At 48.0% G+C, this 114,553-nt stretch carries 116 protein-coding genes and 1 riboswitch (2 of these 117 only partly in view); of the genes, 26 read left to right on the top strand and 90 right to left on the bottom strand.

Features of this window, described 5'->3' with window-relative positions:
• The 17 genes from ACTRXF_RS06670 to ACTRXF_RS06590 form a co-directional block, all read right to left on the bottom strand.
• Positions 1-318 carry the start of a GGDEF domain-containing protein gene (locus tag ACTRXF_RS06670; protein WP_474278330.1) on the bottom strand. It extends 780 nt beyond the left edge of the window, so only the first 318 of its 1,098 coding nucleotides appear in the window; it begins with the start codon at positions 316-318; its stop codon lies beyond the left edge, outside the window.
• 373 nt (positions 319-691) lie between these two features.
• Positions 692-1,714 carry a zinc-binding alcohol dehydrogenase family protein gene (locus ACTRXF_RS06665; protein ID WP_474278328.1) on the bottom strand — a complete coding sequence of 341 codons (1,023 nt, stop codon included), beginning with the start codon at positions 1,712-1,714 and terminating at the stop codon, positions 692-694.
• A 167-nt stretch (positions 1,715-1,881) separates the two neighbouring features.
• The gene (locus ACTRXF_RS06660; protein ID WP_474263117.1) at positions 1,882-2,499 is read right to left on the bottom strand and encodes a bifunctional 2-keto-4-hydroxyglutarate aldolase/2-keto-3-deoxy-6-phosphogluconate aldolase; all 618 of its coding nucleotides are present in this window, start codon (positions 2,497-2,499) and stop codon (positions 1,882-1,884) included.
• 15 nt (positions 2,500-2,514) lie between these two features.
• Positions 2,515-3,357, bottom strand: a complete 843-nt coding sequence (locus ACTRXF_RS06655; RefSeq protein ID WP_474263119.1) for an SDR family oxidoreductase — start codon at positions 3,355-3,357, stop codon at positions 2,515-2,517.
• The gene (gene uxuA / locus ACTRXF_RS06650) at positions 3,358-4,422 is read right to left on the bottom strand and encodes a mannonate dehydratase (RefSeq protein ID WP_474278326.1); all 1,065 of its coding nucleotides are present in this window, start codon (positions 4,420-4,422) and stop codon (positions 3,358-3,360) included. It abuts the gene before it with no gap.
• 14 nt (positions 4,423-4,436) lie between these two features.
• The gene (locus ACTRXF_RS06645; RefSeq protein ID WP_474263123.1) at positions 4,437-5,450 is read right to left on the bottom strand and encodes a sugar kinase; all 1,014 of its coding nucleotides are present in this window, start codon (positions 5,448-5,450) and stop codon (positions 4,437-4,439) included.
• Positions 5,451-5,518: 68 nt separating this feature from the next.
• Positions 5,519-6,541 carry a LacI family DNA-binding transcriptional regulator gene (locus tag ACTRXF_RS06640; protein WP_474263125.1) on the bottom strand — a complete coding sequence of 341 codons (1,023 nt, stop codon included), beginning with the start codon at positions 6,539-6,541 and terminating at the stop codon, positions 5,519-5,521.
• Positions 6,542-6,637: 96 nt separating this feature from the next.
• The gene (gene allD, locus ACTRXF_RS06635; RefSeq protein ID WP_474278324.1) at positions 6,638-7,654 is read right to left on the bottom strand and encodes an ureidoglycolate dehydrogenase; all 1,017 of its coding nucleotides are present in this window, start codon (positions 7,652-7,654) and stop codon (positions 6,638-6,640) included.
• Between the two features lie 16 nt (positions 7,655-7,670).
• Positions 7,671-8,948 (bottom strand): TRAP transporter large permease, encoded by a 1,278-nt coding sequence (locus ACTRXF_RS06630; protein ID WP_474263129.1) that lies wholly within the window; start codon positions 8,946-8,948, stop codon positions 7,671-7,673.
• Positions 8,945-9,421, bottom strand: coding sequence for a TRAP transporter small permease (locus ACTRXF_RS06625; protein ID WP_474263174.1), 477 nt, complete (start codon positions 9,419-9,421; stop codon positions 8,945-8,947). The genes ACTRXF_RS06630 and ACTRXF_RS06625 overlap by 4 nt, the downstream gene beginning before the upstream one ends.
• A 90-nt stretch (positions 9,422-9,511) precedes the next feature.
• Positions 9,512-10,540, bottom strand: coding sequence for a TRAP transporter substrate-binding protein (locus ACTRXF_RS06620; protein WP_474278322.1), 1,029 nt, complete (start codon positions 10,538-10,540; stop codon positions 9,512-9,514).
• A gap of 622 nt (positions 10,541-11,162) precedes the next feature.
• Positions 11,163-11,972, bottom strand: a complete 810-nt coding sequence (locus ACTRXF_RS06615) for an ABC transporter ATP-binding protein (protein ID WP_474278320.1) — start codon at positions 11,970-11,972, stop codon at positions 11,163-11,165.
• Complete coding sequence (locus ACTRXF_RS06610; protein ID WP_474278318.1) at positions 11,972-13,000, bottom strand: FecCD family ABC transporter permease; 1,029 nt, start codon at positions 12,998-13,000, stop codon at positions 11,972-11,974. The genes ACTRXF_RS06615 and ACTRXF_RS06610 overlap by 1 nt, the downstream gene beginning before the upstream one ends.
• The gene (locus tag ACTRXF_RS06605) at positions 12,997-14,034 is read right to left on the bottom strand and encodes a FecCD family ABC transporter permease (protein ID WP_474278316.1); all 1,038 of its coding nucleotides are present in this window, start codon (positions 14,032-14,034) and stop codon (positions 12,997-12,999) included. The genes ACTRXF_RS06610 and ACTRXF_RS06605 overlap by 4 nt, the downstream gene beginning before the upstream one ends.
• On the bottom strand, positions 14,027-15,079 hold the full coding sequence (locus ACTRXF_RS06600) for an iron-siderophore ABC transporter substrate-binding protein (protein ID WP_474278314.1): 1,053 nt from the start codon (positions 15,077-15,079) through the stop codon (positions 14,027-14,029). The genes ACTRXF_RS06605 and ACTRXF_RS06600 overlap by 8 nt, the downstream gene beginning before the upstream one ends.
• Before the next feature lie 125 nt (positions 15,080-15,204).
• Positions 15,205-15,801: a class I SAM-dependent methyltransferase gene (locus ACTRXF_RS06595; protein WP_474278386.1), complete on the bottom strand. Its 597-nt coding sequence runs from the start codon at positions 15,799-15,801 to the stop codon at positions 15,205-15,207.
• 147 nt (positions 15,802-15,948) lie between these two features.
• Positions 15,949-16,212, bottom strand: a complete 264-nt coding sequence (locus ACTRXF_RS06590) for a hypothetical protein (RefSeq protein WP_474278312.1) — start codon at positions 16,210-16,212, stop codon at positions 15,949-15,951.
• A gap of 559 nt (positions 16,213-16,771) precedes the next feature.
• Between ACTRXF_RS06590 and ACTRXF_RS06585 the strand changes: the two genes are divergently transcribed.
• From ACTRXF_RS06585 to ACTRXF_RS06575, 3 genes are read left to right on the top strand one after another with little or no spacing between them, the layout of a single operon-like run.
• Positions 16,772-17,464 (top strand): aspartate/glutamate racemase family protein, encoded by a 693-nt coding sequence (locus ACTRXF_RS06585; protein ID WP_474278310.1) that lies wholly within the window; start codon positions 16,772-16,774, stop codon positions 17,462-17,464.
• Between the two features lie 19 nt (positions 17,465-17,483).
• Positions 17,484-17,780, top strand: a complete 297-nt coding sequence (locus tag ACTRXF_RS06580) for a hypothetical protein (protein WP_474278308.1) — start codon at positions 17,484-17,486, stop codon at positions 17,778-17,780.
• 6 nt (positions 17,781-17,786) lie between these two features.
• On the top strand, positions 17,787-18,611 hold the full coding sequence (locus ACTRXF_RS06575) for an alpha/beta fold hydrolase (RefSeq protein WP_474278306.1): 825 nt from the start codon (positions 17,787-17,789) through the stop codon (positions 18,609-18,611).
• A gap of 20 nt (positions 18,612-18,631) precedes the next feature.
• Here the strand turns inward: ACTRXF_RS06575 and dgoD are convergent, their stop codons facing one another.
• The 4 genes from dgoD to ACTRXF_RS06555 all read right to left on the bottom strand — a co-directional run bounded on the left by dgoD (position 18,632) and on the right by ACTRXF_RS06555 (position 22,245).
• A complete protein-coding gene (gene dgoD / locus ACTRXF_RS06570; protein ID WP_474278304.1) occupies positions 18,632-19,780 on the bottom strand; it encodes a galactonate dehydratase in 1,149 nt (382 codons plus the stop codon).
• Positions 19,777-20,724: a 2-dehydro-3-deoxygalactonokinase gene (locus tag ACTRXF_RS06565; RefSeq protein WP_474278302.1), complete on the bottom strand. Its 948-nt coding sequence runs from the start codon at positions 20,722-20,724 to the stop codon at positions 19,777-19,779. Before ACTRXF_RS06565 ends, dgoD begins: the two co-directional genes overlap by 4 nt.
• Entirely contained in the window at positions 20,721-21,359 is a 639-nt protein-coding gene (locus tag ACTRXF_RS06560) for a bifunctional 4-hydroxy-2-oxoglutarate aldolase/2-dehydro-3-deoxy-phosphogluconate aldolase (protein ID WP_474278300.1), read from the bottom strand. Before ACTRXF_RS06560 ends, ACTRXF_RS06565 begins: the two co-directional genes overlap by 4 nt.
• 127 nt (positions 21,360-21,486) lie before the next feature.
• Complete coding sequence (locus tag ACTRXF_RS06555) at positions 21,487-22,245, bottom strand: IclR family transcriptional regulator (RefSeq protein ID WP_474278298.1); 759 nt, start codon at positions 22,243-22,245, stop codon at positions 21,487-21,489.
• 101 nt (positions 22,246-22,346) lie between these two features.
• Between ACTRXF_RS06555 and ACTRXF_RS06550 the strand changes: the two genes are divergently transcribed.
• Positions 22,347-22,562 carry a hypothetical protein gene (locus ACTRXF_RS06550; protein ID WP_474278296.1) on the top strand — a complete coding sequence of 72 codons (216 nt, stop codon included), beginning with the start codon at positions 22,347-22,349 and terminating at the stop codon, positions 22,560-22,562.
• A 46-nt stretch (positions 22,563-22,608) separates the two neighbouring features.
• On the opposite strand, the gene ACTRXF_RS06545 is transcribed toward ACTRXF_RS06550, so the two are convergent.
• The 12 genes from ACTRXF_RS06545 to hag all read right to left on the bottom strand — a co-directional run bounded on the left by ACTRXF_RS06545 (position 22,609) and on the right by hag (position 33,732).
• Positions 22,609-23,379: an acetoin reductase gene (locus tag ACTRXF_RS06545; RefSeq protein WP_474278294.1), complete on the bottom strand. Its 771-nt coding sequence runs from the start codon at positions 23,377-23,379 to the stop codon at positions 22,609-22,611.
• A 140-nt stretch (positions 23,380-23,519) separates the two neighbouring features.
• Entirely contained in the window at positions 23,520-23,873 is a 354-nt protein-coding gene (locus tag ACTRXF_RS06540) for a flagellar protein FlaG (protein WP_474263164.1), read from the bottom strand.
• 29 nt (positions 23,874-23,902) lie between these two features.
• Positions 23,903-24,175: a putative motility protein gene (locus ACTRXF_RS06535; RefSeq protein ID WP_474263166.1), complete on the bottom strand. Its 273-nt coding sequence runs from the start codon at positions 24,173-24,175 to the stop codon at positions 23,903-23,905.
• A gap of 264 nt (positions 24,176-24,439) precedes the next feature.
• The gene (pseI, locus tag ACTRXF_RS06530) at positions 24,440-25,480 is read right to left on the bottom strand and encodes a pseudaminic acid synthase (RefSeq protein ID WP_474261136.1); all 1,041 of its coding nucleotides are present in this window, start codon (positions 25,478-25,480) and stop codon (positions 24,440-24,442) included.
• Between the two features lie 14 nt (positions 25,481-25,494).
• Positions 25,495-26,157 carry a formyltransferase family protein gene (locus ACTRXF_RS06525; protein WP_474261135.1) on the bottom strand — a complete coding sequence of 221 codons (663 nt, stop codon included), beginning with the start codon at positions 26,155-26,157 and terminating at the stop codon, positions 25,495-25,497.
• A complete protein-coding gene (gene pseG, locus ACTRXF_RS06520) occupies positions 26,154-27,215 on the bottom strand; it encodes a UDP-2,4-diacetamido-2,4,6-trideoxy-beta-L-altropyranose hydrolase (protein WP_474261134.1) in 1,062 nt (353 codons plus the stop codon). The genes ACTRXF_RS06525 and pseG overlap by 4 nt, the downstream gene beginning before the upstream one ends.
• On the bottom strand, positions 27,212-27,949 hold the full coding sequence (locus ACTRXF_RS06515; RefSeq protein WP_474278292.1) for a cytidylyltransferase domain-containing protein: 738 nt from the start codon (positions 27,947-27,949) through the stop codon (positions 27,212-27,214). Before ACTRXF_RS06515 ends, pseG begins: the two co-directional genes overlap by 4 nt.
• 12 nt (positions 27,950-27,961) lie before the next feature.
• A complete protein-coding gene (gene pseC / locus ACTRXF_RS06510; RefSeq protein ID WP_474261132.1) occupies positions 27,962-29,128 on the bottom strand; it encodes a UDP-4-amino-4,6-dideoxy-N-acetyl-beta-L-altrosamine transaminase in 1,167 nt (388 codons plus the stop codon).
• Between the two features lie 15 nt (positions 29,129-29,143).
• The gene (gene pseB, locus ACTRXF_RS06505) at positions 29,144-30,130 is read right to left on the bottom strand and encodes a UDP-N-acetylglucosamine 4,6-dehydratase (inverting) (RefSeq protein WP_474261146.1); all 987 of its coding nucleotides are present in this window, start codon (positions 30,128-30,130) and stop codon (positions 29,144-29,146) included.
• A 3-nt stretch (positions 30,131-30,133) separates the two neighbouring features.
• Positions 30,134-32,020 carry a motility associated factor glycosyltransferase family protein gene (locus ACTRXF_RS06500; protein WP_474261131.1) on the bottom strand — a complete coding sequence of 629 codons (1,887 nt, stop codon included), beginning with the start codon at positions 32,018-32,020 and terminating at the stop codon, positions 30,134-30,136.
• Complete coding sequence (locus ACTRXF_RS06495) at positions 32,007-32,615, bottom strand: hypothetical protein (RefSeq protein WP_474261130.1); 609 nt, start codon at positions 32,613-32,615, stop codon at positions 32,007-32,009. Before ACTRXF_RS06495 ends, ACTRXF_RS06500 begins: the two co-directional genes overlap by 14 nt.
• Positions 32,616-32,829: 214 nt before the next feature.
• Positions 32,830-33,732, bottom strand: coding sequence for a flagellin Hag (hag, locus tag ACTRXF_RS06490; RefSeq protein WP_474261129.1), 903 nt, complete (start codon positions 33,730-33,732; stop codon positions 32,830-32,832).
• 279 nt (positions 33,733-34,011) lie between these two features.
• On the opposite strand from hag, the gene ACTRXF_RS06485 reads away from it, so the two are divergent.
• Positions 34,012-34,479 carry a competence protein ComK gene (locus ACTRXF_RS06485; protein WP_474261128.1) on the top strand — a complete coding sequence of 156 codons (468 nt, stop codon included), beginning with the start codon at positions 34,012-34,014 and terminating at the stop codon, positions 34,477-34,479.
• A 473-nt stretch (positions 34,480-34,952) separates the two neighbouring features.
• Here ACTRXF_RS06485 and ACTRXF_RS06480 read toward each other — a convergent pair whose 3' ends face one another.
• From ACTRXF_RS06480 to ACTRXF_RS06420, 13 genes are all read right to left on the bottom strand, one after another.
• Entirely contained in the window at positions 34,953-35,657 is a 705-nt protein-coding gene (locus ACTRXF_RS06480) for a response regulator transcription factor (RefSeq protein ID WP_319630876.1), read from the bottom strand.
• Positions 35,658-36,007: 350 nt separating this feature from the next.
• Positions 36,008-36,235 (bottom strand): carbon storage regulator CsrA, encoded by a 228-nt coding sequence (csrA, locus tag ACTRXF_RS06475; protein ID WP_022793397.1) that lies wholly within the window; start codon positions 36,233-36,235, stop codon positions 36,008-36,010.
• On the bottom strand, positions 36,229-36,681 hold the full coding sequence (gene fliW, locus ACTRXF_RS06470) for a flagellar assembly protein FliW (RefSeq protein ID WP_474261127.1): 453 nt from the start codon (positions 36,679-36,681) through the stop codon (positions 36,229-36,231). The genes csrA and fliW overlap by 7 nt, the downstream gene beginning before the upstream one ends.
• A gap of 113 nt (positions 36,682-36,794) precedes the next feature.
• Positions 36,795-37,694, bottom strand: coding sequence for a flagellar hook-associated protein FlgL (gene flgL, locus ACTRXF_RS06465; protein WP_474261126.1), 900 nt, complete (start codon positions 37,692-37,694; stop codon positions 36,795-36,797).
• An 18-nt stretch (positions 37,695-37,712) separates the two neighbouring features.
• On the bottom strand, positions 37,713-39,314 hold the full coding sequence (gene flgK, locus ACTRXF_RS06460) for a flagellar hook-associated protein FlgK (protein ID WP_474261125.1): 1,602 nt from the start codon (positions 39,312-39,314) through the stop codon (positions 37,713-37,715).
• Between the two features lie 33 nt (positions 39,315-39,347).
• Positions 39,348-39,833: a flagellar protein FlgN gene (locus ACTRXF_RS06455; protein WP_474261124.1), complete on the bottom strand. Its 486-nt coding sequence runs from the start codon at positions 39,831-39,833 to the stop codon at positions 39,348-39,350.
• Between the two features lie 48 nt (positions 39,834-39,881).
• Entirely contained in the window at positions 39,882-40,148 is a 267-nt protein-coding gene (gene flgM / locus ACTRXF_RS06450) for a flagellar biosynthesis anti-sigma factor FlgM (RefSeq protein WP_474261123.1), read from the bottom strand.
• A gap of 133 nt (positions 40,149-40,281) precedes the next feature.
• Positions 40,282-40,686, bottom strand: coding sequence for a TIGR03826 family flagellar region protein (locus ACTRXF_RS06445; RefSeq protein ID WP_474261122.1), 405 nt, complete (start codon positions 40,684-40,686; stop codon positions 40,282-40,284).
• 58 nt (positions 40,687-40,744) lie between these two features.
• On the bottom strand, positions 40,745-41,461 hold the full coding sequence (locus ACTRXF_RS06440) for a phosphoribosyltransferase family protein (RefSeq protein WP_474261121.1): 717 nt from the start codon (positions 41,459-41,461) through the stop codon (positions 40,745-40,747).
• Positions 41,454-42,911, bottom strand: coding sequence for an ATP-dependent helicase ComFA (locus ACTRXF_RS06435; RefSeq protein WP_474261120.1), 1,458 nt, complete (start codon positions 42,909-42,911; stop codon positions 41,454-41,456). The genes ACTRXF_RS06440 and ACTRXF_RS06435 overlap by 8 nt, the downstream gene beginning before the upstream one ends.
• A gap of 61 nt (positions 42,912-42,972) precedes the next feature.
• Positions 42,973-43,830, bottom strand: a complete 858-nt coding sequence (locus ACTRXF_RS06430; RefSeq protein ID WP_474261119.1) for a DegV family protein — start codon at positions 43,828-43,830, stop codon at positions 42,973-42,975.
• A gap of 132 nt (positions 43,831-43,962) precedes the next feature.
• Positions 43,963-44,679 (bottom strand): response regulator, encoded by a 717-nt coding sequence (locus ACTRXF_RS06425; RefSeq protein ID WP_462866373.1) that lies wholly within the window; start codon positions 44,677-44,679, stop codon positions 43,963-43,965.
• A gap of 59 nt (positions 44,680-44,738) precedes the next feature.
• Positions 44,739-45,872, bottom strand: coding sequence for a sensor histidine kinase (locus tag ACTRXF_RS06420; protein WP_474261117.1), 1,134 nt, complete (start codon positions 45,870-45,872; stop codon positions 44,739-44,741).
• A 230-nt stretch (positions 45,873-46,102) separates the two neighbouring features.
• Here ACTRXF_RS06420 and ACTRXF_RS06415 point away from each other — a divergent pair, with 230 nt between their 5' ends.
• Both ACTRXF_RS06415 and ACTRXF_RS06410 read left to right on the top strand, forming a co-directional pair.
• Positions 46,103-46,741, top strand: a complete 639-nt coding sequence (locus tag ACTRXF_RS06415) for a YigZ family protein (RefSeq protein WP_474261116.1) — start codon at positions 46,103-46,105, stop codon at positions 46,739-46,741.
• Between the two features lie 245 nt (positions 46,742-46,986).
• Positions 46,987-48,306, top strand: coding sequence for an LCP family protein (locus tag ACTRXF_RS06410; protein ID WP_474261115.1), 1,320 nt, complete (start codon positions 46,987-46,989; stop codon positions 48,304-48,306).
• 66 nt (positions 48,307-48,372) lie between these two features.
• Here the strand turns inward: ACTRXF_RS06410 and ACTRXF_RS06405 are convergent, their stop codons facing one another.
• The 3 genes from ACTRXF_RS06405 to ACTRXF_RS06395 form a co-directional block, all read right to left on the bottom strand.
• On the bottom strand, positions 48,373-49,674 hold the full coding sequence (locus ACTRXF_RS06405; RefSeq protein WP_474261114.1) for a UDP-glucose dehydrogenase family protein: 1,302 nt from the start codon (positions 49,672-49,674) through the stop codon (positions 48,373-48,375).
• Positions 49,675-49,809: 135 nt separating this feature from the next.
• Entirely contained in the window at positions 49,810-50,688 is an 879-nt protein-coding gene (gene rbsK / locus ACTRXF_RS06400; RefSeq protein ID WP_474261113.1) for a ribokinase, read from the bottom strand.
• 7 nt (positions 50,689-50,695) lie between these two features.
• The gene (locus tag ACTRXF_RS06395) at positions 50,696-51,811 is read right to left on the bottom strand and encodes a CAP domain-containing protein (protein ID WP_474278290.1); all 1,116 of its coding nucleotides are present in this window, start codon (positions 51,809-51,811) and stop codon (positions 50,696-50,698) included.
• Between the two features lie 220 nt (positions 51,812-52,031).
• Here ACTRXF_RS06395 and ACTRXF_RS06390 point away from each other — a divergent pair, with 220 nt between their 5' ends.
• Positions 52,032-52,967 (top strand): accessory Sec system S-layer assembly protein, encoded by a 936-nt coding sequence (locus tag ACTRXF_RS06390; RefSeq protein ID WP_474261111.1) that lies wholly within the window; start codon positions 52,032-52,034, stop codon positions 52,965-52,967.
• An 81-nt stretch (positions 52,968-53,048) separates the two neighbouring features.
• Here the strand turns inward: ACTRXF_RS06390 and galU are convergent, their stop codons facing one another.
• Complete coding sequence (gene galU / locus ACTRXF_RS06385) at positions 53,049-53,936, bottom strand: UTP--glucose-1-phosphate uridylyltransferase GalU (RefSeq protein WP_474261110.1); 888 nt, start codon at positions 53,934-53,936, stop codon at positions 53,049-53,051.
• 345 nt (positions 53,937-54,281) lie between these two features.
• Here galU and ACTRXF_RS06380 point away from each other — a divergent pair, with 345 nt between their 5' ends.
• Together ACTRXF_RS06380 and ACTRXF_RS06375 are read left to right on the top strand one after the other, a co-directional pair.
• On the top strand, positions 54,282-54,848 hold the full coding sequence (locus tag ACTRXF_RS06380; protein ID WP_474261109.1) for a transposase: 567 nt from the start codon (positions 54,282-54,284) through the stop codon (positions 54,846-54,848).
• 18 nt (positions 54,849-54,866) lie between these two features.
• A complete protein-coding gene (locus tag ACTRXF_RS06375) occupies positions 54,867-55,253 on the top strand; it encodes a single-stranded DNA-binding protein (RefSeq protein WP_474261108.1) in 387 nt (128 codons plus the stop codon).
• A gap of 80 nt (positions 55,254-55,333) precedes the next feature.
• On the opposite strand, the gene ACTRXF_RS06370 is transcribed toward ACTRXF_RS06375, so the two are convergent.
• Together ACTRXF_RS06370 and ACTRXF_RS06365 are read right to left on the bottom strand one after the other, a co-directional pair.
• Positions 55,334-55,849 carry a VanZ family protein gene (locus ACTRXF_RS06370; protein WP_474261107.1) on the bottom strand — a complete coding sequence of 172 codons (516 nt, stop codon included), beginning with the start codon at positions 55,847-55,849 and terminating at the stop codon, positions 55,334-55,336.
• A gap of 62 nt (positions 55,850-55,911) precedes the next feature.
• A complete protein-coding gene (locus ACTRXF_RS06365; protein WP_474261106.1) occupies positions 55,912-57,690 on the bottom strand; it encodes an SLC13 family permease in 1,779 nt (592 codons plus the stop codon).
• 226 nt (positions 57,691-57,916) lie between these two features.
• Here ACTRXF_RS06365 and ACTRXF_RS06360 point away from each other — a divergent pair, with 226 nt between their 5' ends.
• Complete coding sequence (locus tag ACTRXF_RS06360) at positions 57,917-58,156, top strand: DUF362 domain-containing protein (RefSeq protein WP_022793374.1); 240 nt, start codon at positions 57,917-57,919, stop codon at positions 58,154-58,156.
• Between the two features lie 256 nt (positions 58,157-58,412).
• Here the strand turns inward: ACTRXF_RS06360 and ACTRXF_RS06355 are convergent, their stop codons facing one another.
• The 3 genes from ACTRXF_RS06355 to ACTRXF_RS06345 are packed head-to-tail and all read right to left on the bottom strand — an operon-like array spanning position 58,413 to position 61,451.
• Positions 58,413-59,363: a glycine betaine ABC transporter substrate-binding protein gene (locus ACTRXF_RS06355; protein ID WP_474261105.1), complete on the bottom strand. Its 951-nt coding sequence runs from the start codon at positions 59,361-59,363 to the stop codon at positions 58,413-58,415.
• Positions 59,364-59,422: 59 nt separating this feature from the next.
• A complete protein-coding gene (locus ACTRXF_RS06350) occupies positions 59,423-60,262 on the bottom strand; it encodes an ABC transporter permease (RefSeq protein WP_474261104.1) in 840 nt (279 codons plus the stop codon).
• Positions 60,255-61,451 carry a quaternary amine ABC transporter ATP-binding protein gene (locus ACTRXF_RS06345; protein WP_474261103.1) on the bottom strand — a complete coding sequence of 399 codons (1,197 nt, stop codon included), beginning with the start codon at positions 61,449-61,451 and terminating at the stop codon, positions 60,255-60,257. The genes ACTRXF_RS06350 and ACTRXF_RS06345 overlap by 8 nt, the downstream gene beginning before the upstream one ends.
• Before the next feature lie 257 nt (positions 61,452-61,708).
• Here ACTRXF_RS06345 and ACTRXF_RS06340 point away from each other — a divergent pair, with 257 nt between their 5' ends.
• On the top strand, positions 61,709-62,248 hold the full coding sequence (locus ACTRXF_RS06340; RefSeq protein ID WP_474261102.1) for a GbsR/MarR family transcriptional regulator: 540 nt from the start codon (positions 61,709-61,711) through the stop codon (positions 62,246-62,248).
• 9 nt (positions 62,249-62,257) lie between these two features.
• Here ACTRXF_RS06340 and ACTRXF_RS06335 read toward each other — a convergent pair whose 3' ends face one another.
• Positions 62,258-63,154: a hypothetical protein gene (locus tag ACTRXF_RS06335; RefSeq protein WP_474261101.1), complete on the bottom strand. Its 897-nt coding sequence runs from the start codon at positions 63,152-63,154 to the stop codon at positions 62,258-62,260.
• Positions 63,155-63,248: 94 nt separating this feature from the next.
• Between ACTRXF_RS06335 and ACTRXF_RS06330 the strand changes: the two genes are divergently transcribed.
• The gene (locus tag ACTRXF_RS06330; RefSeq protein WP_474261100.1) at positions 63,249-64,247 is read left to right on the top strand and encodes an LLM class flavin-dependent oxidoreductase; all 999 of its coding nucleotides are present in this window, start codon (positions 63,249-63,251) and stop codon (positions 64,245-64,247) included.
• 50 nt (positions 64,248-64,297) lie between these two features.
• Here ACTRXF_RS06330 and ACTRXF_RS06325 read toward each other — a convergent pair whose 3' ends face one another.
• Positions 64,298-65,515, bottom strand: coding sequence for an MFS transporter (locus ACTRXF_RS06325; RefSeq protein WP_474261099.1), 1,218 nt, complete (start codon positions 65,513-65,515; stop codon positions 64,298-64,300).
• Between the two features lie 341 nt (positions 65,516-65,856).
• On the opposite strand from ACTRXF_RS06325, the gene ACTRXF_RS06320 reads away from it, so the two are divergent.
• The gene (locus ACTRXF_RS06320) at positions 65,857-67,446 is read left to right on the top strand and encodes a solute:sodium symporter family transporter (protein WP_474278384.1); all 1,590 of its coding nucleotides are present in this window, start codon (positions 65,857-65,859) and stop codon (positions 67,444-67,446) included.
• 48 nt (positions 67,447-67,494) lie between these two features.
• On the opposite strand, the gene ACTRXF_RS06315 is transcribed toward ACTRXF_RS06320, so the two are convergent.
• Positions 67,495-68,511 (bottom strand): zinc-binding alcohol dehydrogenase family protein, encoded by a 1,017-nt coding sequence (locus ACTRXF_RS06315; protein WP_474261098.1) that lies wholly within the window; start codon positions 68,509-68,511, stop codon positions 67,495-67,497.
• A gap of 160 nt (positions 68,512-68,671) precedes the next feature.
• Between ACTRXF_RS06315 and trhA the strand changes: the two genes are divergently transcribed.
• The 3 genes from trhA to ACTRXF_RS06300 all read left to right on the top strand — a co-directional run bounded on the left by trhA (position 68,672) and on the right by ACTRXF_RS06300 (position 70,919).
• Entirely contained in the window at positions 68,672-69,319 is a 648-nt protein-coding gene (trhA, locus tag ACTRXF_RS06310) for a PAQR family membrane homeostasis protein TrhA (protein WP_474261097.1), read from the top strand.
• A 112-nt stretch (positions 69,320-69,431) separates the two neighbouring features.
• The gene (locus ACTRXF_RS06305; protein ID WP_474261096.1) at positions 69,432-69,728 is read left to right on the top strand and encodes a hypothetical protein; all 297 of its coding nucleotides are present in this window, start codon (positions 69,432-69,434) and stop codon (positions 69,726-69,728) included.
• Between the two features lie 72 nt (positions 69,729-69,800).
• Positions 69,801-70,919: a 5-methyltetrahydropteroyltriglutamate--homocysteine S-methyltransferase gene (locus ACTRXF_RS06300; RefSeq protein WP_474261095.1), complete on the top strand. Its 1,119-nt coding sequence runs from the start codon at positions 69,801-69,803 to the stop codon at positions 70,917-70,919.
• Between the two features lie 52 nt (positions 70,920-70,971).
• Here ACTRXF_RS06300 and ACTRXF_RS06295 read toward each other — a convergent pair whose 3' ends face one another.
• The 4 genes from ACTRXF_RS06295 to ACTRXF_RS06280 all read right to left on the bottom strand — a co-directional run bounded on the left by ACTRXF_RS06295 (position 70,972) and on the right by ACTRXF_RS06280 (position 74,226).
• Positions 70,972-71,607, bottom strand: a complete 636-nt coding sequence (locus ACTRXF_RS06295) for an NAD(P)-dependent oxidoreductase (protein ID WP_474261094.1) — start codon at positions 71,605-71,607, stop codon at positions 70,972-70,974.
• A gap of 147 nt (positions 71,608-71,754) precedes the next feature.
• Positions 71,755-72,462, bottom strand: a complete 708-nt coding sequence (locus ACTRXF_RS06290; RefSeq protein WP_474261093.1) for a class F sortase — start codon at positions 72,460-72,462, stop codon at positions 71,755-71,757.
• A 132-nt stretch (positions 72,463-72,594) separates the two neighbouring features.
• Positions 72,595-73,359: a TSUP family transporter gene (locus tag ACTRXF_RS06285; RefSeq protein WP_474261091.1), complete on the bottom strand. Its 765-nt coding sequence runs from the start codon at positions 73,357-73,359 to the stop codon at positions 72,595-72,597.
• Between the two features lie 138 nt (positions 73,360-73,497).
• Positions 73,498-74,226 carry a VC0807 family protein gene (locus tag ACTRXF_RS06280; protein ID WP_474261090.1) on the bottom strand — a complete coding sequence of 243 codons (729 nt, stop codon included), beginning with the start codon at positions 74,224-74,226 and terminating at the stop codon, positions 73,498-73,500.
• A gap of 92 nt (positions 74,227-74,318) precedes the next feature.
• Here ACTRXF_RS06280 and ACTRXF_RS06275 point away from each other — a divergent pair, with 92 nt between their 5' ends.
• Positions 74,319-74,945, top strand: a complete 627-nt coding sequence (locus ACTRXF_RS06275; RefSeq protein WP_474261089.1) for a uracil-DNA glycosylase — start codon at positions 74,319-74,321, stop codon at positions 74,943-74,945.
• 71 nt (positions 74,946-75,016) lie between these two features.
• Here ACTRXF_RS06275 and ACTRXF_RS06270 read toward each other — a convergent pair whose 3' ends face one another.
• Complete coding sequence (locus ACTRXF_RS06270; RefSeq protein WP_474261088.1) at positions 75,017-75,250, bottom strand: hypothetical protein; 234 nt, start codon at positions 75,248-75,250, stop codon at positions 75,017-75,019.
• 275 nt (positions 75,251-75,525) lie between these two features.
• Here ACTRXF_RS06270 and ACTRXF_RS06265 point away from each other — a divergent pair, with 275 nt between their 5' ends.
• Together ACTRXF_RS06265 and ACTRXF_RS06260 are read left to right on the top strand one after the other, a co-directional pair.
• Positions 75,526-76,236 carry a Na-translocating system protein MpsC family protein gene (locus ACTRXF_RS06265; RefSeq protein WP_474261087.1) on the top strand — a complete coding sequence of 237 codons (711 nt, stop codon included), beginning with the start codon at positions 75,526-75,528 and terminating at the stop codon, positions 76,234-76,236.
• 36 nt (positions 76,237-76,272) lie between these two features.
• On the top strand, positions 76,273-77,022 hold the full coding sequence (locus ACTRXF_RS06260; RefSeq protein WP_474261086.1) for a GNAT family N-acetyltransferase: 750 nt from the start codon (positions 76,273-76,275) through the stop codon (positions 77,020-77,022).
• Between the two features lie 45 nt (positions 77,023-77,067).
• Here the strand turns inward: ACTRXF_RS06260 and ACTRXF_RS06255 are convergent, their stop codons facing one another.
• From ACTRXF_RS06255 to ACTRXF_RS06235, 5 genes are read right to left on the bottom strand one after another with little or no spacing between them, the layout of a single operon-like run.
• The gene (locus ACTRXF_RS06255; protein WP_474261085.1) at positions 77,068-78,534 is read right to left on the bottom strand and encodes a YjiH family protein; all 1,467 of its coding nucleotides are present in this window, start codon (positions 78,532-78,534) and stop codon (positions 77,068-77,070) included.
• 42 nt (positions 78,535-78,576) lie between these two features.
• On the bottom strand, positions 78,577-80,316 hold the full coding sequence (gene atzF, locus ACTRXF_RS06250) for an allophanate hydrolase (protein ID WP_474261084.1): 1,740 nt from the start codon (positions 80,314-80,316) through the stop codon (positions 78,577-78,579).
• A complete protein-coding gene (gene uca, locus ACTRXF_RS06245; RefSeq protein ID WP_474261083.1) occupies positions 80,313-83,945 on the bottom strand; it encodes an urea carboxylase in 3,633 nt (1,210 codons plus the stop codon). Before uca ends, atzF begins: the two co-directional genes overlap by 4 nt.
• A gap of 23 nt (positions 83,946-83,968) precedes the next feature.
• Complete coding sequence (locus ACTRXF_RS06240; RefSeq protein ID WP_474261144.1) at positions 83,969-84,613, bottom strand: urea amidolyase associated protein UAAP2; 645 nt, start codon at positions 84,611-84,613, stop codon at positions 83,969-83,971.
• A gap of 19 nt (positions 84,614-84,632) precedes the next feature.
• Positions 84,633-85,337 (bottom strand): urea amidolyase associated protein UAAP1, encoded by a 705-nt coding sequence (locus ACTRXF_RS06235; RefSeq protein WP_474261082.1) that lies wholly within the window; start codon positions 85,335-85,337, stop codon positions 84,633-84,635.
• Between the two features lie 63 nt (positions 85,338-85,400).
• Positions 85,401-85,508: riboswitch (guanidine-I (ykkC/yxkD leader) on the bottom strand.
• Positions 85,509-85,736: 228 nt separating this feature from the next.
• Between ACTRXF_RS06235 and ACTRXF_RS06230 the strand changes: the two genes are divergently transcribed.
• Complete coding sequence (locus ACTRXF_RS06230; RefSeq protein ID WP_474261081.1) at positions 85,737-86,066, top strand: DUF3243 family protein; 330 nt, start codon at positions 85,737-85,739, stop codon at positions 86,064-86,066.
• A gap of 54 nt (positions 86,067-86,120) precedes the next feature.
• Here ACTRXF_RS06230 and ACTRXF_RS06225 read toward each other — a convergent pair whose 3' ends face one another.
• Entirely contained in the window at positions 86,121-86,267 is a 147-nt protein-coding gene (locus ACTRXF_RS06225) for a hypothetical protein (RefSeq protein ID WP_322526794.1), read from the bottom strand.
• A 183-nt stretch (positions 86,268-86,450) separates the two neighbouring features.
• Positions 86,451-86,966 carry a DoxX family protein gene (locus tag ACTRXF_RS06220; RefSeq protein ID WP_474278288.1) on the bottom strand — a complete coding sequence of 172 codons (516 nt, stop codon included), beginning with the start codon at positions 86,964-86,966 and terminating at the stop codon, positions 86,451-86,453.
• Between the two features lie 195 nt (positions 86,967-87,161).
• Here ACTRXF_RS06220 and ACTRXF_RS06215 point away from each other — a divergent pair, with 195 nt between their 5' ends.
• Positions 87,162-88,286 (top strand): NADH-dependent flavin oxidoreductase, encoded by a 1,125-nt coding sequence (locus ACTRXF_RS06215; protein WP_474278286.1) that lies wholly within the window; start codon positions 87,162-87,164, stop codon positions 88,284-88,286.
• A gap of 97 nt (positions 88,287-88,383) precedes the next feature.
• On the opposite strand, the gene ACTRXF_RS06210 is transcribed toward ACTRXF_RS06215, so the two are convergent.
• The 7 genes from ACTRXF_RS06210 to ACTRXF_RS06180 all read right to left on the bottom strand — a co-directional run bounded on the left by ACTRXF_RS06210 (position 88,384) and on the right by ACTRXF_RS06180 (position 97,725).
• Positions 88,384-89,229 (bottom strand): SDR family oxidoreductase, encoded by an 846-nt coding sequence (locus ACTRXF_RS06210; protein WP_474278283.1) that lies wholly within the window; start codon positions 89,227-89,229, stop codon positions 88,384-88,386.
• Between the two features lie 106 nt (positions 89,230-89,335).
• Positions 89,336-90,466 carry an NAD(P)/FAD-dependent oxidoreductase gene (locus ACTRXF_RS06205; RefSeq protein ID WP_474278281.1) on the bottom strand — a complete coding sequence of 377 codons (1,131 nt, stop codon included), beginning with the start codon at positions 90,464-90,466 and terminating at the stop codon, positions 89,336-89,338.
• Positions 90,467-90,700: 234 nt separating this feature from the next.
• The gene (locus tag ACTRXF_RS06200; protein ID WP_474278279.1) at positions 90,701-91,807 is read right to left on the bottom strand and encodes a threonine synthase; all 1,107 of its coding nucleotides are present in this window, start codon (positions 91,805-91,807) and stop codon (positions 90,701-90,703) included.
• Positions 91,808-91,960: 153 nt separating this feature from the next.
• A complete protein-coding gene (locus tag ACTRXF_RS06195) occupies positions 91,961-93,424 on the bottom strand; it encodes a glycoside hydrolase family 1 protein (RefSeq protein WP_474261073.1) in 1,464 nt (487 codons plus the stop codon).
• A gap of 20 nt (positions 93,425-93,444) precedes the next feature.
• Positions 93,445-95,346, bottom strand: a complete 1,902-nt coding sequence (locus tag ACTRXF_RS06190; protein WP_474261072.1) for a beta-glucoside-specific PTS transporter subunit IIABC — start codon at positions 95,344-95,346, stop codon at positions 93,445-93,447.
• A 126-nt stretch (positions 95,347-95,472) separates the two neighbouring features.
• Positions 95,473-96,339 (bottom strand): BglG family transcription antiterminator LicT, encoded by an 867-nt coding sequence (licT, locus tag ACTRXF_RS06185; protein ID WP_474261071.1) that lies wholly within the window; start codon positions 96,337-96,339, stop codon positions 95,473-95,475.
• Positions 96,340-96,576: 237 nt separating this feature from the next.
• Positions 96,577-97,725 (bottom strand): M14 family metallopeptidase, encoded by a 1,149-nt coding sequence (locus ACTRXF_RS06180; RefSeq protein ID WP_474261070.1) that lies wholly within the window; start codon positions 97,723-97,725, stop codon positions 96,577-96,579.
• A 103-nt stretch (positions 97,726-97,828) separates the two neighbouring features.
• Between ACTRXF_RS06180 and ACTRXF_RS06175 the strand changes: the two genes are divergently transcribed.
• The gene (locus ACTRXF_RS06175; protein ID WP_474261069.1) at positions 97,829-98,455 is read left to right on the top strand and encodes a uracil-DNA glycosylase; all 627 of its coding nucleotides are present in this window, start codon (positions 97,829-97,831) and stop codon (positions 98,453-98,455) included.
• Between the two features lie 46 nt (positions 98,456-98,501).
• Here the strand turns inward: ACTRXF_RS06175 and ACTRXF_RS06170 are convergent, their stop codons facing one another.
• From ACTRXF_RS06170 to ACTRXF_RS06150, 5 genes are all read right to left on the bottom strand, one after another.
• A complete protein-coding gene (locus ACTRXF_RS06170) occupies positions 98,502-99,101 on the bottom strand; it encodes a short chain dehydrogenase (RefSeq protein ID WP_474261068.1) in 600 nt (199 codons plus the stop codon).
• An 81-nt stretch (positions 99,102-99,182) separates the two neighbouring features.
• Positions 99,183-100,622, bottom strand: coding sequence for a glycoside hydrolase family 32 protein (locus ACTRXF_RS06165; protein WP_474278277.1), 1,440 nt, complete (start codon positions 100,620-100,622; stop codon positions 99,183-99,185).
• A gap of 10 nt (positions 100,623-100,632) precedes the next feature.
• On the bottom strand, positions 100,633-102,072 hold the full coding sequence (locus tag ACTRXF_RS06160; RefSeq protein ID WP_474261066.1) for a sucrose-specific PTS transporter subunit IIBC: 1,440 nt from the start codon (positions 102,070-102,072) through the stop codon (positions 100,633-100,635).
• Positions 102,073-102,279: 207 nt separating this feature from the next.
• Positions 102,280-103,116 (bottom strand): PRD domain-containing protein, encoded by an 837-nt coding sequence (locus tag ACTRXF_RS06155; protein ID WP_474261065.1) that lies wholly within the window; start codon positions 103,114-103,116, stop codon positions 102,280-102,282.
• Positions 103,117-103,257: 141 nt separating this feature from the next.
• Complete coding sequence (locus ACTRXF_RS06150) at positions 103,258-104,376, bottom strand: glycerol dehydrogenase (RefSeq protein WP_474261064.1); 1,119 nt, start codon at positions 104,374-104,376, stop codon at positions 103,258-103,260.
• Between the two features lie 156 nt (positions 104,377-104,532).
• Here ACTRXF_RS06150 and ACTRXF_RS06145 point away from each other — a divergent pair, with 156 nt between their 5' ends.
• The 3 genes from ACTRXF_RS06145 (at position 104,533) to fdhD (ending at position 107,561) form a co-directional block, all read left to right on the top strand.
• A complete protein-coding gene (locus ACTRXF_RS06145; RefSeq protein WP_474261063.1) occupies positions 104,533-105,057 on the top strand; it encodes a sigma-70 family RNA polymerase sigma factor in 525 nt (174 codons plus the stop codon).
• Positions 105,058-105,162: 105 nt separating this feature from the next.
• Complete coding sequence (locus ACTRXF_RS06140; protein ID WP_474261062.1) at positions 105,163-106,602, top strand: alanine/glycine:cation symporter family protein; 1,440 nt, start codon at positions 105,163-105,165, stop codon at positions 106,600-106,602.
• Positions 106,603-106,748: 146 nt separating this feature from the next.
• Positions 106,749-107,561, top strand: a complete 813-nt coding sequence (gene fdhD / locus ACTRXF_RS06135) for a formate dehydrogenase accessory sulfurtransferase FdhD (protein WP_474261061.1) — start codon at positions 106,749-106,751, stop codon at positions 107,559-107,561.
• 17 nt (positions 107,562-107,578) lie between these two features.
• Here fdhD and ACTRXF_RS06130 read toward each other — a convergent pair whose 3' ends face one another.
• From ACTRXF_RS06130 to ACTRXF_RS06095, 8 genes are all read right to left on the bottom strand, one after another.
• Positions 107,579-108,235, bottom strand: a complete 657-nt coding sequence (locus ACTRXF_RS06130) for an MOSC domain-containing protein (RefSeq protein ID WP_474278275.1) — start codon at positions 108,233-108,235, stop codon at positions 107,579-107,581.
• 37 nt (positions 108,236-108,272) lie between these two features.
• Positions 108,273-109,193, bottom strand: coding sequence for a DMT family transporter (locus ACTRXF_RS06125; RefSeq protein WP_474261059.1), 921 nt, complete (start codon positions 109,191-109,193; stop codon positions 108,273-108,275).
• A 122-nt stretch (positions 109,194-109,315) separates the two neighbouring features.
• On the bottom strand, positions 109,316-109,960 hold the full coding sequence (locus ACTRXF_RS06120) for a DUF4396 domain-containing protein (RefSeq protein ID WP_474261058.1): 645 nt from the start codon (positions 109,958-109,960) through the stop codon (positions 109,316-109,318).
• A 110-nt stretch (positions 109,961-110,070) separates the two neighbouring features.
• A complete protein-coding gene (locus tag ACTRXF_RS06115; RefSeq protein ID WP_474261056.1) occupies positions 110,071-111,303 on the bottom strand; it encodes a CynX/NimT family MFS transporter in 1,233 nt (410 codons plus the stop codon).
• A 125-nt stretch (positions 111,304-111,428) separates the two neighbouring features.
• Positions 111,429-111,953: a 5' nucleotidase, NT5C type gene (locus tag ACTRXF_RS06110; RefSeq protein ID WP_474261055.1), complete on the bottom strand. Its 525-nt coding sequence runs from the start codon at positions 111,951-111,953 to the stop codon at positions 111,429-111,431.
• Positions 111,954-112,012: 59 nt separating this feature from the next.
• Positions 112,013-113,104, bottom strand: a complete 1,092-nt coding sequence (locus ACTRXF_RS06105; RefSeq protein ID WP_474261054.1) for an NAD(P)-dependent alcohol dehydrogenase — start codon at positions 113,102-113,104, stop codon at positions 112,013-112,015.
• A gap of 52 nt (positions 113,105-113,156) precedes the next feature.
• Positions 113,157-114,380: a dicarboxylate/amino acid:cation symporter gene (locus tag ACTRXF_RS06100; protein ID WP_474261053.1), complete on the bottom strand. Its 1,224-nt coding sequence runs from the start codon at positions 114,378-114,380 to the stop codon at positions 113,157-113,159.
• An 86-nt stretch (positions 114,381-114,466) separates the two neighbouring features.
• On the bottom strand, positions 114,467-114,553 hold the 3' end of the coding sequence (locus ACTRXF_RS06095; protein WP_474261052.1) for an N-acetyltransferase family protein. The gene runs 441 nt beyond the window's last position; the window shows 87 of its 528 coding nt (coding positions 442-528); its start codon lies off the right edge, out of view — the gene reads right to left on this strand; its stop codon occupies positions 114,467-114,469.

Here is a 114,553-nt window from a genome sequence, read left to right as displayed (position 1 = left end):
TTCGTTTACTTCAATGACGCTCCCCTGGTCATTCAAAAGAAACACCGGGGAAAGCGGCTGATCGAACAAAGCATGATAATAATTCCGCTGTACCCGCTGCTCCACGCTGCGCCGGAATAAGATCCAAAGCACGAGCCCCAGGATAACTACGCCCGTAAGCAGTCTTGTAATCAGTCCCTCTCTTTCAAGCGGCGCGCCCAAAAAAAGCACATCATAAAAATTCACGAGCATAAATACCGGAACCAAAACAAGCATCGACAGAGCGACACGCTTCGCCACTTCCTGGGTTTTAATCTGCGCTATTTCTTTATGCTTCATTTTATCCCCCGCTCTGCTTAGGAACGCTCTCTATTTTGCGAATATTTAAGTACGTATACGGTAGTTTCATAGTGTTGACTAATTTTATCACATGTCTTAAGTTTTAGGTATATGTAATCAATAAAGAATATGAATTTCCTTCATCCGCAATCATCTTTTATTGTACGTATTTTATCATGAAATGCTTAAATCATATGCATTTTCAATCAAAAACAGTGATTAATACCCTTCATAACCAATTTCATCCGCGCATAAACCTGTGCATTGTCATGAGAATGTTCCTAGAAGGTCAACAAATAAAAAACTACCCGCTTTGAGGGCAGTTTTCAATAAAAACTGAGGAGCTTAAATTAAACAACATCTTGTTTTAATTTCAATCAAATGTAAGAATGGCTTTTCTTACTTTATTAGGATGGTTTTCCAATTGTTCGAACGCTTTTTGGACATCTTGAAAATCAAAGCTGTGAGAAACCATTGACTCTACATCTAATTCTCCTTGATTAATATGTCCGATAATTTCAGGAAATTTATTGGATTGTAATCTAGAACCAACGATCATCAATTCTTTTTTTGTGATGTCCAGTGAAGTAATAGAGGAGGGAGATTGATTAAATCCTAAAGTAACTACCCGCCCCGCAATTGAAGCCATAGAGACTGCTTGTTCAAAAGTTTTTTCTGTTCCTACCGCATCGATAACCACATTTGCCATTTTTTCATTAGTTTCTCGACTCACCTGGCTATAAACATCAGGGTCATCAGTCGGGTTTATTGCAGCGTCTGCTCCTACGGAAGAAGCGTAATTCAACCTCTCTTCGTTTAAGTCAACTATAATAACCCGCGCTCCTTTTAATTTAGCTAAAAGAAGGCAGCTTATGCCTGTCGGTCCGGCCCCCATGATCAGTACAGTGTCCCCTGTTTTAACACTGCCTCTCATAGTAGCTTGTGCTCCTATAGTTAAAGGTTCTGTTAGAACTGCATTGCTCCAGGATATACTTGCTTCTAATTTATGCCAATTTTTTTCAGGGGCAGACATAAATTCTCTCATTCCACCATCTCTATGAACTCCGTAGACTTCTAGACTCTCACAGACGTTTGGTTGACCTTGTTTACATGCATAGCAATTTCCACAGCTCTGAATTGGTTCTAAAGATACTTTGTCCCCGCTCCTTAAAGATGTAACATTTTCTCCAACTTCTGTTACCTGACCTACTACTTCATGGCCAATTATACGGGGATATACAGTAAAGGGATTACTACCGTGATAAATATGCATATCTGAACCACAGATTCCAGCTGCATAGACTTTCACTATAACATCATTCTCATCTTTTATTTGAGGCGCGTCTGTTTCTATTATATTTAATTGTCCTGGTTCAGAAACTTGAATTGCTTTCATATTTTACTTCCTTTCCATTCTTCAAATAAATTTAGCAAAATAAACACATCAGACGGTTACGCTGTTATTAATATTCTTCTTCTGCACCTTCAACAAATTACTTAAACTATGACGCGCTTCGATGTTCTTGGATAAAAGAATGATTAGTTTTATTTAGTGGAATATTTTTAATAATTTAAAGCCTCAACTAAGCTGTTGGCAGCCTGAATAACATCTTCTTCGTTATCAAAATAAAGACTGCTTCCTGCACTGACGGCTACTGCTCCGTTTTGGACCCAGTCTTTTATATTATGCTGACTAACTCCGCCAGAAGGCATCAATTGTGCTTGTGGCACCGGGCCATTCATTGTTTTTATGAAAGAAGGTGATGCCATATTTCCTGGAAAAACCTTTATAATATCCGCTCCAGATTGAAGGGCTTCAATAATTTCTGTTGAGGTATAGCAACCAGGAATATAAGGAATTTGATACAAATTACATATCTTCGCTATATCCTGAGAAAAATGGGGCGAAACAATAAATGCTGCCCCTGCCAGTATGGCCAACCGTGCCGTTGTAGGCTCTAATACTGTTCCGGCACCCACTACAGCTTCCGAACTATAATGTATCGATAATTCTTCAATTAATTTATCAGCCTGGGGCACTGTGAAAGTTATTTCAAGTAGTTCTATACCTCCTTTTCTAGCACCAGTTGCAATCATTTTAGCTTCTTCTTTAGTGTCGCCGCGAACGACTGCTACTATTTTCTTTTCTTCTAGTTCTCTTAGTGTCTGCCACTTCTTCATTGGTAATTGCTCCTTTTAAACTCCAGAGTAGGCCATGAAACCGCCATCCACAGGCACAGTTATTCCTGTAACAAATCTTGAATATGAAGGATCTGCCAACCATAATACTGTTCCAGTAAGATCATCCGGCTGCCCAAATCGTTCCATTGGGGTGTGATTGATTATTTTTGTTGAGCGTTCGGTCAACTGGTCGTTTTCATCCAATAGCATTTTTCTATTTTGTTTTGTTAAAAAGAAACCTGGAGCTACAGCATTACAACGAATGTTATGCTTTGCCATGTGCACTGCCAGCCACTGGGTGAAATTTTCAATGCCGGCTTTTGCAGCACTATAGGAAAGAACTTTAGTCATTGGGCTGGGTGCGCTCATTGAAGAGATATTAATAACTGTGCTTTCTTCTTCATGAATCATATGCTTTAAGAAAACTTGTGTAGAAAGCACTGATCCCGAGAAATTCAGATCATGCACATGATTCATGCCTTCTTCCGAAATATCGAAAAAAGAGTTCACTTCCGGGTCATGGACATCTTCCCAACGAAAAGCCTCATTAGTAGTAACGGCTTCGGGATGATTTCCTCCAGCCCCATTAATTAAAATATGATACTGTTCATAATGTTCCTGGATTTTTTCATTAACAGCTTCAATATCATTTTTCTTAGTAACATCACAGGCAAAGGCAATTGCTTCTCCTCCATCTGCAATAATTCTATCGGCTACCTTTTGAGCGTTATCTTGTTTTCTACTGAGCACCACGACCTTGACGCCCTGAGCGCCTAATGTTTCTGCCATTTGGCCACATAAAACACCGCCACCACCCGTAACAATAGCAACTTTTCCTTGTAATGATTTATGACTCAATTACATCTTCTCCTTTCGTTTTTGATCCCAGATTCCAAGCATATACATAATCCCTAAAGCACGATCATACAATCCATAACCAGGCCTTCCCTCTTCATTCCATATATGCCGTCCGTGGTCTGGACGAATACATCCTTTGTAATTAATCTCATAGTAGGCATTCATAATATCCGTAATCGGAACAGACCCGTCCTCTTCACGGTGAGAAGATTCAATAAAGTCCCCATTTTCGTAACGATAGACGTTCCGGACATGCGCAAAATGGATTCTATCCTGAAATGCGTAAATCATTGAGGGCACATCGTTTTCTTTATTTGCCCCTAAAGCTCCACTGCATAAAGTTAAACCATTGTGTTCCTCGTCCACTAATGATAGAACCCTTTGCAATTGTTCTTTATTCGAAACAATTCTAGGAAGATTAAACACAGACCATGGCGGATCGTCAGGGTGGATAGCCAGACGAACATCATGTTCTTTGCAAACGGGAATAACTCTTTCTAAAAAATATTGCAAATTGGAGAACAGATCATCTTCAGTGACATTTTCATACTGCTGTATGGTTTGTTCTATTTTACTCAATCTTTCCGGTTCCCAACCCGGCATAGTAAATTCGGGGTTTTGCAGCACCCTTTCGATAATATCCTGAGGAGTGGCATCATTCAGAAGATCTTTTTCATAAAACAATGCAGTTGATCCATCCGCCATCTTTTTAGCTAAATCGGTGCGAATCCAGTCGAACACTGGCATAAAGTTGTAGCAAATTACTTTTACACCTGATTCGCCCAAGTTTTTTATTGTTTCAATATAGTTAGCAATGTATTCTTCTCTTGTTGGCAAACCTAATTTAATATCTTCATGAACATTTACACTTTCTACAACTTCCGCCTTAAAACCATAGGATTCAATCAATTGTATTTCGCTTTGTATTTCTTCTTTCTCCCATACTTCCCCTGCCGGTTTATGGTGAAGTGCCCAAACAATCTGTTTGGCCCCAGGTATCTGCCTGATGTTTGATAACTCTACATTGTCATTTCCCTCGCCGTACCAACGAAATCCAATATCCATTTCAGCTTCCTCCTTTAACGATTGATATCGCTGCCATTTTGGTTATCTAAAAAAGCTCCAACATCTTCTTTGCTTAAGCAAAATGCGTCACCTGGAACTGTGTGTGCTAACACTCCTACAGCTACTGCAAATTTTATTATTTCATACATACTTGACGTTTCTGTCGCGGCTTCCAGAAGCTGGTGAAGTACTCCAGCAGCAAATGCGTCGCCTCCGCCAATCCGATCATGGATGGAAATATCATAAATTGGCGCTTCAGCACGTTCACCTGAAGAATGTAAAAGCATACCGGATAATCGATGCTGCATATTGGTGACTGGGTAACGCTTCGAAGAAGCAAGCCAAGTAAGTTCATAGTCTTTCATAAATGTTAAATACATCTCCTCTTGGTGCTCTACATTGTTAGAGGAATTATAATTTAAAATATGCGTAAGATCCTTTACACCAACGAAGCATATATCAACCATAGGTAAAAAATCTTCAAAAGCTTCCTTCGCCTCTTCTACGCTCCAAAGCTTGCTGCGATAGTTAAAATCAAAACTAATTTTCACACCATTTTCTTTTGCTTTTTGTGCAAAAGTATATGCTGTATTGCGAGCTTCCTGGCTAATGGCCAGAGTAATTCCAGAAATGTGTAAAATAGCACAATCTTTAAACCATTCATTACTTATCGAAAGTGAAGGATTCCATTGCGAAAAAGAAGAATAAGCTCTGTCATATGTTATTTTCGAAGGACGTTCTGCTGTGCCTCTTTCAACAAAATATGTTCCTATCCTTTCACCCTCACGTTGAATAGCGTTAGTTTTCACTCCTTCTTTCTGCAAGTAAGCTAACGCTGCGTCTCCTAAAGAATTATCTGGAAGTGCTGTGATCACTTCCGTGTCTGTTCCCAGATTACTTAAAGCCACAGCAACGTTAATTTCAGCCCCACCATAGAAAGTTTCTAAAGATGAATGTTGTTTTATTGTTTCTACCCCGGGAGGAGAAAAGCGCATCATCATTTCCCCAAGGGTCATTATCTTTTTCATGTTAGTTCCTCCTGTGAACAAAGCTACTAAATCGATTTAGTTTAAAGATTCTAAAATAAAACATTTTTTTATATCGTTTGTACTGATTCCCGGCTGATTAATGTTGGATCCATTCGATAAATCTTTTGATCATTAACTTCACCATGAATGCTTTTTAGCAAGATTTCGGCCCCTCGTTTCCCAATATCTTCACTTGGTTGTTTTATTGTGGTAAGAGAGGGTTGATATATGTTTGCATAAGAAACGTCATCAATGCTGATTAAACTAAAATCGTCTGGAATTTTCCGATCGTTATTTTTGCACTCATTAAGTATTTCTAATAATACTAAGTCATTTCCAGCAAGTATAGCTGTGGGAGGTTCCGGTTCATTGAAAATGTTAGTGATTTCTTGTTGAATTTGATCTAAAGAATTAGTTACTATATGATTTTCGTTCATCCTCAGCCCAAAGCGTTCCATACTTATGCGAAATCCTTCTAAACGTTCTAAGCGCGGTGTTACATAATCAGTGGCTGGCATAGTGATAATACCAATTTTCTTATGATTCGCCTGCACAAACGTTTCGACAGCTATATCTACTGCTTTAAAATTATCAAGCAAAACTGTATTTACTGATAAATCTGGAATAATTCGGTCTAAAAAAACGAGAGGTATTTCTCTTTCTTCTAAGAGATTGTACATATCAATATTGTTTCCAGTAGGGAAAATAATAAATCCATCTACTTGCTTTGCCATTAACGTTTGAATGTATTTTCGTTCTTTCCCCGGATCGTCGTCAGCGTTACAAACGATTACATGTACTTCTGCTTCCATGCAAACATCTTCAATCGCACGGATTATTTCAGTAGAAAATTTATGAAGAATATTCGCCACAATCACACCGATAGTTGAGGTTTTTTTTACTTTCAAACTCCTAGCCACTGCATTTGGCGAATATCCTGTTTCCTCAATGACCAGCTCTATAATTTCCCTGGTTTTTTTGGACATAAATTCATACCGGCCATTTAGATACTGGGAAACAGTGCTTTTAGAAACATTTGCTTTTTTAGCTACATCAGACATTGTTAAATAAGATGACTTTTTTTTATCCATGTTTCCCAACCCTTTAAATCGATTTATTTCTGTTAATTATAAACGATATCATTTTTCTTTCACAATTATTCCATACTTATTAAACAGATAGCTCATTTATTGCTTTAAAAAGTCGATCGTATTTTGCTCGATAAAAATACCCTCTTTTTTGCTTTGTTCTGCTTTGATCTGTTCTATTTCCCCAGGTACGTAGACTCTTTCAACGTTTTCCCCGCCCGGAGCTTCCCGTAATTCTTTTATCATCTGATCCATTTGGAATAAAAATGTATTTAAGTCTGTAAAATAGGCTGGGTTAACTGCCAGAAAGAAATGACCTAAATTCCTTTTTTGTTCAAGGTTTTCATACATGCTATTGATATGCGGCCCAAACGCTACTCCAGCTAATATACCAGACAATATATCGACCATTGCTGCCAAACCGTAACCCTTAGGGCCTCCGGCAGGTAATAAGTTCTTTAATTTAAAAGGATCATTAACATTTTCTCCATTACTATCTACTCCCCATTCTAAAGGAATGTTTTTATTATCCTCTCTTGCTTTTAGCACTTTTCCTAATGCGGCAGCTGAAGTAGCCATATCAAAAATAAAAGGCTTCTCTTTGTAAGCGGGTGCCCCTATTGCAATAGGATTGGTGCCGAAGAACGGTTCTTTACCGCCAAATGGCACTACTGCTTTATCTGTTTGGCTCATAACGATTCCAATTAAGTTAGAGTCAGCTATCATTTCTGTATAAAAACTTAAAGCTCCGCAATGACTGCTATTTCTTGCAGTGACAACCCCTACACCACAATTTAATGCATTTTTTATTGCTTTTTGCGTCGCATGCTCCGCTACTATATGTCCTAAACCTGCATCTCCTTCTACTACCCCTGCAGAAGAACTTTGTGAGTCATAAACTATAGAAGGCGCAGGGTTTATCCCCCCTTTTTTTATCTTTTCTATATAATGATTCATTCGCATCACTCCATGTGAGTGCACTCCACGTTCATCAGCGTGTACTAATACCTCCGCTACTGTTAAGCTTTCGTTTTTTGCAACACCATGGTTTTGCAATTTTTTTGATACCAGTTCCTTTAATTCTTCAATTGTAATATTTGTTTTCTTATCACTCATTTTTCTCTCCCCCCCATTAGTCATCAAATAATTCAGGCAGGAATAGGGAAACGGACGGTACAAAGCTCACCAAAAGCAAAACAGCTAAACTCATTAACAAAAATGGGATTAATGCTATTGACGACCTCATTAAAGAAACATTACCAATTGAAGAAGCAACAAATAGACAAACACCTACTGGAGGAGTAGATAGGCCAATAATTAAATTCAACACCATCATTACTGCAAACTGTGTGGGATCCATACCTACCTGTGTGGCCACTGGCATTAAAACTGGAAATAAAATTAACAAAGCGGCAATTGTTTCCATAAATGTTCCGACAATTAATAACAGCACATTTAAAAGCAGGATTACTATAATTGGGTTTTCTGAAATAGTTAATATGGTGTCAGCCACTAGTTGGGGTATTCTTTCACTTACAAGAATCCATCCAAATAAGTTCGCGAAACCAACCAGAAACATTATTCCGGCTGTAGTAATCATAGAATCAATCAATATTTTCGGCAGTTCTCTTATTTTGACTTCTCTATAAACGGCTACCCCTATAACCAACGCGTATAAAACTGCTACTATTGATGCTTCCGTAGGAGTAAATATGCCACCTAAAATACCGTACAAAATAATAAATATCATCAGCAAGGAAAAAAACGCACCAGGAATTGACTTAATTATTGAAACGACAGAAGCTCTCGGCTGCACTGGGTAATTTCTTTTTACGGAAATTACATATGTAACTAGCATCAAGCTCAAGCCAATGATAATCCCCGGAATAGCTCCAGCAAGAAACAATTCTCCAATAGATATAGTTGCTAATGTACCGACTATAATCATAGGAGTAGAAGGAGGAATTAATGGGCCTACAGTAGATGAAGAAGAAGTAACCGCTACTGCAAAAGGAGCGTCATAGCCTTCTTTTTTCATAGCTGGAATCATTACGGAACCTATACTAGCCGTATCTGCTAATGCTGTGCCCGAAATACCGGCAAATCCCATTGAAGAACCAACGTTAGCAAGCCCTAAGCCTCCTCGAATATGACCAACAAGTTTATTGGCGAAATCAATTATTCTCTTTGTAATACCGCCTGCATTCATAAGGTTTCCAGCCAAAATGAATCCTGGTATAGCTAATAAAACAAAAGAATTGATACCTTCAAACATCTTTTGAGCCATCACAGTCAATTGTATATCGTTTAGCAGTATATAAATAAAAGATGAAATACCCAAACTAAAAGCAATTGGCATGCCTAAAAAAAGCAATAGCATAAAAGCTAAAAATAAAACGAGGGCCATCATAATGTCTCCTCCTCCCTATCAAATTTATCAAACAATGAATAATAAGCATTAAGCAGGCTGTAAATAATCAGCAATGCAAAAGAAATAGTCATGCTACTATAAATAACTGACATTGGTATGCCTAGTGTGGAAGAGGTTTGATTTTGCCCTACTGAAGAAAAATTGAAAGCAGCTATCATAAAAATAATTGAAAAAGTTCCTATTATTAAATACATAACAGCGTCATAATATTTTTTAAATTGATCTGGAATTACATAAAGAATTAAATCTACACGGACAAACTCTCTTCTATACATTGTTAATGGAGCCCCAAAAACAATGCCAAAAATAAAACAATATCTAGAAGCTTCTTCAGTCCATATGAATGAAAATGGCATGTATCTTCCTAAAATTTGCAGCGTAACTACAGTAATCAAAGCTGCAAAAAACAGAAATGTCAATGTTAGTAATATGCCATTCAAAATTTTTAACATTTTCACCCTAAACACCTCTAGCAGGTTTTAGAAATGACAGCATAAAAGTGGAAAAGTTCCCTCTTATGCTGCCTCTCTCCTGTTGAATTTTTATTCAGTTTCTACAATTCTATTGTACAAGTCTAGCTGCTCTTCAGATAAAGTATCTTCAATAGCGGGCTGCATAGCTTCATTAAATGCTTCGGTATCAACGTCATCGTTAAATTCCATGCCTTCTTCTTCAAGCATGCTTTCATACTCTGCTGTTTCTTCTTCATAAAGTTCCTGGCCATGTTGCTGTGCTGTTTCAGCTGCTTCCATTACTTGCTCCTGTGTCTCTTCATCTAATTCATTCAATTGCTCGTTACCTACCACTACATAAATCCAACTATTAACATGCTCTGTTCTGTTTACATAGTCCTGAACCTCATAAAGCCCTCCGCTGTGGATAAGGTCTACCGGGTTTTCCTGCCCATCAATTACCCCTTGCTGTAAGCCGGTAAAAACTTCACTAAAGTCCATAACCTGAGGGTCTGCTCCTGCTTCCTGCCATGCAGATTGGAATAAAGGAACGTTCGGTATACGCATACTAAAGCCATTCAAATCTTCTGGTGTGCTAATAGGCTCATTTGAAGTAAGGTTTCTTGGAGCCCTCATATGATAATACAAAGGTGTTACTCCAACTTCGTCGCTTATTGCACTTTCAATTTCCTGACCAATGTCTCCCTCGACTACTGTTTGCATATGTTCTTCGTCTCTAATCGCGTATGGAGCAGCCATCATAGCAGCTTCTGGAGCCCAATTTTCCATTGTTTCACCAGAAATAGTCATGTCAGCCGTCCCGTCTTGAATGCTGTTCAGTACCTCTGTTTCTCCACCTAATTCCTCGTTTGGATAAATTTCGATATTTACTTGACCATCTGTGTTGTTGTCCACTTCTTCAGCAAATTTCTCCGCAGTTTTATGCCAAACATGGTCTTCGTCCGATAAATGGCCTAACTGCCATGTAACTGAGTCTCCAGAATTGCCTTCGCCACCTGAATCGCCTCCACTGCCTGAATCATCTCCTCCGTTTCCACAAGCAGTTAAACTTAACGCACCAATTGAAACTAAACCCAATGTAATAGCTTTCTTAAACATAATAGACCCCCTAATATTTGTATAAAAATTATTGATTGATACCGTTTTCAAAGATAATTAAATTACTTTTTAAAATATATTTATAGTATGTTTTTCGATTTTTAAGTAGTTTACTGCTTTCAAAGAAATTGCTTTAAAAAATCTTCAGGTTACTGTATTGTCTGCCCTCCTTCAAATATAATAAACCGATTTAGTAATGTTGATTGAATTGCTTAGCTTAGTCCTTGAGTAAGCACATTGATTCATTTTAAAGAATTAATTGAGAAGATATTAAAATAATCAAACTTTCCACGAACTTCAAAAAGTTTTAATTTAAATTTTCTTTATACTAAACATTAACAAATTACTAAACCGTTTTAGTAATGTATTTACAAATTGTAAGCGATAACATATTTTAAATCAAGCCCTTTTAAAAATTTCTTATATTTTCTTTTTTAACCTTTGCTTACTCATCCATCAGCTTATTTTTATATTTATCTCGTATATATTTTGATAGTTCAACACCTATAAAAAAATCTTTATCCGGCCTATCGTAGTCGGATAAAGGTTTTTTGTTTTAAATGTTGTGCGTGAGCTAATTTATAATAAATGTTAATTACGTTTTACTTTTTCTTTATGAACCTCACTTCTTGCTTTGATTATGATAGCGCCCCTTCGGCACTATAAGAGGTGAGAGCGATACGGGATCCTCGATAACGGTGCAGTCCAAATCGTAAATGTTCTTCATCATATCTGCTGTAATCACCTCAGATGGCGTACCACTTGTCACAAGCTGTCCTTCACGAAGGGCAAAAATATGGTCAGCATAGCGGGCGGATAAATTTACATCATGAAGTACCATCACAATAGTCGTACCGTGCTTACGGTTCAGATCGGTTAACAGATCTAAAATCTCGAGCTGATAGGTAATATCCAGAAATGTCGTAGGCTCATCCAGAAATAAAATATCGGTCTCCTGTGTCAGGGCCATCGCAATCCATACGCGCTGCCGCTGACCACCGGAGAGTTCATCGATGTTCTGCTCCGCGAGCCCGGTAATGTTCATCGTTTCCATCGCCTCTGCAACCGCCTGATAATCCTTCAGGCTCCACCCCTTCAGGAGCGACTGGTGCGGAAATCTGCCTCTTCCGACCAGGTCTGCAACCGTTATGCCCTCCGGCACAATAGGCGACTGCGGCAGCAGCCCCAGGGTCCGTGCCAGCTGCTTGGAGGGAATTTTATGTATTGCTTTGCCATCGAGGGTGATTTTCCCTCCCCGCGGTTTAAGCAGACGGGCCATGGCTTTCAGAAGCGTGGATTTCCCACACGCATTCGCGCCGATAATCGTATTAATCTGATTGCTCTTAATCTGCACGTTGATATGGTCAAGCACCGTTTTCTGATCATATCCGGCGACAATATTTTCCGTTTGGAACTGGTGAGTGGATTTCATTATAAACTTCCCTTTCGATTCATTCGAATGAGCAGATACAGCAGAAACGGAGCACCGAGCACCCCGGTAATAATGCCGACCGGAAACCTCGTATCAAATGCGAACTGGCCAAGCAGGTCCGCGGCCAGCACAAGATTGGTACCAATCAGGCCGGCAGGGATCACGCTTGTGAAGCTGTTTCCTATGAGTCGTTTGGCGATGGGCCCCGAAAGAAAAGCGACAAACGCAATCGGACCGGTTACCGACGTCGCCAGAGCAAGCATCCCTACCGAACTGAGAATAAGCAGTATTCGCGTCACGTCCGTATTTAATCCGAGCGTGACGGCTGACTGTTCGCCGAGCTCGAGTATACTTAAATGTTTCCCAAGCGCTATAACCACTGGTGCACAGACCACCACTCCGATGATTAACGGCAGCATAGCGTCAAGCTGTACCCCGTTCAGGCTGCCGCTTAACCACTGCAGTGCCTTCGACAAATCCTCCTGTCGGCCGATCAGCTGCAGGTACGATATAAACGCGGTGAGCATTGCCTGAACGCCGATACCAATCAATATCAAACGCCCCGTGGAAAACGATCCCGCTTTTGAAAAGCCATAAATAATGATCACGGTAGCAAGTCCGGCAATCAGTGCGGCGATGGAAACGACCCCATCACTCGTATGCAGAATGAGAATGCAAAAAAGAGCCGCCGCACTTGATCCTGCGGTAATGCCCAGTATTTCGGGGTTGGCCAGCGGATTTCTCAGCATAGTCTGAAAGACGTTCCCGGCAATGCCAAACGCAAAACCGGCTAAAAGCCCGGCAAGCATGCGCGGCAGCCGGATCGTGTTAACTGCAAAGGAGGCGCTGCCGGACGTATCCCCGGTCAGCGCCCGAAACACCTCCGGTACGGAATAGATCGTATTGCCAAGCAGCAGCATGGCACAGCAAAGCGCCAGGCAAAGCACCACCAGCAGCATATTAACAATCATCCATCTCCGTCGTCGCTGCCGGCGTTCAGCAATGATTACATTTATCACATTATTCATAACGACCGCACTTTCATTCGCATAGCTAAAAAGATTAACAGCGGGGCACCGATAAATGCCGTCACTACGCCCGCCTCCAGTTCACCCGGGCTGACCACAATCCTCCCCAAAACATCCGCTGTCGTAAGGATGATGGCTCCTACCATCGCTGATATTGGAATAATAAAGCGTAAATCAGGGCCGAGCAGCAGCCGGATGAAATGAGTGGACATAAGCCCGATAAAGCCTATCGGCCCTGCAAGCGCCGTAGCCGCCCCGCACAGGATAACGCCTGCAAAGGCGGCGATAATTCTCAGCACCCCGGTGCGGACGCCCTGCCCGGTGGCCACCTCATCTCCCAGAGCCAGCGCGTTGAGCGCCGAAGCCGACAGCACAGCCAGTATGACCCCCACCAGCAGAAAGGGAGAAAACGCTAAAATGCTGTTCCAGCTCCCGGAGCCGACGCTGCCCACCTGCCAAAACCGGAACTGATCCAAAATGTTCGACCGCGGCAGGATAATCATGCTGATGATGGAAGACAAAGCCGCGCTTGTGGCAGCTCCGGCCAATACGAGCTTCAGCGGGGTGGCCCCTGCCGGTCCCATCGAGCCTATCCCGTACACAAAAACGGCTGTGATAATGGCCCCTGCAATCGCAAAGCCGATGTACTGCCCCGCCGTGCTGATATTCCAGAATGCAAGACCTGCCACCACAAACAACGCCGCCCCTGTATTTACCCCTAGGATGCTCGGGTCAGCAATCGGGTTCCGGGTCACAGCCTGCATGAGCGCTCCGGATATGCCGAGAGCCGCCCCACAGCAAAGACTGAACACCGTCCGCGGCACCCGTTCCTGCACGACGCTTACGGCGTACGACTCTGTGCCCGAGTAGGACAACCCGGCTGTTATTTCCTCCCACGTAAGCGTCCGTGCCCCTAAAACGAGGGAAGCGAGCACACAGACAACCAGAGCAGCGGAAAAGAAAGCAAGTACTTTTGTCAGGTGCCTCGGTACATAATCAATAGCAGTGCTTCTTTTTTTCAAAATACTACTCATCGGATTCGTCGAGCGCTTCTCCAATCAGTTCTAGATATTCATCGATTGTGTAGGGAATCGATAGCGCTGTTGGCGTTCCTGCAGCTCCCAGTTCAGATCCATCCTCAACAAATGCTACGTTGCCTTCTTTAACAGCAGAGATTTGTCCGAGCTGTGGGTCGGCACGGACGGCTTCATACAAATCCTCATCTCCGTAGCCCATGATCAGATCGACGTCATTAAGCGCATCCGCATTTTCAGCACTCATCGTTACCGAAAACGCCGATTCGTCCTCGACTAATTCCGTTACGCTGTCCGGGTTTTCAAACCCCAGTTCATTTAAAAAGGAGACGCGTGGGTCGGCCGGCGTGTAAAAATGCAGCTCGGACAAATCATTGGCGGAAAAATTCACCCATGCGACAGTTTTGCCCTCGATTTCCGGATATTCAGAGGCTTTCTCTTCAATCAGGTTCTCCGTCTCTGTAATAAGCTCTTCGCCCTCGTTTTCCATAGCCATGCCTTTCGAATTTAACCGTATCTGGTCACGCCACGAGGTCGTCCACGGCGATTCCGGGTAGGCAACCACCGGGGCAATCTCGCTCAACAGATCATAATCCTCCTGGGTAATACCCGAGTAAGCGGCAAGAATGACGTCGGGATTGCTGTCGGAAACAGCTTCAAAGTCGAGGCCATCCGTATCCTGATAAACGTTGGGGTCTTCGGCCCCTAGTTCATCCAGCTTTTCCTCTGTCCATGGCAGAATGCCCTGATCATTAGTAACGCCGTAATTAGCTGCGGAGAAGCCGACAGGTATCTCGTCCAGGGCTAGCACCGTATCCTGGTTTCCCCACTGCACTGTCGCCACCCGCTCCGGCTCTCCTTCAATGACCGTTTCCCCAAAGGCGTGCTCAATTACGATTTCCTCTTCCTCATTATTTCCCTCCGACCCGGACGTTTCAGCCCCGTCAGAATCATTTTGGCCGGAACAGCCGGCAAGTGCTCCTATTACCCCTACAGAAGCAGCAGTAATGCCCAGTAAGCGTTTTGGATTTCGAACGATTCCCATGTTTTCTCCCCCATATATGTTTATGTATTACTTATCAATAGTGATAATGATTATCAATATCATTAAATATAGAGGAAATTTGTGAAAATGTCAAATGAGAATATAGTTTTTCTTGAAGTTATTATCTATGCGTCTTTTTCTGCTATTACTTTATAAAACCCTTTTGCCGGGAAGGACCGCCCGGTTACAAGCATCCCGGCCTCGATGACCATCCTCTCCATCTGTTCCGGGGAAATGCGCGGTGCCTGATGTGCGTTGGATGGGTAATCTTCCAGTTCCACTATTACCAGGCGTCCGCCCGGTACAAGTACCCGCTGCACTTCCTCGAGAACCAGCGCAAGGGACGAAGCTTCATGCAGCACGAGCGAAGCCAGAACCACTTCCACAGATGCATTGGAAAACGGCAGTTGATTCATCTCCCCCTGCACAGTGCTTATATTGGTAAGAGAATTCTCACCCGCCTTGGCTTCAATAAGTTCAAGCATCTCCAGATCGCGATCAAACGCAAAGACCTGTCCTTTCATTTTTTCTGCCGCCGGGAGCGTCAAGTATCCTGTCCCGGCTCCTAAATCCAGCACGCGGTCAGAAGTATGAATTGTAATACTTTCAAGCACTTTTTCCGGAGGAAGAGCCTCCCGCCGTTCTTTTCCGTCCAAATAGGCTTTTTTTTCGGATAATGAGTGAGGGTGATAATGCGTCATCTTTCTACCCCTTTCTCGCAAGTAAATTAACAAAGATATTAAAGATTCTTATTATCTTTAATCAAACCTACTATAGCACCCACTTTTTCGCTTGTCTATCATTACACCCGTCATTAAGAAGCTACCTAGTGGTGAGAGCAGCCCCTTATATCTTTATCGATAAAATCATTACCTGTTTTCATCTCTGCTTTCTGTTACGGCGGACGATTCTCGCAGAAATTTTTCAAACAGCGAGAGGTTCGACATAATAGTGACAATCCATTCATTTGCCTGAAACTCTTTTACACCTTCGTACAATTCCTCTTCATTACTGCATTCTACGATCGTGTATCCTTTCTGCTTCCATCCGTCTATGTTCATGTCCTCACGCCGGCCGGCAATTACTTCGCGTTCTTTTGAACTGTAGCAGTATATAAACGAAGGAGCAGTCATTGTTTCAGCCTCTTTTCTATAAAATTTGGTCCGGCAGATAAAAAGCCAGCACTAAGAAGCCTTCTTAGTACTGGCTGCGAAGAAAAGCGTTCTTCTTTTCAACTACTGCCGATGTATTATATTGTATGCTGGCAATCGGACTGGTCGGTCTTTAATACATATGAATATAAAAACCACAGAGAGGTATTGATCTCTGCAGCTTATCTGTCAGCGCTAATGTCTGAAGATTCCCGCCACTCTGTCTCAAGAAGTATTTCTCATTATTCAAAGCTCGGGTCGCAGAAATACAGACACAGGCTTTTCAGGCTCTCGTTTATCGTATATGATCATTCGTATAAGCCAAAATATCGCTTCATCTGCATGCAGCGCATTGAAAGGCGCTTTTGTCCATAATGCTGACCGCCTTGAGCTAAAATCCAGTTTCCATTTTTATACTAAAGCTATTTACTAATACCTTAATCATAACATAGTTTGTATAGTGCGCAAATTAAGCGTAATAAAATGATAATATTAAGCATGTAACGGCAGAAAAAACACCGTTGGAAAAGGAGTGAAGGCTATGCAAACTATCGGGCTGCTCGGAGGCATGAGCTGGGAGTCCTCCGCCCTGTACTATCAGCTGGTTAATGAGGAGGTAAACCGCCGGCTCGGCCGCCTGCATTCGGCCCGGTGTCTCCTGTACAGCGTCGACTTTGAAGAGATTGAACAAATGCAGGCCGCAGGGAGCTGGAAAGCTGCCGGAGAACAAATTGGGAAAGCTGCCGAAGCTCTTGAACGGGGCGGCGCCGACTTTATCGTTCTCTGTACCAATACGATGCACAAAGTCATCGAAATAATCGAATCGTACATACATGTGCCGGTGCTGCACATTGCTGAAGCAGCCGCTCGTGATATCCGGCGGCAGAACCTCACCCGCATTGGGCTGCTCGGCACCAGATATACGATGGAGGAAACGTTTTACACGGGCGGCCTTCAGGCAGCAGGGCTCGGGGTCACGGTCCCCGGTATCGATGCACGCACAGAAATCAACCGCATTATTTTTGAAGAGCTCTGCCAGGGTATCATCCGCCCAGTATCCAAAAGCTATATGCTCGAGGCGATGGCACATCTGCGGGAAAACGGGGCAGAGGGTATCGTTTTAGGCTGCACGGAGCTCGGCATGCTGATCACTTCGGAGGATACGGATCTGCCAGTGATCGATACGACCCGCGTCCACGCCCTCGAAGCGGTGAACAAGGCACTCGACAACTAAACGCTATGGAGGAATGATCATGGAATGGTTTCAGCATTACGGCGTAATGGGCGCAGTCTTTTTAACTGCTGCGCTTCTAGTTGTATTCAGCCGACTGCTCGCCCGCAACCGACGGCGCCCAAAACTTGTCGTGACTATTTTTTGTGTGCTTCTTCTGCTGGCTGCTGCCGTTGCAGCTGCCTACGGCTGGTGGGAAGCTTCAAACCCCATCACGGCTCTCAGCTTCGTGTTTCTCGCTGCCATGGTATGGCTCGGTGCCGGCACTGGTATATGTCTCCTTGGCATCCAAAAAGCATTAAAAACTTCAAAGGGGTGAGTTTTCATGCAGCACTGGAGCTTAACAAAAGAAATCCACACCGCGTATGGAAATATCCGTTACGACGTGCAGGGGAGCGGCCCGCCGCTCGTGCTCGTCCACGGCACGCCGTGGTCGTCGTTCAACTGGCGCCACCTGATCCCTACCCTCGAGCGCTCATACACCGTCTACTACTATGACCTGCTTGGATACGGGCAGTCGGAAAAGCGTGACGGGCAGGACGTTTCGCTCGGCGTGCAGAACCAGATCCTGGACGAGCTGCTGAACGCCTGGGGCCTTGATGACCCTATTATTATCGGCCATGACTTTGGCGGCACGACCGTGCTCCGTACTCATCTGTTAAACGAACGCCCGTTTCAAAAAATAATTCTGATCGACCCCGTCGCCGTGGCACCATGGGGCTCTTCGTTTTTTACCCACGTGGCGAGTCATATGGAAGCCTTTCAGGGCATTCCGGCCTTCATTCACGAAGCGATGACTGAAGCCTATGTGCAGGGCGCTGCCTATAAACCGATGCCTACGGAAACGCTCGCGGGCATTAAAGCACCGTGGCTCGGTGCTGACGGCCAGCACGCCTTTTACCGGCAGATGGCGCAGGCTGACCAAAAATACACTGACGAGATTGAATTCCTATACGGTGATGTTTCTGCTCCTGCCTTGATTGTGTGTGGACCGCGCCCATACGCTGCATGCTGCCATACCGGGCTCCCGCTTGGAACTCATTCCGGGAGCCGGCCATCTCGTGCAGGAGGACGCGCCGGCGCATCTGCTCGCCTGTATCACCGACTTTCTGCGCGAGGAATAAAAAAGATCCAGCATACTCTCCGATGAGAGCGTGCTGGATCCTTTGTTTACCACTCGGCGATTGTGCCGTCTTTATGCCGCCACACCGGGTTTTTCCAGTTGTGACTTTCCCTGGCGCGCTCGCGCACGTAGTCTTCGTTGATCGTGATGCCAAGACCCGGTCCCTGCGGCATTTTCACCGCGCCGTCCTCATAGGCAAACACGCTCTTGTCTTCAATATAGTCAAGCAGGTCGTTGCTCTGGTTGTAGTGAATGCCGAGGCTCTGCTCCTGAATGAAGGCGTTGTGGCTCGTCGCGTCCACCTGCAGGCAGGCGGCAAGCGCAATCGGGCCGAGCGGGCAGTGCGGCGCAAGCGCCACGTCGTAGGCTTCTGCCATGGTGGCGATTTTTTTGCCTTCGGTGATCCCGCCGGCGTGCGACAGATCAGGCTGAATAATATCGACCCAACCGTTCGCCAGGATGTTTTTGAACTCCCAGCGCGAATACATGCGCTCGCCGGTCGCAATCGGAATGTGCGTATGCTGGCGCAGCTCCTGCAGGGCCTCCATGTTTTCGGTCAGTACCGGCTCTTCGATAAACATCGGATGGTACGGCTCAAGCTCCTTGGCGATCACCTTCGCCATCGGCCGGTGCACGCGCCCGTGAAAGTCAATGCCGATGCCGACACCTGTGCCAACCGCTTCACGCACAGCCGCCACCCGGGCGACCGCTTCTTCCACCTTATCGAATGTATCAATGTACTGCATTTCCTCCGTGCCATTCATTTTAATCGCCCGAAAGCCGGAATCCACGGTTTCCTTCGCCGCAGCGCCGACATCACTCGGACGATCGCCGCCGATCCAGGAGTAGATGTTGATGTTGTCGCGGCAGGCGCCGCCCATTAGGTCATAAATCGGAGCGTTGTAAAACTTGCCCTTAATGTCCCAGAGCGCCTGGTCGATGCCGGCAAGCGCGCTCATATGAATCGGCCCGCCGCGGTAGAACCCGGAGCGGTACAGCTTGTTCCAGTGGTCCTCGATCCGCATCGGGTCTTCCCCGATCATGTATTCCATCAACTCATCAACGGCCGCCTTAACGGAAGCGGCCCGTCCTTCCACAATTGGCTCTCCCCAGCCTTCAAGGCCATCATCAGTCGTAATTTTTAGAAACAGCCACCGCGGCGGCACCTGAAATAGTTCATAGGATCGGATTTTCATCGGGATTCCCCTTTCGTCTGTTCGATATTTGCCAGCTGCAGGGCCCCCTGCAGCGACGCTTTTTCAAGCTCCTGTTTCGTAAAGGCGTGGACGGGGCGCTCCTGCTTCTGTTCGAGCACGTGCCGGTACGCCTCCTGCATCGCTCCGTGACCGCCGAGATATATCCAACCGGCACCGGCAGCGGCGCGTTCGAATGCTTTCATATCCTCGTACAATACCGCGCCGAGCAGCAGGTTTGCCCGGGCGTTTTCGGTGTAATCAGCAAACAAATGGCGCAGACGCACGTAGTACGCCGCCCGCGTAAACCCTTCCGTTTCCGCGAGATCCCAGCCCTCCATCAGCACCTCCGGCTCGAGCGCTTCCACAAGCTTCGGTCCGACCGAATCGGATAAAATCGTGGAGGCCCGCAGTGCCGAGAGCGTTTCTCCGGCCAGGGTGGACGTGCAGCTGAGCAGACGTGAGCCGTCTTCGACCCGGATGTATTTGGTGTGCGAGCCCGGCAGGAGGATCAGGCCGCTGCCTTCGGCCGGCGTATGACAAAGCATCCCGAATGCTTCAACCTCTTCGCCGCGCATCACATCCACCGGCTCTTCGCCGTTTTTCATGCCGGTGATCCAGTGCCAGCGCCGCGCATAGTAGCGCTCGTGCACCGTACGCTCGGCGAGTTCCTCCATCGTAAGCGGCGACGGGGCATGGGGCACTTCGCGCATGCCGATGTTTGCCGTCAGCATGCCGTAGCCAATCACATCCCGGAACGTAAACTGGGCGGTCAGCGTGTCGAGCTCGTTATCAATCAGCCGCTCGAGCAGCGAAAAGTCCTGCTCCATCGCCTGATTGCGCACGCCCTGATCGAGCGATATGCGCTTTTTAACCTTAAGCGTTTCGGTATCCACGACCCGGAGGCGGGTGTTGGTCGTGCCGCCGTCAATGACAATGACGTTCATCGGCTTCCGCCTCCTTCGCGGAGTAGCGCCCGTGCCTGTTCCATGTTACGGGTCAGCTGCTTCATCTCCCCGCGTTCAATAGCCTTCGGATCCACCACCTGGCTGCCAAGACCAACTGCGTGCCAGCCGTGCTGCAGGTACTCCTGCATGTTATCAAGCGACACACCGCCGACTGCCATCGCACGTACGTGCGGAAGCGGCCCGTGCACATCCTTCAAATAGGATGCACCGAACGCGCGTATTGGGAAAATCTTCACCATTTCCGCCCCGGCTTCAGTTGCCTGCAGAATTTCGGTCGGCGTGAGCACTCCCGGAATGACCGGAACGCCGTAGCGGCTGCCCGTTTCAATCGTTTTGGCGTCCAGCGTCGGCGCAAGCAGAAATTCCGCCCCGGATAAAATCGCCGTGCGCGCGGATTCCGCATCGAGAACCGTGCCGGCGCCTATATGCAGATCGCTGTGGGTCGCTTTTGCCCATTCAATCGCCGCAAGCGCTCCCGGCGTATTCATCGTCACCTCGAGTACGCGGGCCCCGCCCGCATATAACGATTCAATTACCTGCTGCAGCTGCGTTTTATCACTGCTGCGGATGATCGGCACTATTTTCTCCTGTTCAATCGTCTGAATAATACTCATAGCCGTTCGGCCTCCTTTTGTTCCTTATTAAGGAACAATGTTCCGTATTATGATTAAAAAGAAAGTTTCTTACGGAAATTACTGCTTACAGTGTAGCAGAGCGCGCAGTAGATTGAAAGCGTTCTTTTTAATGGCCGAGCTCCCGTGATATGGCTGCCGCCGCCCGCTGCACCTGCTGTACGGTTGTTTCCCAGTCGATTGTTTCTGCATTCATATGCGGCATCGTTACACTCACCGCCGCCACCGCCCGCCGGTGGAAATCAAAGATCGGAGCCGCCACACAGGTAACGCCGAGCTCGTGCTCCTCCCGGTCATAGGATATACCCTCTTCCGCGATTTGTTTCAGCTCGACCGTCATCGCTTCTTTAGACGTAATGGTGTGCGGGGTGTGGCGTATCATCTCCTGCGCGTCCACCAGCTTTTCCTGCACGTGCGGAGGCTGAAACGCAAGCAGCGCTTTGCCGACGCCGGTGCAGTAGAGCGGCGCTTTACGGCCCACGCGGGAAAACAGGCGCAGCCGCGCGTACGTTTCCACTTTATCAATGTAAACGACCTGGGCGCCTTCGAGCTGCACGAGGTGCACCGTACTCGCCGTCGCCTGGGCCAAATCGTGAAGAACGGCCGAAGCGGCTTTTCGCACGTCGATCGATTCCGCCACCCGTTCGCCCATCTCCATGAAGGCGAACCCGAGCGTATACACATCGCGCCCGCGTCCCTGCTTCACGTAGCCCTTCTGCAGAAGAGACGCCAGCAGTCGGTGCACCGTGCTTTTGGCAACATCAAGGCGGTTCGCAAGTTCCGTGACTCCAAGGCCTTCCGGCGATTCGGCCAATAGGTCGATGATCTGGAGCGCTCGGTCGACGGACTGGACTCCGTTTGTGTTCATGCCACCTTCCTCCTTTCAGTACTGCAATCATCGTAGCACATTTTCCCGGTATGTTAGTATAAAACTACACGGTAAATGGAAAAGTAAGGAAGGAGTATTGTATGTATTCCCGCATGTTTGTGGATGAGCACTGGAATTTGATCTCGAGTATTCTCGGCAACTTTGCTGTGATGTTTGCGATGCTGATCGGCATCGACGGTCTATCTGCAGGAGAGCCTCCCAGCATGGTAAGCATGGTAAGTGTGGCAACAGTAATTGCTCTGCTTCTCTGTGTTAATACCGTACGGAAGTTTCGGGAGTTTCGGGAAGAGGAATGAAAAGCGCCTATCCTGGAGGATAGACGCAGTTGATTTATACATATTATTAGTTGTACACAATTCCGCCGTCGATCAGCACTGCCTGACCGGTCATGTAATCTGAGTCCGGCGACGCAAGATAGGAAACGAAATTCGCTACGTCCTCCGGCGTCTGCGGACGCCCCAGAGCGATGCCGGCCGTGAATTTCTCAAATGCGTCACCCGGCTTTTCGAGCCCCATTTCTTCAACCATCCGGGCATCGATGCGCTCCCACATGCTCGTCCCGACCACACCTGGGCAGTAGGCGTTAACGGTAATGTTGTCCGGCGCCAGTTCCTGCGCGGAGGCCTGCGTTAAACCTTTAACCGCAAACTTGGTGGCCGAGTAAATACCAAGCATTGGAAAGCCTTTATGGCCGGCAATACTGCACGCGTTAATAATTTTGCCGCCGCCCTGTTTTTTCATCTGTTCGGCTGCTGCCTGAATGCCAAAAATAACGCCGTTCACATTCACCGCGAAAATTTTCTCGATGTCTTCTTCTTCTACTTTTAATAGCGGAGCAACATGATCAATACCGGCATTATTTACGAACACATCGACGCTTCCTAAATGATCGGCGGCTTTTTTCACAAGATCGTTAATGTCCTGCCTGCTAGTTACATTGGCTTCCACAGCCAAGGCTTCACTGCCACTGTCTTTGATGGCCTGCACCGTTTCCTCCATTTTCTCCTTATCAATGTCGCTGATCACGAGATTAAATCCATCCTTCGCCAATCGCGTCGCAATACCCTTCCCAATCCCCTGCCCCGACCCCGTTACAACCGCCGTTTTACTCATTGCTCTCACCCTCCATGTAATAGATTCAAACTAATAACCCTTACCTTTTCGCCCCTTTCCATAAACCTTAATTACGACTAAAGAATCAAAACTTTAATCATGAAATTAAAAACGCCTCCCCGGAGGAAGACGCTTTTCATTTACCCTTTTTCGTTTACCACCAGCCCGGCCTGGCGAAGGATCGAAGCATTAAAATCAAGAAGTGATTCGGGCGGTATTTCCCGCACGATCTCCTCTGTCTCGCGGTCGATCACCTGCACGTACACCCGGTCGGTGTCTTCGTGCACGTTGAACTTCAACCGTGTTAAATGCGGGTCGAGCATCGCACTCAACGTTTCGAATGATTTTTCCACTTCCTTCTTTGTCACGTGAAGCGCGGAATTGGTTTCTGCTGCCACCAATTCATTCGGCGTTACTTTTGAAGCATCCATAACGCCTGTCTCCCGCTTCGACGAAGCACCTTCGCCGCCGGCTGATCGAATAGAAACATCCATCTCCCGCCTACCTCCTCCTGGGATGATCCCTATCCCTTTACGTCGATCGACTGGCCTTTGCCTGAAACGACGCTCTGCATCGTCCCGGCCTGGTTGCCGCCAGCCATGTCATCGAGCAGCTCGGCGCTCTGCTTCGACGCCGTTTCCATCGACTGGCGCATGAGCGATATGTTCGCCTGCTGCTGCGCCTGCAGTTGACTGCTTAGGATTGAAACACTGCCGACATCGATATCATCACCTCCTTTCCAATTAAAAGTATAAAAAAGGCCCTGGGGCGTCAGAACCTCTAGATGTATGTTCATGTTGGTAAAAAGTGTCTTCTTTATTTATAATATCGGAAGAAATTCGTGGGAGTGTAGTGTTGAAGCTTAAGATAATAAGTACGGCTGAAATTGCTGCTCCAGTTCCTCCTGCAGCTTCTTGACGTTAGGGGTTAACGAGAATTAAAAAATTTCCTGGAGGGGGGCGTAGAAACGGTTCTCTAAATGAGTAACGCGAACGTTAATGAGTTTTTTTTCTAGCCCATTAATTGATACATAATGTGAAATTTAAATTTTATTAAAAAACTATAATTTTAATGGCTCTCCTTTGGTGAAATTTTTTGAAGCTTTTTGTCCAATAATTTGGTTGAAAAACTTAGGAGCTAACCCGTAACCCGGACGTACTATTTTTAAATTTTTTCCCGAAAATAACTCTCCTGTTTCAATATCTTGGGAAACGTAAATTGAGCGACGAAATTTTAAAGAAGCTTTTTCGTTCTCAGTGGGACCATAGGTGATTTTGCCAAGGCTTTGCCAAGCTCGTTCTGTTTCTTTAACTAGCATACTCATCTCCATTGGTTCTAAAGAAAAATCTGCATCCACGCCCCCATCGGCCCTGGAATTCGTAAAGTGTTTTTCGATTACTGTAGCTCCTAGAGCCACACTAGCTGTAGCAACTCCAATACCCATAGTGTGATCCGAAAGGCCTACTTGGCATTTGAAAAGCTCACCCATATGAGGAATAGTGTTAATATTGGTATCTTCTGGTGTTGCCGGATAAGTACTTGTGCACTTTAATAGTATTAGGTTTTGACACCCTGCATTTCTTGCCGTCTGCACAGTTTCTTTTAATTCTTCTATTGAAGCCATACCTGTAGAAACAATCATCGGCTTCCCTGTTTTAGCTACTTTTTCAATTAGCGGCAAGTGGGTATTCTCAAAAGAAGCGATTTTATACATCGGGATCTTGAGAGTTTCCAGGAAATCGACTGCCGTTTCATCGAACGGTGAACTAAATGGTATCATTCCAAGTTCCCGACACTTTTCAAAGATTGATTCATGCCACTCCCAGGGAGTATAAGCTTCTTGATAAAGACTATGAAGGGATTTTCCTTTCCATAGACTATTAGAATCACTGATGTAAAAATCCTCCGAATCTACATTTAAAGTTAAAGTGTCTGCTGTATAGGTTTGCAGCTTTAATGCATGAGCCCCAGCCATGGCTGCTTCTTCTACAATATGTAAAGCCCTTTCAAGTGATTGATTATGATTGCCTGACATTTCTGCAATGATGAATGGAGGCTCCCCATCTCCTATCTTTCTTCCTTCTAAATTAAAAGCATTCAATTTTTGACCCCCCTCTATTTCTTTCCTCTATTATCTTTTTCGATTTTTATCAAATATGTTTCATTATTATAAACAAAAAAAGCAGGATATTTTTCATTATCTACGGTTCTCAAAAGTCTTATTTGGCTTGCTATCGTTTCATCAATATTTAGTTCACTATCTTTTGGTTTTCTTTTAGGGTAATAACTAGCTGTTCCTTTTTGTTTTTCGCCCTCATTTATAATATCTGGATATTCATTTATAAATTTGATACATAAATCAATTATGACTTTCTCTTGTTTTTCTCTTATTTCATCAATTAATTCATTTCCTGAAAAAAATATTTTTTCTTTCAAATAAATGGGTCCACTGTCTACAGTCTCACATGCTTCAAAAAGGCACATTGTAATTTCATTCTTACCTTCTAATATTTGCCAAGTTACTGGAGACCATCCTCTTCCTTTTGGAAGATCACTACCATGAACTACGATATTATGAAGATTTCTTTGTAAAGTTGACGAACTTACCAACTCTTCGCAGCTTAACAAGAAAACAATGTCTCCTTCTGAAATAAGAGCGAGGTCATGAATCCAACTTACATTATGTCCTTTATCTAAAAGTCTATTTTTCAACTCAAAAATATATGAATTACTCCAACTCTTTTTATCGGAAACAATTGTAATATCATAACTTTTCATTTTAATTTTTGCACCACTCTTTGTACGCCTTCTCCATCACTCAATTGCCTGCTTATTTTGATTAATTGAAGGCGATATGTATAATTATCAATTAAATTGATTAAAGCTTGCTCTATATCCTCTACACTCACATTTGTACTTCTACCCATATTAGTTACCGCACCCAAATTTGCTAAGTTTTCACTAATTTCCACCTGGTTTTCAGCAACATTAATAACAATAGAGGCTAGACCTACACAACATCTTTCCCACGTCGTGCTGCCTCCAGCCCCGACAAATAAATCTGCTTTCCTCATTAATTCCCCCATATTTGATACATTAAAAAAATAATTCATATTAGGAATATTTTCTATTTTATTTTGGATTTGTATTTTGCGTGGGTTAGACACACCTATAATTACGTCAACTACAATATCAGAACGTTTCAACCTTTTTATTGCTTCAATTGTCTTACCAGTTTCATCAGTAAGATCGCTCCCCCCAAAAAACACCAAAATTCTTTCTACACTTCTCTTAGGAGGCGAGACAATCTTTCTCACTTCTTTAAACTCTTTTCTTAAAAGTGCGTAGGAAGGACCTAGTAGTAAATCACAATTTTCACTTACTAATCTTTGATATCTTTTTTTCGTATCAATATAATAATTTTGATCAAGTAATATATCACATATATGCTTTCGATTAGCTAAGTCATCAATTACCAAAAGTTTTTTTACATTTTTCTTAAGTTTACTTTCCCAACGATAGTCTATCGCATAATGATCAACCACAAGAAGGTCTATCGGAAAGAACTTGCGCAAACATTTAAACGTTTTTTCCGCATCTTCTTCTTGAGTGCTGAGCAACCAGTTATTAATATTATTTTTAGGCTTTTCTATTTTAAGAACTTGAAACCCTTTTTTATTTATTAATTGTTCTAGATGCCCCGGATGATCACTAATAACGAATATCACTTCATACATATACTTTTTTAATTCTTCTGCCAGGGTTAAACAACGCATAACATGGCCAGTTCCTATTTCTATAGAACCATCTACTCTTATAGCTGCCGTTTTCTTCATGGCTTCACCTGAATTTTCTTTTGCTCTACTGCTGAATTAATAGCAGTTAATTCCGGTTTTTCTTTCATTAATGCTAGTATGTCCTCTAGATAAAACTTACAACTTTCATATGAAAATGCGGCTAGAATTTGCTCAACTAATTCTAAGTCTTCTATCGTGTCTACAGTACAACGATAACTGCTTTGATCACTTTTATAAGTTACTTCATGAATATTAAAAAGTTCCGGGTGAAAATAAATATAAGGAGTGACATGCTCCCGTTCAAATGACTTCTCTGCTTCCAAATGAGCCTTCTCTAAAGCTTCAAAAGTAAATATTTCAGCATCCATTCCTCTCGGGTAGGAGCGGGTTAATGTATTTGAAACATAATCATACCTCCCATTCTCGAAAGTACTTATAATCTCATCTACTACTTCAGGATCAATCAACGGGCAATCAGACGTTATTCGTACAATTTGGTTTGCTTTATACGAAATAGCTGTTTCATAATAACGAGATAACACATCTTCTTCAGAACCTCGATAAAAAGGAAGTTCGTATTCCTCACAAAAATTAATAATGGGGGCGTCCTTATCCTTTACAGTAGTCGCTATAACTATATGATCAATCTTTGTACTTTGTTGTAACCGTTCCACCTCATAAGCTAATAAGGGTTTTCCATTAATATTTCGAAGTGCTTTCCCCGGCAGGCGGGTGGAGCCCATTCTAGCTTGAATAATACCAATTGTATTCACCTGGAGCACCTTCTATCTTGAATATTGTTGAACTACTTCTTCTACAACATTACTTACGTCCAAAACATCCTGATCACTCATAGCAGGGAAAAGAGGTAATGATAACATTTCTTCGTATAAAGCTTCAGCTTTTGGATACCTTTCTCTTCCGTAACCTATTTCCTGGTAGTAAGGTTGGTAGTGGACAGGAATGTAGTGAACATTTACTCCAATGTTCTTCTCTTGAAGTATTTGAAAAATTTCTCGTCGTCCAACGGTCAACATGGAAAGGTTTAAACGAATAATGTATAAATGCCAGCTTGATTCACCCTCTGCCATTTGAAAAGGGAGCGTCACACATGCTATTTTTGCAAAAGCTTTGTTATATGAAGCAACAATTTCTTTTCGGCGCTTTATAAATTGATCTGCTTTTTTTAATTGGCTAGCACCTAGAGCAGCCTGAATATCTGTCATTCGCGAATTCCGACCCAAAAATTGCATTTCATAGTACCAGGGCCCTTCATTTCGTTCCAATTTCGCTGGTTCGCGAGTAATTCCATGAGAACGAAACTGCAAAAGAAACTCGTAGTAATCACGATTATTTGTAGTAATCATTCCACCTTCCCCTGTGGTAATATGTTTCACAGGATGAAAACTAAACATAGTCATGTCACTAAGAGCCCCTACTTTCTTATCCTTGTACAATGCTCCAACTGCATGAGCCGCATCTTCAATAACTATAAGAGCATTTTCCGCCGCTATACGATTTATCGCTTCCAGGTCTGCAGGCTGGCCAGTAAAATCTACAGGAATAATAGCTTTTGTTTTCTTTGTGATTTTCTTTTTCACCTGTTCAGGGTCAAGATTATATGTGTCTTCCTTAATATCTGCAAAAACTGGCTTCGCTCCTTGATACAAAATGCAATTGGCACTGGCGACAAACGTCATAGGCGTAGTAATAACTTCATCACCTTCACCAACCCCTGCAGCAAAACAAGCTGCATGAAGAGCATCTGTACCATTAGAAAAAGATACAGCATAAGCTGCATCTACATAAGCTGCAAATTCGTCCTCGAATTGTTTTACTTTAGGACCCGTGGTCAAGTAGTCACTTCTTAAGACATCTACAACAGCCTGGATATCCTCTTCATCAATACATTGTTTTCCATAAGGGAGATAGCTATCGCGCGTATAACTCATTTATTTAGACCTCCCTTACTTTTTGATGCTTTCTTTATAATTAAGTTGCTCTCTCAGTTCTTCTACGGTCAGCCATTCTTCATTCGTATTACTAATGTAGCCAAACCCTTCTTCTAGTGGCAAGCCTTTATAAAAGCCTTCAGTACCCCACCAAGGAAATTCTGGTTGTATTAAATAATATGTATCGTATTCTAACGTACGCCTGGCATCGTCTTCTGTAATCATCGCTTCATGAAGCTTCTCCCCTGGCCTTATACCAACTAATTCGATTTTGCAATCTGGAGCAATAGCTTTAACTAGATCCGTAACCTTCATACTTGGAATTTTCGGTACAAATATTTCTCCTCCATGCATTCGTTCCAGACTATCCAACACAAATTGAACACCATTCTTTAAAGTCAGCCAAAATCTTGTCATACGCTCATCAGTAATTGGTATAATACCAGTGTGCTTCATTTTTTCAAAAAATGGCACTACGCTTCCTCTGCTTCCTACTACATTACCGTATCTCACTACAGAAAATTTCGTCTCTTTTTCCCCTACATACGAATTAGCTGCTACGAATAGTTTATCTGAAGCTAATTTAGTTGCTCCGTACAGATTAACCGGGCTACACGCCTTGTCAGTGCTTAATGCAATAACTTTTTTGACGTGACAATCAATAGCTGCTTCAATAATGTTTTGAGCCCCGTTAATATTCGTTTTCACTGCTTCAAAAGGATTGTACTCACAAGCTCCTACATGCTTCATAGCTGCAGCATGTACAACTATATCCACTCCTTCAAAAGCTCGGTATAACCGGTCTTTATCTCTAACATCTCCAATGAAAAATCGAACCCTTGAATCAGTAAATTCCTGGCTCATTTCATATTGTTTAAGTTCGTCCCGGCTAAAAACAATTACTTTCTTCACATTAAGATTTAAAATATTATTAATAAACGCTTGGCCAAAAGAACCAGTACCGCCCGTAATTAAAATTGTTTTATTTTCAAATTCCAATATGTATCAACTCTTTTCTGCTAACTCTATTTCTTGATCTTTTTGAATTTCTGTCATTACTTCTATATATATTGGCAATAATATTTCCAGGTTTTCTTTCATTAAATTAATATAAGGCTTAAAAGCTTCTACAATCTTTTTTCCTTTTTCTAAATTATCTTTCTCAAAACGAAGTTCTTCCACTTTATTACCCACTATCTTATTTTGAACTCTAGCCATAGGTAATAAAAATAATGTGTAGAAATCCATATTAGTAATTTTTTTAAACTGATCGTCGAACTGATTAAATAAAATAGACAATGATTTGGTAGACAAAGCATCTTTTGAACTGTTTATTTTGTTTAATGTTTCTCCAATACTATTCAACAACTTTGTAAGTTCATTAATATTTTTATCCATTTTAATTTTGGACTTTTGGAATTCTTTTAATTCCACAGGAAAAGTTAAATTTTCGTACCAATTTACATTTACTTGCGGTTCTTCTAGTTTTTTTTCTATCACTTCCTGCAAATCCAAGAAAACAGTGCCTTCAATGTTAGCTCCTTCTTGAGTCGTATTTATGAAATTTGTGTTCCTAAAAGCACGAATAGTATTTTCCAATCCAGCTTTCATTCTTAAAAAGCTTTCATTTGTTTGTATTTCTTCTCCCGTCACACTTTTAACCTGCAGCAGATCATCCCAAGAATAATCTATTTCTTTATTAGGATTTCCCTCGTAGTTTACCCCTTTAGAGTAGTGCTTCCCATCTAAATATGCCAGGTTCTGTCCGACAAATATAACCGGATCACTTCCTAATTTTGACAATAATTCTGTTGTGACAACAGCGATTGATGGGGCATCTTTGACTTTTGGAAGTCCAAGTTTTTTGTTTGATTTTAGGAAATATGATGAAACTGTGTCCTGTGTAGTAATCATACAAGCTTTTGGGCCACGATATTTTTCAAGAGTTTCGCATCCAACACTTGTCCCAAATATCATAGGAATATCAATATCGGCTTCCTTATTAATCGCTTTTCCAAATACGATATGATTATGAGGTTGAGGATCGTATGTACAGACTGCATCAGGGTAAATATCGTATTCTACTAAAGTGTTATTTGCAGAACCAACAGCGAAAATATACGCTAATTTATTTTCTTTTATATATCTTAAGTTATCAATTTCTTGATATAGGGACGGCCCAGCTGCAACTATAAGCACTGGTCTATTTTTAAAAAGAGCCTTATTTTCTTTCTGAAGTATGTTTGGGGTTTTAACTGTATGTTTTAAGTTTATTAAACTATTTATTGTCCATAACTTCTCATAGGCATAATTAGTTTTTAAGTTAGATCTTGTATCTTTTAAATAACTGACAAATAGATTTAGAAAATTTTGGTATTCTTCTTTAAAAACTCTTTCATAACTAGGTAGAGAAATGAATAAAACATTATGCGATAATTCATCGGAGTGTTTATGAAAAAATTCTTCTCTTCCAACGTTTAGAGTTTCTACGAATAGTTGTTTAATAGAATTATTTCCTAATATATGTATAGATCTCGTATTAATTAGACATTGAAAAATATCTTCTTTTGGTTCATACAAAGTGAGGGATAAATGAGGATACTGCTTAGCTATTAATTCAACATGATACCCAAGACCTACGCCATAAAAAAATATATGAGTTTTTTCATTCAATTCTTTTGAAAACTTTCTTACGAGGCTTTCTGCCTCGCGCCAGGGATCATATTTACTGTGTAAATACATATCTTCACCATTTTGTGTAAATTTTAATGTCGGTGCCCCTGATTTTGATTTTTCAATATGTGTATTTTGCTCTTCAGAATTATTCCTTAAAGTATTTCGAACCTCATAAAAATTTTTTTGAAGAAAAGCAATATTTTCAGTGTAAACCATAACGTACACCTTCCAAGTAAATGATATTCTGCGCTGCTTTTCGAATCTCGACAAATAAAGGTTCAACTTCATAACTAAGTATATCAGCAAACAAGATAGTATCTTGATTCTCAAATACTGCTTCTACTTCTTTTATTACATTCTCTAATTCAACTATTTTAGTCTGCACTTTTTTCCAGTTTTCAGGTTTGAATTTTAATTGGTTAATAGTTTTAACCGTTGTATAAATCCACTCAATTCCTTCAAGGAACTGAACCGTTTTTGTAGAACCTATTTCTTGTTCATTACTATACAACTCTTCTATAAATATTTTGACTTCTGGTAATGCCCGCTCGATATAAGCTTCAATCGAATTTAGAGACTCCTGGATTATTGCAGATTCTGTCTTAAAAACAGCTTCAACTTTTTTTAATCTCAACAGATTTTCTCTAAAGTATTTTTCATATTCGTTAAATACTTCTGAACCGTCAATAACAAAATGTGTGAATAAATAATCAGTATTTTTTAAAGCTTCATTTACTTTGTTTTCAATAGTTTGAAGACTTTGAATTTCATTACTCAATGTTATTGTTTTTCCTTGAATAATAAGTTCCATAGAACCTTTTCCTCTCTAACTTTAATCGTATTGTTAATAAATCTATTTTACTACATGAACTAATATATTATTTTTAATTATTCATTTTTATTAACATATAACTACATAATTTTCAATCACACATAGGAATATATTCTCAGTAATAATTTTTCGCTAAATGACTAAAAGAATTCAAATTAATAAAGAGGCTTCGGATGTCCGAAGCCTCTAGATATTACTGAAGTAATTGAAGGACTGATTGAGGTTGTTGATTGGCTTGAGCAAGCATAGATTGAGAAGCTTGTGAGAGAATATTGTTCTTTGTCATATTCATCATCTCTTTCGCCATATCCACGTCCCGGATCCGAGATTCAGCAGATTGAAGATTTTCAGCTGAAGTACCTAAATTATTAATTGTGTGCTCTAAACGATTCTGGTAGGCTCCAAGCTTTGAACGCTCACTGGAAACTCTCTCAATAGCGTCATTAATAGTAGTAATTGCTGTATTGGAACCACTTTGAGTTTCAAGCGCTCCCGTTCCAGAAGCAGGAGTTTTTAAATCTTGAATACTGCTTCCCGAAGCTATACTACCACTAGCGTCAGCTGTGCCTAAGCGAGCAGTATCCATTGATTCGATAGAGAGTTCAAGATTTTGGTCTGAGTTCGCCCCAATTTGGAAAGTGAAAGACTGAGCAGCACCGGTGAAATCGCCTCCACTATCTTTTGCCCCTAATAAATTTTGCGTATTAAATTCAGTATTTCCTGCTATACGATCGATTTCGTCTACCAATTGGTCAAGTTCTTTTTGTAACTCTCCTCGATCTGTTTCTGTATTTGTATCGTTAGAAGATTGAACAGCAAGTTCTCTCATACGTTGTAAAATACTATGAGTTTCATTCAAAGCTCCTTCTGCAGTTTGAATCAATGATACGCCATCCTGCGCGTTACGATCTGCCTGCTCTAAGCCACGAATTTGGCCTCGCATTTTTTCACTGATTGCAAGTCCCGCTGCATCGTCGCCAGCACGATTAATCCTTAGACCAGAAGATAGCTTTTCCATTGAATCACCCATATTGTTCTGGTTCGAGCTCATTTGACGCTGTGCGTTCATCGCGCCTAAGTTGTGGTTAATAATCATTGTAAAATTCCTCCTTGAATGTGTAAGTACTTTCCACGTCCTTGTGGTAAGCCTATGTCACAGAATTTGCTTTTACGCCCGTACGCTGCGTTTCGGCATTTCCTGCTTACACTCCTTATATCGGCTGTTCGGTTTAAGTATTTAGTATTTTCTGGCATTCTCTTAAAATATTCTTTTAGTTATATTATGCAAAAAGTACTAGTTATTTTCACATAGCATTCGTATACTTATTTACGGGCATTCCAGTGGGGCAATAATTTAGTCAAGGATGGGGTAACTATGAATAGTTTTATTGTTTTGGAAGAGTACGAAGTAAATGAAAACACGATGGCGATTGTGCCACATTTTGAAGGAGAGGCGAAAAGTATTATATGGGAGAAGGACGGGGCTCGTATTCCGGCTTCGTGTACGCCGACCGCTATTATTAAACGGGGGTGTCTGCGGGGAGGATCTTCTTTTGAAGGACGAAGCGAAGCGGTGAAGCATTACTTACATATCCGCAAGAAGCTGCCGGTGCCCGTGAATCCATCGGAAGGCATTTATGCGTTTCCGATTTCATCGCTGCGCGATCCGGAAAACATCTGGATTTTTTATAACCACGTGCAGCCCGGGCAGTTTATTACTTCAGATGATGGCACTTTAATTCAGTTTACCGACGGTGCTTCTCTTCCGACAAAAGCGAGTACCTTTATGATCCAGCAGCAGCTGTTTCGTACTGGTCACTGCCAGAGCATGTTCACCGCCTAAAAAGCAAAAAAAACAGAGCAGGGAGTATTGGGGACTCCCGCTCTGTTGATGTTTGCTTGGTTAGAAAAGTATAATGCCTAAAAAAATTCAGCGACGTTGCTGTCTAGCTACGATGCTATGATTCTAAGAAGTAGTTTCAAGACTGCGTCAGCATGTTCGCTAATAATACTAAAAGTCATGCCGGGCTGAAATATAGAGCACGGCATTTTTTGATGCGTGAATTCCGCCGCTTGAGCCCTCGGGTTATTTAACATAGACTTAAGCGGCATTTTTGTGCTCTCTTAAACTGTCCAGCTACGCCACCCAGCCGTCTGGAGCGGCTGTACAGGGTAGCTTCGCTTTTCGTGATGTCTAGCTTCGGTCCGCAGTCGCTCGTTCCGTTGACCTTCCCTGCCTTCCTTGTTTGACAACAAGTCCAGGCAGGGCGTGGTCAGCCGTACGAGACTCCTGAACGGCGGACCTACGCCTTTCTATCACGTAATAAACTCGACCCAGTTTTCTTCGATCGCACGCTTGATGGTGTGCGTGCGATCATTGGCCTGCATCTTTTTCGTCAGGTGGCTGACGTGGTTGTTGACGGTGGCTACTGCCAGAAAGCATTCCTCGGCAATTTTGCGGTTGCTTTTGCCTTCGAGGATTTTTTCCAAAATCCTGATTTCTGCTTCGGACAGCGTGCCGCGTGCTTTATGCACGTCGAGTTCGAGCTGCTGTTCGGGGGGTTCTTCCTGAAGCTGGTTCATGCGGCGGTACCGTTCAACGACCTGCGGCTGAAATACCGGGTCGATGTACGTCTGAAACTGCGTGGCGCGCATAAAATGCTTGCGCCAGTCGTCTTCTTCGCGCTCGGCGGCAAGAAGCATCGTCACCTCCTGGCAGATGAATTCATCCACCAGATGTCTGAGCCGCTCCGGCAGGTTCACACCAATCCTGCACGCGGACCCGACCCGTTTTGCTTCCTGCAGACGCACAAACGCATCCAAATCACTGCACGCTGTGTAATAAAGCGTGTCCTTCTGCAGACCGCGCTGCATGAGCGTGGTCCACTCTTCCCCATTCGTGCGCACAGCCAGCTTCCCCATTGATTCTGCTGCCTGCGGCAGTACTTCTGATCCCTGCAGGTCGATAAATAAAATCGGTACCCTGCTTCCCGGGATGTTGCGACTGTAAGTCCTGGCCATTATGTATTCCTCCTGAGACCTCACCGAAAGTGATGTTTTTTTTGTTGAACACACTTTCCCCAAGCATGCCCTCTGCGTTTTTGTCTGTTGATTTCTCTCTGTAAACTGCAGCAGGACAACCAATCCCCTGAACTCGAACGACCGTATACAAATTCTACCTTTTTTTCACAGGTCCCGACAAGAAGCCCTATGACCCTAGGCATTTTCCACTTATCGTAAATTAATTATATCATAAATATGAATAAAGAACTATAATATTTCCTTATTGTTCATTTTTTAGATACATTTCCATATTTTTTAGTATTTTTATTAGTTCGTAAGTTGTATGTAGTGAATGAATAGCCATTTAATTATTTTTTGATATTTTCCGATAATTTCTGCAAAAGCGTAATATCACCCGCAAGTGACTGCCGGTTTTCCTGCTGAATAGAAACGTATACTTCCTGGCGATGTATATCAATATGCTCCGGGGCATCGATACCCAGCTTCACCTGGTCTCCTTCTATTCCGAGTACAGTGATCGCGATATCATCCCCGACACGAATTGATTCTTTTTTCTTTCGTGTGAGTACTAACATGATCCTGTGCCTTCTTTCTGCGTCCGCTGAAACAGCAGATGCTTCGTCTCGTACGGCGACTGTGCCATCGGCCACTGCTTGCCGAGCTTTTGTTCGACGTTAATAATAAGCGGTGCCTGCAGATTCGCCGTACTTTCTTCGAGTGTGTTTGCAAGCGTCAGTGTGACATAGACAAGTACCTGCTCCGGGTTTTCGATATGCAGCTGTTCCGTGACTGCGTCCGGTACTTCAAGCTCATAGTCCGGGAAAAACACGAACGGGTCGGCGGTAATAAACGCAATGTGCGCGTGTTGCACGGACTGCATAATAAACAGGCTGCCGCTGTCGTCGAACGGAAGAAAAACAAAGTCCCGTTCGTCTTCAAACGCCGGAATACCCTGCGCAAAACGGGTAATATCCTCTTCTTCAATTGTGACAGCACCTAAATGCTTCGTTTCGATTTCCACTCCTCTGCCTCCTTGTAAATTGAATGCCTACGCGAAACAGATGACAGTCACAAAGACCAGTATACTGAATCGCTCTTCATAATAAAACAGATTTTCCCACATTTTATAAAATTTTATCTTAAAAAGTCCATAAGCGTCGTCTGCATGATACGTCCGGCCGAAGCGAGAGCTGCCTGGTGCACGGTCTGCTGGTTCGTTAAATTGGTAATGACTTCTTCCAAATCGGCGTCTTCGTTGTTGGACATGATTTTGTTGGAAATGACCTTTTGATCGGCAAGCCGGCTTTCAATCATTTCAATCCGGTTCGAGCGCGCGCCGAGTTCGGCCCTCTCATTCACTATGGTGTTCATCTGCTTATCGAGCGTGCCCAGGTATTCCTGCAAATCCTCACCGGTCGTATCTGGATTTTCCAGATCGGCCTGCAGCTGTTCGAGTTCGGCAAACAGCTGCTCGTTAAACACCCCGCCCGGCGTGGAGCTCACCTCGATGTTAATGCCCTTCATGAGCTCCATTTCCACTGCATCGCCGTGACCGGTAAAGCTGTCCGCCGTTACGCCGTTTTCGGCCGCATTCGTGTCAATCGGCGGATTCGTCGTATTGGAGCCGTTAAAAATGTATTTGTCGCCGACCTTCGAATTGGCGGAGCTGATCAGCTGTTCCTTCAGCTCGCTGATTTCTTTGGCTATATTGCCGCGCTGTTCGCCTTCATACGTGTCGTTCGACGCCTGAGTAACGAGCTCGCGCACCCGCTGCATTACCTGGGTCGCTTCCCCGAGAGCGGCGTCACTCGAATCAAGCCAGTTGTGAGCTTCACCTACGTTCCGTTCAAACTGCTCCACCTCCCCGACCTGGGAGCGGTACCGCATCCCATTCATGGCGACGACCGGGTCCTGGGAGGCACGGGTAATTTTCTTGCCGGTGGACAATTGGTCCTGCAGGTTCATCATCTGATCGTAGCTCTGGCTGATATGGCCGTTGGACCGCTGGCTCATCATCTGCTGGGTGACTCGCATACTCGTTTTCCTCCTTTTTTAACGGCCGACCAGACCCATGTTGTTGATGATACGGTCGAGCATTTCGTCAAATGTCGTCACGCTCCGGGACGCCGCGTTATAGGCGTGCTGAAACTGGATCATGTTGGCCATTTCCTCATCCATGCTGACCCCGCTCACCGACATGCGGCGCTCATCGGCGCTTGAGGTCAGCGACTGGGTAATGTTTGTTTTCTGGTTCGCTTCGCTGGCGTCAACAGCCATCTGGCCAATCACGCCCTGGTAGAACCGCTGCACACTGGTGGAGTTTTCATTTCCTGCACCAAAGTTCAAATCCGCGTCCTTCACGTTGGCCAGGTTCAGCGCGTTGCTGCCGTTGCCCGCGTAGCCGGTGCCGTTTTCCGAGGCAGAGGCTGCGGCGATATTGTTCAGGTCCGCTTTTACATCGCCACTGACGCGCAACGCACTCGCTGCTCCCTTCGATTCAAGAACATTTGCATCAAATGTGAAAAAGTCTATGCCCACGCCCTTCGTGCCTGCTTCCACGTCGTTCATCGTCCACCCTTCCTGGTGGACATCGTTCAGCGCGTTCGCGAAGGTCGTAACCATTGTATCGATGTTATTCAGCATGTCCGGATACAGGCCTTCCACCTCCCCGGAAACATCGTTTCTGTAGCCGTATGCCTCATGCAGCCCCTGCATGCTGCCGCTCGACTGCATAAACGCGTTGGTATTTGCAGACGGATTGTCGATGTTCGTTCCCGCCTTGCCATTTGCCCACTCGAAGCCTGCTGTTTCCACACGCCCGTTCCGGCCGGCGGATTTTTCCACACTCACCTCCTGGTACGCAAGCGCATTGCCGTCCACGAGCTTCTGCAGCCGGTCCCCGGTGTCGCTCGTCATGAAAATATCGACGGTGCCCTCAGCGTTGCTGTTGGCCTTGCCGCCGCTCGGATTGCGCTTCACTTCCACAGTCGTCATCGACGAAAGCTCGTCAATCAGCCGGTCGCGTTCGTCATACAGATCGTTTGGCACCTTGCCGTGCGGCTCCACGCCGGCGATCTGTTCGTTCACGCTGCTGATCTGGCTGAGAAGCGAATTAAACTGGCCGGTTTCATTATCAATCTGCGCGTCCAGGTCGGTTTTGTTCGCCTGCAGCGAGTTGGATATGTAGGAAAAGGTGTCGACCATCGCCTCCCCGCGCTGTCGGACGACCGAGCGTGCGCCGGAATCTTCCGGATTGGACGAGAGGTCCTGCAGCGACTTCCAGAATTCGTCCATCGCGTTGGCGACGCCTTCATCAGTCGGCTCGTTCATCAGATCCTCCATCCGGGAGAGGTTTTCGTTTTTCGTTTCCCAGTAGCCGAGCTTGGCATTTTCGCCCCGGTACTGCACGTCAAGGTACTGGTCGCGGATGCGCGCCACCGTGTTGGAGTCCACGCCGGTCCCCATCTGGCCCGGGGTGCTCGGCTGGTTCATGCCGGCTTTAGAAAAAGCATCACTCTGCTGCAGGTCGACCCGCTGACGTGTGAACCCCGGCGTATTGGCATTGGCAATGTTATGTCCCGTCGTCTGCAGCGCGTGCTGCTGGGCAGTGAGTGCCCGTTTCGCTGTTTCAAGCCCCATGAATGTCGAAGTCATGCGTGTTCCTCCCCGTTTCTATGTACCTGCTGCTTATGCCCGTGAATCAAAAACCGAGTATTCCCGCTTTGAGCGCTGCGGCGTCTGTCCCTGCCGGCCGTACTGGACCGATTCCTGCGGCTGCATGGCACTCAGCATCACCTGCGTGTATTTCATTGCATCCTCAAGCATGGCGCGGTTCAGCTCCTCCTGGTTCTGCAGGGCGGCCATCACCTGAATCAGTTCGTACTGCAGCGCTTCGAGCTGCGTTCGTTCCTCCGCGTCTGCAAGTGGCTTTAAGGCGTCAATGGATACAGATTCCTCAGGGCTCGCGCCTGCAAGCGCTGCGGCCTGCTGGTGGCGCTCACGCTCGATCCGGGTAATGCGCTGCACCTGCCGGCGTTCGTCGCGGACAAGCTGCTGCAGGGATTCTGCGTTACCGTTTTTCAGCATCTGCGTCTTCTGTCCGGACATGCCGAGCAGCACTCGGTGCTCTTCGATCAGTGCGTTCAGCTGTTCTATTACTATCTGTACGCTCATGCGGTCGCTCCTTTATGTATATGTATCAGCAGGCCGGAAATAGGCCTGCTACTGATTATTCCAGTAATCCTGCATTTTCTTTGCCGTCTCTTGCGGCCGCACCTCGTACGTGCCGTTTTCAATCTGGGCCTTCAGCTGTTCAACCTTTTCCTTCCGGGCCGGGTCAATAGCCTCTGACTGCTGCAGCTGTTTGGCTGCGCTCGAAATTTCGACGGAGTCTTTCTTACCCCCCTGCTCGCCCTGCGGCGGCTTCTGCTGTTGGGCGGCCTGGCTGCGGTATATGGCATTAGCGGAATGCGCGGAATGAATTTTCATCTGTTAAGTCCCTCCCATCCGGACGTTACGCTCCGGCTGATTTGTTACTCTTTATATCGGCCAGATTGTCGTCGTTTTCCTTGGTACTTAAGACTTAAATTTTAACATACATACATGCTTTTTGACTCATTCATTATTCCCACGCCCGGTACGTCGCCCGTGTGTCTTTAATTTTTTTGGCTTCCCACTCTTTCTGCTTCGCCTCCGCCTCCAGGCCTGAGGAAATACGGCCGCTGCACGTGCGGCAGAGCCGGTGCTCACGGATCGGTTCGCCGCACCCCTCGCACGGATAGCTGAAGTTCGGCAGATGCGCCAGATTCAGACGCCCTTCGCGGATGTAGCGGAAAATATCTTCCTCGCTGACTCCGGTGGCCTCAGTGACCTCAAGAATCGTCGACTGGCGATGCCTGCTTTTTCTTACGTGCGTGTATACTTTTTGGAACCGTTCTTCCTCCACCCGGTGGCATTCCGGGCAGACCGAACGAAGCGCCTGCACAAACAAATTGCCGCATGACGGACAGTTTTTTAATTCACCCATGGTTCGTTTCTCCTTTGACTCATTGTTGCTTTTTATATCGGCACAACCAGCCCGGAGTTTAAGCACGGATTAACGTAAGCGATGCCGTCGAAGCAGCTCCTGCTGCTTCAAGCACGCCTGCCGCTTCGCGAACCGTCGCTCCGGTTGTATAAATATCATCAATGATCAGAACGTTTCGGCCAATAATTTTTTCAGGAGCAGGCACGGTAAATCCGCGCACGGTTTCCAGTCGTTTCTGTTTCGTCTGCTTGCTTTGCTTTTCGCCATCTCCCGTCCCCCGTTCGAGTGCTGAAACGTATGGAATTTTAAGACCGGCAGCAAGCACCTCCGCCTGATTAAAACGTCGCTCCTGCAGCCGCTCTGTAGCAAGCGGAACCGGAACCGGCATAAAACCCCGAAAATGCTTCCGGTACGCGCGGCGAAGGTCGTCATAAAACGCAGCGGCCATCACCGCGTCCCCGCGGAATTTCCACCGGGTTGTCCACGCCTTCATCCAATCATCGTAATGAAACAGCGAAACGTTTTTCACCCATCTCTCAGCATTTCCCCGCCGGCGCCACCCGGTGCAGTCGGAACACAGATCCCCATTTCCGTGCACCGAGCACTCCGGACACACCGCCCCGGTAATTACAGGCAGCTGCCCGGAGCAGGTGTCACACAGCTGCGCCTGTTTCCACGCAAACAGATTATTGTACGTCCACGACATCTGCAGCCGCTTCCGGCAGGAAAGACAGTAGCCTCTCGTAAAGGATAAAAGTGGGCCATCATCATTCATTGGGCGCCGCCTCCTCCCGGTTCATCGCTTCAATATGATGAATCGTCTGCTGGATCGCTTTCGTACGGCCGTAATGGAAGAAAACGACATCGCCCTCCGGTCGTTCCGGGTTCCGTCCGGCTCGGCCGGCGATCTGCACAAGAGCGCTTTCGGTGAAAATATCATCATCGGCACCCAGCACTGCCACGTCCGCCTTTGGAATCGTGACGCCGCGCTCCAATATCGTCGTTGTTACTAGAATATCGAGATGCCCTTCCCGGAAAGCAGTAATTTTTTCCTCACGCTTTTCATCCTCGGCGTGCACTCCGTCGCAGCGGAAGCCTTCTGTCCGGAGGGCTTCCACCGCCGGCCGTATAACCGCCACCGATGGAACAAATATAAAGAGCGGGAAAGCCCCGTCCCGCCTCCGGCACCACTGTACCAGCGCATGCGGCAGCCGCCCGCGGGAGAGCTGCAGTCTCCAGTTTCCGGCCCACCGGCACACAGGCACCGGAAGCGGCTGCCCGTGAAACCGGCGCGACACCCGCACATATGCGAGACTTCCGCTTTTCATCCGCCGCTGTTCGTTCTTTCCGGGGGTCGCACTTAAATACACTACTGCCGCCTGTGGGCGGCATGCTGCCCGTACAGCCATTTGGAGACCCGGGTCAAACACATAAGGAAACGCGTCCACCTCGTCGATTATCGCCAAATCAAAGGCGTGCTTAAACCGGCGCGCCTGGTGGGCCGTTGCGAGCACAAGACGCGCTCCCGGAAAGGCATCGGAACTGCCGGCATACCAGGCTGCAGCCGGCACATCTGGAAACACGCCGGAAAGTCTCGGATACAGCTCGCGCACGACGTCTGTCCGCGGCGTCGCCCACAGCACCCGTTCACCCCGGGCAAGTGACTCAGCCACTGCCTGAAACATCATTTCAGTTTTGCCCGCGCCACACACCGCCCAAATGTACAGCTCCTGCTTCCGCCTGCCGGCTTCAACAGCAGCAAGGGACGCCTGTTCCTGTCCGGACGAGAGCCGCCCGTTCCATGCCAGCGGATCAGAAAATACCGGGGCCGCTTCGGCTCCCGTCCAGTAGTAAAGCGGCGTACAGGCCGACACCCGTCCCATTTCGAGACATTCCCGGCAATAGACGCACCGCTTGCGGCCGCAGGCACATGCATGGGCACCGAACAGTTCAGGGGTTTGATTGCTGCAGCGCAGGCATCGCCAAAAAGAGCGCTGCTGCGTGATGCCGGGCACCTTCTGCAGCATTCCTGTCTGCACATAGGTATCAATGATTTGTTGATCGCACGGAAGCTCCTGGGCGAGTAGCGCCCGACCGCTGCAGTGGGCCTGCATCTGTTCGTGTTCAGGTAAGGATAAAGCAGAGGATTCAGAAACGGAAGAAATGGAAGGAAAAGTTGGCTCCGGCCGTCTGCTGCCGGTAAACCAGGTAGATAGTATATTCATGGGAGGTGGTTCCTTTCGTTGGAGGGGTATAAGAGGAGGCGGCCTGGAGGGGCCGCCGGAATTACTTGGAGAGGGTTTCAGGACGATACCAGGCGAGCCCGATGGCATTTTCACCAAGATGCGTGCCAATCACCGGCCCAAGGTGTTCGAGAACGACCCGGGACTCCGGCGAAGCTTCCTGCAGCTGCCGGCGGAAGGCTTCCCCGGCCTCTTCGGCGTTTGCATGGAGGACGCTTGCTTCAAGCGGGCCTTTGGTCGCTTCCTCCAAAAAGAGGGACTGAATACGGGCGAGCGCTTTTTTGGATGTGCGCACTTTTTCATACGGCACAATCTTTTTGTCGGTAAATTCGAGGACCGGCTTGATGCGCAGCATACTGCCAACCATTGCCTGCGCCCCGCTCAGCCGGCCGCCCCGCTGCAGGTGACGCAGATCTTCGACAATAAAATAGGCCCGCATCGTTTCTTTGATTTTATCAAGCTCGGTAAAAATGTCCGCTACATTGTATCCTTCAGAAGCCATCCGGGCGGCAGTCAACACATAATAGCCCTGGGCCCGGGCACTGATCTCCGAGTCGTAGCAGTGCACGCGAACGGTGTCTTCAAGGTCCGCAGCAACAGCCACTGCTGTCTGGTGCGTCCCGCTGATCCCGCTGCTTAAATGAATGGAAATAATGTCATCGGCCTCCGGGGCGAGCTCCCGGTAAAGATCCTCCATTTTTCCCGGCGACGGCTGGGATGTGGTCGGAAGCGTTTCCGAATTTCTCATCGTCTGAAAATAAGTTGCTGCCTCCCACTCCGTTTCCGGCATCGTTTCTTCATTTACCACCACATTGAGCGGAATTTCGTGAATGTTCCACTGCTTAAGTTCTTCAGGGGTCAGGTACGAGGTGCTGTCAGTAACTACGGCGATATTTGGCAAACAGGCCCTCTCCTTTCGTTCTGTCTATAATATGCATGTATGAGTTCGTTTTCATTTTACGGACTTCCCGCCGGAAGTCAATGCCAAAGCGCAAAAAAGGCTGCCGATATTCCACCGGCAGCCTTTACTTATTTAGCGGACTTTCACCCAGCCCTTTTTGATGGATTCGACAACCGCCTGCGTCCGGTCGTTCACATTCATTTTCTGCAGGATATTACTCACGTGGTTTTTCACCGTTTTTTCACTGATATAAAGAGACTCACCGATCATCCGGTTGCTGTAGCCATCCGTCATCAGCTGAAGCACTTCGCACTCGCGGCGTGTCAGAATGTGGAGCGGCTTACGGTACTCCACCTCTTTGTAGCCGATTTCGGTATCGTCTGCGCCGTGATCGTCACCTTCATGGGCAAGCCGGCGATATTCGTTAATCAGATTCTGCGTTACCTTCGGGTGAATGTAGGCGCCGCCGGAGCCGACCACCTTCACCGCTTCAATCAGGGCGTCGGCATCCATTTCCTTCAGCAGGTAGCCGGAAGCTCCTGTTTTCAATACGTGCGTCACGTACGACTCATCGTCGTGAATGCTCAGAATAAGCACCTTTAAATCCGGGTGGCGTTCGATCAGCGTCTTGGTCGCTTCAACGCCGTTAACACCCGGCATGTTGATATCCATCAGCACAACGTCCGGATGATAATCGTTGACAAGAGCAAACGCTTCTTCTCCGTCACTGCCTTCTGCAACAATCTCAAAGTTTTCTTCCATATCCAGAATGCGTTTAACGCCTTCACGGAAAAGCTGATGGTCATCAATTAACAGCAATTTGATTTTTTCATCGATACGTTCTTGCATACGTTCTCATCCTTTCTTCGCTTCACTTATCTTTTGGTTATTTAATGCAGTCTTTTGTTTTAATGAACCGGCACAAACACTTTCACTCTCGTGCCCTGGCCGACCACGGAATCAATCGTCAGCTCCCCGCCCAGCGCGTTCACACGTTCTCTCATGCCGAGAAGGCCGAACGATTTGTCCCGTTCCTTTTGTACGTCGAACCCCTTGCCGTCATCCTTGATTAAAATCGTAATGCTCGTCGGCCGCTGTTCGAGCTGTACCCGGAGAAGGTCCGGCTTTGCGTGCTTGTAGGCATTCTGGGCTGCCTCCTGGACAATGCGGAACAGTCCGATCTCAAGGTTCGGGGCGACTCTTGCTTCTTTCCCCTTCGTGGTAAACTCTGTCACCATGCCCGTATTGTCTTCAAGGTGGCGCAGATACTTCTGCAGCGTCGGCACGAGGCCAAGGTCATCAATCGCCATCGGGCGCAGGTCATAAATGATCCTGCGTACTTCCCCGAGGCTCGAGCGGATCAGCACACGCAGCTCCCGGAACTCCTGGATGGCTTCCTCCGCGCTTTTTTCGCGGGAGATTTTCTCTACAAGCTCCGAGCGGAGAAGTACGTGTGCGAGCGTCTGCGCCGGGCCGTCGTGAATTTCACGCGCCACCCGCTTGCGCTCGTCCTCCTGCGCTTCAATGATCTGCAGACCGAACTCATGCTTTTCCCGGGCATTTTCGACAAATTCCCCGACGTCCTGAAGATCGCCGGCAAGAAAGTTATACACAATGCCTACCTGGGAAACAAGCGTTTCAGCCCGTTCAATGGTTTCATCCAGTTGAATCAGGCGGCGTTCGATATTGTCCCTGCGGTCGCGGAGGCGTTTTTCCTCCTGGCGCACCACAGCGAGATTTACCTGCGATTCGTTGGCTTTTTCATACACCTTCTGCACTTCTTCATCACTGAACTGCCGAAACCGTTTGCTTACCTCTGCTAACTGATTTCTTGCGACCCTGGCTTCAACCTCGAGCTGATCGGAGCGTTCAATCGTTTCCGAAATGTGTTCCTGTATTTCCTTCAACTCTTCCTGGAGTGAGTGAAGTTCTTTTCTGGAGGTTTCACTGATCTCAAAAATTTCTTCTTTGCTTTTCTCTACTGTCTGAAGCATTTGGTCAATAATTTGATCTAAGTCTGCTGCATTTCGCAAGGCCACCATCACCCTCTATACTTGCCTGCGAATTTTCAATACCGTTTGGAACGGTTCATGAATAGTTTAGCATATTCGTTTGGACCTATTCCGCTATGTAATGAAAAATCACAAATTTACATATTTACCTCTAATTTTGTTTCATTTTCGCCCGTTTCCTGTTATATACTGGCCAAAATGTTGCAACCATTACAATCATATTATACGGTAATAACATTACCTAGGAGGAATGTTACCGTATGCTTACTTCATATCGTACCATTAAACAGAGCGGACATCATGAATTTACCATAAATAAATCACGCTTTATTACCCATATTACCCGCGCAGAAGACGAAGTAACCGCTCATTCATTCATAGAGCAGATAAAAAAAGAGCACTGGAACGCCGCCCACAACTGTTCGGCGTATTTGATCGGCGAGCAGGACCACATTCAAAAAGCCAATGATGACGGTGAGCCGAACGGCACTGCCGGAGTACCAATGCTCGAGGTGCTGAAAAAACGGGAGCTGAAAGATACCGCCGTCGTTGTCACCCGCTACTTCGGCGGAATAAAGCTCGGCGCTGGCGGACTCATCCGCGCCTATGGCTCATCGGTTTCCGAAGCGCTGAATCACATCGGCATCGTGCGCCGTACGCTGATGCAGGAGCTCATTGTCTCTACCGACTACAGTCTGCTCGGCAAGCTGGAATATGAAGCCCGGAAGTCCTCCTATATTCTTGATTCGATTGACTACGAAGAGCAGGTGAAGCTTCATCTTTATACCCCTGTCGAAGAAACGGAAACGTGCCGGGAGTGGCTTGTGAACATAAGCAGCGGCCAGGCCGGGATAGAAGAAGGGGAGCAGGCCTTCGTGGAAACCGACGAACCCTCGTAGCCTTTCATTTATTTCCCCGGTAATACGAAGCGGCCGCTGGCAAATACGTTCCCGGCCCAGAAATAGTTTTCGTACCGGGTGTTTATTTTGTTTACTATCGTTTCTGCCTCGGATACAATGAAAGAATACAATATTTTTCAAAATGCTCCCATTTCAGCTGATTTTTATATAATAGCGTATCTGCAGACGTTTTCTGCCGTTTTCTGTACTAAGATCATTATACAATCTAAAGGAGAAGTGCCGACATGCCAAGCTCAACGTCTCAACGGAGGAATCTTCGTAAAAGAAGAAAGAAATCCTTCATCTGGAAAACCACAGCCATCGTGGCATTGCTTTTTCTTCTGCTTGCCGGAGGAGCTTCTGCCTACTTTCTCCAGCAGTTGAACAGCGTGTCCGCTGATACAGAGGAAGAGCTCGAACGCGGCGAAAAATCGGATCTCCGGGACCAGGCCGTTGATCCCTCAGAGGACAGCTTCTCGGTTTTATTCCTTGGAGTGGATGACCGTGAAAATGGATCCATGGATGGACGCTCTGACGCAATGGTCGTCGGTACATTCAACAAGGACTCCAAAAAAGTAAAGCTTGTGAGTATTCCAAGAGATTCGCTCGTAAATATTGAAGGAAACGGCGAAGACAAAATCGCACACGCCAATGCTTACGGCGGCACCGACCTGGCCGTCCAGTCCGTAGAAAATACACTGAACATCCCAATCGACTATTATGTAAAATCAGATTTCGCTGCTTTTACCGACATTATCAACGACCTTAACGGTGTCGACGTTGACGTGCCATTTGATTTCACGGAGGAAGGAACAGAGTTTGAAGAAGGGCCGGCAACGCTCAACGGCGAAGAAGCGCTGAAATACGTGCGGATGAGAAAAGAAGACCCACGGGGCGATCTTGGACGCGGCGAACGTCAGCAGGAAGTGCTTGAAAGCCTGATCAAAAAAGCCGGCTCCATCGAATCCATCGATAACTACGATGATGTATTTGACAGCGTCAGTGAAAATGTCAGCACCAACTTCACATTCGGCAACATGATCGCTCTGCAGCAGTACGCCGATTCGTTAAACGAAATTGACTCTAGCCAGCTGCGGGGGTCAGATACAACGATCAATGGCATTTATTACTACCAGCTGGACCCGGAGGAAACGCTCGAAACTTCCAACAACCTGCGCAAGCAGCTCGACCTTCCGGCTTCTGAAGAACCGCTGGCACTCCCGGGCACACAGGTGAACAATGAAGCTCCTGCTGTTGAAGAAGCTCCGGCTGAGGAACCCGATGAGGAGCCTGCGGCTGAAGAAGAGGCACCGGCTGAGGAATCCTACGAAGAACCTGCGGCAGAGGAGGAAGTGCCTGCAGAGGAAGAATCGTATGAAGAAGCGCCAGCGACAGAGGAAGAAGCTCCGGTGGAAGAATCCTACGAAGAGCCGGCAACAGAAGAAGAGGCGCCGGCTGAGGAGTCCTACGAGGAGCCTGCTACGGAAGAAGAAGTACCGGCTGAAGAGGAGTCATACGAAGAAGCGCCAGCCGAAGAGGAAAGCTACGAGGAACCAACACCTTAAACCACAAGTTTTTCAGCATAAAAAAAGCCCGGAAGGAGAAGATGCTCCTTCCGGGCTTTTCTATAACTATTTCCGGCCGATGCCGTGATAAATAAAGCCGGCTTCTTTAAATTCCCTGGCTTCAAATGCATTTCTGCCGTCAATCATGACCGGCTTGTTCATAATGCTTTTTAATTTCTCCGGCGTGACCTGAAGGCATTCATCCCACTCTGTCACAAGCATCGCCGCGTCTGCGCCTTCGCAGGCATCCAGCGCGCTTTCTGCGAAATAAATGTCTCCCTCGAGCAGCTGCTTGGCATTGTCCTCTGCTACCGGGTCAAAGGCACGCACCTTCACACCGTATTCCTGGAGCGAACGGATGATTTTCAGCGACGGGGCTTCCCGCATATCGTCTGTGTTCGGCTTGAACGCCAGTCCGAGAAGCGCCACCGTAATATTGCGAATGTCTTCGTTAAAAATCACATTCAGGTGATCCACCATGCGCAGGCTCTGCTTTTCGTTCACGTCATTGACGGCCTGCAGCAGCTGCGGATAGTAGCCTTTGACCTCTGCCAGGTGCTTGATCGCTTTAACATCCTTCGGGAAGCAGGAGCCGCCGTAGCCGATCCCCGCGTTCAAAAACTTCGGACCGATCCGGTTGTCCATCCCCATTCCGCGTGTAACCGCATTGATATCTGCACCGTAGTAATCGCAGATGTTTGCCACTTCGTTCACAAAAGAGATCTTCGTGGCAAGAAAGGCATTGGAGGCGTATTTGATCATTTCGGAGCTGCGCGGATCTGTCACGACGATGTTGTCTGTAAGCGGCTGGTGCAGCTCAGTTAAAATGCCCGCTGCTTTGTCGGAATTTGTGCCGATAATGACACGGTCAGGATTGAATGTGTCCTTCACAGCTGATCCTTCCCGGAGAAATTCCGGCACCGAGCATACTTCGATCTGCGCATCCGGATTTTTGTCTGCAATCAGTCTGCGCACGCGGTCTGCAGTTCCTACCGGTACCGTCGATTTATTCACTACGACGCGGAATTTATCATCATCCACCGCTTCCCCGATTTCGTCCGCCACGCCGTACACGTAGGACATGTTCGCTGCTCCTGTTTCTGATTCGGGCGTGCCGACAGCAATAACCACCACATCTGATGCCTGTACGGCAGGCTTCAGTTCTGTTGTAAACTGCAGGCGTCCGGCTGCCCGGTTTGAGTCCACCAGTTCTTTAAGCCCCGGTTCATAAATCGGGATCTCGCCATTGTTCAGCCGGTCCACCTTCTCCGGAATTTTATCCACACAGATTACCTCATTGCCAAGTTCTGCAAAGCTTGTGCCTGATACAAGGCCCACATAGCCGGTACCTACTACTGTTAGCTTCATACATCTTCCCAACCTTTAATTTATGTATTTTCGTTCTTTTATACGCATGAATGACCGCTTATGGTTTAAGCGTTATTGCCAAATTTTATTGTATCATATTTTGCCATTTATTCTACATTCACTTCTGCATACATATTAAAGGTCCCGATCTTCGATCTGCGAACGCACCGGCATGCCGGTCTGGGCTCCTTCCTTTTCGACAGAAAGCGCTGAGGCGGCATTGGCAAACCGGCAGGCCTCTTCAAGCGGCATCCCTTCTGCCACTGCTGTCGCAAACGCTCCATTAAAGGTGTCACCTGCCCCTGTGGTGTCCCGCACGTCCGCCGTCCGCACTGGAATGACGGCCTCGCGGCCATCTGCCCGGATAATCGATGCTCCCGCTGCCCCCTTCGTGATCACTACATTTTCACGGCGGTCGGCAATCGCCGGGTACGCCTCCCGCAGTTGTTCAAACTCCTGCTCGTTTGGTGTCAGATAGGAGGCTTTACCCCAATACGCCGGGGACAGCGGCTGCATGGGCGCCGGGTTTAAAATAACCGGCGTCTGCTCCTCCTCAGCGGTTTGAAGCACCTTCTCCACCGACGGCGCTGGAATTTCAAGCTGTACGAGCACTGCGTCTGCCTCTCTCAGAAGCGACCGGCTTTCTTCAATATCATCAGGGCTGACCGTGGCGTTCGCCCCCGGGGTCACAATAATGCAGTTGTCTCCTTCAGATACAATAATTACAGCCACACCGCTCGCAAGGTCTGGACGCGTGCGGACATGGTCTGTATTGATGCCTTCTGCGTGTAAATGCTCCAAATATTCTGTGCCGAAAGCATCGCTTCCAACCGCTCCGATCATTGATACCCGGGCACCGAGGCGGGCAGCGGCCACTGCCTGATTGGCCCCTTTCCCGCCAAAATATGTATGAAAGCCTTCCCCGAGGATCGTTTCTCCCCGGGAAGGCATACGTTCCGCTGTGGTGACCAGATCCATGTTAATGCTTCCAACAACCACTATATTTGCTGGCATTCATCTATCACTCCCTGCTTGGACTAACAAAATTCTGCGTATAAAACGGACGGTTTTCGTCGTCGAATGCCACGCCGACACCAAGACCATCGTAATTGCCAAGCATCGCTTCGCGGTGCCCTTCATACGAATTCATCCATCCGGCCGTGGCATACAGCGGCGCCCGCTGCCCGGAGGCGATATTTTCGGCAGCCTGGACGTAGCGGATGCCGTCACTTTCGAGGCGGTCAAACGGCGACTGGCCTTCCGGATTCACGTGATCGAAAAACTGATTTTCAGCCATGTTTTCACTGTGCGCCCTTGCAACAGCTGCCACCGGCTCATTGTAGGCGAGCGTATCCCGGCCGAGCTGCACACGCTGCGCATTGGTTAAATGCCATACAAGCCGTTCATACGACTCCCGTACTTCTTCGGACTCTTCGGTATAGAACGACGAGTTTCTTTCCACCTCTTTATCCACCAGCAGCAGAGCATTCACCCTGTTTTCTTCATGGACATCATAGAAAAAGGTCGCAAAGCCTTCCTCCACTTCGTAAACGCCCTGCTGCTGTTCATCCGTTTCCGTGCGGATGTTTCCGCGGGTTACCGTCTCCATCGATTCACCGTACGTATCTTGAATCACATTGCGCCCGGTGCCCCAGCCGTTTCCTTCACTGTCCTGCCACGTCTGCTGGTTGGAATAAAGCGCCACTACACGTCCGTCTTCAATCCCGTACTGGGCGTACTGTTCATAATCATCGTCGTAATAAATATGCCAGTCGAACGAATAGCTGCCGGCCTGCACGTCCTTCGCTTCCCCGCGTGCCGTTTCCACTTCTTCAAGACTGTCTCCAAGACTCACGCCTGCAACCTCCCAGTCCCCTGTTCCTTCAGGCACTTCCGTTTCTACAGTGCCAGCCTCTGGAGCGCCTCCGCTCGTTTCATCCGCCTGCAGGTTTTCCCCGAGCAGATTGGATAAAAACAGGGCCATTCGTTCGCCCTGCGTCTCCGTTCCTTCGTATGTCGTGCCGCCTGCTTCCTCGAGACGGTCTTTAACCCCGCTCCAGGGAGAATCCGCCGGGCTGTAAACTACGAACGCTGCCAACAGAGCCAACAACACCGCCGTACCAACCAGACTCTTCATGTGCATAACTCCTCTATTTGCTCATTTATTGTTTGTTTTACTCGTATATTTTAATTGTACAGGAAAAAGGCCCGTGGGAATATTAACTTGCATTTGGATATTCCCCTTAAAAGTCCTTCGGCAGAATGATATACTATAAGGACGTACAGACTATCTTTAACGCCGGTGCATGTATATAACAAACTTTATAACTATGACATTTATAAAAGGGTGAAAAAGTATGGCTTTATTCGGTAAAAAAAAGCAATCGTCCCAGGGTGACGCTGTTAAACCAGAAGAACTGGCAGACCAAACCCCGGCGGATGAGGAAACCATAGACGAAGCACATGATGACAGCGGACGGACCGTAGAAACGACTCTCAGCCTGCATCCGGACGCCGAAATTCCGGAAGAGGATGAATACTACCTGCGCTTTTTAAACGGGGAAGCACCCCGGCTAAAACCCGGGCAGGTCGCTCTATCGGGCATAAGCGCACAGCGGGATGAAAATGGACTGATGCTTGTCACCGCCTTTATCCGCAACGGCGCAGAAAAAGCCATCCGTTTGAAGCAGTCCACGGTGCTTCTGATGAGTAATGACAACCAGGTAATCGCGAAAAAGAAAGTGGATTTAAGCGGTGTCGGCGATATCCCGCCAAGAAGCGCCCGGCCGTGGAACTTTTATTTCGCGCCTAAGGAACAGCTTCAGCAGGAACTTCCTAAAGACGGATGGAAAATCGGCTTTCACGTGGAAAAACCAAAGCGCGAGCACCATCTTGACCTTGCCGACAGCTGGAAAAGTGCGCTCAGCGACCAGCAGGTGGACAAGCTGAAGGACATGATCCGTGACATGAAGCCGCCGCGTCCCGGTGAGGTCAACTTCATGGGGATGCGCGCCGTGCAGTCGGAAAACGGTGACCTGCATGTAACGCTTCTCATCCGCAACGGAGGCAACAATGAGCTCAAGCTCGACAACGTGCCGCTGCAGGTGGAGGATGCGCACGAAGAGGTCATTGCCCGGGGCGGATTTAAGCTCGACGATTTTGCCGTGCAGCCGTTCTCAAGCCGGCCATGGACGTTTGTTTTTCCGCATCGTCTTCTGAAAAAAGAGGAAATTGATCTTTCCAAATGGAGAGCATATCCGATTAAAAAGAAACAGAATGAAGACAACGCGTAACGAAGGAGCCCAAACCGGGCTCTTTTTTTACGCAAAAAAGCCGCCGTGGCAGTTGCCCGGCGGCTTTTCTCTCTACAATGACTACTTTTTATCCGTTTCGGTTTGCAGAATATTGTTCTGCAGGTAATCCTCAAGCGGCTCACGCAGATCTTCCCGGTCGAGCGCAAAGTCGATCGTCGCTTTAACAAAGCCGAACTTATCGCCAACATCGTAGCGCACACCGTCAAATTCATAAGCCAGCACGTCCTGGCTTTCATTCAGCTTCGTAATGGCATCCGTCAGCTGGATCTCATTGCCGGATCCTGGCGGCAGCGTTTCGAGAATGTCGAAAATTTCCGGTGTCAGAACGTAGCGTCCCATTACCGCATAGTTGGACGGAGCATCTGCAAGATCCGGCTTTTCCTTTAAGCCCTGGACTTTATGCACGCCGGCTTCTTCCTCGCTTTTCGGATCAATGATGCCGTATTTGGAAACGTCCTGGTCCGGCACCTGCTGGACACCGACAACCGAGCTCTGGTATTTATCAAACACGTCTGTCAGCTGCTTCATGCACGGCTCGTCCGAATGCACAATATCATCCCCAAGAAGTACAGCAAACGGCTCGTCCCCGATAAAACGGTGGGCGCACCAGATGGCATGGCCGAGGCCCTTCGGCTCTTTCTGACGGATGTAGTGAATATTTGCCATATTGGAGATCTGCTGGACCTCCTCGAGCTGCTTCGTTTTGTTTTTCTTTTCAAGCGTCTGCTCGAGCTCGTAGGAAACGTCGAAGTGGTCCTCGATCGCGCGTTTGCCGCGGCCGCTTACAATAATAATGTCTTCAATGCCGGCAGCAATCGCTTCTTCTACTATGTATTGAATAGTGGGTTTGTCCACGATCGGAAGCATTTCCTTCGGCTGCGCCTTTGTCGCCGGAAGAAAACGCGTTCCAAGCCCTGCGGCCGGGATAATAGCTTTACGTACTTTCATCTTTTTTCCTCCTTGATAACTGTGCTGCGTGCCCTGCACGCATGTTAAATATAAGACAAATTAAGCTGTATTCAACATACCATATCGAATGGGAAATACAAATACATGGGATAAAATCATACTGCTTGAATTTTCCAAAAGCAGGGCAGGGCTCCCAAAGTGTTGTCACATTCTGCTTCTTCCTTTTGTTGGAATATATGGTATAGTAGTTATATTCTAACACGAAAGGAGGCGCAACCGCGTTTTTTTCTGCTCCCAAGGTCCTGTCTGCGGCCTTATTTTCACCAACCCCCTCCTCTTGGTGAAATACTCCCTACAAATTTTTAACGAAAGAGGTGTATGCCCGTGCCCCGGGAAGAACGCCTTTGGTTTCCTGGCACCGTCTATTACATTACTGCAGCTGGGGCTTCCAACCGCACTTTATTTCCCGACGAAAAAGACTATAAACAATACGTATACTTATTAGCCAAAGTAATCAATACTACGAAGCTCGATCTTCATGCCTACTGTCTGCTTCCGGACAGCATTCATCTGCTGGCCGAATCCACGTACGTCTCCATCTCCACAATTATGCGGGAGCTGCATGCGTCCTATGCCATGCACTACCGGCGCCATTATGACACCGGAGGCCCCGTTTTTCAGTCTCGTTACCATTCCGAACTTCTCCCTGATGAAACCTCCTTTTTTGAACAGAGCCGCCGGATACACCTGCTTCCTTCTGAGAAGCTGGATCATCCCTACCCCGGATCATACCGGTGGTGCAGCGCACGGGACTACCTTGCGCCCCAGCCCGAGTATGCCCCGAGGCATCCCTTTTTATCCCTCGAACGCACTCTTGCCTTTTTTCCTTCTCCAAGACATGAATACTTTCACCAATTTTTATACCACACGTCTGTAACCCAGACCCACTAACTATTCAGGAGTGATTACATGTTTAACCAGGTGACGCTTGTCGGCAGATTCACCCGCGATCCCGAATTAACCTATACGAAGGACGGGACCCCGGTATGCAACTTCACCCTTGCTGTTCAGCGGTCCTTTCGCAACCAGGAAGGGGAATACGACGCCGATTTCGTGCCTGTTACCGTATGGCGGCGCCAGGCGGAAACGACGTGCGAATACTGCCACAAAGGCGCTATGGTCGGTGTGAAAGGAAGAATTAATACACGTCTGTACGACAACAAGGACAATAAACGCGTGCAGGTGGTTGAAGTAAACGCTGAAGACGTGCGGTTTTTAAAGCTGCAGTCAGGCGCTTCTGACGCACCGCCGGAAAGCATCGGCTTAAGCACTGAGCCTTTTCCCGCCGGTATGTAGCAGTTCTCCCCTTGCTTTATCCCCCGCGTTACCCCCTCTTTCATAAACAAAGTCCCCCGCACTCCTCTGCAGGGGACTTTTTACATAAAGCGCGATCCGTATCTCCATAGCCAGCACAAAACAACAATCACTGCCGCAGCGGACACTCCGGCCATGTCGAGAGCAACATCCTGCCACATGCCGTGCCTGTCCGGGCTGAAGTGCTGCCGGAACTCGTCAAGCATGGCAAACATCAATACAAACCCGTACGCCCCGGCGAGCTTTCCCCAAAACGGCAGGCGGTACGGGTAAACTGCGAGCAGAGCCGCCAGAAATATAGCGGTGAACATAAACACGTGGCTTGCCTTGCGGATGAAAAATTCCACATAGCCTTCCACGCCGGAGGCAGCTACACTCACCGGCTCTCCTCCATAGGAAAAGGACGGTACGGATACATACGGCTGCAGCCGCTCAAACGGGATGTGCTCGAGCCACGGACGAATGTCCTGCTGCTGATATGGCATGGAAGTTGAAATGAGAATAGTTAGTACAGCACCTGCAAGCGGCAGTGCAAACAGCCATTTATGCGCGGACAGACTTTCTGCACGTATATCCAAGGTGCTTACCTTCTTTCTTCTTTATTTTCAGTATAAAAAACCTTATGGCGCTTTTCCAGCTTTTAACCCCATACTGTCCATGTAATACTGATGGTAATAACCATAACAATCAGACTCACCGGCGCACCGATTTTCATGAAATCCGTGAACCGGTAGCCGCCCTGCGTATACACAAACAGATTCGTCTGGTAGCCAATCGGCGTAATAAAGCTCGCGGACGCTGCAATTGCGACAATTACCGCAGCTGCCAGCGGAGAAACAGACAAAATATCCGCTGTTTCCAGTGCCACCGGCAGCATCACGATGGCCGCCGCATTGTTGGTCACCACTTCGGTAAACACATTTGTCAGAACATAGAGGGCTGTAAAAACTCCGAGCACCCCAAACGGCATAAACCAGTCAATCATCCGTTCTGCGAGAAGCGGAGCCGCCCCCGTACTCATCATCGCTTCTCCGAGTCCAAAGGCAGCAGCAATGACGATCAGCACTTCATATGGAAGATACCGGTGGGCATCCATCAGCGAAAGCGATCCTGTCAGGAGCAGTCCGGCGACGGCGATCAGCGCTGCATAGAAAATAGGAATGATCTGCAGGGCAGCGAGCCCCACCATCAGCATCATCATGACGAGCGGCAGCCAGCTCTTCCACCTCGGCCCCTTCAAAAAAGGATTCACGCTGTTTTTCAGTACGTGAAAGTCATTGTGGGCGCTCGTTTTTTGTTCAAATTCCGGCCCAGCCAGCAGGAGTAGTGTGTCCCCCGGCTTTACCACCATTTCTTTCATTTCGGACGAATAGCTCTCATCATAACGATGAATGCCGATAATCGCAGCATCAAATCGCTGGTCAAAGAAAATGTCCTTTAGCTTTGTAAATAGAATGTTGGAGTAGTGGGTTACCATTACTTCCATCAGCTTGCGATCATTCGGCTCTTCAGCTGTTTTTTTCTCACTCGTTTCCGTTCTAATATCAAGTCCATCCGTATTTTCGAGCACCGCTATCTGCGCCAGGTCTCCGTATACCATCAGACAGTCACCCGATTCAAGAATGTGGTGTTCGCCGGCCTCCCTGCTTTCCGCTTCCCCTTTTGGCAGTAAAGCCAGCAGCTGCAGAGACGGATCATTAATAAAACCCGCCCGTTTCAGCGTATCTCCGAGATGCTTATAATCAGGTGTGATTTCTAGCTTGAGCATGTATTTCCGGCGGCCCTCCTTCTGGTAAAACAGCGGCGGCTTCCGGTCCGGCAGAATCTTTATGCCAATCGTTAAAATAAAGATGGTCACAGCAATTGTTGCAGGTATGCCGATTAAAGCGAGCTGAAAAAAATGAAACCCCGTGTATCCCCGCTCCAGCAGGAGCCCGTGCACGACAAGGTTGGTGGACGTTCCTATCAGTGTAATCGTGCCCCCGATGATCGTGGCGTAGGACAAGGGAAGCAGGAATTTGGACGGCGCCAGATCATATTTTTCGCACCACCGTTTCACAAGCGGCGAAAACGTCGCTACAATCGGCGTATTGTTCAGAAAACCGCTCATAAGCGCCGAGGGCACGAGCATTTTCATTAGCGATCCTCTAGGGGTACGGCCTTTACTCAGTACTCCTTCAACGAACCGGTCCACGATGCCGGTCTGCTGGACAGCACCTGCAACAATACAAAGAAGGCCCACGGTCAGCATGCCCTGGTTGGCAAACCCCTTCAGCCCCTGTTGTGGTGTAATAATCCCTGTGATAAGCAGCAGTGAAAGAACGAATAAAAAAATAATACCCGGCCGCGCTATTTCTTTCATCAGAGCACCAATCATCGCCAATACGATAATCAGCACCCATACAATCTCCCAGGACACGCCGTCACCTCCCTTTTTTATAATTCATAGTATTTTAATATGTTTAATCAATTTTAGACTCACAACCTATTATACTTATCGCCAGGTAATTGTAAAGGAACACTATATGTTTTACACTAGAGAAAGAGAGGTTTCTTACTAGGCGCTGGCTTTCTTCAATGGAGAGACAGTTTTTCGGCGCGTAATCATAAATCTCTTGAAATACTTTGAAAAGAGGTGAACCAAAATGGCATTCGTCATTACATCGCCATGTATAGAAGAAAAAGCAGGGGAATGCGTGGATGTTTGTCCTGTAGACTGTATTGAAGAAGGAAAAGAGCAATTTTATATTGATCCAGACGTCTGTATCGACTGTGGTGCCTGTGTAGTTGTCTGTCCAGTAGAAGCTATCATCGAGGATACTGAACTGACACCGGAAACAGAACCGTATCTGGAAAAAGCAAAACAATATTTCGGTACAGAATAAATCGAATCCCGCTTTCCATCAGCGGGATTTTTATATTTTTACAATTAAGCAGATTAAATCGGGGGAAAACGGGTATACCATTACTACCCCACCCCATACCTCGATTATTGGACCATCTGAAGCCAGTTATATCTGCTGGCCCGGTTCATAATTGTGCCACTTCCTGATGCCCGCAGGCAGATGCCTGCGGGCATTTGGTATGTATAAAAACAAAAATAAAACCGAAGCTCCTGAGAGCTCCGGCTTATCATTATACTTATTCTTCCGCTTCAAGGTCTTCGATGGATTCAATGTCCATGTATTCCGGAACGACCAGGCCGGTAATAGCGCCTTCAAGGTTCGCACCAAGGTCTTCATAGTCATCGCCGTATTCTTCCATCTGGCTTGCGTGCGTGTTCGGGAACCAGCCGGCAACCATGCCGTCTGCTTCGCCGTCAGCAACAGCCGCAAACATTGGTCCAGCTTCAAGCTGTGTTAATGTTACGTCGTAGCCAAGATCGGTAAGCACTTCCCCGACTACGTTAGTGGAAGCAATTTCAGAGTCCCAGGCCACGTAGACGAGTTCAATCGCTTCGCCGTCGACCTCTTCCACGCCGTCGGTCCATTCAGATACCATGTCTTCGTTTTCATCGACCCATGTAGCAGCAGCTTCAGCCGGCTCGGTGCCATCCTGAATCTCTACCATGATTTCTTCCATGTTTTCTGCTTCCCACTGGAACTGATCAAGGAACTGATATGCTCCCGGCATATCCTCTTCAAGTCCCTGGCGTACAACAGTATGAATATCATCACCGTCACCGAAGGAGCCTTCCGGGTCTTCCAAATACTTCAGATCATATTCCGCAAATTTCCAGTGCGGAGTCCAGCCGGTAACAATAATCGGCTCTTCATTTTCAATCGCGTCGCCGAGTGCGCTCGTCATCGCCGCACCGGAGCTCGACTGCAGATTCCAGTTGCTAAGGCCGTAATCTTCGATAGCCTGTTCACTTTGAGACATAATACCAGCACCGGCATCAATACCGGTAATCGTGTAGTCTACTTCTTCACCAAAACCGCCGCCGGAAGAGGATTCTTCACTCGATCCGGAATCGTCAGAGCCGCCGGATTCCTCTGAATCCCCGCCTCCTCCGCCACCGCAGGCGGTCATCACTGCTGCCATTGAAATCCCGGCTGCGCCTAAACCAGCTTTTTTCCATAATTTCTCCATGTGAATTACTCCCCTTTTGTTCTTAATTGTATGGATACTCCCTGTTCCAGGAGGTATACCTATTTTCGTTTACTTGCTCCAATGCCCTGCGTCAGCCGGTCCAGAATGATCGCTACAATCACGATCGCAAGGCCGGCTTCAAAGCCGCCGCCGACATCGTTCCGGCCGACCGCAAAGTACACCGCCGTCCCAAGGCCGTCTGCCCCGATCATCGAAGCAATAACAACCATCGAAAGCGCCAGCATGATCGTCTGGTTAATCCCGGCCATGATCGTTGTTTTCGCCATCGGCAGCTGTACCTTAAACAGCTTCTGGTTTCCTGTCGATCCGAAGGCCTCCGACGCTTCGATAATTTCGGTCGGCACCTGCCGGATCCCGAGATTCGTAAAGCGGATCGTCGGCGGCATCGCAAAGATGACCGAGGCGACGACGCCCGGCACCATCCCGATGCCGAAAAAGGCAACTGCCGGGATCAGGTACACAAAGGCGGGCATCGTCTGCATAAAGTCGAGCACCGGCTTGATCGTGCCCTCGACTGCAGAACTCCTGGACATCCAGATGCCGACCGGAACCCCGATGACAATGGAAATTACTCCGGCGGTCAGCACAATCGCAAGCGTCAGCACCATGTCCTCCCAGTAGCCCAGGTTCCAGATGAGCAGCAGCCCAAGCAGGACAAACACGGTAAGCCCGATTTTTCTGCCGGCAAACCAGAACGTTAATCCAACAATAATAATCAGCAGCAGCCACGGCGGAAAGATGCCAAAAAACCATTCAAATCCACTGATAATATAGCCTATAAAATCGGTGAGCGGCCCAAAAATAAATTCGGCCTGGGTCAGCCAGTCGACAAACGCATCAATCCAGGCAGCAAGCGGCAGCGGTGTAATGTTACTCAACGGCTGACACCTCCTTACCTGAAAGCAGTGCCATGACAGCGCCTCTTACAACTATGCCTACAATCTTATTATCTTCATCAACGACGGCTACTGGTGTGTTTTTGTATGTAAGCAGCTCGATCATTTCCTTGACTACTGTATCCCTTTGTACCGTAGGCACATCTTCATGCAGAATGCTTCGCATATCTTCCGATCCCTGCTCCACCAGACGCGATACTTCATCGGCATGGACAATACCGAGCAGCGTCCGGTCTTTATTCGTTACATACAGGCTCGAAATACCTTCCTTTTTCATGCGCTGAAGCGCGGCTCTCGGCCCGTCCTTATCGATCGTGAGCGTCTCGGGCCGTTTCATGACGGATTCGGCGGTAAATACCTTGGAGCGGTCCACGTCTTCCACGAACTGGGCGACGTAATCATCCGCCGGATGCTGGAGAATTTCCTCCGGTGTACCAATCTGAACCACTCGTCCATCTTTCATAATCGAAATGCGGTCCCCGAGCCGAAGCGCTTCGTCCAAATCATGAGTGATAAACACAATTGTCTTTTTCATCCGGTCCTGAAGCTCCAGCAGCTCATCCTGCATTTCCTTCCGGATCAGGGGATCAAGCGCCGAGAAGGCTTCATCCATCAGCAGAATATCCGTGTCTGCGGCGAGTGCCCGTGCCAGGCCGACCCGCTGCTGCATCCCGCCGGACAGCTCGTCCGGATACATGTTGCCGTAGCCGCCAAGCCCGACCAGCTGCAGAGCTTCGTCTGCTTTTTTCTTTTTTTCCTGCTCCTCGAGTCCCTGAATTTCCAGGCCGTATGCCACATTGTCGAGAATTGTCCGGAACGGAAATAGTCCGAATTGTTGGAAAACCATGCTCATTTTTTCCCTGCGCACCGCTCTCAGCCCTTTGTCGTCCATACGGGCCAAATCGTCACCGTCCACCCAGACGCTTCCTTCAGTCGGATCAATTAACCGGTTCAGAAGTCTCACAAGTGTAGATTTTCCACTCCCGGAAAGTCCCATGATCACAAATATTTCTCCGGCCTCCACCGAAAAGTTGGTCCGGTTCACGCCAACCGTGCAGCCGGTTTCTTCCAGGATTTCGTCTTTCGATTTCCCCTGTTCCAGCAGTTTAATTGCACGATTCGGGCGTTTGCCGAAGACCTTGGTTAAGTTTTCCACTTCTATCTTCGCCAACGTTTCACACCCCGTTTACTTTGTCTCTGTCTAAATTTATTATCACTCTTTTACTATATATTATTAGGCTAAAAGTTACAAAACTTTTATCATGCCATTTAGGGCCGTTTGAGTCGTAAAGTATATACTGTACATACATTATATACTTATATCTATCATTATCTGCTGATTAAAGGACTTAACGACCGAATATTCAATTTTTTTATTTCACAGTCATTTGCTAAACTTTAATCATACATGCAAAAAGGGGGGCCCGTATGGAAAAGAAGCAGCATATTCAGAACAAGCTGGATGAAGCAAAAAAACAGTTCATTTCCACGATTGCCCAGAACATGGGCCTATACGGTGTTTCCGATACAAACGGACGCCTGTACGGCACCATGTTATTTACCGAACGTCCAATGACACTCGATGATATGAGCGAGGCACTGGGCATGAGTAAAATGAGTATGAGCACCGGTATACGGGCCCTCATGGACGCAGGTATGGTCGAACGGGTATGGGAAAAAGGGGTACGCAAGGATTTGTACCAATCCAACGACGACTGGTATCAATCATTCACCTCTGTTTTTGTCAACCGCTGGCGGGAGGCCTCGGATAATAACCAAAATGCAGCCCGCCGTGCCAAAGAGGAATTTGAATCCTGTTTAGAGGAAGCGGAGGATCCCCTCCTTATCGAAGAGCTTCAGCACGATCTTGCAAAAATCAATTACGCCCTGAGCTATTATGAATGGCTTGATGAAGTAATACGCATTTTTGAAAGTGGTGAAATTTTTGCGATGATTCCCCCAAAGTAATTCACGCTTTTAAATTTCCAGCAACGGCAGCCGGTGCTCAAGCCGGATCTGCTCCCTTACTCTGACTGCTGCCTTTTCCCCCATGGCATCTTTTTGCCAGAGGAGGGCGTACTGATACAGGTCGTGCCATTCCAGAATATTCGCAAACTGCTGCAGTGAAGAAAGTGGTATGCTCCTTACACTGTCATAGCCGGCGAGCAGTTCATTAAAAACCATCCGGGCAAAGGGCTGATAGTCCTGTTCACCGGAAAAGGAAAGCAGAATGTCCCGCAGCAGCGCAGCAAGATCATATAAGCTTACATGAACTCCCGGCATCGCTCCCGGGGACAAACCCTCTCCCCCTGCATTTTGCTCCCTATTTATTTCTCTGAAAACAAAACCTGTGTCCTCCAACTGAAGGGCTGCACGTTCGACCACGGGAAACAGCCCATCGATGCTTCGGCGGATCATCATCTGGCCTTTTGGAAGCAGCAGTTCCATCTGCTGGTATTCTGTCTTTAAAGTTTGCTCCGCCATCCAAACGCTGTCTTTATCGTTTAGCGGCAGTTTCTCGTGCCAGCTGCGGTGCTTTTCTGCCAGACAGGCGCCAAGCTCCCGGTAATTTGCCTCTTCCTTACCAGCGTGGCCACGGCTATCCGGCTTCTTCTGATACATATAGGCCCAGCCTGCCTCCCCGGCATCTGCCAGTTTTTTTCCCTCTCTTGTCTTTTTGATGCTGATATCGTTGTCAGCTTCAAGCCACCGGACCGTATCTTTTTCCGGAAGCGCAAGGTCACCGGTCACAAGCTCCCACACTAATCCTTCTTTATCACTTACACTCCAGCATCTGGTTCCTTGCTGTCCGGGCGAGGCTGCTTCTATACCGTATACCTGTTGAATCCAACGACGGGTCAATTCTGTGTTCATTGGTCTTCCCCATTTCATTTACTGTAGATTTTTTCGTTTTTCTTTTACACTGGACTAGCATAGAAAAGCATTCTGTTTAGCTGGAGGAACGCAGATGAATATCAGTATTCTTGATCAATCACCGATTGCAGAAGGCGAGACCCCCGAAAAAGCCTTCGAACACACCCGCGAGCTCGTTCAAATGGCGGAGAATTGGGGATTTCACCGCTTTTGGGTAGCCGAGCACCACAGCACCAGCGGTTTGGCCGGCTCTTCGCCGGAAATTCTGATGTCACATCTCGCAAGCGTCACCACAAGCATCCGCATTGGCTCGGGAGGCGTCCTGCTCCCACAGTACAGTCCGTACAAAGTAGCCGAAAACTTTAAAGTGCTTGAAGCTTTATTTCCGGGCCGGATCGACCTTGGCATCGGAAGATCTCCCGGCGGGGGTAATACGATCCGGGAAGCTCTGACGGATGGAAATAAAAAGAGCATGTCCGCCTTTCCCCGCCTTCTTCAGGAGGTCCAGGGGTTTATTGACCGCTCTCTTCCCGGTGACCACCCCTATGCGTCGATCAAAGCCTCTCCGATGAGCAGCTCCCTGCCGGAAACCTGGGTACTCGGTTTGTCCGAACGCGGCGCCCGGGATGCCGGCAAACAAAGCGCCGGCTTCATGTTCGGCCAGTTTATCAGCCCGGATCAGGGCGTCGAGGCGGTCCGTAAATACCATGCCTCCTTTGTACCAAGCGACCGGCAGCCCCGGCCGGTCGCCGCCGCCTGTGTATTTATCGTCTGTGCGGCTACCGATGAAGAGGCTGACCGCCTGGCGCTGAGCCAGGACCAGTGGCTTTTAAATGTCGAAAAGGGCACAAATACAAAAGTCCCTGCTCCGGCAAGCGTAAATCCTGCTGCCTGGACGCAGGAAGAACAGGAAAAAGTGCGGGAGAACCGGCGCCGGGCTGTTATCGGTTCCCCGGCCACCGTGCAGAAACAGCTGCGTGAACTGCGGGATAAGCTCGGGCTCGATGAACTGATGGGTATTACCAACATTTATGATTTTGAAGCAAAAAAGAAATCCTTCCAATACGCCGCCGATATTGCCGCCAACCTTTAAACGAAAAAATCCGCACGCTCATTTTCCGAGCGTGCGGATTTTTTGTTTTCCTAGTAAGAATCTGCTGCCGGTACTCCCTGGCTGCTTTCCTGGAATTCTTTTTCGCTGGAGCGGAAGGAGAGCCACGAAAGCATCAGACCTAACAGCGTAATGACAGCGCCGGCCATCCCGATCATCGGCAGGCTGAGACCGAGACTGATGACCACACCGCCAACCCAGGCGCCAAAGGCGTTCGCCAGGTTAAAGGCAGAGACCGCGGACGCGCTTGCGATCGAAGGCGCCCCTTCTGCTGCCCGGATAACCGTTGTCTGCAGAATCGGTACTGTACCAAAGGCTCCCATCCCCAGCAGAAGCACCGATACCGGGGCTAGCCATGGGATGGTACTCGTTAAGGTGAGCGTCGACAGAATCACGGTCAGTGAAGCCATCACGACCATCAGTGGCTTCAACAGGGATTCTGCATTCAAACGCCCCGAAAGCATGTTACCCAGAACGCCTCCGACCCCGAATAAAAATAGGGAAAGCGTTATACCTGCCGGACCAAAGCCTGTTATATCCTGAAGCAGGGGCTCAATATACGTGTAGGCGGTAAAAACACCTGAATAGCCGAATACTGTAATAGCGAGTGCAAACAACACCTGTTTTCTTTTGAATACGCCAAGCTCTTTTCTCATGGACGTTGGTTCTTCAGCATTCATATTCGGCACGAAAAAGATAATTCCAAGCAGGCTGATCACGCCGAGTCCGACAATACCGGCAAACACTATGCGCCAGTCAAATAAATCTCCGATATATGCACCGAACGGTACGCCGATCATTAAGGAAATCGTCAGGCCGCCGTTAATGGCAGCCACCGCGCCGGACTTTTTCGACGGAGGGACAACTTCGCTTGCCATAACCATCGCAATGGCAAAGAACGGACCGTGCATCAATGCAGAAAAGACGCGTGCCCACAGCAGCACCGTGTAATTTGGCGCCAGGGCGCTGGCAACGCTGGATCCGATAAACAAAAGCATTAACCCAATTAATACATACTTCCTTGGAAACTTCACCAGAAGAGATATAGCAATTGGCGAGAGCACGGCGACGCCGAGCGCGTACATGCTGACAATCAGACCCGCGGCAGAAATCGTGATGCCAAAGGAGTCAGAGACATTCGACAAAATCCCCATGGCGACGTATTCAGTAGTTCCGATAGCGAACGTAGAAATCATAAACATGGCAATCATCACCATTGGGCGGAACGTTTGGCCATTGCGTACGATCATTGTTATCCCTCCTTGATACATTAGTTAATTAATTTTTCACTCTGTTTTATCTCACAACGATTTCTTATTCTATAGGCTGGGCTTTTATACGTCTAGACTGTAAAACGCTTACGACACAAAATCGTCACATTTTTTCTGTTGATTTTTTTATTTTTATCATGTAAGGGTTATCATTTCCTTTTTATCAATATTTTTATTTATTTTATGTATCCATCGTTATGATGCTTTTTATACAATTCGCTGTTATCAGGGGTTTGCGCGGAATTTCGCAGGGGTAAACCTTTTTTCGTGCGTACTATTCAAAACGTTTCGATAAACTCATACAGCAGGAAAGAAGGGACATCATGTTTTCACTTTTTACATTCATACTTATTACTATTGCCATTGCCGGCTACGCCGCCTACCGGACGAAAAACATTAATATGCAGAGTCAGGAGGGATATTTTCTCGGCGGCCGCAGTCTGATGGCACTTACCATTGGCTCATCCACCCTGCTTGCCAATCTCTCCACCGAGCAGCTCGTTGGACTTAGCGGGCAGACGTACACCGGCTCGATGGCTTCGATGGCCTGGGAGGTTACTACACCAGTGGCGCTCATTTTTATGGCATTTATGTTTTTACCTAAATACTTACGGGCGGGCGTAACTACCGTTACCGAGTTTCTTGAAAAGCGCTATGATCAGCGGACAAGGCAGATCGTTTCATTACTTATGCTGCTCGGGTTTGCCTCCTCGTTTCTGCCGACCGTGCTGTATTCCGGCTCCCTCGTGCTTGATCAAATATTTGATATTTCGGATGTGCTTGGCACGAGCCAGTTTTTCACCGTCTTAATCGTTTCTGCCGGCATCGGACTTGTCGGCATGCTTTATATTGTATTCGGCGGCCTGAAGGCTATCGCTTCCGCTGATTCACTGTACGGCGTCGGACTAATTGCCGGTGGTATTCTTATTCTCGTATTCGGACTCATGGCACTCGGCAATGGCAATATGTTTAACGGGGTTGGGACGCTCACCTCGGAGCATACTGACAAATTAAACGCCATCGACGGCAGCAACGACGCCCAGGTGCCGTGGCCTACAATATTTATGGGGCTTTTATTTAACAATCTTTTTTACTTTTGTATTAATCAGGCCATCGTCCAGCGCCCGCTTGCGGCACGTAATTTAAAAGAAGGTCAGAAGGGTGTCATGATTACTGCCCTATTTAAATTGTTCGGTGCCTTTTACCTCGTACTTCCTGGCGTCATCGCCTATCATCTGTACGGCAGCAGCCTCGCGAATGGAGACGCCGCCTATCCGACGCTCGTGACTGACCTGCTGCCGCCGGTACTGACCGGTGTGTTCGCAGCTATTTTGTTCGGCGCTGTCCTGAGTTCATTTAACGGAGGCATCAACAGCGTTATTACGCTGTTTACGCTTGATTTATATAAACCGTTGTTTCACCCGGATGCCGATGAAGCAGCCCTCGTTCGTTCCGGGCAGCGGTTTGCCATGATCGTCGCTATTGTCTCCATCTTTATTTCTCCCTTTATTTTGTTTGCACCGTCAGGGTTATACAATTACCTGCAGGAAATGTTTGGTTTCTTTAATATTCCGGTGCTTGCCATTATGGTCGTCGGCTTTTATACAAAAAATGTATCACCGTTTGCTGCAAAGGTGGCTGTACCGGTACACATCATTTTGTACGGCGCAAGCAAAATCTTTATCGGAGAGCTCAACTTCCTTTATGTATTGAGTGTGCTGTTTCCGCTCAGCGTCATTGTGATGCTCGTTGCAGGGAAACTCAAGCCGATGGATAAGCCTTTCGAATTCAAAAACGAAGCACCGGTGGACATGGTGCCGTGGAAATATGCCAAGCCGGCAGCGGCCGGCCTGATTATCGGCATCGGCATTCTTTATGTAATCTTCTCTCCTCTAGGAGTCGCTTCCTAACCTCAAAAAAAGTGCACCGCGGCCGGAGTGGCTGCGGTGCACTTTCGTTTACTCCCATTTTTCAAGGACAATTTTACCAATCGTTTTACCCGACTCCACCCGTCGATGTGCTTCTTTCATCTGGCCGGCATTCAGCGGGGTCAGCGTTTTGGTGAGCGTCGGCTTGATTGTTCCCTGATCAAAAAGATCAGCCAGTTCACCCAGAATTACGTGCTGCCGGATCATATCCTCCGTCTGGTACATCGGCCGCGTAAACATAAACTCCCACATGAAGGCGGCACTTTTTGCCTGCAGGTCGGTCAGCGGAAGCGGCTCCTCTGTTTCCACAATGGAACAAATGGTTCCCTGCGGACGAATGCACTCTGCCATCCCTGACCAGTGCTGGGCCGTATCGGTGAAGCAGAGAATATAGTCGACGCCGTCATATCCTGCCTCCTGGAGCTGTTTGAACAGAGGCTGGTGATGGTTAATCACTTTGTCTGCCCCCATCTGTTCGCACCAGGACGTTGTTTCTTCACGTGAAGCAGTAGCGACTACATTAAGACCGGCCCATTTGGCGAGCTGAATCGCAATGGAGCCGACGCCGCCCGCGCCGTTTAACACGAGTACAGACGCTCCGCGGTCCCGTTCCGGTACAATTCCGATCCGGTCGAACAGCGCTTCGTACGCAGTAATAGCAGTTAAAGGCATGGCGGCACTTTCGGCCACCGAAAGCTGCGCAGGCCGTCTTCCCACTATCCGCTCATCTACCAGGTGATACTCCTGGTTCGAGCCGGACCGCTGATTACTTCCGGCGTAATACACTTCATCGCCGGGCTGAAACAGCGACGCCTCTTCGCCCACCGATTCTACGACACCGGCTGCGTCAAAGCCGAGAATCTGCGGCTCTCCTTCTTCCGCTCCTTCATTTCCTCCGCGGATTTTTGTATCCACCGGATTTACGGAAACCGCCTGGACACGCACAAGCAGATCCCGGCCCTTCGGTTCTGATTTTGCCACGTCAAACATTTCAAAGCTTGCTTGTTCTTCAATGGGAAGGTGTTTTTTAAAACCTATTGCTTTCATTAATGGACCCTTCTTTCCTCACTTGGTTAAAGCCATTCTGATTTCTCATACCCGCCCCCTTCCATCCGGCAAACAAATCCGCAGCTATTTATACCTGTTCGAAACTCTGCAGAAAATGATTTATAATGATGAAACTATTCTTAATGAAAGAAGGCGGCGTATGCAGGACCAAACCCACACGTTTACTAAAAGGGAAGAATTCGCTAACGCAGTCACGCACGGCATCGGTGCTCTGCTGAGCGCTGCTGCGCTTATTATTATGATCGTTTTCGCTTCCATGAACGCTTCAGCCCTCCATGTGGTAAGCGTTTCTATTTTCGGCACATCCATGCTTATCTCCTACATATGCTCCACCCTGCTTCACAGCTTTCCGCCGGGCAGACTCAAGGATTTGTTTGAAGTGTTTGACCACTCTGCCATCTACCTGTTTATCGCAGGCACGTACACACCTTTTTTGTTTCACGCAATCGACGGTACCTTAAGCTGGGTCTTATTCAGCATCGTTTGGGGCATTGCCGCCATCGGGATTATTTTTAAAGCCTTCTTCACCAAACGGTTCCGTATTCTGTCGACCGTTTTTTACATCGGCATGGGGTGGATCATTATTATCGCCTGGCCGGCGCTTGTGAGCGCTCTGCCCTACGGCGGCCTCGTGCTGCTCGTTATTGGAGGCGTATTGTACACCGCCGGCACTATTTTTTACATGTGGCGAAGCTTTCCCTACCATCACGCCGTCTGGCACTTTTTTGTTCTCGCCGGCTCTGCCGCCCATTTCTCTGCCGTGTTTTTCTACGTTATCCCTTTATAGCAGACGAAAGCCCGTGCTTTTCAGGGAGCACGGCTTTTTTTACATTGCCCGTTAACAAAGACCTCGGTTTGTGATAAGAATAAAAGTAAATATATACAAAGGATGTTTTTGCTTGCCGACACGTGCGCACACCTATATCAATTACGCTCTCGCTGTTCTGGCTGTCTATGCTGTGCTGCTGACGACCAGGCTGTTTTTTACCTCCAGCGAGCTTCTTACCTATATCACCCATCCGCTCGTTTTAATCATCCCGGTTGGCCTCACGGTCGCAGGCTTGCGGTATTTCATCGTTTATACCGAAGAGAAAAATAAAAAACGCTTCCTCTATTCTTTGATTGCCGGAAGCATCGCCCTGTTTCTTTTGTTTTTACTGTTTTTATATATTATTTCAAGGCTTGTTTCCCTCTGAAGCAATTTACTTCTATTCAAAATTTTGATAAGCTTCAAGATATTTACCAATGGTTTTTAAAGGAGAGAGAGTATGGCACAATCAGCACACTGGCGGACAAAAGCTCCCTACCGGGCAGACCAGGTAGGAAGCCTTTTGCGTACTGCCGCGATTAAAGAAGCACGTGAAAGCTATGCGAATGAATCCATTTCTGCGGATGAACTGCGGCGTGTAGAGGATAAGGAAATCGAACGCATCGTTCAGAAGCAAAAAGAAACGGGGCTTCAGGCTGTCACAGACGGAGAGTTCCGCCGCGCCTGGTGGCATTTTGACTTTCTTGAGGATTTAATTGGTGTGGAGGCCTACGATAAAGACTCCGGCATCCAGTTTGAAGGTGTACAGACAAAGGCCCGCGGCATCAAGGTGACCGGAAAAATTGACTTTAGCGATAAGCACCCAATGCTAGAGGATTTCCGCTACCTTCATCAGATCACCGGCAGCACCGAGGCAAAGTTTACGATACCAAGCCCGAACATGCTGCACCTTCGAAGCGAGATTGAGACCGACCTTTACAGCGGTCCCGGAGACATGATCGACGACCTGGCGAAGGCTTATCAAAAAGCGATTCAGGCGTTTTATGACGCCGGGTGCCGCTACCTGCAGCTCGACGACACATCCTGGGCGTATCTGTGCTCCGAGGAACAGGTCGAGCGTATGAATCAGGAGGGCATCGATCATCGTTCCCTGGTGGAACGCCATGCGCGGGCGGTCAATGAAGCCGTCGCCTACAAGCCGGAGGATATGACAATTACGATGCACATCTGCCGCGGTAACTTCCGCTCTACATGGATCTCCTCTGGCGGCTACGAGCCCGTAGCTGATATTTTGTTTGGCAGTGTCAATGTAGACGGCTTTTTCCTTGAGTATGACAGCGACCGGGCCGGCGATTTCAAACCGCTCCGCTTCATCAACCGCGAGGATGTGCAGGTCGTGCTCGGCCTAATCACCTCTAAAAGCGGAGAGCTTGAAAATGCGGAGGATGTAAAATCAAGAATCATGGAAGCATCCGAGTACGTACCGCTTGAGCAGCTCTGCCTGAGTCCGCAGTGCGGGTTCGCTTCGACTGAGGAAGGCAATGTTCTGACCGAGGACGAACAGTGGAAAAAGCTCGAGCACGTTGTAGCCATCGCAAAAGATGTGTGGCAGGGCTAATACAGAATAAAAAAGCAGGACCGAAAATTTTCGGTCCTGCTTTTTATCGTATTTAGTTGCTTAACACAGGAGCTTCCCTGGAGAAGTCACTCGTTTCAAGCTGTTCGTACAGAAAATCCACCAGCGTCTGGCGGTAGAGCGTATTTTTCAGGTCATGCCGGCCGGGATAGCCTGCGGTCGGCGCATTTTCGCCGGAAGGCTTATCGGAAAGCACCGGCACCCGAACGAGCGTCCAGTCCAGATTTGACTGGCGGATAATATCAGCGGCGTTCGCATTTTCATTGGAGCCTTTAAACTTCGCCACTTTCCAGCCGGTGGTGAGCAGACTGAACCGCTTGGACGTGCCGTCCTGCGGGGTTTTCACATCCGAGCTCGTGACTGCCACAAGACGGCTGATGCCCCGTTCCTGCATCGCGTTTACAATGTGGGACATGCCTGTACTGAGCGGTGTACCCTTCGCCGCTTCCTTGCGGCCGAGGAGGCTGACTACCGCATCTGCGCCCTTCAGGGAGTCATAGACGTTCTGATAATTCGTAATTTTCCCTTCATGAACAGTCAAATTTTCATTATCAATCAATAATTTTTCCGGGTCGCGGGCGTATACGACTACTTCACTGCCTTCTTTTAATGCTTTACGGACAAAACGTTTTCCAGTATTGCCGGTCGCCCCAAACACAACTATTTTCATTTCAGTTCCCTCCTGTTTGTTCACACTGCTCCTTCCATTGTACCGGAGATGGAGGGCAAACCCAACCACAGTCGGAAAAACACAAATAAAAGGAGAGCGATTGAGGCCCCGGTTGCTCAATCGCTCTCCTTTATATCCATCGATGTGTCAATCTGCTGCCAAAAGCATCTGTTCGCTTTCTTCTGTAAGCTCCGTGTAAACGACGAGCCGTTCATCATGCGTACCGTGCTCCTGTTCGAACGTGCCGGCGCAGGTGATCAGATTCAGATTCCGGCTGTCACTGCTTCCGAAAATTTCCTCAATCGGAGCTTCCTCCCGCGGATAGCTCACTACCTGCTGAACTTCAAATACAAGCTCCTCCCCGTCTTCAGTTGTCACCTGGATCTGTTCCCCTGCCTGTACGTTTTCGAGCTCGTAAAATACAGAGGGTCCGTCAATACTATCTACGTGGCCTGCCATCACGGCATTGCCTTTCTCTCCAGGCTCCGGACCCGGCTCGAACCAGGCTACTCCGTTTTCGCTCGAGGGTACGCCCATCTGCCCGTTGTCCAAAACTCCTATCGGCTCTAAAGGAGCCGAGACATCGATGGATGGCACAGATAACTCCTCAGGGTCAGAGAGCGATATATCCTCTTTTTCTGCAGAAGCAGCCATGTCCTCCACCCCGTTCACGCTTTCTTTTTCTGCCGGAGCGTTGGTATCTGCTTCTGAAGCTTTTTCCTGCCCCGCCGGTTCCCCCGAAAGCACTTCCGTTTCCGGCGGCGAGGAAAATACAGGAAGGAGGGCGTAGACACCGAAGCCAATTGCGATAGAAATCACAGCAGCTGTAAGCCCCGTTACTATCCATTGCTTCATACCGCCCGCCCCCTTTACCTGCATGATGCTTTTTTGCAAGAACTACTCAGTTTACGCACGAAGTTTTTGATTGGATCACTTTTATTTAAAAAAATTTAAGAAAAATAAAAAAGCCTTCTTTTGAAGACTTTTTTACATTAAATAATCCCAGGCGTTTTTAGCGATTAAAGCGATGGTTACGATGATAAACAGCATCTTCACGTAGGCCGAGCCTTTTTTTATGGCGACATTTGCACCGACGTATGCGCCGGCAATCATCGCAGCCCCCATCGGCAGACCGTACGCATAATGAATCGAATCAAACCAGATAAACGCGAGCAGCCCGCCAATGTTGCTTGCAAAATTCAGCACCTTGGCGTTTCCAGCAGCTTCGACAAAGTTGAAGCCAAGAAAAATAAAGGCAAACAGCAAAAACGATCCCGTCCCCGGGCCGAGAAAGCCATCATAAAATCCGAGGACCACAGCGACAAGCGCACCAACGATCCACACCTTCCGGGTGATGCTCTGAAACGTGGACAGGCTGCCCAGATTTTTGTTCACAAGCGTATAGATCGTCACCACGACAAGCAGAATTAAAATGATCGGCTCCAGAATATCCGGCGGAATCCGCTGCACGACGATTACGCCGAGGACCGATCCTGCAAACGCCAGGGGGAAAAGCGTAAACACGAGACGCTTGTTAATCTGGCCGTGCCGGAGAAACGAGATCATACTCGTCCCCGAGCCCATCGTCCCTGCGAGCTTATTCGTTCCTAGTGCCGTCTGCGGCGACATACCCGTAAAAAGAAGCGCCGGCATGGCAATCAGCCCGCCTCCGCCAACTACCGCATCCACAAATGCGGCGAGAAAACCGATCAAAACTAAAAATAACAATACCGATACCGAGAACTCATCCATATGTATGCAGCCCGCTTTCTGTAAAAACCAAAGATGTCCCTGCTATTTTACCGATTTCCGGCAGTCATTTCCACCCGTTTCCATCCGCCGGCCCACGCCCAGCAACCTAAAAAAGCAGCCGGCGCCGGCTGCTTTTTGTTACGTTCGCTGTTCAGATGTTTTTTTCCGCTCGCTTTCCGGCGTTTCCTCCTCTTTTTCTCCGTCCTGCTCTTCGTTTTCGGCATTTTGGCCGCTGTTGGTGATTTCTCCGGCGTCGATACCGTCTTCATGCAGCCATTTGGCAATAAAGATAAAACCGACAACCGCGATAAAGCTCATAGTCCACGATAGCACCTGCCGCAGAATAATCCCTTCGTCGAAGGCTTCCACGCCATAGCTTTGCACGAGCCAGATTTTAACGAACGCTAGAATAAACTCCCGAAGGGCAAAAAACAGCGTGATCGCCTGAAACACCCATAAGTATTTGCGCACGTAAAACTGTTTTTTCAGCTGCTGGCGGTCCCCGCCCTGCAGCTCCATAAAATCAACGGTGAAAAAGAGCCAGATTGGCCGCATAAAAATGACGGTTAAAATAAAAAACGCACCCATCACAAAATCATAGTAAATATTATTCCACAAAAGCTGCAATCCGCCGCCGGCAATAAGATCGAGGACGGTGCCGATAATCAGGGTGGCGATCATATAGATACCGAACGTATTCACCTTTTTCAGCAGTACGAAGCGGTATACTGTATAAATAATCCCCGGTACCGAGGAGATAAGCATCGCTATATAATCACCTGTATAATCCCGCGCCATGTTCCAGATGAATATTGGAAACACGACGTAAAATATAATGTCAAACCACATGATGTGCTTCTGCTGCACACGCCCCACCTCCTTTATATATCCTATCACAAGTATAGAATATTTCGCGCCCGGGTATAGAAAAGTCAGGACGTATGCAGGAGGGGATACAGATGCTGCCAGAAGCCGAAGTGGAAAAAGCGAAAAAAAGAATGGAGGGACATCGGTGTGAAGGCTTTCTTAACGGACCAAACCCGGTCGATCCTGTCGTCATGATGATCGGCGAGGCGCCGGGTGAAACGGAAATTACAGGCGGCGGCCCTTACGACGGACGCGCCGGGAAACAATTTCTCTCCTATTTGGAGGCTCTGCCATTTCCGCTGAAGGACATTTACGTCACCCGCACGATCAAAAGCCGTCCGTACCGTTGGGGTAAAACGCCGTCCGGCCTCCCGCGCAAATATAACCGCACACCAAACCAAAAGGAAATTATGGCCCATGCCCCGCTTCTCGATTGGGAGATCCGCTCGGCTTCGCCGAAGATTCTATGTCCGATGGGACGCACCCCGTACTGGCGGCTGTTCGGACGTTCACCTCGTATGCCGGATACCGCCGGCATACAATTTACATCTCCTGTCTTGCAGGTGAATACTACAGCGGAGGAGTACATGTGGAGCGGCGGGCACTATATAATTTACCCGCTGTATCATCCGGCAGCGAGCCTGTATAACCGGTCACTTGAACCTTTGATCCGACAGCATTTCTATGACCTTGCCCGCCTTTGTGCCAGGTTCACATAGACTCCATCATATTCTGTTTTCTGCTTGTATGTTATAGTGATGAAGCGAAAATAAAGCATTACATATGCATATTATTTTCGCGCATATTCCCGGCTAAGAAGTTCGGAAAATTCAGGTAATTCAGATACTATGGTGATGATCCACTCCCGCATCCGGTAGCTTTTTACGGCATTATAAAGTTCAGCATTGTTGCTACAGAAATAAATCATGTATCCCTTTTTCTTTAAATAATCCAAATCCGTTTCCCGCCCGACGATGACTTCACTTAGCTTTCTATCGCACCAGTACGCGTATCGAAGCTCCATCTTACCCATCTCCTCCAGAGGTTAGTGGACTAAAAAGCCAGCACCAAGAAAGCTCTTGATACTGGCTGTGAAGAAAAAGCACTCTGTCTTTTCTTATCCGGCCGGTGTATAAATATTTTCGCATTCCTGCTTCTACTTAAAATAAACGTCACGGACCGTTGGCTTCATTTCCACCAGTCATATGATCAATATATTAAAATTATCATATAAATAATGAAATATCTACCTTTTTTATGATAAATATTATAAAATATTAACAATAAAGGAGAATTCCAGTGATTGATATTCAAGCAAAGCAAAAGGACATCGCAAGCTACGTAGGACGTCTGCTGCGGGACTCTTTCGGAAAAGGGCCCCAGGCAGCCTATGTGACTCTTGGGGAGACACACGCCATTATTTTCTTACGCGAATTCATGTCCTCCATCGAGGAGCATCTGCTTGAAGATAAAGGCGCCGAAGCCGTACATGAACTCCGGGAAAGCATGATGAAGACAATAATACCCGAAGTCAAACGCTATATTGAAAGCACGACCGGCATTGAATTAAACGAACTGTTTTACGACTGGAATATGGACCATCGTTCCGGCGTCATTATCGGATTAAAACCCGAGTCTTACAGCAATGCCGGCCAGACTTCAGAGCCGATTGCAAAAGAGTATCCAAACAAGCAGAAGCTTGAGCAGGTGATCGGGGAAACGAGCAACAAAGCAGAGCGTGTGCCTGACGACGTCTCTTCCGTGCAGGTAAACAACCGGACGACGCTGATTGTCCGTACCGGTATTCTCGTACCTATCGAAAAGCGGCTGATTGCCCTTGGATACGAGGACGTTTTAAAAATTGCCAAACGCGAGCTCGAAAAGGAACTATTCATGGAAGAGGATTTGTTTACCAGCCTTTTAGGAGCAAAAGTGGAAGACATCTTCATCGACTGGAATTTTGAAAAAGACAAAAGCACAGTTATTATCGTAACAGCTCCCGTAAAATAACATTTCTTTATTACACCACTGAAAGGCCTGATATCCGTGATTCCCATTACGTTTCACCATGTGCATACTCCGGGGTCGCTCATCGAAAACCACCGCGATTACCGGCACTACCATTCCATAGAATGGAAGGATCACTTCGACAGCAATTTTATTTCATTTAAACAGATGCCAGACCCTGATTACTTCCAGGAAATCGAAGCTTACTTACGCGATTTTCACAATTCCCGGGGCCAAAAGCATTTGAAATTTCATTTTCCGCCGAACACAGAGCTTCCGCTGGCATTAAATCAGTATCTGCACAGTACCCTGTATGATGTGACCGTCATGGAGCTGTACGCTATCCGACCGGATGACTTTCCGCGAAAAAACGCCCCTGAAGGATGCGATATCCAGCGCGTCGATGTTGAAAACCTGCCCGCTTTTCTAGCGATGCAGCTTGAGCAGGATCTCCCTCTCGGCGAAGCGTACGCAGCTCAAAAACAGCACATGCTCGAACAGCGGTTTTATGATGCTTCGTTTATTCAGCTGATCGCCTATCACCACGGACGACCGGCCGGCTTTGTAGAACTGATCGCCGGCGATCATTCTGTAGAACTGGATAATCTGTTTGTCCACGAGGAGCTGCAGCAAAAAGGCATCGGCCACGCCCTGCAGCAGTTTGCCATGAACCTTTTTCCGGATAAAGCAATCTTTCTCGTCGCAGACCAGGAGGATACCCCGCGCGACATGTATCGAAAGCAGAACTATAAACGGCTCGGCTTTCAGTACACCGCTATTTTTCAATAATATGAGTGCACGCAAAAAGACGCCCGGGACAGGCGTCTTTTTTGATCAGTACATGATATGCATAAACAAAGCAATAATAGGAATTGCAATAATCGTGCGTTCAAAAAAGCAGACGACGAGTTCCCAGAGCTTTACCGGCATTCTCGTTGCTTTAATGACAACAATGGATTCAGAAAAGAACACAATCTGTACTAACGAGAGCGTCGTTACAAAATAAATCGCCCCTGCTTCAAGTGCTGCCAGATCTCCTGCAATTAAAAGAACCGGCAGAAACATTTCAGCAATACCTACGGGGATCGACGGCGCGATCATTGCCGCATTAGGTACACCGAGAATATTTAAGAGCGGAATGAACGGCATGCCGAGCCAGTTAAATAACGGCGTATACTCAGCGACGATCAGTCCGGTAATGCCGATAGAAGCAAGCATTGCCACCACCCGGGGAAGCACACCAAGCGCTCCCGCCACACTCGTCTTCACTTCTGAGCCGAGCGGCCTGGCTGCTTCGGCTCTTTTCGCAGCACGCTGAAAGCCGCGCGGTATAATGCCAAACTCAAACTTCGCCTCTCCCTGTCTTTCTTCTTCTGTCTGCTCCCGTCCGTCAAAATAAACGTCGGGCTGCTTCGACAGGGGCGGAATCCGGATCATAAAGAAAGAAATAATAAACGCAATCAGCATACCGGAAAAGTATACCTGCAGAAAATCCTGACTTAACTCTGCTGTGTTAATGACAAGCACTGCAAATCCGACACTGACTGCGCTGAAGCTTGTAGCAATTGCTATAGCTTCGCGCTTTGTATAAACATTCATCCGGTACAGGCTGCTTGTAATTAAAATAGCAACAGAAGATGAGCTGACAAAAGAAGAAATAGCGTCTATCGTGCTTTTGCCAGGCACCTTAAACAGTGGACGCATGACCGGCTCCAGGATCGAACCGATAAAATCAAGCGCTCCGTAATTTAACAGCAGCGGCATAAACACAGCGGCCAGCGGAATGATCCAGCCAACGGTAAGTACAATCGATGGGATAATTGTTCCGCCTGTATCCGGCCCCACCATCCATTCCGGTCCAGTGAACCCGGCAAAGCTGTCGTGAAGAGCATATACTGACATAAAAACCGCGCCCAGCACGTAGAAGAAAATGTGTACCCCCGTGTCTCCCCCGTAGTAATCCAGCAGCCGTCCGCTGCGTTCCGGAAATAGCTTTACGTAAATGCTCGTTACGGCGTTAGCAAGCACCATGACCGTAAACAGCCACAAACTAAAAGGCACAGAAAGGTTCAAAAGGAAGTTGTACAAGTAGCCGAACACGACATCAGTTTCCCCGTCCACTACCACCGGAACAAAGAAAACAATCACAGCAATGGAGGTTAGCAGGAATGATTTGATCAATCCATTTCTCAGCTGGCCCCGGCTGATTTTCTGTTTATCCAGTTCCTTCCCTTCGAGCGGTGCTGTGTCTCCAGGATTCTTTTCCATCTGGTCCAAATCCTCATCAGCTATGTTCTTCATTTACATGCTCCTCCCTGCGAAACATTTTGCATAATTGGCTTTTTACGTCGATGATTTAGCCGCCTCTGCGTTTTTCCAGCCCTTGAAGGAGCTGATATCTTCTCCTTCAGCACTGCTTTCGCAAATAAAGCCCATCACATTGCGTCCATCGTTCAGCTTGACCGTGCCGATACCTAACGGAGCAGGAATCTTTGCGGCAAACTTCCCCATTTCCCCGATCGGCATCCGCCACAGCTCAACCTCAATTTCTTCTCCCGTCAGCTCCCGTATTAAGCCGGGTTTGGCCGGTTCGCTGTTCAGACGGATCAATTTATATTCCGGGGCTGTCGAAGCTTCTTCCACGAATTCAGCCCGGTGCTCTTTCATCTGTTTTTCAAGTGGAAAACCTTTCATATGAAGTCCGCATACAGCAATCAGCTTTTCGGCTGGTTCCTCCGGCAAAGAAAGTTCTGTCCGCTGCCAGCTTTCCGCCGCACCCATCAGCAGACTTTCTGCGTCTGCACGGCTGAACAGCGTTACGCCAAATGGCACATCCGGCGCTGCTTCACCGGCAGGCAGCGCTACCGCACTCATATCAAGCAGATTGCAGTGATTCGTATATTTCCCCATGTCGCTGTTTGTCTGCACCGGATCTTTTCGGACCTGTTCTCTTGTCCACGTCCCTCCACATGTCGGAAGCACGAGCACATTATTTTCGAGCCACTGCCCGGTATGGTGCTTGATTTCCTGCAGCCGGTGCATCGCTTCGAACAGCTCTGCGGCCCCGTATGCCTTGCCCTCTCCTTTGGAAAGCACTTTTTCGGTTACCGGAAACACCTCATCGCGATGTTTTTCTACAAATGATCCAAGCGCCGCCCAGCGTTCGGCAATCCAGGGACCGTCGTACAGCACCGATGCCGCTTCACTTAGAATGGACGTATCCACATACGATACTTCCTCTGGTCCTTCTTCAAGCCACTCGACTGTTTTTTTCCATGCTTTTCGGTACTGCTCCTCATATGGTCCGTAAAATTCCGGTTCTTCCTCCGGCAGCAGCCATTTTTTCGGCTTTTGCTTCTTTAAATCACCGAAAGGCTTCGACCAGGGATCATTCAGATCGACACCCCGGGCTGCCTGATCCACCAGGGGAATATCATTTACCTCCCAGGCAAATACCGTCACACAATCCAGACTTTCACATGCCGGTACGACGCCGGCGATCGGCCAGGCGCCGAGGGACGATTTCCAACCAATCAGCCCATGCAGCGCGGCCGGAACCCGCCCGGAGCCTGCAGTATCTGTACCGAGGGAAAAGGCAGCCAGACCGCACGCTACCGCTACGGCAGAGCCTGCACTTGACCCCCCGCTGATCAATTCATCCTTCTGTCCGTTGTGTGTTTCTCCGTAAGGACTCCGTGTGCCGACGAGCCCTGTAGCAAACTGGTCCAGATTGGTTTTCCCAACCGGAATGGCGCCGGCGTCCACGAGCCACTTCACTACGGTGGCGTGCTTTTCCGGAGTGTAGGTGTATGCTTCACAGCCAGCTGTTGTCGGCCATCCCGCTACGTCGATATTATCCTTCACAGCAAACGGTATGCCCCACAGCGGAAGCTCCTCCGGCGAAAACGCAGCCAGCCGGTCAATATAAGGCTGAATCCGCTCTTTAGATGGAGGTAGCACCCAGATGTTTTTGTGCTGATATTCTCCGGCCCTTTCGAGAATGCCGGCTACCACTTCTCCGGGCTCTATACTTTGGCTCCGATAAGCTTTTAACAGCTGCTGTACGTTTAATTGTTCTGTCATGTAACCGACACCCCGCTTTCTTTTTCTGCACGCAGGCCGACGATTAACTGCCCTGCCTGCACTTCGTCTCCGGGCTCCACATGGATGGAAGCTACGTACCCTTCTTCGGGAGCCTGCTGTGGAAATTCCATCTTCATGCTTTCCTCAATGACCAGCACGTCGCCTTTATTTACGTACTGCCCTTCCGTTACTTCGACCTTCCATACACTTCCCGGCATCGAGCAGCGAACAGCTGTCTCGTTTGCGGGCAGCTCTTCTTCAAGCACCGCAGCATTTCCGCTGTCATCCTCGATATGCTCTGCAATACCCTGCTCTTTCCAGCGTTCACGTTCTGCCTGAAAGGCTGCCTGCTGATTTTCTTTAAATGCTGCAGCACTTTCCTGAATCGACTCCTGGAATGCCAGGTATTCACCCAGATCGAAGGTTGTTTCTGTAATATCTGCTTCAAACCGGCCGCGCAGGAAATCCTCCCGCAGTTCCGTCAGTTCTTCATGTGTCACCGGATAATACTGAATTTGGTCGAAAAAGCGGAGAAGCCACGGTTTTCCGGGCTCAAAGCTTTCCGTCGCCTGCAGCCGGTTCCACATCTGGATGGTCCGGCCGACAAACTGATAGCCGCCCGGGCCTTCCATGCCGTACACACACATATATGCCCCGCCGATACCGACCGCATTCTCCGGCGTCCACGTCCGCGCGGGGTTGTATTTGGTTGTCACGAGCCGGTGTCTCGGGTCTGTCGGCGTAGCAAGCGGCGCCCCGAGATACACATCACCAAGTCCGAGCACCAGATAATTTGCATCAAACACAATCTTCTTTACGTCATTAATGCTTTCGAGACCGTTAATACGCCGGATAAATTCCAGATTGTCCGGGCACCACGGAGCATCCGGCCGTACGTTCTGCTGGTAGCGCTCAGTGGCAAGCTGTACAGAGGGGTCGTTCCATGAAAGCGGAAGCCTTACGATCCGGGAAGGAACCTGAATCGACTCCAGCGGCGGAAGGTCTTCGTCAATCCGGAGTACGTGCTGCGAAGCCTCCTGGACCGTCATCTCCAGCGGATCAATATGAATCTGCAAAGAGCGAACTCCCGGAGTCATTTCAATAACTGGCAGCACGCCCTCTTTTTCGACTGCCTCCATGAGCACCTGCACCTGAAAACGAAGCTTCAGATCCAGTTCCATTTCGCCGTATTCCACCAGCAGATACTCATCCCCGCTCATGCGGATCGTAATAGGAAACCGGCGCTCTTCGCGTTCATCGATAAGCAGCGGATATTCCGGATCCAGCACGTCATTTTCATCTGGCAGCACAGCTGCTTCGACCGCCCGTCCTGCTCTTACACCTTCGATCAACCGTTCCTGCGCCTGACGGAGGTTGTTCGCTTCCTCAATAGTCAGCAGCTGAAAATGCACCTTGTCCCCAGGCTGCAGCTGGCCGATTTTCCAAAACTCCGCAGAAGCAGTTGTCACCGGACAGACGAAGCCTCCCAGGCTTGGCCCATCCGGACCGAGCAGGATCGGCATATCTCCTGTTAAATCAAGCGTGCCCACCGCGTAGGCATTATCATGAATATTGGACGGGTGCAGGCCGGCTTCTCCCCCGTCCTCACGGGTCCAGGCCGGCGCAGGTCCAATCAGTCGCACACCGGTCCGGGAGCTGTTAAAGTGCACTTCCCATTCTGCTTCTGCGAGCTGACGCAGATATTCAGGCTGCAGAAACTCCTGTGTGCAGTGCGGGCCGGGGATCATACCGATCGTCCACTCCCTCTTTAATTCCGGACGTGCGTCCAAAGCAAGCGACTGCTGCTTTGGACTCTCCGTGTTTCCCCGGACACCCAGAACATCCCCCGGGCGCAGGGCTCTTCCGGCATGTCCGCCAAACTCTCCGAGAGTGAACGTAGAGGAGCTTCCAAGCACCTTCGGTTTATCAAACCCACCTTCAATCAGCAGATAGGTTCTCATGCCTTCGGTCGTTTTTCCAAATGTCAGCGTCTGGCCTTTTTTGGCCTGCACCGTTTCATATAAAGCGATGGGTTCATCCTCAAGAGCAGCGCCCATGTCACCGCCGGTAACACAGAACGTAAGATCGTCCCGGAAAACGTAGGATCCTCCCTGCAGTGTCAGCTCCAGACCGCTTGCATCTTCCGCATTATTCAGCAAGGCATTGCCAAGCCTGAAGGCGAAGGGGTCCATAGGACCGCATGGCGGAACGCCGACGTCCCAGTGGCCGGTTCTTCCCGGCACGTCCTGGACCGTCGTCTGAACGCCTCCGTCCAGCACCTCCAGTGCTTTTTCCGCCGGGTCGAAATCATTCAATAGGCGGGTAAACACTCGGCCTTCCCGTACACGCGGCTCCTGCAGGAGTCCGCGGACGTACTGACGGTTTGTGGTGACTCCGTAAAAACGGGTTTCTCCAAGCGCGTCGTACAGCTTATCGAGAGCAGCCTCCCGGCTGTCGGCATGTACGATGATTTTGCCAAGCATTGGATCATACAGTGTTGTCGTTTCCACGCCGTTTTGGATCCAGGTCTCATTTCTCGCATTCTCCGACAGCATGACGTGGTCGATGTGACCTGCACTCGGGCGGAAATCGCGGCCGCAGTCTTCAGCGTATACCCGGGCCTGAATGCTGTGCCCTGATAAGGCAGGCACTTTCGCCGCAAGGTTCTCCCAGCGGCCGGCTGCTTCTTTTACCATCCATTCCACGAGGTCGATACCGAGCACTTCCTCTGTTACTCCGTGCTCCACCTGAAGACGCGTATTCACTTCCAGAAAGTAAAACTCGCGTTCGTCCGGATCGTACAAGAATTCGACTGTACCAGCACTTCTGTATCCTGAAGTTTTCGCCAGACGTTCGGCAGCCTGCCACATTTCCTGTCTCGTTTTTTCTGTAATATTTGGCGCCGGCGTTTCTTCCACGACTTTTTGGTTTCTCCGCTGCAGCGAGCAGTCCCGCTCGCCTAATGCGACAACCTCCCCGCTTTGATTGCCAAAGATCTGAACTTCAATATGGCGGGCGCTTGGAATATATTTTTCCAAAAACATGCCGCCGTCATTAAAATTTGCTTCCGCCAGATGCTTAACACCTTCATATGCTTCGTGAAGCGACGCTTCATTTTCGCAGATACGCATACCTATTCCGCCACCGCCGGCCGTACTTTTTAAAATGACCGGATAACCGATGTCTGCTGCCTGTGCCACCGCTTCCTCCCGGCCCGACAGAAGATTTGTGCCAGGAAGCAGAGGTACGCCCGCTTCTTCAGCAGAAGCACGGGCCGTATGCTTCAGCCCAAACAGCTCCATCTGTTCCGGCTCCGGTCCGATAAATGTAATGTTCTGCTTCGCACATTCGCGCGCAAAATCAGCATTTTCACTCAGAAAGCCGTACCCAGGATGAATTGCGTCCGCTCCTGTTTCAAGCGCCGTTTCCAGAATCTTTTTTTCATTCAGGTAGCTTTCCTGCGGGGGGCCTTCACCGATATTTACTGCTTCATCGGCGTATGCCACGTGCAGACTGTCACGATCCGCTTTCGTGTATACAGCTACAGACGGAATGTTTAATTTTTTTAATGTTCTTTCAATTCTGACAGCAATAGCTCCACGGTTTGCGATGAGTACCTTTTGAAACATTCAGTCTCTCTCCTTTTAATAATTTATTTATCCCAGATGAGTACACGAAGCGGTGTTGGATTAAAACCGCTGCACGGGTTATTCAGCTGCGGGCAGTTGCTGATGAGCGCAGTCACTGCACATTTGGCTGTCATTTCCACATAATAACCGGGCCCTGAAATGCCGTCATCAAAGTCCAGACCGCCTTCGGGCGTAACCGGCACGTTCATAAAAAAGTTAATATTCGGTGCAATATCACGCTTGCTGTAATCATGGCCGTATTTGGCCAGCTGGTACATAAACGTATCGCGGCAGTTGTGCATCGGCTCCCGGTCATGGGCGTAACGGACTGTGTTGCTCTGTGACGAGCAGGCCCCGCCGAGTGTATCGTGCCGGCCGACTGTGTCTGCCGTAATTTCAAGCAGATCCTTTCCGGACTCGGCTTTCAGTACTGAACCTGCCGTTAAATAAATATTGTTTTGCGCATTGATGGTGTTAATCGCACTGTAATGATCCTCCGGATGCTCCGTATCAAAAAAGAGGGTGTCGGCCGCTTCATTTCCTTCCACGTCTTCAATCCGGAACACCTGGCCGGGCTGCAGTTCTCTGATCCACCCTTCGCCTGCCGGAATCAACTGTTCATATACGGCCGTTTCCGCGGTTCTTTCACTTTGTACCTTTGCGAGCATATTCATGTTAAACTCCCCTTCACACTAGTAATGAATGATATTCCCATGTATTTTCGAACGCCCGTCTGTTTTCCGGCTGATAGTTGACGCAATAGTCCTGTTCGTCTGCTTCCTTTACATTAAATACTTCCATTTTCACCGGAACTGACGGAAAATCCGCTGCCGGATCCTGGGGATTCGGCGTATTGGAGATAATCATTAAGCTGTCCATCTCCAGACGGAGCGTCACCGTGTCTCCCGCTTTGGCGTGCTCCGGGTCAAAATGCATGCTCCCGGCTTCATCGGCATAAATTTTTGAAAATAAATTGATGTTCGGCACCAGGTCTCTTTTCGTTAAGCCGTGACGCATCAGTTCCTTGACGAAATTTTCTTCGCCGCTCCGGTAGTAATCGTTCAACAGCTTTTGAAACGTGGTTTCACCGTACTTGCTGTCGGTCCCTGCTCTTGTCGAATAGCCGCCGATAGGATCATGCCATCCTGAGCTGTCTTCAATAATGCTTGCCATCGCCCGGCCATTATCGGTCATCAGAATGTTTCCTTTTGTAAATTTCGATGTGTGCTGGGCCTTTAACGAATCTGGCATATTGTAACGGTCTGTCATATTTTTAGCGTTGTACAGCAGAAGTGAAATGTTGGCTCCGTCTTCGAGCGCGGTAAACCGGACGGCCTTTCCTTTCGCCACCACATTCGACCATTTGCTTCCTGCTTCAATTATTTTTTCCATAATGGAGCCTCCCTTAGTAATATAAGCACCTGAAAATAAATAAAAAGCCCGGAAGAGTTTTCACTCTCCCGGGCTTTTGTCCCTCCGTGTATACAGGCATCACTGCCCGTACCGCATTCTCTCGGACCTGACCTTCTTTTTTCAAGAAGCGGAACCCTAGAAAGCATTGGCGTTTCCATCTGCGGAAACCTATATACTGTTTTTGCTGTTGATTTGTAGTCTAAGCAACATCACTGCAGAAAACAACTATTATGTAAGCTTATCTAACACATTAATTTCCAGATTTATTTTTTAATTCTGCTTTTTTTATGAATTATGGCCTATCTTTTCTTCTTTTTGTTTATTTTTTTACTGAAAGAGGAAAGCGTTTACTAGTACTCAACTAAAGGAGAGATAGCAATGGCGGAAGATCCAAAAAAAGCAGAACAGTACGTCGATAAGCTGGATCAGGAAGACAAAGACCAGATTATGCAGAACTTTAATACGTTCAAAAACTACCTGGGCGACCAGGTGAAAAAGGGCGAAAGCATTGGTCTCGGAGAAAAAGGACTGGCGAAAGCCACTAAACGTGTCGCCGATCATCTGGCCAAGCACGAAGAGCCTCGCAACCGGGAAGAGAAAGTATTAAACGAGCTCTGGCAGAACGCTGAAAAAGACGAAAAAGATGCTATTGCCAAAGCGCTTGTCCGCATGGTCGACCAAACGAATAAAGACGAAGCCGAAGAATAAAAAAATCCCGCTTTTCAGTTTTTACTGAAAAGCGGGATTTTCATTTATTCACTGTCAGCCGCCCTGTATAGAACGGTAGATGAAATAAGCGATCACGAGTACAATGGCCACCGGCAGGATAAACTTAAAGAAACAGCCAGCCATACGAATAGCCAGAAAAACAAATACGATAAGCAGCAGAATACCTATAATAAATTCCACGGATACGGCCTCCCTTCTGCAACAAAGCTATCTATCAAACATTATTAACTATTTTTCACTTTAATACTGCTAACATATATTTTTCCACCGTGGGCTTTTCATAAACATTATTCAGTGCCTTTCGTTATTATTACACATTTCTTCATGCAAAAAAGCCCTCATACAAGGGCTTCTCAGCTGCCGCTATGCGGCTTTTGGTGTTTGTTGTTCTTTAGGCCCCCGTCCGACTTTTCCTTTTAAAGCTGGAACAAAGCGATCGAGACCGATTTTACCGGCATTACCTTTTCCAACCAGGAGAAGGATGGCGAGAATAAGCATGATCGGGTTCGTCGACACTGTACCCGCCAGCAGAAATGCCATGTTCATCGTACCGCCGAAGAAGGCGGCAGTGGTTGTAAACAAGCCAACAATTAAGCCGGCGCCTACCAGTACTTCACCCCACATGACGAGAAAACCAAACAGTCCGGCATTCGGAATAGCGATATTTTCCAGGAAGGCTGTATACCATGGATAAGCAGCTGCCGTGCCTCCGCCCTGCATGACCGGTTCAGCGACCGCCCCCTGCAGGAATCCGCCAGGGTTAAAGCCCTCTGCAATTTTACCAAGCCCCGAAGTGAGCCACGTCCAGCCTAAGTACAGGCGTACCACCAAAAATAGTACCGTCGCAATCGTCGATTCCTTCAAAAAACGAATAATCATTATGAATCCTCCTTTTGTGAATATATTCACATATTTCTTATTTTTAATATACCATATTTTATTTTATTGTGAATACTTTCACATGAATGGTCACAAAGTGTTCATATATGAAAGATGATGAAAATGACAAGCAACATTTTCGCGAACTCCTTTTGGATCGTGCTATAGTATTTTGGCAGAAGGAGGGCTTAAGCAATGAACGAAAAATATACCCCACTATTTCAACCATTAACATTACCGAATGGAATCACCTTGAGAAATCGCTTTGCACTGGCGCCGTTAACCCACGTGTCCTCCAACGAGGACGGGACCATTTCTGACCGCGAGCTTCCTTACATTGAAAAACGGTCGGAGGATGTCGGATTGGCTATTACGGCAGCAAGCAATGTGACAGCTTTAGGGAAAGCATTCCCCGGCCAGCCGTCGATCGCCAGAGACTCGGATCTCGAGGGCCTGCGCCAGCTGGCTGCTGTCATGAAAAAGAACGGTGCAAAAGCCGTCGCCCAGATTCATCACGGCGGAGCTCAGTCGTTGCCTAAATTAACTCCAGGCGGCGACGTAGCAGCGCCAAGTGAAATTGAACTGGCGAGCTTTGGCGAGCCGCAAAAGCATCAGGCTCGTCCGATCACGCATGAAGAAATCAAAGAAACGATTCAGGCGTTCGGGGAAGCTACGAGACGTGCAGCCCAGGCAGGCTTTGACGGCGTGGAAATTCACGGCGCCAACCACTATCTCATTCAGCAGTTTGTTTCTCCGTATTATAATCGCCGGGACGATGAGTGGGCTGACCCATTTAAGTTTCCACTGGCCGTGGTCAACGAGGTAACCGCCTCAGCCAGGGAACACGGCGGCGACGATTTCATCGTGGGATACCGCTTTTCCCCGGAAGAAGCCGAATCTCCGGGCATTACAATGGAGCTGACGAAGGAATTGATTGATCGTTTGGCCGAACACCCTCTGGATTATTTCCATGTGTCTCTGATGGATATTCATTCCGAAACACGGGAAGGCCAGTACAACGGACAAAAACGTATTCAATTGATCCACGATTGGATTGGCGGCCGTGCTCCGCTGATCGGTATTGGCTCCATTTTCACGGCAGATGACGCACTAAGCGCCCTGGAGACTGGCACAGAACTGGTTTGTCTCGGGCGGGAATTGCTGCTCGATCATCAGTTCGTGAGCAAAGTCCAGGAAGGCCGCGAACAGGAAATCAATGCCACCTTTGACCCTGAAGAACCGACAAAATACCATCTTCCGGAACCTCTATGGCAGCAGCTCTACAATGGATTTTATCCGCTGCCTAGAAATGACGGCTGACACCCTCTCATAGACGAGTTATACGAATTTGTTAAATCATAATAAAAACCCACTCCCGGACACGAGATTTTTCTTATCATGCCGGGGGTGGGTTTTCCTATATCCAACTGCTTTTAAAATCATTAATATACACCCTTGTATCTGTAGGCTCTTTCGCTGTTACTTTCTGATAATCATGCGTAATTCCTTTTGCGAGTCCCAGCTTCGTGGGAAAGTGAATGCCAATGACCACATTGATAAAATCATCATCTACGTTCATTTTTTTCATAAATTGTTTGAACTCTTTTACCGAGGGATCAGCATATTCAATATCAACACCTAAAATATCCGTCATAATGTTTGCTACCTCATAAAAATTGAGAGCTTCCCCGCCTGTGATGACATAGCTTGTATTCCGGTGTTTCGCAGGATGCATTAATGCTTTGACTGATATTTCAGCCAGATCTCTTGTATCCACAAAGCTCGTTTTCCCATTGCCGGCCGGCACAAAAATACGATGCCTTTCTTTAATTTCTTCACACAAAAAATCGTTCAAGTTCTGCATAAAATAACCCGCGCGCACAAATGTATAGGGAATGCCTGATTTTTTTATTAATTTCTCCATTTTATAGTGGTGAATAAATGGCATAAACTGCACATCCTTTAACGATAAATAAGAAATATGCTGAATGCCATGCTTTTTAGCCTGTTCTAAAAAGCTGCCAAATTGCAGATTATCTCCCGGAGGATACATTAAAAATATACGATCCACCTGGCTAAGAGCTCCATCAAATGTATCAGGCTTTGAAAAATCAAGCGTTACAAATTCATAACCATCACCAAATTCCGCTTTAGCTTTTTCGGGATTCCGCACAGCACCCACAAAAGGAATATTATTATTCGTAAGCTTTTGAGCAGCTTCAAATCCAACCTTTCCTGTAAAACCTGTCACTAAAACCTTCATGACCATCCCTTTCCTTTAGACAAGTCATTATCACAGTCACCTACGATACTTTGAAATCTTTATTTTAAGGCCGTAAGCCTTTTCAAAAACCACAGCCCCGCCACCATCAGTACCCCGTCAGATCAGGATCGGTTTTTCGTTCCACTGATTCGATATTTTGAATAATATCGGATACGACATATGATGCAATCGCGGGAGAGGCAGTTACCCCCGGGGAGTCCAGCCCCGCCAGATGAATCAGCCTCGGATCCTTCTCCGAGGAACGGATGTAAAAATCCGGCTCGGTAATGCTCGAGCGTATACCGGCATAATGGCGCTCCGTGAATTCATAAGGAATGCCTGTTGCAAGCATGTTGACTTCGTTTTGAATCTGCTCCATTCCTTCTTTTGTCGGAAGAGCAAAGCGAAAGCTGTTTTGTTTTATATCTGTCGGACCGAGACGGATTGTTCCGTCCGGCTGGGGAATGATCAGAATACCCTTCGTCCGGCTTGTGGGCGGCGGATAAATGATGTGATTAATAAATCCCGAAGCCTGTTTTCCGAGCACCATATATTCTCCGCGCCTCGGAACCGGCTCAAACGGCACGCGATCCTCAATCATGCCGGCAACGGAAGCAGCGGCGGCTCCGGCGGCATTAATCACAAACCGGCTTTGAAAAACGATTCCCTCTTTCGTTTCCACTTCAAATCCTGTTTCTGTTCTACGCAGATCGATAATCCCGGTATTCGTATGAATTTCCGCCCCGTTAAGGCGGGCATTGGATGCGAGTCTATCTGTGAGCACAGCAGTGTCTGCACTCATGGCTTCGGGCATAAACAGGCCGCCTTTAAGCTCTGGGTGCAGCTTTGGTTCCCGCTCCAGCATTTCTTCCCTGCTTAAGATGGTGATCGTATGAACACCCTCTGCCTCACTCTGCCGCTTCAGCCAATGTAGTTTTCCAAGCTCTTCATCCGTGCGTGCCGTTGCGATCGCTCCGTGTTGAAAAACAGGAACGTCAAAGCGCTCCGCTAATATCCGGTGAAGGCGGCTTCCGTTTCTGCCAAGCTCAGACTTCATTTTTCCTTTGGCAGCGGGCATCATTGCAGGGGGATGGACAAGCGCGCTGTTATGCGTCGACTGGACGCCGGAGAGCGTCCGTCCTTTTTCAAGAACCACCGTTCGTCCCCGATAATGGGAAAGCTCATGCGCAAGTGCCGTACCAACAATACCGCCACCAATAATCAAAAAATCAATCATCTCCCTCACTCCTCTTCGGGAAGCATATTCACGATGCCGGAAAACGAGTTATACGCTTATTCTATCCACCGCGAAAAACAATTGGCAACTCATCTGTCTTTATAGGAGCAAAAATATGTGTCTAATGAAAAACAAAAGCACGCAGCTTCAAAATTATTACAAATGCAATTTCTCAGTCACTCTTATACTGTTTGCGTAAATTGTTTTCTTCAGAAATGTTCAGCATAAATCCTATTACGAGGATTTAATCCCTGCTCCGCAGAAAGGGATAACTACCGTTTCGCTTTCTCCTCTTTGGTACTGAAGATATCCCGCATAGTTAATGGCCGAGGTAACTTCTACATAAAACCCTTTGCTGGCCAGAGCTTTCCTTGCGCTTAATATTTTTTCTTCCGGAATCCGGATAAACGTCCCGTTTGTTTGACGAACGGCCTGCAGAATTTGTGCCGAGCGCGCCGGCGCTGCGATGGCAATCCCTTCCGCGAGTGTGGATTTCGCAGCAGTCGGCTCCGCTATTTCAGCTCCCTTTTCATAAGCCTGGGCGAGCGGGGCGCAGTTGTCAGCCTGCACTGCCACGATTTTCGGCATCTGATCAATCAGATTATTTGTCAGCAGCTCGTGAAAACCGTAGTAAGCTCCTAAAAGCAGTGTCCCGTTACCTACGGGAACAATCACGGTTTCAGGCGCACGTCCGAGCTGTTCATATATTTCATACGCATATGATTTGGTGCCTTCAAAAAAATACGGGTTATATACATGGCTCGCATAAAATACCTGCTCCTGTTCGACTGCCTGCTGGGCGGCTGCGGCCACCTCTTCCCGAGTCCCCTGGATTTTTCGAATACGGGCTCCGTGTGCACTGATTTGATCGATCTTTTTCGGTGACGTCTTAGCACTTACGTATACGTCACAGGCAATACCTGCCCGGGCGGCATAGGCAGCCATGGCGGTGCCGGCGTTCCCGCTGCTGTCCGCGATTACTTTCTCCGCGCCCAGCTCTTTTGCTTTTGTTATCAACGCCACCGCGCCACGGTCTTTAAACGACAACGTTGGCATCATGTAGTCCACTTTAACGTATACCTCAGGATCTCCGGGTGATAAAGGAAGCAGCGGGGTCTGGCCTTCTCCCATAGACACGGCTTCCCATGGCCGAGTTTCCTTCGAAAACGGCATCGTTTCTGCGTACCTCCAGATGGATAATGGATAGCTTTCCCACACCTCCGGATTTACGGAAGGTGTTTCTCTTAAGAGATCCAGCACTCCTCCGCATACCGGGCATTTCCAGATAGTGAGGGTGATCGGGTGAATCTGTTCACACTCACTGCAAATATATTGGTTCATTCCTATCCCGCCTTTTCGAATGCTTTAATGAAAAATTTAAGCTGCTTTTTCATTACTTTCCCACACTTAAGCGAAAATGCCAATGCCAGCAACAAAAGCTGAAGCCGGAGCACCCGCCCCGGCTTCAGCCAAATTAATAATGCATGATTTTTCTTACAGCTCTTCCCCGTTCGTCTGAATCACGTTTTGATACCAGTAAAAGCTGTCTTTTTTGCTGCGCTTGTTGGAGCCCTTTCCGTAATCGTCCCGGTCCACGTAAACAAAGCCGTAGCGCTTGGACATTTCGGACGTGGAGAAGCTCACAAGGTCAATCGGCCCCCAGGTGGTGTAGCCGATCAGCTCCACACCGTCTCCAATCGCTTCTTTCATCTGTTCGATGTGGCTTTTTAGATAATCGATGCGGTACGGATCATGCACCGATCCATCCTCTTCCATCTTGTCGTAGGCCCCCAGGCCGTTTTCCACGATAAACATCGGTGTGTCGTAGCGCTCATACAGCTGGTTCAGCAACGTCCGAAGGCCGACCGGGTCAATCTGCCAGCCCCAGTCCGACGCTTCAAGATACGGGTTCTTCAGCTTGGTCAGCAGGTTGCCCCCTGCCTTTTCTCCCGTCGTTTCTTCACGCGCGGATACCGCTGACATGTAATAGCTGAACGGCAGAAAATCGATCGTGTTTTCCCGCAGCAGCTCTTCATCTCCGGGCTCCGTCTTCAGCTGGATGTCGTTTTCTGCAAACACCCGTGTCATATAGCCCGGATAGCCGCCCTTCGTAAAGACGTCAGTGAAGAAAAGCGTATTGCGCATGTCCTGGTGGGCGGCGAGCACGTCCTCCGGGTGCGGACTGTTCGGATAGTTGATCATGCCGATTACCATGCAGCCGATACGTGCATCCGGACTGATTCTCCGGCACGCTTCAATGGCCTTTGCGTTCGCCACAAGCTGATGGTGAGCTGTCTGGTAGATCGCTTCAAGCTTCCGGCCTTCCGGGACTACGTCCGGAATCAGCCCGCCGCCGACGTACGGGGCCATCATCAATGAATTAATTTCGTTAAAGGTGATCCAGTATTTCACCTTTCCTTTGTAGCGCTCAAACACGGTTTCGGCGTAGCGGGCAAAATGATCCACTGTTTCTCTTCCGTAAAAGCCGCCGTATTCGGTCGCCAAATGCAGTGGAATTTCATAGTGGGAGAGGGTAACAAGCGGCTCTATGCCGTGCTTGTGCATTTCATCAAACACATTATCATAAAACGCCAGTCCCTCTTCGTTCGGCTCTGTTTCAGTACCGGTCGGAAAAATGCGCGCCCAACCGATCGAAATGCGGAACGTTTTAAACCCGAGTTCCTTTAAAAGGGCAATATCTTCCTTGTACGTATCATAAAAATCGATGCCGAACCGCTTCGGAAAGACCCGGTCTTCTTCGGTTTTCAGCACATGTTCAATCTCCTCCCGGCTCGGATATGGCAGCTTCATGGACGTCCGGTCTTCAGGTTCAATCAGTTCGATAATGTCTGCGGTGGAGAGCCCCTTCCCGTCTCTATTATAGGCTCCTTCAGCTTGGTTGGCGGAGATAGCTCCGCCCCATAGGAATCCTTCTGGAAATGATGGTTTAAATGTCATAGTGTCCACTCCTTCTCTATTTACTGAATAATTGAAAGCATTGTATCGCCTGGTTCAACGTTGCCGTCATTGTCTCCAATCACATCTAAATAATCGTTTGTGTTGGTAACAATAATCGGCGTGGATAAATCATAGCCTGCTTCACGTATGGCTTTAATATCAAATTCTGCAAGCAGCTGTCCCTTAGTGACCGTATCACCCTGCTGCACGTTCGCCTGGAAATATTGCCCATCCAATTGTACCGTATCGAGCCCGATATGCATAAGCAGCTCCGCCCCTGAATTCATTTTAAGGCCGAAGGCGTGCTTACTCGGGAAGACGGTGGACATTTCGCCGTCTGCCGGAGCATAAAGCTTTCCTTCTATCGGAATCACAGCGATGCCTTTCCCCATGGCTCCAGAGGAAAACGCAGCATCATTTACTTCTTCAAGCGGAATCACAGCGCCCTTAAGCGGGCTCGCAACTGCCTGGTTTTCCTTCGATATGGTTGACGTTGCCGCTACCTCCTTCGCAGTCTGGGCGTCAGTAGTCGTTTCTTCCGGTTGGTCCGGTGCTTTCTCTTCAAGCTCATCCTTATAGCCAAACAGGTAAGTGAGGAGAGCCCCGAGGGAAAACGCGACGATAATCGATACCACAAACAGCCCAAATCCTTCCCCGAAGTATACCGGCAGGGCAGCCAGACTTGGCAGTGCTACCGCAAGCGCAGAGGCATTAGCAATACCTGCAATCGCACCGCCGACACCACCGGCAGCTGCGCCTAAAATAAACGGACGTTTATAGCGAAGCGTCACCCCGTAAATTGCAGGCTCGGTAATACCGAACAATCCGGAAATTGCAGCCGGACCGGCGATCGCTTTTACTTTCCGCTGGCGTGATTTTAAATAAACACCCAACGCTGCTCCGGCCTGTGCAAACACAGCCGGCGCAAGCAGAGCGGAAAACGTATCCTCCCCGTACACGCTTAAGTTGTTGATTCCAATTGGTACGAATCCCCAGTGCAGACCAAAAATAACAAACACCTGCCAGAACACACCCATAAACGCCCCGGCAATCATTGGACTTGCGTCATAAATCGACGTATAGCCATCAGCAAGCCAGCCGCTGATTACCGTACCAACCGGACCGAAAACAATCAATGTTAACGGAACCATAATAACTAGAATAAGAAGCGGCGTGAAAAACATCCGGATGCTTGAATGCAGCCAGCCGTTCAGTACCGCCTGCAGCTTCGACATCACATAAACAGCTAAAATAATGGGAATAACCGACGATGCGTAGTTACCCATCAGCACCGGAATCCCGAGAAATCCAAAGCTGCCACCCTGTTCTTCCCCAAATGCGATTAAATCCGGATACAGAAGAGCTCCGGCGATCAGCACTGCTACGTATGGATCTGCCCCGAATTTACGGGCAGACGTGATGGCTAAAAGCACCGGAAGGAAGTAGAACAAGCTGTCCGAAGCAGCGTTCAGTACCTGGTACGTCCCGCTTGTCTCCGTTAATACGCCCGTGGCCAGCAGCACCGCTACCAGCCCTTTTAGAATACCGGCTCCTGCAAGCGCTCCCAATATTGGAGTGAAAATAGCGGAAATAATATCAATCGCCCGGTTAAATAAATTACCCTCATTTCCCTTGTCCTCCGAAGCTCCTGCATTGGCATCATCGTCGCCAAGCTTTGTGTCCTTCGCGATCGCTTTGTAGACGTCGGATACTTCATTACCGATAACGACCTGAAACTGACCGCCGCTTTCCACGACCTGAATAACTCCTTCAAGCGCCTCCACCTGCTCCTTGTCTGCCTGGCCTCTGTCTTTCAACCGGAATCGAAGTCGTGTGGCACAGTGAACGAGCGACTGTACGTTTTCTTCGCCGCCGACGCCGGCGACGACACTTCTGCCAAGCTCCTGATAATCTTTTTTCATGTCTACACCCCTTTTTATTAGTATTTTAGGCAAAGAAAAAACCTAAACTGAACAGATGACAGAAAGGAAAAATCCCCTTCCACACTCTGCTCAGCTTAGGTTTTGCCTGCTTCATCAGTAACAACCCTACTCTGAGTGGTTTTTATTCAGTTGATGCCGGGATGCGACCCGGTGAATGTGAACCGTTAAATAAATCAGTTCGTCGTTGGATACGCTCCAATCATATTTGTTTTCGACGTATTTTTTAATTTTTTCACTGCACAGAAAGGCTTCTTTGTACTGCTTTTTCACCTGCTGATATAAAAAATCATCATCGGCGTCATACTGCAGCCGCTCCTTTCGGACGAGACGCCAGGCAAAAAAGCGCAGATGCGTTAAAAAGCGTTCATAATTCAGCGTATCTTCATCAAGCTCCATTTGAAAGTGGTATTTCACGATACTCAGCATATCGTTAACGATGCCTACAGTTTCTACAACTTCTTCGAGGCCTTCACCGGACATTTGGCTGTTCACGAGATGCAGCGTAATCGAAGCTGCTTCGTGCTCATCAAGCCGGTGGCCGGTTTCTGCTTCAATAATGTTCAGTGCTTTTAAAGCGACAGCAAATTCTTTACGGTAATACTTCCTGATTTCCCAGGCGAGTGTATTCTGCAGCGACATTCCCTGTTCATAGCGGCGGATCGCAAAGCTTAAATGATCCGTCAGTGCCACGTATAAGTAATCATCAAGCTTTACACCAAGATCCTCTTTAGCCAGGGAAATAATCTGTTCTGCAATCGACAGGTAGGTTTCGGGCACATCTGCCAGAAGCTCAGCCAGCTGGTCGGAGACGTTTTCATTTTCAAGCACAAACGTTTTCTCCACCTGCTCCTGATCGACCGTTTCCCCGGCTTTGCGCTGAAACGCCAAACCTTTCCCCATCACTACCATTTCTTTTCCGTGGCGGTTTTCCGTCAGAACTACATTGTTATTGAAGACTTTTTTTATCTGCATATCTCCTCGCCCTTTGCCTGAATAGTCCAATAAAAAAACCTAAACTCACACACACCATTCTACCAGAACGGCGCGGAGTTTAGGTTTTGCCTGCTTCATCAGTAACAATCCTAATTTAAGGGAATATTCTTTTGTAAACGTTTTCTATATATCTATTTTTATCACAGGCGGGAGACGGGGTCAATACTTATTTCCTAAATAACAACCGGGACTTTAGATTTTCGTCGCAGCTGGCGGCTATTTTTTAACAAGCTGCACCCCCGCTTCTTTTTCAAGCACGAGATTAAAACCGGCTTTGCCCTTTTTCAGCACTGCCTGTCTCCAGCTTTCCTCGGGCGGGTCGAAGAGCTGATGAAATTCCTTCTGCAGTTCACGGGCATCTGCTTCTTTTTTTGCCCCGTACCAGTAGTACTGGTTTTCGTGCACGACAATATCGAGCGCTCTCATCTGATCCGGCAGCCGGTTGCCGATTGTGCCGAACTCCAGCAGGCAGGAGAAAATATACTTATCCGGATGTCTTCGGCTGTAGACATCCTTCACGTATTCTGCATCCTCGCCTTTGATTTCCCGCACATCCGTTTTTTGCACATAGTTTACCTCAGGATGCCCAAACTGCTTCTGGAGCTGCTTTTCCTTGCGCGGGTCTGAATGCGGCACCTGCAGCCACAGCTGTTCGGAAGGCCCCAGCCCGGTATGAATGTCAATATGGACGACCGTTTCGTATTCCTTTACCCACTCATCCATACGCGACAGGAGCTTTTCCACCGGCTCTTCATAAGCTGCTCCGCCGTAAAAAATACCGGTTGGATACTGGTACTGTCCCATCGTTGCTGCTTTTTCCAGTCCGGATACGCCTCGCTTAAACACCTTTGCCCCGAGAGAGCTTAATAGATTCCATCGCTGTTTTTTCCAGCTTTTCACCGGCCCTTCCGGCACAAAATGTTTCTTTTCTTTTTCAAATCGCTTGTTCAGTGAAGCAGGCACATTGTTCCAATCCTTCATAAAATTACGGTTCAGATCCACGTTGTTTTCACTCACCCGCCGCCGGTTTTTCATCCCCCACGGGTTCACGGCATGCACAAGACGTATGCCGGTCGTATTCGGATTCAGCTGGGTCAAACACTCGTCGATAAACAGCTGCAGAAGCGCCGACCCTGCGTATCCTTCTATCCCGTGCACGCCGGTGGTGACGACAATCAGCGTACTGGAATGGTATCTGGCGTCCGCTGCAATAATATCGGTCGTGTTATTGTTTTCCGGCTCTCCGACAGCGTACTGGGTCAGCGAGGCCTCCGGCCATACTGCTGCCACGTCTGCGCTTCTTTTCCGGAAAGCCCTTCTTGCTTCTTCGTACGTAGGGAAAAAATATTGATCGGATGATTTCATTTTACTGCCTCCCTCATCAAAATTGGTCTTACGCTCATTATTCCTCGCCAATTCGGGTACAAACCTATTAGCGGCAAAAGAAACCATAAAAAGGATGATAACTATGCAGCTGCCTTCTTCTTTAGTACAGCTCGCCAACGAACGCATTGAACCATTTGACTGTGAAGGATTTCTGCCGGGCGCCGGTCCGAAAGACGCCACAATTATGTTTGTCGGGGAAGCTCCAGGCGAAACCGAAATTCATAATGGCATCCCCTTCAGCGGAAGAGCAGGAGTTATTTTCGACTCGTATCTCGACGACTTGAACATTAAACGGGACGATATTTATGTTACAAGCGCCGTGCGAAGCCGTCCGTTTAAATGGGGACAAACGAAGGCCGGGGTGCGCCGGAAATACAACCGGACCCCGAACCAGAAAGAAATACAGGCCCATGCGCCTGTACTGGATTATGAAATATCCCAGGTACAGCCCGAGTGGCTTGTGCCGATGGGCAAAATCGCCTACCAGCGGCTGCTCGGAAAAAGCCCCAGACTCGGTGATGTGACCGGCAGAATTCAGACGTCTCCAGTACAGCAATGGGATGAAGAGGCCAACTCGTACATTTGGACGAAGAAAAATTACAATATTTTTCCGATCTATCATCCGGCCGCGATTCTGTATAACCGAAGCCTCGAACAGACAATGAAGGACTACCTGAACACACTCGCCGCCCACGCGCTTCGCACCTGAAAAAGCTCCGGAGTACAGATGAATGTCTGTGCTCCGGAGCTTTTTATTAGTAGACTTCGTACGTCTGGCCGGTCTGCTGGCCTTCAACGCTTTTCTGATATGCAAGGGAAACTTTATCTCCCGGCACGGGATCAAAGCCGCGGAAAAAGCCGCCAAGCTTTTCTGCCGATTCGCTCAACAGGTTCGGACTGATATTGTTAATCCGGATGCCTCTCGGCAGTTCAATAGCCGCAGATGTGACGAAGCCTTTTACGGCACCATTCGCCATCGCAGCGGACGTTCCCTGAGGAATCGGATCGTCCATCATGACGCCGGATGTGAGCGTGAAGCTGCCGCCGTCGTTCACGTATGGAATACCGAGCAGCACCAGGTTGATCTGGCCCTTCATTTTACTGTTGATTGCTGTCTGGTTCTTTTCTGGAGTCAGCTCAGTGAGCGGGGCAAAGCCGGCGCTTCCTGAGGCCGTAATGACTGCATCCACGCGGCCGGTGGACTCATACATCTGTCGGATGCTGTCTTCGTCCGTAATATCCACCTGCACGTCCCGGCCATTTCGCCCGGCACAAAGAATGTCGTGTTCGTCTTTTAAGCGTTCGTATACGGCACTTCCGATCGTACCTGAAGCCCCGACTAACAATATGCGCATGAAAATCTTCCTTTCTGTCTCCAAAGTTTCTCTACGCTTATTGTTCCACTTTTTTCCGTCTTACAAACACAGGACGTTTCATCATTCCCATTGCAGAGACTGAAGCTCCCATGCATCGACATGAAAGACTGCAGGTGTTTCAGCTGAAAATTGGAGCTCCCCTTCTTCCTGCTCCGGGAACAGGCGGGAGGTCGAGACATATTCCCCGTCGTTCACAAACACTTCTGCAGAGGAACGGTCAAACAGGCAGCGAATCGAACGCACACTGTTTACCCGGCCCATACGACGGACCGGGGCGCCCGTCTCCAGGTCCGGCCGTTCAAAGGTAATTGTCTGCTCCCGGGCATCATAGGAAATATGAAAATAACGGCGCCAGGAGACAGTCCAGCTTTTCTCCTCCTCCACATCCAGGTAAACCTCTGCCACTGCGGCATTCCATGACTGCCAAACTACCGCCTCATTATTCACAGCAACGACCGCGGATGCGTGCTCTTCCCGCAGCTGCCGGTACTCTTTAATTGGCTGCTGGTACAGGTGCCCGTTTTTCATTGTCAGCTCCCGGGGGACCGTCAGACAGTGAACCCAGCCGTTAGCAATCGTCGGCTGCGCCTGTTCCTGCTGGTCCGGCACTCCCATCCAGCCAATCATCAGACGCCGGCCCCGTTCATCCAGAAACGTCTGCGGGGCGTAAAATTCAAAACCGAGGTCAATTTCACGAAACCCGCCATGGGAAAACGTGCCCGTTTCCGGAAAGAATTCACCGGCAAAAATACCGGTCTGATACTGATTCTGATACCGATACGTTTCTGCTTCAAGCCCCTGCGGAGAGATGAGCAGTACCCGCGAGTCGTCCAGTTCAAAAAAGTCCGGGCATTCCCACATGTAGCCAAAGGAGGCATCCAACGTAACTCCTTTTCCGGCAAGTGGTCCTAAATATTCCCACTCCCACAGGTCCGCCGAACGGTACAGCAGTATCTGTCCTTCCAGATCGTGGCGCTGGGCACCGACCACGAGCCACCAAAAATCCGCCTCAAACCATACTTTTGGATCACGGACGTGAGCAGTGTACCCTTCCGGCTGATAAATCACCGGGCCGTGCTTTTCAAACTCCACTCCGTCACTTGAGACTGCAACACACTGATAACTCGTCCGGTTCCCGTGTTCGTCTTTGACATTTCCTGTATAAAACAAGTATAGAAGGCCCTCATGCGCTACCGCACTGCCGGAATAGCAGCCGTTTTTCTCAAAATCGTGCACTGGTGCAAGTGCCGGGGGCAGAAGCTCCCAATGGACCCAGTCCCGCGTCGCCGCATGCCCCCACCATTTGCTGCCGTGACCAGTTTGAAACGGCATCCACTGGTAAAACACATGGTACACTCCCTGCCACTGCACAAGACCGTTCGGATCATTCATTAATCCTGCTGGAGGCATCAGGTGAAACTGCTGTCGAAAGGGGCCTGCCGCTTCAACTGTTTGTACTATTTGTTCTGCTTCCTTTCGAAGCGCCTGCTCCTCTTTCATTGCTTCCTCCTTATACAGCTTTTTCCTCACTGTCTTTTTCTGTGTTTGTTTTTTCTTTCTTCGGCTGCTGTTCTTCTTCCTGCCAGCCGAGCAGCCATGCCGCAGTAAATGCGCCGCCAACAGCGACCAGTAAACCGATTGCGTAGTTAACCGGATCGTTTGCAATCGCAAACATCGGCAGGCCGGTCACCCCAATGCCATTTGCTGTGACATTTGTAATTGTCACGTACGCACCGCCAAGAGCGCCGCCAATTGCAGCCCCGATAAATGGCCGGCGGTAGCGGAGGTTTACCCCGAAAATGACTGGCTCCGTGATGCCAAGAAAGGCAGCGAATGCTGACGGACCAGCGATTTCTTTCATTTTTTTGCTCTTCGTTTTCACCCATACGGCAAGCCCGGCTCCGCCCTGAGCTACGTTAGCCATCGCCCATATAGGGAGCAGGTAGTTGAAGCCGATCTGGCCGAGAATTTCTGCCTCGATCGCGTGAAAGCTGTGGTGCACACCGGTTAAAACAATCAACGAATACAGGCCGCCAAACACGAGTCCGGCAAAACCGGCACCCGAATCATACAAAAATGACAACGACGTAGTTACGCCTTCTCCGAGCAGACGGCCTAGCGGGCCGACGACCATTAGTGCTACAAATCCTGTCGTCATGATCGTTAAAAATGGAGTTACGAGCAAATCCACCATATTAGGTACAAATTTACGGAACAGCTTTTCGAGCCAGCACATGACATACACAGTCAGCAGCACCGGAATAACCGTACCCTGATAGCCGAGCAGTTCGATATTCATGCCGGCGAAATTGAGCATTTCCGGTTCAACGCCGCCTTCCTGCAGCCCCCACGGGTTCAAAAGCGTCGGGTGGGTCATAATCCCGCCGACAACAGCCCCTAAGTACGTATTACCGCCGAATTCACGTGCCGCACTGTAGCCAATTAAAATCGGGAGAATAATAAAGGCGGCCGAGGAGAACATATCAAGCAGAATGTATAACGAGCTGTCGCCGTCCGCCCAGCCGAAGCGGTTCATCAAATTCAAAAGACCCATCAGCATACCGGCGGCTACAATAGCCGGAATAATCGGCACGAAAATATTGGAAAGCACCTTCGCAAATCGTGATACCGGATTCATTTTCTTTTTTACAGCTTCATTATGATCCATTTGTTTTTGTTTATGCTCTGCGGATTCGTCATCGAGACCAATTTCCTCTGCAAATGGCTGAAACACCTTATTAACCGTGCCTGTGCCAAAAATAATCTGAAACTGTCCGGAGCTTGAAAAAGCTCCCTTTACGCCTTCCAGGTCTTCAATTTCCTGCTTATCGATTTTGCTTTCATCGTCGATGACCAGCCGGAGCCTTGTAGCGCAGTGGCTGGCGCTTATAACATTATCTTTTCCGCCAAGGAGCGGTACAAGTTCTTTTGCTATTTGTTTATGATCCATTCGGACATTCCCTCCCCTAAAGTAACGGAAGCTGTTTTTAAACATAAAAAAGACCCAAAACGAGAAGGGTAAACGTGTGCCTAGGATACACGTTTCCTGTCCTCATTTTGGGTCTTGCCTGCTCGAAGCAGTAACAACTCCCGATATGTGTAATGTACGAAAAGTATACAAAATGAAAAGATTTATGTCAACGCTTTCTTTTCAAATTTATGAAATCGACTGATTCGATAAAATGCGTTGAATATGAAGCGCAATATAGCCGATTTCCGGCAGGGGAAATGGAAGACCTGCCTCCTGTTTAACGTAATCGGCCAGCTCGTACGCGACAGTATAGGCCTTCTCATATTTCGTCTGAATCAGCTCGAGCATCTCGGGGTCCATGTCATCAAACACTTTTCCGTCCTCTGCTCTCGAAAGGGCGAAATTTAAATGAACGACGAGCCGGTGATATGACATACCGCGGTCCGCAAGCTCGAGCCCGGCACGGTCTTCCACAATTTGAATCAGCTCCTGGATCAATGAGGTTCTGTGCATCGTCTCCTCCATTGATCCGGTCTGCAGCTTCGCCGTATGCAGATGCAGTGCAATATGGCCTGCCTCGTCCTCCGGCAGCTCGACGCCCAGATCTTTTTTGATCTTCTGAATGGCCCAAACGCCGATGCTGTACTCCTCCTGGTAAAGCGCCTTAATTTCATGAAGCAGCTTATTTTCTATTTTAAACCCCTGCTTAATACGTTCGAGCGCAAACGCCAGGTGATCAATGATCGAAATATGAATGTGATCGCTGAGGGGCAGATGCATTTCGCCCTCCGCGTAGCTGATAATTTCTTCCCCGACTTCAATAACTTCAATCGGAAGAGTCTTCAAAAGCTGCTCAAATTTTGGCGTTTCTTCTTCCATGCTGAATATCTTTTCTATTTTCTTCTGGTTAACGGGATCGTTTTTACCTTTTTGAAACCCAATTCCCGCACCAAAAACGATCTTCTCACGGTCTCCGTGATGGACGACTACCGCATTATTGTTCAGTACACGCAGGATCTTCATGCACCGGCCTCCTCTCCTTCGATACTATATCACCCTCCGGCCGAGATTTCACGTGGAGCGTAAACCTGTCTTTCTTCGAAAAGATAACACAAAAAGCCGCCGGTCGTATAACCCAGCGGCTTCATGAACGTGCAGATAAATTTATTTCAGGCCGTGTTCTTTTTTATACGCTTTCGAGTACTGATCAGCTGCCTGCATGGCGCTTACCACGTCATAAGGAGTCAGCGCAAACGGCATATTATGACTGCTTTCTCCTTCAGTTAAGGCCGCTTCCGCCACCTTCATCAATTCTTCCTCCGACGCGTCTCCAAGATGAAGATCATCCAGAGTGATCGGCAGCTCCAGGCGGTAATACAGATCCACGTACTTTTCGAATTCCTCTTTCGAGCGGTTCTCAAGTGTCAGCTGGCTCAAGGTGCCAAAGGCTACTTTTTCCCCGTGCGTCATGTGATGCACGTCCCCGTCGAGAACGGTAAATCCGTTATGAATAGCATGAGCAAGTGCAAGGCCGCCGCTTTCAAATCCAAGACCGCTCAAAAGCGTATTTGCTTCCACAATCTGCTCAAGGGCGTGGGTGACAATCTGTCTTTTGTTGGATTCATAGGCGAGGAGTCCATACTGAAACAGCGTTTCTTCACATTTTTCCGCAATTGCTGCGCCGGCAATCGTAGAAAGTCCGCCGGACATTGCGTTGGCGTTCGCCTGAATAGCCATGCGCGCTTCCACCCATGTAGCCATCGCATCTGCTATCCCGGACGCGAGAAAACGGGGCGGGGCGCCGGCGATGATTTTGGAATCCATGACGATTAAATCTGGATTTTTCGAGTAAAAGCGGTACGATTCGAACACACCCTCGTCCGAATAGATAACGGAAAGGGCGCTCGTCGGGGCGTCTGTGGAAGCCGTCGTCGGAACGATGACGCAGTAGGCATCAGGAATCTGGTCGCGGACCCCTTTTGCTGTATCGAGCGTCTTGCCGCCTCCTACAGCCACAATCATTTCTGCTCCAGCCGATTGGGCTTCTTCGGTAATCCGGTTAATTTCCCCGGTGGAGGCTTCCCCGTTAAAGGTAATGTTTACGGCTTCTATACTCTGCTGCTTAAGGCTGTCGACTACTCTGTTGCCGGCCAGGTCCCATACAAATTCGTCTGCAATCACAATTGCTTTACTGCCCATTTCTTTAACATAGGCGCCTACCTCATCCACAACGTCGACTCCCTGCACATATTTACTCGGACTGATAAATACTTTGTTTCCCATTTTCATTCCTCCAGGTTCAATTTTCCACTCTTCAACATCATTCCCTTATGTAAGATTTTTACTCATCATTATAAAGCGAACTTATGTTCGTATAAAGGTTGTCATTTTTAACAGAAGATGCCTTTTATACATATAACATACAAGGAGGAATTCATATTGACCGCGACCTTTCATCAGCAAAAGCTCATTCAGCAATTTTTAGACATCTCCGAACATCAATACTTCTGGGAACACGGGTATACAGACAAGCTCGACGAGGCCTTCCGCACCTTTTTTCTCGATGTGAAAAAGCGGGTCTTCATGCAAAAAACAATTTACTGGGCAGCGGTTCACTATGACAAGCGGGAAAGAAAGCAACGGGACCGGTTTCCACTTGCTGTTGATACAGGGGAAGAAACATCTCAGACGCTCCTTCCTGCTGTTTCTTTTGCAGATCAGGCCCGGAGCTTTTCCGTCAAACTTTCCGCACATATTGAAAATCCGGAGCTTTATGAAATTATTCAACAGCGTCCTGAGAAGGAGCAAGCGGTGTTATACGCTTTGTTTGTTGAAGGATCGACAACGGCGGAGACAGCCCAGACGATGAACGTGTCCCAGCAGGCTGTCTCTAAAATCAAACAAAAATCCCTGCGCATCCTAAAAACACATTTGGAAAACTGCGTGGCATTCATTGATAAGTAATTTATGTTTTTTCTTGTATTCCTTTACAGGAATTCCTTGAAAACAGTGTCCGAGCGCCTCTGAAAAATGTATAATAGATGCAACCTTAATTGAAGGAGGATACATATGGGAAATTGGTTAACAGCTGATACATGGTTTTATAACCTTGTAGGGTCTCTCAGTGACGTGATCTGGAGTTACCTGCTAATCGCACTCTTACTTATTTTAGGCGTTTATTTCACCATCCGCACCGGCTTTGTGCAGTTCAGGCTGCTCAAAGAGATGGTTGTACTTTTATTTAAAGAGGGCACTGATCGCTCAGGCTTTAGGGAACGCAAGGGGACTACAGCTTTTCAGGCATTTGCGATCAGTACCGCTGCCCGTGTCGGTACCGGGAACCTTGCCGGGGTAGCCCTTGCCATCAGTGCCGGCGGTCCTGGTGCAATCTTCTGGATGTGGGTTATCGCTATTATCGGTGCTGCTACCGGGTTTGTGGAAAGTACGCTTGCACAGATGTATAAAGTAAAGGATAAAGACGGCTTCCGCGGCGGCCCGGCCTATTATATGGAGCAGGCATTGAACGCCCGCTGGCTCGGTATTATTTTCGCTGTTTTGATTACCCTTTGTTTTGGTTTTATTTTCAATGGCGTGCAAACCAACACGATCGCCCAGGCGTTCAACGGTGCTTATAATATTCCAACAGTTTATGTCGGGATCGCCATTATGCTTTTAATTGGCGTTATTATTTACGGCGGGGTCCGGCGTATCGCTGTCGTAGCCGAAATTATTGTTCCAATTTTTGCTTCGCTGTATGTAATTGTAGCCGTTATCATTATGATTATTAACATCGCAGACGTACCGCAGGTATTCGGTCTTATTTTCGGTCAGGCCTTCGGAATTCGTGAGGTCGCCGGAGGCACAATTGGCGGTGCTCTCATGCTTGGTATCCAGCGCGGGCTCTTCTCCAACGAAGCCGGTATGGGTAGTGCACCGAACGCGGCCGCAACAACGTATGTAAGCCACCCGGTCAAGCAGGGACTCGTTCAGTCTCTTGGTGTTCTGACGGATACGCTTATTATATGCAGCGCGACAGCGTTCATCATTCTGCTTTCCGGTACGTACGCTGATGCCGGGGCAAATATTGAAGGCATCCAGCTGACCCAGCAGGCACTCGCCTTTCACTTAGGGGACTGGGCACAGACATTTGTGTCTCTTGCCATTTTCTTCTTTGCTTTCAGCTCCCTGCTCGGGAACTATTACTACGGGGAAGTAAACGTGGAATTCATCTCTCCAAAACGCAGATACGTCCAAATTTTCCGTGTCTGCTTCCTGCTGTTCGTTCTTCTTGGAGCAGCCAGCGGCCTCGAGCTTGTGTGGGCGATGGCAGACCTGTTTATGGGCTTAATGGCAGTCGTCAACCTTATAGCGATCGCGCTGCTCGGTCATATAGCTGCCGCTGCCCTCAAAAACTACATGGATCAGCGTAGACAAGGCATTGATCCGGTCTTTTATAATGACAGCATTCCGGGACTGAAAAATTTAAAAGTCTGGGGCAAAAAGCGATAATTCCAATCCGTTCGGCCTGCATCTTTTAGAAGATGCAGGTTTTTTGTGCATTTTTTTCTGTATATACCGTATTACGTGGTACGATAAAAATATAATGTTATAAACTATACCTCGTGCCGGGCACGGATTTTGAAAGGGGTACCAATATGCCGGACCGTTCCACCGCCCTTCAGCCTATCGTCTCCTATTCGCCGGAAGAGGGACTTTACACAGCAGAAGATCAGGTTGCACTGGAAAAGCCGATGACGATTGTCGTAAACGATGAAGAGTTCGCAACACTTGTGTGCACCCCCACCCACGTGGAGGAGCTCGTCGTCGGGTTTCTCGCATCTGAAGGAGTCATCTTATTTTACCGGGAGATTGAATCGGTTTCTCTTGACGATGACCTGGGCTTTGCCTACGTTTCCATAAACTCCAACCGGGTAAAGGAGGCTTCTTTTTACTCAAAGCGGGTGATTGGTTCCTGCTGTGGCAAGAGCCGCCAGTTTTATTTTCAAAGCGATGTCCAGACAGCGAAAACAGCTGTTACCAAACGCACGCTCACACCTGAGCAGTGTCTCGGGTTTATGAAGGAAATGCAGGACAACAGCGTCGTGTTTAAGAACACCGGCGGAGTCCATAATGCTGCCATTTGCGATACAGACGGCATTATCGTTGACCGCTCTGACATTGGCCGGCACAACGCGCTCGATAAGCTATACGGGTACTGTCTGATGAATGGCATCCAGGTACGCGACAAAGTACTTGTTTTCAGCGGGCGCTTAAGCTCCGAGGTGCTGACTAAAGCAGCCAAAATGGGCATGGGTATTATTTTATCCAAATCCGCTCCGACAAACCTTGCAATCCGCCTTGCAGATGATTTAAATATCACGGCTGTCGGGTTTATCCGCGGCTCTACCTTTAACGTTTATGCCCATGCTGAACGAATCAGCGCCGACGTCCCTTCTGCGACAAAATAAGCACTTGCCTTTATGGCTCAGTGCTTATTTTTCAGTTTATCCAGCTTTTTATACAGGGACTTTTTCCATTCTTCTGAAAGAGCGGCACACTCCAGCGCTTCTTCAACTTCGGCCGGACCTTCTGAATGGTAGGTGATCCGGTTCACGCTAGCAACACTTAAGGACGTGGTTCTCGTTTCGAGGTGCAGCGGCTGATTTTTTTCTACGGTTCCTGCCTGGCGCACCCGCATGTAATAGCCGGAATAACTGGTGTCACGAACATAGAGGGGCAGCTTTTTGACGCCGTGGCGTTTCGCAATTTTATAGCAGGGCTCCCGCGGCTGGCTGATTTCCACAACTGCTTCTCCCCAGCGGAAAACGTCGCCGATCATCACATCCTCCTCGACACCGTTCTGAACCGTCAGGTTTTCCCCAAACCCTCCGTGCGGAAGAGCGTCCTCAAGCGTTCTGCTCCAGTACGCGTAATGCTCCCACGGATACACACAAACTGCTTTCTCCGGCCCCCCGTGGCTCTTTTTGTCTGCCTGCTCATCTCCATCCAGGCCGGTCTCCGATAAATACAGGGAATCTTCGGATCGCTTTGTTTTATTAATAGCCGAAAATACTGGCTTTTCCTTTTCGGCTGATATGTCTTCCGGCTTTCCCGTAAACCATTCCATTACCCGTATGTTCATACACTATACCTCCTCGTGTAGTATATTTAGATTCTATTTAAGACTGACGGTTTAAGGATGCTTTCCCCAGCATTTTGCCGAGCAGCGTATCCCCGTAAACCGTAGCAATAATTGCCACAAAGACGAGCACAATGCCGAAGGTCTGCCAGAGCGTGAAGGAATCACCAAAAACAGCTACACCGATGACGATCGCCACCACCGGCTCGATAATCGAAAGGATGGAAGCCCTTGATGATTCCACATGGGCCAGACCGGCTGTATATGCTACATAAGCTATCGTTGTAGCTGCCACAGCAAGCCCAATGCCGTTCCACCATACACCCGGCTCTGTAAAAGCCTCCGCCTTTTCCCACAGGCGGCTCGCAGGCAGTAAAAACAGGCCGCCGAGGATCATGGAATAGGTCGTGATCGTAAGCGGATGATACCGGCCACTTAAAAACTTTCCAAAAATACTGTAGAGCGCGTAAAAGAAACCAGAAGCAACACCGAACAAAACGGCCGCTGCGGCGACACTGTCCGACCCAAGAGGGATCAGTCCGACCGCGTACATGCACCCGGTAATCATAATCACAAGCGCCGCTATTTTCCCTGTCGTCAGCGTTTCCTTAAAAACAAACCTGGCAATAACGGCCACAAACAATGGCCCCGTGTAAAGCATCACTACCGCAAGAGAGATGCCGGACACCTCCATCACGGAGAAGAAGAAAAAGTTAAAAAAAGCAATACTGATAATACCAGTGCCGACAAACAGCGGCAGATCCTGCCAACGGATACGAAGCAGGCTTCTCTCCACAATACTCAAAAACAGGGTAATAATAACCGCTGAAAAAATCAGACGGATGCCTACGACCTCCCATGGCGTGAATCCATATGTATATAAGTTTTGCACAAACAGCCCCGTTGTGCCCCACAATGCTGCCCCTGCCAGGACTAGCAGATACGCTAACCGTGCCGGCATGACTCTCTCTCCTTTTATGTTTCGCTGCATTATTTATATGAATTAAGCTTATCATATCCCCCGTCTCAGCTGACAAAATCTGCATAAAAAAAGCAGAAGACCATACAGCCTTCTGCTTCTGTTTACATCGCGTGCTTGATGCCTTTGTCGACGAGCCACCAGTTCACCGGATAGCTGGTTAAAAATCCGATAACCATCGCAATCTGCATCATAAACCAGAATGTTGGGCCGGCCGGGCTTGGCGGAGCGGCAAAGAACACAAAATGAACTAAAGCCATAAAACCAAACATACCGATCTGATAAGCAACAAGCGAGAGTGTATCCGCTTTGGCGGCTTGTTTGATGCCATGGCTTTTGCTCATCTGTTCATTCATCGGCAGAATAGACGCCAGCTGAAAGAAAATCCCGAACGTATAGGCCAGTATAAATTCCACGATATAGTCAGCGAACAGCCTGGTTCCTGCAATCGTCCACCCTAAAGCCACAACGATGGGTATACCTATAATATCTCCAAGTGCACATCCGGCGCCGCAATGACTGGTGGAGGCGACCGTTGACTGCCACATCGGCTTATCACCATGCCCTTTACGTCCGATATAATAATAGAAAAACAGTCCCAGTGGTCCCGAATACAGCACGGTCAGCGGCCATACAATATTCATAACCATCATTGGCTGCGGATTTCTCCGGACATCCACGATCACGATTGCCGTAGAAATAAAGGCAGCTGCTAATGAAACAACAGCAACAATAGAAATCGTATCCATCATATTGCCCCCTTTCTTTTTGTTTCACGGACAATGATACCCCGCATACGTATATTTTACACATCTGCAATACATAAAGAAGGCTTTCCATTTCGGAAAGCCTTCTCTGTTTATACTTCTTTGTTACGGCCGGCTCCCATACCGGCTCCCACCTGCAGAACGGATACAATCATTAAAATAAGCAGCGCAGGCATCCATGTTTCCCAGGCATCAAAGGAAGCACCTACCAGAATCGGCCCAAGGGCAGCCATAAAATAACCCACCGACTGGGCCATGCCCGATAAATCTGCTGCCCGCTGCGGAGTGGAAGCACGGATGCTCAGCAAAGCAAGCGCCAGGCTGATGCTTCCGCCCTGTGCAAGGCCGATGAACAGTACCGCAATCGTAAGCATAAACGGCGCTGTGTTTGTCATAAGCAGCACCAGGCCGAGCACCGCCACCACACCGATCACGGAAATAATACCCTGCTGATTACGGAACCTGCCGGCAAGAATTGGCGTTAAAAAGGTAGCCGGAAGACTTGCGACCTGCATAAGTGCCACAAGCCAGCCCGCAGCTGCAAGCGGCATGTTTCCAAGATTATTTAAAATATCCGGCAGCCAGGTGATAGTCACGTAAAATCCGATGGACTGCAGGCCCATAAATAACGTTACCTGCCAGGCGAGCGGAGACTTCCAAATTGAGCCTTCGGGCCTGCTTCGCTCCACCGCTCTCACGCGGCCCGGCATCTGCAACTGCCTGTTTTTCAGCACAAATCCCCAGCACAATACTGCTGCTGCCGCGGGAACGACCCAGAACAGGAGCGACCACTGCCATCCCAGGCCGGCGCTGGCCGCAAGCGGCACCGAAACTCCTGAACCGACTGCCGCCATTAATACCATCGTAGTCGTATAAATACTGGTCATCACGCCGACATTATGAGGAAAGGACTCTTTAATGACACCCGGGAGGAGCACATTGAGCATCGCAATGCCCGCTCCGACAAGCAGACTGCCGGCAAACAAAAACAAGGCTTCGGGGACGTAGCGCATAACAATGCCCACAATGAGTACGATAACACCAACCATTAAAGCCCGCTGGTGCCCGATTTTTGCTCCGATTTTTGGCGCCACCGGCGAAACTGCCGCAAACGTCAGCAGTGACAGAGTTGTAATCAAACCAGCCGTCCCTCTTGTCAGCGAAATATCTTCCCGGATTAACGGAATTAACGGACCGACGCTTGTTAACGCCGGCCGGAGATTGACTGCGAGCATGATGATTCCGGCAAACAGCAGGGCAAGCTGTGCTGTTGATAGATGCTGCCCCCGCTGCCGCAGCCTTTCTCCTGTCTGTTTATTCTGCATACTTCTCTCTCCTACGATCGCTTTTCATATTGGTTTACTCTACATTCTTTTTCATTGTACAACAACCTTTCTCTGCTTTTCTTCCTGCTGTCACTTTGATTCTCAATTTCAGAACAAGGGAGTCTTTAGGTTAAAAAATAGCGCCGGATGTCTTCCCAGTGATCAACTCTTGTATGAGCCGTATCATAAACGTTGTGAGGAGCGGTATATAAAATTCCTTTGCCGGCAAAGCGTTCAAAGTGTCTGGCATTATCATCTATCAAATAATCTGCATGAATGATGCTTTTATCGCCACAGAATACAAAATTCATGTCTCCCAAAAAAGATAAATTGTCTTTCAGCCACTCGTATTTTGCCGCAAACGAGGGCGGGAATTCCATAGCTGCTGTTGTAATAAACACTTCATATTGTTTGGCAAGCTGCCCGATTACCTCCGGCGCACCGTCCATGACCTGCAGATGACGAAAAAAAGACGGCTCGTAGAAATAAGCTTTAATCTCATCATGAAGCTCCGGGTGCAGAGCCTCCAGCTTCATCCCTCTAAGATCCTCAGCTGTAACACTGTATCCGTAATCACTGTTAAACCTATGTAGCAGCGTTGGCAGCGTATTTACCGTGACTTCATCCATATCAATCGCTATCCGTTCCATGTGAAACCTCCCTTTTTACATTAAGAAGAAGCCGCGCAAATATGCGCAGCTTCCATCTGCTATTCAAATGTAATTACTGGTTTGATCGTTTTGCCCGCTTTCATATCTTCAAGGGCCTGCTCCAGATCTTCAAATGGATACATGGTAATCAATTTATCAAAAGGAAATTTGCCCTGCTTGTAATATTCCACAAGCATTGGAATAAACAGCTTCGGCACGACGTCTCCCTCTACAACACCTGACATAGTGGCGTTTGGCACGATGAAGTTCTGATGCACGTGAAATTCGGTATCTGCGCCAGCACCGACGACGGCCGACTCCCCTTTATAACGGAGCACCTCCATCGCCTGTTTTGCCAGGGCCGCCACTCCGGTGGATTCAAGCGCATAATCGGCCCCGCCATCGGTCCATTCCTTCACTTCTTCAACCACATCTTCCTTTTTACCATTGATCGTATGCGTAGCTCCGAGTTCTTTCGCAAGCTCCAGACGCTCTTCATTAACGTCGACAGCGATGACCTGCAGGGCGCCGGCGAGGTGGGCCGCCATAACGGCACTCATGCCGACTCCTCCGCAGCCAAAAACGACGATCGTATCGCCAACGCCTACGTTCAAACGGCTGAGAACTGTGCCTGCACCAGTCTGAACCCCGCAGGCTAAAGGACCGAGCAGACGGATATCTACGTCTTGACGGACTTTTACTACATTATTGACAGGTGTCACAGCGTAGGTGGCAAGTGACCCCTGGCCGAACAAAGAAGACACTTCACTGTCTGCACTGTGAAGACGCCGGGTGCCGTCGTTCATGGTGCCGCCAAAATTCAGGGCATTAAAATTTTCACATGCCCCTGGATGTCCTTCCAGGCAGTTACGGCACGTTCCGCAGTGCGAAAATGTGATAACCACATGATCGCCGGGCTCTACATCCTCGACCCCATCGCCGACCTTCTCCACCACACCTGCTCCTTCGTGTCCTAAAGCAATCGGAAGCGGCGTCGGAATCTCCTGCTGCTGCACGCCGAGGTCGGTATGACAAATACCGGCTGCAGCAATTTTCACTCTCACTTCTCCTGTTTTCGGTTCATCGAGTTCTGCTTCTGTATGCTGAATGGCGCCAGCTTGTTCACTGACTACCGCTGCTTGAATTTTCATTGTTATCCCTCCTGCTTGGTTCTTCCCGATAGAACGCAAAGGAAAACCGAGTCTAGAAGTGAACATTCATCCAATTTTTACCTTCCAAATACCTTGCCACAAGCATACTTGAAACGTTATCACCCGCAACGTTTACAGTTGTCGCAGGAGGATCAACAACAATCCCGATAGCAGTAATAATAGGCAGGGCTTCAATAGGCAGGCCGTAGAGCGTAATAATCATAATTTCTCCAATAAACCCTCCGCCGGGCACCCCGCTCATCACCATTCCGCTGAGCAGCGCAATGCCGATCGCAGTTAAATATGTATCTAACCCGGTAAATTCCATTTGAAAAACACCGAATACAAAAGCTATTTTTAATATAGCTGATAAGCAGGAACCATCCATATGTATGGTAGCTCCGATAGGAAGTATCGTTTCTCTTATATCTTTAGGTACTCCGGCATTTCTGGCTGCGTTTAAGTTCACCGGCAGAGATGCTACGCTGCTGGCTGTACCAAGTGAAGTTACCGCCGGTGCAAAGATATTTTTCCAAAAGCGGCTGAATCCCTGCTTTCCTCCGGCCACCCAGGCATAAAAAGAAAAACCAAGAATAAAATACAAAATAGCTACCGGGTAATAAACTGCTACTGCTTTAGCGTATTCTCCGATCAATTGTGGGCCGTATTCCCCTACCAGAGCTGCAAAATAAGCACCTAGCCCAATTGGGGCGTAATAAAGAACCAGAGCCACTATTTTCATAAATACTTCCGACCCGCTCTGTAAAAACCGTGCAAAGGGCTTTCCAGCTTCCCCCGATAAACCTGTAGCTACGCCGACAAGCATCGCAAAAACAATAAGAGCGAACATATTTTCAGTTGAAAAGATGTCTATAAAATCAGAAACTGTGAATGTCTCTACAAGCTGATCAGCAAACGAACCCTCTTCCTCCTGCTGAGATGGCTGCTCTTCGCTTACACTTACGTTTTCTGCAGGCGGAAAAACTACAACAGCCGCCAGCATAAGGCAGGAAGAAATAATGCCGGTTATTATAAAAACAATCATCATTGAACCCAGAATACGACCAAGCCGCTTCACCGAATCCATGACCGCTACGGCTGAAGCAATAGAAAAAAACACCAATGGTACTACAATAGTAAACATCATATTTAAAAATAAATCACCGAGAGGCTGAACCACCATGGCGTCTTCGCCCCAAATAAAACCCGCTATGCTTCCAATGATAATAGCAATAAGCATAATTACCGGAAACCGATATGCTTTCCAGGACCCCATGCTTTCACTTCCTTTCCTTTTAAACTTTAAGATAATAAATAATATTATTTATTATAAGGAAAGCTGAAGTGGAAAAATATGGAACTTTAAACATTTTTTATTTTTTTTAAAAAACAAACCATCCAGTGCTCGTCATCGTATCCTTCTTCTGTTTTCATCGCTTCTTTTTCTGT

The sequence above is a fragment of the Marinococcus sp. LNHM3E3-2.2 genome (assembly GCF_056034385.1).
Note: the sequence above shows the minus strand (reverse complement) of the source record. Positions and strands in the feature narration are given on the sequence as shown.

Bases quoted from the DNA above. Each gene is read 5' to 3' on its own strand.
- ACTRXF_RS06665 (WP_474278328.1), bottom strand. From the start codon at position 1,714: ATGAAAGCAATTCAAGTTTCTGAACCAGGACAATTAAATATAATAGAA.
- ACTRXF_RS06660 (WP_474263117.1), bottom strand. From the start codon at position 2,499: ATGAAGAAGTGGCAGACACTAAGAGAACTAGAAGAAAAGAAAATAGTA.
- uxuA (WP_474278326.1), bottom strand. From the start codon at position 4,422: ATGGATATTGGATTTCGTTGGTACGGCGAGGGAAATGACAATGTAGAG.
- ACTRXF_RS06645 (WP_474263123.1), bottom strand. From the start codon at position 5,450: ATGAAAAAGATAATGACCCTTGGGGAAATGATGATGCGCTTTTCTCCT.
- ACTRXF_RS06640 (WP_474263125.1), bottom strand. From the start codon at position 6,541: ATGGATAAAAAAAAGTCATCTTATTTAACAATGTCTGATGTAGCTAAA.
- allD (WP_474278324.1), bottom strand. From the start codon at position 7,654: ATGAGTGATAAGAAAACAAATATTACAATTGAAGAATTAAAGGAACTG.
- ACTRXF_RS06630 (WP_474263129.1), bottom strand. From the start codon at position 8,948: ATGATGGCCCTCGTTTTATTTTTAGCTTTTATGCTATTGCTTTTTTTA.
- ACTRXF_RS06625 (WP_474263174.1), bottom strand. From the start codon at position 9,421: ATGTTAAAAATTTTGAATGGCATATTACTAACATTGACATTTCTGTTT.
- ACTRXF_RS06620 (WP_474278322.1), bottom strand. From the start codon at position 10,540: ATGTTTAAGAAAGCTATTACATTGGGTTTAGTTTCAATTGGTGCGTTA.
- ACTRXF_RS06615 (WP_474278320.1), bottom strand. From the start codon at position 11,972: ATGAAATCCACTCACCAGTTCCAAACGGAAAATATTGTCGCCGGATAT.
- ACTRXF_RS06610 (WP_474278318.1), bottom strand. From the start codon at position 13,000: ATGAATAATGTGATAAATGTAATCATTGCTGAACGCCGGCAGCGACGA.
- ACTRXF_RS06605 (WP_474278316.1), bottom strand. From the start codon at position 14,034: ATGAGTAGTATTTTGAAAAAAAGAAGCACTGCTATTGATTATGTACCG.
- ACTRXF_RS06600 (WP_474278314.1), bottom strand. From the start codon at position 15,079: ATGGGAATCGTTCGAAATCCAAAACGCTTACTGGGCATTACTGCTGCT.
- ACTRXF_RS06590 (WP_474278312.1), bottom strand. From the start codon at position 16,212: ATGACTGCTCCTTCGTTTATATACTGCTACAGTTCAAAAGAACGCGAA.
- ACTRXF_RS06585 (WP_474278310.1), top strand. From the start codon at position 16,772: ATGCAAACTATCGGGCTGCTCGGAGGCATGAGCTGGGAGTCCTCCGCC.
- ACTRXF_RS06580 (WP_474278308.1), top strand. From the start codon at position 17,484: ATGGAATGGTTTCAGCATTACGGCGTAATGGGCGCAGTCTTTTTAACT.
- ACTRXF_RS06575 (WP_474278306.1), top strand. From the start codon at position 17,787: ATGCAGCACTGGAGCTTAACAAAAGAAATCCACACCGCGTATGGAAAT.
- dgoD (WP_474278304.1), bottom strand. From the start codon at position 19,780: ATGAAAATCCGATCCTATGAACTATTTCAGGTGCCGCCGCGGTGGCTG.
- ACTRXF_RS06565 (WP_474278302.1), bottom strand. From the start codon at position 20,724: ATGAACGTCATTGTCATTGACGGCGGCACGACCAACACCCGCCTCCGG.
- ACTRXF_RS06560 (WP_474278300.1), bottom strand. From the start codon at position 21,359: ATGAGTATTATTCAGACGATTGAACAGGAGAAAATAGTGCCGATCATC.
- ACTRXF_RS06555 (WP_474278298.1), bottom strand. From the start codon at position 22,245: ATGAACACAAACGGAGTCCAGTCCGTCGACCGAGCGCTCCAGATCATC.
- ACTRXF_RS06550 (WP_474278296.1), top strand. From the start codon at position 22,347: ATGTATTCCCGCATGTTTGTGGATGAGCACTGGAATTTGATCTCGAGT.
- ACTRXF_RS06545 (WP_474278294.1), bottom strand. From the start codon at position 23,379: ATGAGTAAAACGGCGGTTGTAACGGGGTCGGGGCAGGGGATTGGGAAG.
- ACTRXF_RS06540 (WP_474263164.1), bottom strand. From the start codon at position 23,873: ATGGATGTTTCTATTCGATCAGCCGGCGGCGAAGGTGCTTCGTCGAAG.
- ACTRXF_RS06535 (WP_474263166.1), bottom strand. From the start codon at position 24,175: ATGAACATACATCTAGAGGTTCTGACGCCCCAGGGCCTTTTTTATACT.
- ACTRXF_RS06525 (WP_474261135.1), bottom strand. From the start codon at position 26,157: ATGAAAAGTTATGATATTACAATTGTTTCCGATAAAAAGAGTTGGAGT.
- pseG (WP_474261134.1), bottom strand. From the start codon at position 27,215: ATGAAGAAAACGGCAGCTATAAGAGTAGATGGTTCTATAGAAATAGGA.
- pseC (WP_474261132.1), bottom strand. From the start codon at position 29,128: ATGAGTTATACGCGCGATAGCTATCTCCCTTATGGAAAACAATGTATT.
- ACTRXF_RS06500 (WP_474261131.1), bottom strand. From the start codon at position 32,020: ATGGTTTACACTGAAAATATTGCTTTTCTTCAAAAAAATTTTTATGAG.
- ACTRXF_RS06495 (WP_474261130.1), bottom strand. From the start codon at position 32,615: ATGGAACTTATTATTCAAGGAAAAACAATAACATTGAGTAATGAAATT.
- hag (WP_474261129.1), bottom strand. From the start codon at position 33,732: ATGATTATTAACCACAACTTAGGCGCGATGAACGCACAGCGTCAAATG.
- ACTRXF_RS06485 (WP_474261128.1), top strand. From the start codon at position 34,012: ATGAATAGTTTTATTGTTTTGGAAGAGTACGAAGTAAATGAAAACACG.
- ACTRXF_RS06480 (WP_319630876.1), bottom strand. From the start codon at position 35,657: ATGGCCAGGACTTACAGTCGCAACATCCCGGGAAGCAGGGTACCGATT.
- csrA (WP_022793397.1), bottom strand. From the start codon at position 36,235: ATGTTAGTACTCACACGAAAGAAAAAAGAATCAATTCGTGTCGGGGAT.
- flgL (WP_474261126.1), bottom strand. From the start codon at position 37,694: ATGCGAGTCACCCAGCAGATGATGAGCCAGCGGTCCAACGGCCATATC.
- flgK (WP_474261125.1), bottom strand. From the start codon at position 39,314: ATGACTTCGACATTCATGGGGCTTGAAACAGCGAAACGGGCACTCACT.
- ACTRXF_RS06455 (WP_474261124.1), bottom strand. From the start codon at position 39,833: ATGAGCGTACAGATAGTAATAGAACAGCTGAACGCACTGATCGAAGAG.
- flgM (WP_474261123.1), bottom strand. From the start codon at position 40,148: ATGAAAATTCATTCCGCGCATTCCGCTAATGCCATATACCGCAGCCAG.
- ACTRXF_RS06445 (WP_474261122.1), bottom strand. From the start codon at position 40,686: ATGGGTGAATTAAAAAACTGTCCGTCATGCGGCAATTTGTTTGTGCAG.
- ACTRXF_RS06440 (WP_474261121.1), bottom strand. From the start codon at position 41,461: ATGAATGATGATGGCCCACTTTTATCCTTTACGAGAGGCTACTGTCTT.
- ACTRXF_RS06435 (WP_474261120.1), bottom strand. From the start codon at position 42,911: ATGAATATACTATCTACCTGGTTTACCGGCAGCAGACGGCCGGAGCCA.
- ACTRXF_RS06425 (WP_462866373.1), bottom strand. From the start codon at position 44,679: ATGCAAGAACGTATCGATGAAAAAATCAAATTGCTGTTAATTGATGAC.
- ACTRXF_RS06420 (WP_474261117.1), bottom strand. From the start codon at position 45,872: ATGGTGGCCTTGCGAAATGCAGCAGACTTAGATCAAATTATTGACCAA.
- ACTRXF_RS06415 (WP_474261116.1), top strand. From the start codon at position 46,103: ATGCTTACTTCATATCGTACCATTAAACAGAGCGGACATCATGAATTT.
- ACTRXF_RS06410 (WP_474261115.1), top strand. From the start codon at position 46,987: ATGCCAAGCTCAACGTCTCAACGGAGGAATCTTCGTAAAAGAAGAAAG.
- ACTRXF_RS06405 (WP_474261114.1), bottom strand. From the start codon at position 49,674: ATGAAGCTAACAGTAGTAGGTACCGGCTATGTGGGCCTTGTATCAGGC.
- rbsK (WP_474261113.1), bottom strand. From the start codon at position 50,688: ATGCCAGCAAATATAGTGGTTGTTGGAAGCATTAACATGGATCTGGTC.
- ACTRXF_RS06395 (WP_474278290.1), bottom strand. From the start codon at position 51,811: ATGAAGAGTCTGGTTGGTACGGCGGTGTTGTTGGCTCTGTTGGCAGCG.
- ACTRXF_RS06390 (WP_474261111.1), top strand. From the start codon at position 52,032: ATGGCTTTATTCGGTAAAAAAAAGCAATCGTCCCAGGGTGACGCTGTT.
- galU (WP_474261110.1), bottom strand. From the start codon at position 53,936: ATGAAAGTACGTAAAGCTATTATCCCGGCCGCAGGGCTTGGAACGCGT.
- ACTRXF_RS06375 (WP_474261108.1), top strand. From the start codon at position 54,867: ATGTTTAACCAGGTGACGCTTGTCGGCAGATTCACCCGCGATCCCGAA.
- ACTRXF_RS06360 (WP_022793374.1), top strand. From the start codon at position 57,917: ATGGCATTCGTCATTACATCGCCATGTATAGAAGAAAAAGCAGGGGAA.
- ACTRXF_RS06355 (WP_474261105.1), bottom strand. From the start codon at position 59,363: ATGGAGAAATTATGGAAAAAAGCTGGTTTAGGCGCAGCCGGGATTTCA.
- ACTRXF_RS06340 (WP_474261102.1), top strand. From the start codon at position 61,709: ATGGAAAAGAAGCAGCATATTCAGAACAAGCTGGATGAAGCAAAAAAA.
- ACTRXF_RS06335 (WP_474261101.1), bottom strand. From the start codon at position 63,154: ATGAACACAGAATTGACCCGTCGTTGGATTCAACAGGTATACGGTATA.
- ACTRXF_RS06330 (WP_474261100.1), top strand. From the start codon at position 63,249: ATGAATATCAGTATTCTTGATCAATCACCGATTGCAGAAGGCGAGACC.
- ACTRXF_RS06325 (WP_474261099.1), bottom strand. From the start codon at position 65,515: ATGATCGTACGCAATGGCCAAACGTTCCGCCCAATGGTGATGATTGCC.
- ACTRXF_RS06315 (WP_474261098.1), bottom strand. From the start codon at position 68,511: ATGAAAGCAATAGGTTTTAAAAAACACCTTCCCATTGAAGAACAAGCA.
- trhA (WP_474261097.1), top strand. From the start codon at position 68,672: ATGCAGGACCAAACCCACACGTTTACTAAAAGGGAAGAATTCGCTAAC.
- ACTRXF_RS06300 (WP_474261095.1), top strand. From the start codon at position 69,801: ATGGCACAATCAGCACACTGGCGGACAAAAGCTCCCTACCGGGCAGAC.
- ACTRXF_RS06295 (WP_474261094.1), bottom strand. From the start codon at position 71,607: ATGAAAATAGTTGTGTTTGGGGCGACCGGCAATACTGGAAAACGTTTT.
- ACTRXF_RS06290 (WP_474261093.1), bottom strand. From the start codon at position 72,462: ATGAAGCAATGGATAGTAACGGGGCTTACAGCTGCTGTGATTTCTATC.
- ACTRXF_RS06285 (WP_474261091.1), bottom strand. From the start codon at position 73,359: ATGGATGAGTTCTCGGTATCGGTATTGTTATTTTTAGTTTTGATCGGT.
- ACTRXF_RS06275 (WP_474261089.1), top strand. From the start codon at position 74,319: ATGCTGCCAGAAGCCGAAGTGGAAAAAGCGAAAAAAAGAATGGAGGGA.
- ACTRXF_RS06270 (WP_474261088.1), bottom strand. From the start codon at position 75,250: ATGGAGCTTCGATACGCGTACTGGTGCGATAGAAAGCTAAGTGAAGTC.
- ACTRXF_RS06255 (WP_474261085.1), bottom strand. From the start codon at position 78,534: ATGAAGAACATAGCTGATGAGGATTTGGACCAGATGGAAAAGAATCCT.
- atzF (WP_474261084.1), bottom strand. From the start codon at position 80,316: ATGACAGAACAATTAAACGTACAGCAGCTGTTAAAAGCTTATCGGAGC.
- uca (WP_474261083.1), bottom strand. From the start codon at position 83,945: ATGTTTCAAAAGGTACTCATCGCAAACCGTGGAGCTATTGCTGTCAGA.
- ACTRXF_RS06240 (WP_474261144.1), bottom strand. From the start codon at position 84,613: ATGCTCGCAAAGGTACAAAGTGAAAGAACCGCGGAAACGGCCGTATAT.
- ACTRXF_RS06235 (WP_474261082.1), bottom strand. From the start codon at position 85,337: ATGGAAAAAATAATTGAAGCAGGAAGCAAATGGTCGAATGTGGTGGCG.
- ACTRXF_RS06230 (WP_474261081.1), top strand. From the start codon at position 85,737: ATGGCGGAAGATCCAAAAAAAGCAGAACAGTACGTCGATAAGCTGGAT.
- ACTRXF_RS06220 (WP_474278288.1), bottom strand. From the start codon at position 86,966: ATGATTATTCGTTTTTTGAAGGAATCGACGATTGCGACGGTACTATTT.
- ACTRXF_RS06215 (WP_474278286.1), top strand. From the start codon at position 87,162: ATGAACGAAAAATATACCCCACTATTTCAACCATTAACATTACCGAAT.
- ACTRXF_RS06210 (WP_474278283.1), bottom strand. From the start codon at position 89,229: ATGAAGGTTTTAGTGACAGGTTTTACAGGAAAGGTTGGATTTGAAGCT.
- ACTRXF_RS06205 (WP_474278281.1), bottom strand. From the start codon at position 90,466: ATGATTGATTTTTTGATTATTGGTGGCGGTATTGTTGGTACGGCACTT.
- ACTRXF_RS06200 (WP_474278279.1), bottom strand. From the start codon at position 91,807: ATGAACCAATATATTTGCAGTGAGTGTGAACAGATTCACCCGATCACC.
- ACTRXF_RS06195 (WP_474261073.1), bottom strand. From the start codon at position 93,424: ATGACATTTAAACCATCATTTCCAGAAGGATTCCTATGGGGCGGAGCT.
- ACTRXF_RS06190 (WP_474261072.1), bottom strand. From the start codon at position 95,346: ATGAAAAAAGATTATCAGGAGCTTGGCAGAAGTGTCGTCGCCGGCGTC.
- licT (WP_474261071.1), bottom strand. From the start codon at position 96,339: ATGCAGATAAAAAAAGTCTTCAATAACAATGTAGTTCTGACGGAAAAC.
- ACTRXF_RS06180 (WP_474261070.1), bottom strand. From the start codon at position 97,725: ATGAAATCATCCGATCAATATTTTTTCCCTACGTACGAAGAAGCAAGA.
- ACTRXF_RS06175 (WP_474261069.1), top strand. From the start codon at position 97,829: ATGCAGCTGCCTTCTTCTTTAGTACAGCTCGCCAACGAACGCATTGAA.
- ACTRXF_RS06170 (WP_474261068.1), bottom strand. From the start codon at position 99,101: ATGCGCATATTGTTAGTCGGGGCTTCAGGTACGATCGGAAGTGCCGTA.
- ACTRXF_RS06165 (WP_474278277.1), bottom strand. From the start codon at position 100,622: ATGAAAGAGGAGCAGGCGCTTCGAAAGGAAGCAGAACAAATAGTACAA.
- ACTRXF_RS06160 (WP_474261066.1), bottom strand. From the start codon at position 102,072: ATGGATCATAAACAAATAGCAAAAGAACTTGTACCGCTCCTTGGCGGA.
- ACTRXF_RS06155 (WP_474261065.1), bottom strand. From the start codon at position 103,116: ATGAAGATCCTGCGTGTACTGAACAATAATGCGGTAGTCGTCCATCAC.
- ACTRXF_RS06150 (WP_474261064.1), bottom strand. From the start codon at position 104,376: ATGGGAAACAAAGTATTTATCAGTCCGAGTAAATATGTGCAGGGAGTC.
- ACTRXF_RS06140 (WP_474261062.1), top strand. From the start codon at position 105,163: ATGGGAAATTGGTTAACAGCTGATACATGGTTTTATAACCTTGTAGGG.
- fdhD (WP_474261061.1), top strand. From the start codon at position 106,749: ATGCCGGACCGTTCCACCGCCCTTCAGCCTATCGTCTCCTATTCGCCG.
- ACTRXF_RS06130 (WP_474278275.1), bottom strand. From the start codon at position 108,235: ATGAACATACGGGTAATGGAATGGTTTACGGGAAAGCCGGAAGACATA.
- ACTRXF_RS06125 (WP_474261059.1), bottom strand. From the start codon at position 109,193: ATGCCGGCACGGTTAGCGTATCTGCTAGTCCTGGCAGGGGCAGCATTG.
- ACTRXF_RS06120 (WP_474261058.1), bottom strand. From the start codon at position 109,960: ATGGATACGATTTCTATTGTTGCTGTTGTTTCATTAGCAGCTGCCTTT.
- ACTRXF_RS06115 (WP_474261056.1), bottom strand. From the start codon at position 111,303: ATGCAGAATAAACAGACAGGAGAAAGGCTGCGGCAGCGGGGGCAGCAT.
- ACTRXF_RS06110 (WP_474261055.1), bottom strand. From the start codon at position 111,953: ATGGAACGGATAGCGATTGATATGGATGAAGTCACGGTAAATACGCTG.
- ACTRXF_RS06105 (WP_474261054.1), bottom strand. From the start codon at position 113,104: ATGAAAATTCAAGCAGCGGTAGTCAGTGAACAAGCTGGCGCCATTCAG.
- ACTRXF_RS06100 (WP_474261053.1), bottom strand. From the start codon at position 114,380: ATGGGGTCCTGGAAAGCATATCGGTTTCCGGTAATTATGCTTATTGCT.